Origin of the sequence: Neomesorhizobium albiziae (genome assembly GCF_900114255.1) — a bacterium.
GTDB classification, from domain to species: domain Bacteria; phylum Pseudomonadota; class Alphaproteobacteria; order Rhizobiales; family Rhizobiaceae; genus Neomesorhizobium; species Neomesorhizobium albiziae.
This window is the reverse complement of the sequence record NZ_FOSL01000006.1, coordinates 1-113,413: the sequence shown is the minus strand read 5'-3', so window position 1 is coordinate 113,413 and position 113,413 is coordinate 1. Positions and strand designations below refer to the sequence as shown.

Below are 113,413 nucleotides of genomic sequence, written 5' to 3'. Positions count from 1 at the left end.
GATCGGGACTTCTCGGAGGCGGACAATCTCGCCGCCAAGGAGCCGGAGAAGCTCCGCGAACTGCAGGAATTGTGGTGGGCGGAAGCCGCCCGCAACCATGTGCTTCCCGTGGATAGCCGCCCGCTTGCCGCCCGCATCAAGCCCGACGAGCTTCCGAACCCGACAAGGGGTTTGAAGTCATTCACCTACCGTGCCGGGGTCGGCAGCATCATGGAGGGAAGCGCTCCCCACCTCACCAACACATCGTTCAATCTGACCGCCGATCTCGACATTCCTGCCAACGGTGCGGAAGGGATGCTGTTCACGCTTGGAGGCTATACTGCCGGGATGGGCTGGTACGTGCAGAACGGCAAGCTGGTGTTCAGCTACAATTTCTTCACAGAGCGCACGCGCATCGAATCGACAGAGCCGCTCCCGCCCGGCCAACAAACCGTGCGCGCCGAATTCGTCTATGACGGCGGCGGCATGGGCAAGGGCGCGGCGGTCAGCCTTTTTGCTGGTGAAAAGAAGATCGGCGAGGGACGTATCGAGCGCACCGTGCCGGTCGCCTTCTCCTCGTTCGATGGTCTCGATGTCGGGCTGGATCGCGGCGCGCCCGTCGATTTCACTTACAAGCCGCCGTTCACCTTCACCGGCAAGCTTGACCGCGTCACGGTCGATTTGAAGTGATCGGTTGCCCGTAAAGCGCTTGAGCGGACGAAGCTGATCGTCCGCTCAAGCTCAGACACGATCCAGAAATTCGAGCACCCGTCGGGTGAGCAGTTCGGTGGCTTCCGCGTCGAATGACGGCAGCGAACTGTCGGCAAAGTAGTGCTGATTTCCGGCGTACAGGAACAGCTGCGCATCCCTGGCCTTCGCCACGATCTCGCGGGCGGCGTTGATGTCGCCTTCGCCGACGAAAACGGGATCGTTGTCCATGCCGTGGATTTGCACGGGAACACCTTCCGGCCACGGTCCGAAGGCCCATTGCCCGCTGATCGGGAGGCAGGAGTAGAAGAGCAGCGCCCCGCGTGCGCCGGGACGTGTCTGTGCGAGCTTCTGGGCGGGCAGCACACCGAACGAGAAGCCGGCGTAAACGAGGTCGGATGGCAGCGTGGCGGCGATGCTCACGCCACGCTCGCGCATGTCGTCGAACCCGATCCCGCCGATATAGGCGAGGCCCTCTTCGATGCTTGCGAATGTGCGCCCGTCAAACAGGTCTGGCGTGTGCACGATATGTCCTGCGGCATGCAACGTGTCGGCGAACTCGCGCACGCCTGGCGTCAGCCCCTGCGCATGATGAAACAGCAGAACCTCGGTCATCTCCGCCTCCATTGGCGAGAAACCCCAGCCGGCGAGATAGAGAGCGATTATTCCTTCGGCTTCTCCGCATGCCCGCCGAAAGCGTAGCGCATCGCCGACAGGAGCTTGTCGGCGAAAGCGGATTCGCCGCGCGACGAAAACCGGTCGAACAGCGCGGCCGAAAGCACCGGCGCCGGCACGCTGGTGTCGATCGCCGCCTTCAGCGTCCAGCGGCCCTCGCCGGAATCGGAGACACGGCCCCCGTAATTCTGCAGCGCCGGATCGGCCTTCAGCGCGCCGGCGGTGAGGTCGAGCAGCCAGGAGCCGATGACCGACCCGTGGCGCCAGACTTCCGTTACGGCCGGCAGGTCAATGTCGAAGCGGTAATATTGCGGCTCGCCGAGCGGCGTGGTTTCGGCGTCGGCCGGACGGTGGCTGTCGCCGGCATTGGCGGCTTTCAGGATGTTGATGCCTTCGGCATAGGCCGCCATGACGCCATATTCGATGCCGTTGTGGACCATTTTCACGAAATGGCCGGCGCCGCTCGGCCCGCAATGCAGGTAGCCAAGGCGGGCGGTGCCAAAATGATCGAGCGGGGCGCCGGGACCGGCGGTGTCGCGTGCCGGCGAAGTGTCGGGCTCGGCGCCGGGGGCCAGCGCGGCAAAGATGGGGTCGAGATGTTTCACCGCCTCGTCCGGCCCGCCGATCATCAGGCAATAGCCGCGCTCCAGACCCCAGACGCCGCCGCTGGTGCCGACATCGACATAGGCAAGGCCCTTCGGCTCCAGCCGGCTAGCCTGGTCGACGGCGTCGCGATAATTGGAGTTGCCGCCATCGACGATGATGTCGCCCTTCTCCAGCAGCGGCTCGAGCTTGGCAACCTGGGCGCCGGTGATTGCCGCCGGCAGCATCAGCCATGCAGTGCGCGGCTTTTCGAGCTTCTGCACAAAGTCTTCCAGCGAAGCAGCCGGCGTTGCACCCTCTGACGCCAGACCCGCGACGGCTTTCTGGTTGATGTCGTAGACGACGCAGCTATGCCCGGCGCGCAGCATGCGGCGCACCATGTTGGCGCCCATGCGCCCGAGCCCAATCATTCCGATCTGCATATCGCTGTCCCTTGCATGAATCCCGATGCGCGCAGTGTAGCCACGATAGGAGACAATTGGGACGGGGATCGCGATATTTCGAGTGCGGCGAGCAGATACCGGAAGCGGAAGCCGCCAGGAGCTACATGAACGGCGGAAGCCGCCGAGGGTCATGCATTCATCGCCGCCCAGCGCGAAGGTTATGCCGGGCGGCGAAAACTTGGACTCTCTTCGTCAGGCAGGCTTCACCGGCGCGTTCATCGCCCAGGCGACGCCGAACGGGTCCTTGAGTTGGCCCCAGCGGTCGCCCCAGAACATCACGTCGAGCGGCACCACGACCTCGCAACCGGCGTCGACTGCGCGCTTCCACCAGGCGTCGATATCGTCGCCGAGGATGAGCTGCATCGTATAGCCTTGCGCCTCCTGATGCGGATGGCCGTGCTCGGGATAGGCATCGGCGAGCATCAGCGAGCTGCCGTTGACATAGAGATGCACATGCATGGTGCGGCCTTGCTCATCCGCCGGATAGTTGAAGACCAACTCGGCACCGAACGCCTTGGCGTAGAAGTCAGCGGCCTTCAGCGCGCCGTCGACCTGCAGATAGGCAACGAGGCCGCCGAGCACTTTCGGAGCGGGATAAGTGGTGGCCTGTGTGCTGGTGTCGTTCATGTCAAAGTTCCTCTTTTGGTTTGTGCCACTGTGGCTGCCTGAAAGACGGGCGGGATTGCTGCTAGCCGACATTGTCCCGCAAAGTTTTTCGGTTTGAACCATTGGCCGCCGATATGGAACCGACCGGTTATGTAACCTAGTGGTTCTATACGAAGCGAAAAGGATGCTGTCAAGCGCCCCGGTCGGGTGCGACGATCACCGCGAAACGCGGTGACACGGGATGATGCGACGTGGTGCCCCGATGCCGGGCAGCTTACTGCCCCGGCCGGCCGGTCTTGCCTGGGCGGCGGGTCTGGCGGCGCTGGTCGGCCGGATCCTCGTAGGAACCTATGCCGGCGCGCTCGCGGCGAACGGGCTTGGCGTCGTCGGAAGGTAGTTTAGCCGGCTTCGTACCCTGAACCGGCTTTTCGGTGCGCCGCACCGTCATCTCGTCGAGCGAATTCTTGCGGAAAAGGGATTTGGTGTCGTCGGGCGTGCCGTAGTCGGAGCCGTGCGCCTCGGCCGCCGTCTGCTTCTTGAACAGCGAGCGGGAGATGGCGCCGGCCGGCGTCACCGCATCGGTGCCGGGCCCCATATCGTCGAGCGAAGGTTTCCTGAACAGCGGCTCGCGCTTGACCGGCACCACCCCGTCACCGCCCATCTCGTCGAGATGCGGCTTGCGGAAGAGGTTGGGCCTTTTGGCAGCGGCCGCCGCCTCGGCGGCGCGGGCGGCATCCAGCTTGCGGAAACGTTCCTGCTCCTCGGCTGTCCGGTGCTTCGCCACACCCTTGTTGTGCCTGCCCTTCTCCCGGCCGGAGACCGGGCTTTCGCTTTCGGCGTATCTGGCCAGCGGGTCGTCGGAGATCGACAGTTCGAGTTCGCGCAGCCGCTTGATCTCGTCGCGCAGACGGGCCGCCTTCTCGAAGTCGAGATCGGCGGCGGCGTCGCGCATCTGCTTGGTCAGCGCCTCGAGATGGGTCTTCAGATTGTTGCCCATCATGGCGCCGGCATCGTCGGTGAACTGCGAGATGTCGGCCCGCACGTGGTCCTGCTCGTAGACCGAGTCCAGGATGTCGGAGATGCGCGACTTCACCGATTCCGGAGTGATGCCGTTGGCCTCGTTCCATGCCATCTGCTTCTCGCGACGGCGGTTGGTCTCGGCCATCGCCCGCTCCATCGAACCGGTGATCTGGTCGGCATAGAGGATGACCTTGCCGTCGACATTGCGCGCCGCGCGGCCGATGGTCTGGATGAGCGAGGTTTCGGAGCGCAGGAAACCTTCCTTGTCGGCGTCGAGGATGGCGACGAAGCCGCATTCGGGGATGTCGAGGCCCTCGCGCAGAAGGTTGATGCCGACCAGAACGTCGAAGGCGCCGAGGCGCAGGTCGCGCAATATCTCGATGCGCTCAAGCGTGTCGATATCGGAGTGCATGTAGCGCACGCGGATGCCCTGCTCGTGCAGGTATTCGGTGAGGTCCTCGGCCATGCGCTTGGTCAGCACTGTGCACAGCGTGCGGTAGCCCTTGGCCGTGGTCTCGCGGATTTCGCCGACGACATCGTCGACCTGCGTCTTGGCGGGGCGCACCTCGACCGGCGGGTCGATCAGTCCGGTCGGGCGAATGACCTGCTCGGCGAAGACGCCGCCGGACTGCTCCATCTCCCAGCCGCCGGGCGTGGCCGACACTGCGACCGAAAGCGGGCGCATGGCGTCCCATTCCTCGAAACGCAGCGGCCGGTTGTCCATGCAGGACGGCAGCCGGAATCCGTATTCGGCGAGCGTCGCCTTGCGCCGGAAGTCGCCCCGGTACATGCCGCCGATCTGCGGCACGGTTACGTGGCTTTCGTCGACGAAGACCAGTGCGTTGTCGGGGATGTATTCGAAGAGCGTCGGCGGCGGATCGCCGGGGCGGCGGCCGGTCAGATAACGCGAATAGTTCTCGATGCCGGCGCAGGAGCCCGTGGCCTCCAGCATCTCCAGGTCGAAGCGGGTCCGCTGCTCCAGCCGTTGCGCCTCGAGCAGGCGGCCGGCCTTCTCCAGTTCGGCGAGACGGTGCTGCAGCTCTTCCCTGATCGACTTGATCGCCTGGTTGAGCGTCGGCCGCGGGGTGACGTAGTGCGAGTTGGCGTAGATCTTCACGGACTTCAGGTCGCCGGTCTTCTGGCCGGTGAGCGGATCGAACTCGGTGATGCTCTCGATCTCGTCGCCGAACAGCGAGATGCGCCAGGCGCGGTCCTCAAGGTGGGCCGGAAAGATCTCGATCGTGTCGCCGCGCACGCGGAACGAGCCGCGCACGAAATTGATGTCCTGGCGCTTGTATTGCTGGGCGACAAGGTCGGCGAGCAGCGCCCGCTGGTCGAGGCGGTCGCCGATCTCCATCTGGAAGGTCATCGCCGTATAGGTCTCGACCGAGCCGATACCGTAGATGCACGAAACCGAGGCGACGATGATGACGTCGTCGCGCTCCAGCAGCGACCGCGTCGCCGAATGGCGCATCCGGTCGATCTGCTCGTTGATGGAGCTTTCCTTCTCGATGAAGGTGTCGGTGCGCGGAACGTAGGCCTCTGGCTGGTAGTAATCGTAATAGGAGACGAAATATTCCACCGCATTGTCTGGGAAGAACTTCTTGAACTCGGCGTAGAGCTGCGCCGCAAGCGTCTTGTTGGGCGCCAGGATCAGCGCGGGGCGCTGCGTCTCCTCGATCACTTTGGCCATGGTGAAGGTTTTGCCGGAGCCGGTGACGCCGAGCAGAACCTGGGTGCGGTCGGCATTGTCGACGCCTTCGACCAGATCCTTGATGGCAGTGGGCTGGTCGCCTGCCGGCTCGAAATCCGACACCATTTTGATGGCGATGCCGCCTTCCGACTTTTCCGGACGCGCCGGCCGGTGCGGCACCCACAATTCACCGTTCTTATGCAGCGGGTTGCCGCTTTCGATCAGCGCCGACAGCGCCGCGACCGTGGCGGTGACGCCGCTGTTGGACAGGGTCTCGGCATCCTCCAGCGAGATATCGAGGCCTGCTACCGGGTTGAGGCCGACGGCGGCGCGCTCCCTGGCCGAAGCGGCGCCACCCATCGAGGTGCCGCGCGCCGTCTTGGTCGGGGCGGACGAGCGTTCGGGGACTTTCTTGGGTTTCGAAGGTTTCCGGCGTCCCTCTTCTTCCGCCTCGCGCTCGATCTGCTCGGCCCAGTCCGATACCGAACCGGTCAGCGGCGTACCGGACAACGCGGGCTGCGGCGCTTCCTCGAAGCCACCGCGATGCAGCGGCTCGGAGGCATCGAGATAATCGGTGACGCCATTGCCGCCGCGGCGCTGTGTGCCACGCGGCTCGCGGTCACCGGGTTTTGCGCCGGAGGACTTTTGCTCGGGAGATTTCGCCATACGGCCAATATGGGAAGAATCGCCGGAAATGGAAAGAGCAGGCCGGGCGAAAGCGGATCGCCAAGGCCACCTCCTGACAGAGGGGTGTCAGGAGCATGGCGTCGAAAATGCCATCTATCCCCGGCGTCGATCCACCCGCCTCCTACTTCGCAATGCCTCGCCTTCGTAACTTCGATCGGCAACGATATTTTTTCAGTTCCGGAGCTTGCAAGCAAAACCGATACTGATGATCTGTCATACAATCGCAGACGACCGCGTGGCTGTTCATACAGGCCTTCGGCCCGCAACAACGCCGCGCGCGATTATCCCATATTTGGAAATCTCATTTCGGGCTTCGTCCACTAATGGCTAATGGGCGGGCGACTAGTTTTTTTTGCATGGCGGCATGCCATGCCACGCCCGGTCGTTCAGTCACAGCGAATATCGGAAACAGGCTCGGGCTCAATCCAGCTTCTCTGAAGAAGGGCAGGTGAAATGACCCTACCATCTGACAGCCCGAAGTCCCCGACCTATGCGAGGCGGGACGTGCTCCGGATCACCGCAGCTTCACTCATTGCGTCGACCATTTCCGGTCTCGTCCCGACCCAGTCCCAGGGCGCTAGCGCTGGTAAGAGCGGATCCGATCCTCTTCAGTCAGCAGGCGTCCTCGCCTTTGGTCCGGACAATGTTCTGTTCGTCGGTGACATCAAAGGCGCCGCCGTCCATGCCTTTGCGCTGCGCGCGAGCGACCTGACGCCGCAATTGGATGTGGAACTCGGCAACTTCCACAATTTCGAAGGACGCGACTTCGTACGCGGCGTGGATCAGAAACTGGCCGCAATCTTTGGAACGACGTATGACAAAATCGTCATCAACGACTTGGTTGTACATCAGCCGTCGCAGCAGTTGTTCATCTCGGTTGAACGCGGCCGGAGCACGGATGCGCTTCCGGCGATCGTCAAGGTAAATCACGGCGAGTTGGAAGTGCTGGACCTTGCCGCGATCCCACATTCTCAGGTCGCAATCCCCAACTTGCCCGATCCTGAGGCAATGCTCGAATTCGAGCCGCAGCGGACGTTCGCGATCACAGACGTCAAATACTACGGCGGCGAGATATTCGTGACCGGGGTATCAAACCAGCGTTTTGCCTCCACGCTGCATCGGATCCCCTATCCTTTCAGCGATAGGATGACGACATCCACCGTCGAGATATGGCACCCGGTGCACGGGGAATTCGAGACGCGCGCTCCAATCATCCGGCAGCTCATCAGGGAGGTGCAGGGCAAGCCGTATTTGTTCGGCGTCTATGGCTGTACGCCTCTTGTGCGCTTCCCTCTGGCCGCCCTGAAGGACGGCGCGCATGTTCGCGGGGATGTGATCGGAGAGCTGGGATACGGAAGCAATCCGCTCGACATGCTTACCTTCACCGATCCCTTCGACCAAAAAGAATACCTGTTGGTTACGATCGATGTAAGAAGTGCGTCGCGCATCGCCGTCGCGGATCTCGGAACCGCACCGCCCGAGCCCACCGGAGGCCCGATTGATTTCGGACCGGGCGGCCTGGGCAAGACACAAGGACTTCTTCCGGTGAGACCGGAACACACCGCGATTCTCAATCCGAAATGGGCGGTTGTCATCCATCGGCATCCAAAGACGGCGTATCGCCTGGACGTCAGCAGTCTGGCAATGCCGTATTTCTTCGAACGCAAAGACGGCATGTCGGAAATGAACTGGCCAGACGGGCCAGACCCGTTCAAATACCGCGATCATCGTGGCGAGATATCGCGAGGTGGGTGATGGCGACCGGATTTGTGTCCGCTGTCGCAAAGGCATCGGAAACTGATCAACCGTCGCTGATGCTTGATTTCGATGCAATTCGACAGGCAGGCAGCGTTCGCGCCAGCAATTTCGATCCGGACTTTGCAACCTCACTTCGCCAATGGGTGCAAGCGGGCGGCAAACTGGCTTCAATCCTGCGTGTCAAGGTCGCACAAACAGAAGCCACGGCCGGTGACAATCTCCCGGACGTATTTGGTCGATATGAGATTTTGGGGGATGGCCTCCGGTTCATTCCCTACTTTCCGTTCGAACGCAGGGTGACCTACAAAGCAAGCTTCGATCCTCGGCCGTTCGGTCGTCGTGAACTCTCGGAAATTCTGACCCTCGAATTTTCGCTCCCTGGCGAACCGGACACGTTGCCCCCGGAGGTGACGCACGTCTTCCCCTCAAGCGACCATTTGCCGGAGAATCTGCTCCGATTTTATGTGCGCTTCTCCAATCCGATGCAGCGCGGTCGGACCGAAGCCGAGATTTTGCTCCTCGGCCCCGATGGGAGGCCGGCCGCCGACGTGCTTTATCGTGCGCCCGTCGAACTCTGGGACGCGAGCATGCGGCAACTGACGATACTGCTCGATCCCGGCAGGCTTAAACGCGGCGTCGGCCCCAACCGCGAACTGGGCCCGCCTCTGGAGGTCGGCCAGGAGTATATGCTGGTTGTGGGTTCGGGGATGGTGGATTTATCCGGCAACCACCTGCCCAAGGCTTTTCACAAACGCTTCCGTGTCACCGAAGCCGTGCGCGAACATGTCGCCGTTGAGCAGTGGCGGATCGCGCCTCCCGCAGCCGGAAGCCGCAACCCTTTGGTGCTGATGTTTCCAGAACCATTGGATGCCGCGCTGCTTTTGCAAGCGATCACCGTTATATCGGCAGACGGGCAGCCGGTCGCTGGACGGATCGTTGTCGATCAGTGCGAAGAGCGATGGAGCTTCGCACCGGCTTTGCCATGGAATGCAGGCTCGTATCACGTTCGCGTCGCCTCAGGTCTCGAAGATCCTTGCGGCAACAGCGTGATGGCGGCGTTTGACAGGCCGCTTCGGCCAGGCAGCGATTTGACCTATGAGGCGGAGCGCAGATCAATCCAGTTTCATGTGGCGTGAGGGCTTTGACACATCCGCGTCAGGTTAGTTGAACCACAAGGCGAAGGACAGGAAGCCGGCGCCGCCGAACTGCTGGCGGATGCGGGAAAAATCCTCGGCGGTGATCAGCGTGCCGTTTTCGAGATAGGGCACCATGCCCGGCCCAGTGATCGCCAGCACTAGGTCGAAGGTCTGTGGCGCGTCGAAGAAGGCCTTCATGTTGATTCCCTTGGTCGGGATGCGGAAATGCGGCAACAGCACCCTCCCCTCCAGCAGGTCCTCCGCCATCTGCAGCGCGTCGAGCCAGGCAGCGACCTGTTCCTCGCCGACTTCCAGCCCGGTCAAGGGATTGACGCCCTTCTGCTGCGGGCCGGGCAGCCATTCGCGGTCGTTGTCTGTCTCGGCGCGGATGGCCTTCCAGTCCTCGCGGGAGAGGCGGATCATTTCAAGCAGTTTCAGCCGCGCCGCCTGCCGGCGCTCCGGTTCGACGACCGGCCAATTGACCAGGTGGATAAAGGAGACGAAGTCGGCCAGCCGCCACTCCGACATGAATATGCTCGACTGCGCGTCTTCCGGCGTCGGCACCAGCGCCTGCTGGAGCGGCAGGCCGGAGCGTGGGAAGAACATGTGGAAGCTGCCGTCGAAGGCATTCTGGAAATCGTGCGCCAGCCAGAAATCTGCCTGGGCGACGAGGAAATTTGCATAACCCTGCAGCCAGTAGCCATCGGCGCGGTCGAAGCGGAACACGAGATCGGGGGCAGGCGTCGACGGATCGGCGCCGCGGCCGCTCATCGCCGCCATGATGGCCGCGAAACTTTCGGTCGGTGCGATGGCGGCATCGCCGTCAAGGTCGATGCCGAGTTTGGTGAGGTCCGCAACGACGCCGATGTCGGCGCCGGCCGGCACCGTGTCGAGCTGGGCGGCGGCAGCCTCCATGCCGTCACGAAACTCGACGAGAATAGCGCGGAAGCCCTCGTAGGTCAGCGGTTCGGGTTCGGCGCGGGGCGGCACCGGCAGCCGCAGCAGCGGCAGCATGAAGGATTGCGGGCTCTCGAAACCATGGCGGTTGAGCGCCGTCGCCAGGTTCTCGAGCGAGCGGAAAAACCCCGCGGCGCCAAGTGCGTAAGGCACCAGCGGATCCTGCGGGTCGGCATTCTCCAGTTCCTCGATCGCAGAATCGCGGTCTGCCACCGACTTCGCGCTGAACAGCGCTTGCGTGGCGGTCGCGGTGTCGGCTCGCGCCGGCGTGCCTGCCAGAATGAAGGCAATTAGCGGCAGCAGCCAGAAATAAAACCGTTTCACGCGCATCTCCGCTCGAAATTGCCGCGAAAACAAGCGTTTCGCGATGCCGCACTCCCGCGATGGTTTTGAAGCGTTTTTGTGGCAACCGCAATGCAAAGCCGTGCAGGCGGCCGCCGTCCTCCCGCGTGCTCCCCTGCCCGCAGTCCGCCGGAAGCCTGAGAAATCAATCTTGCAGCAACGTAAAAAAACAACGAGCGCGAAACGCATTCAAATTGAACCGGCATTCAGTTTATCTGTTGTTAGCCGCATTTGGGCGACGCCAGGTGTTTCCACCTGGCTGCAAAATGCTCTAGTTTGCCGTCTGCAAAAACGGATTGCCTCGGTGTCCAATTTTCCCTTGCCTTATCGGCTGTCGTGGCTGCCCCGCTTCCTGCGGCCATCGCTGGGCGGCGACATCACGGGCTTCGCAGCACCTGCCGGCCGGCTGATGGCGCAGCCGCCGCAAAAAACCGTGCGGCTGGTTTTCCTCGGCGACATTTCGGCAGTGGCCAACCGGCGGGCGCCCGAGATCGACGAGAATCTCGCCGCAGTCATTGCTTCCGCCGACCTGGTGGTCGGCAATTGCGAAAGCCCGGTGGTGGGCAGGCGGCGGACGCCGCTGCGGACACGGCTCGGCACCCATCACGCCATGGATGCTGGCTTCCTGCTCGGCCTGCTCGCCGCGATGGACGTGGATGCCGACCGGCTGGTGCTGTCGCTCGCCAACAACCATGTACTGGACCAGGGCACCGACGGTTTCGCCGAGACACGCGCCACGCTGCGCTCGCTCGGCATCCGCACCATCGGCACCACCGACCATACGCCAGTGACGACGCTTGCCGTCGAGGGGGTGACCATCGGCCTGGTTGCCTTCACCGACTGGCGCAACGCCGATGTACGGAAATTTGCCCGCCGCGTGGTGATGACGAAAAAACTGGCCAGGGACGACTGGCGCTCCGTCTGCTCGGTGCAGGCGGACCTTTTGTGCGCGGTGCCGCATTGGGACTGGGAGTTCTGCCATTTTCCCCGCACAGGCACCCGCGCACTGGCGCACCGGCTGGCGGCGCAAGGCATCGGGTTGATCGCCGGACACCATGCGCATGTCGTGCAGCCGCTGGAGCGCATCGGCGACACCGTCGTCGCCTACGGGCTGGGGGATTTCCTCGGCACCGCCTTCGCCCGCCAGCCGTGGCCCGGCCGCATCGGCGCCATGCTGGTGGCCGACATCAGCGCCGACAGGCCGAGCATGGGCCGCGTCGCCGCCTACGAAATGGTGCCGTTCATGCGGCTGCGCGAGCGCCATCGCGAAAGGCTGGTCGGCATCGGCCACCTGAACGGAACGCTCAAAGACAAGGTGGCCGACCGGCTTTCCCGGGTGTTGGGCTTCCGCAGGCCGACCGTCGCCGGAACCTGATCGCCGGCCAGCGGCTCAGCCGTAGCGAAGTTTCAGCCCGACGATGGCGAGGATAAGCGCCAGCGTGACGGCGTTCGCGACAATGACCGGCCACGAGCCGATGAGCACGCCATAGACCATCCACAGGACGAGACCGGTGGACAGCACCAGGTTGGCGACGAGCGAGACGCCCTGCGTCTGCCGTTCGCGGATCATCTTGGCGATCTGCGGCAGCCAGCACAGCGTGGTGACGGCGGCAGCAAGCGCGCCAACCATTTCTATGGAGAAGGGCAAGACGGGTTTCCGGGAGGTTGTCGAACGACGCAATCTGCGTTGAATCGGAGGAAAAATAAAGATGAGCAGAGTGTCGCAGCGCTTTGTTAGTCGGCGACAAGCCTCTGAATTTACGGATGATCTTGCAGCGGTAACTTTTCCGTGTCATAAATTTCGCGTTCGGGCATTTGCTGACCCGGAGACTGGAACGTTTGAGCGACCCTTTCCCCGACACTGTGAATATCTGACGGCCCTGCTTTGGCGCGGGGTTCCAAATCATGCGCGAATGCATGGCCGCCAAGAAAACTGCCGGACTTTCCTTCGCGCTTCGGGCGGAGAGGGCCGGAAAATCGAAAACGGGTGAAGGAGTTCTCCCAATGGCCCAGACCGGTACCGTAAAGTTCTTCAACGCAACCAAAGGCTTCGGCTTCATCACGCCCGATGGCGGCGCCAAGGATGTGTTCGTCCACATCTCCGCGATCGAGGCCTCCGGCCTGCGCACCCTCGTCGACGGCCAGAAGGTCACCTTCGACGTCGAGCCCGACCGCATGGGCAAAGGCCCGAAGGCGGTCAACCTGCGCGCCGGCTGAGGCAGAGCCCTTCGCTCCTTCCGGAGCGGTTGCATCGAATGGAAAGGCACGGCTGGCATCTCCATCCGTGCCTTTTCTTTTGTACCTTTGCCGTATTGAACTCGTCCTCTCGTGCTGCCAAGGTTTCGCGGCAGAGTTGAAACATCGGACATGTACGATGAAGATGCTGCGTGCGTTCAACGTTCTGTGCATTGCCGCTGGCCTGGCCACAACCGCACCGGCAATCGCGGCGCCGCTCAACCCCTCACCAGCCTACGACGCAAACCTCGTCGTCCAGGTGCGGGGATGCCACCGCGACGTGGAACGGCACTACGTGCCTGAATTCGGGCGCCCTGCCTGGCACTACCACCGGCCGAACTGCCGCCCTGTGCAGGTTCCGCCTCCAGGGGCCGGCGTCGGGGTGCGCGATTGCCACCGCGATGTGCGCCGCCATTTCGTGCCGGGATACGGCCGGGTCACGCACCGGCATGTCGGCCCCAATTGCCGCGTCAGAGTATACAGCCAGTTCAACCCTGGCCGGCCGCGCCCTGCCAACTGCATTCAGATCGGACCGGTGCGTTACTGCGAATATTGAGACTGGAACGGCGGCGCATCGGCGGCTGCTCCTGCTGGCCGGCGCTGCATCTTCACCAATCGACATGAAGCAATAGTCTCGGCAAAACTTTTTCTTGTGCCAGACGCTAAAATAAAGGAGAAAATTGGCGTTCGGGCATTTGCCGGCCCGGAGACTGGAATGGCATGCGCCCATGACGGCCAAAGGCCGCCTGGGTAACTCGCGAAGAGAGGGCTGCGATGTTAGCTCCGGCGCGGGGAAACTGTTTCTTCTCCTCCAGTGAACGACCGACATCGTGTTGGGTCCGACCCCGCACGTGAATACCAATGGGAGAAATAAGGAGTTTCCCAATGCCGCAGACCGGCACTGTCAAATTCTTCAATCACGCCAAAGGCTTCGGCTTCATTACGCCGGATGACGGGCAGAAGGATGTCTTCGTCCACATCTCGGCTGTGCAGGCCTCGGGCCTACCCGGTCTTGAGGATGGACAGAAAGTGACATTCGATACCGAGCCGGACAAGCGCGGCAAGGGTCCGAAAGCGGTCAATCTCTCGGTCGGCTGAGCCGACCGGCGACCTGAATTCCGGGGTCGGCCGACCCCGGAAAACCGCAAGCAGCCCCGGAACGTCCAGTTGCGGGGAGTTAGTTTTTGTATCAACCAGCACGACTTATCCGTGCGTTGCCGCAACGCGGTATCCACTCAGGCGCGCAAAAGACAACAGCGGCAGTACCGCTTGCCGCATGATTTTTGCCCGGTGAATCTCTTCCGGCCGGGAAATCATGCAGCAGGTCGGTTCGCGCCAAATCCTGAGCAAGTCTGCCCGGACGCCGATTTGCCACAAATTCCCGGCATAGGGTCGGAACCAACCGGCAAGGCGGCCGTTCAGCTTGCGTTCAGACACGCCCGCCTATTTTCGAACGAATGTTGGCCTGTTCACCGCTCGATCAGGCAACGCGAAGGAGATAGAGATGAACCGCTTTCTGAAGACCGCCGTGCTTGCCGCCGCGCTTGGCGCCACGACGCTTGCCGCAATGCCCACAGCGCAAGCTGGCGACAATTGGCGCCGCCACCGCAGCAACGGCGATGCCGTCGCGGCCGGCGTTATCGGCCTTGCAGCCGGCGCCCTGATCGGCGGGGCGCTTGCTCAGCCGCGCTATCGCGAACCGGTCTACTACGACGACTATTACGAACCCGCTCCGGTTCGCCGCTACAATTATGTGCGCACCTATGAAGAGCCGCGCTACGTGCGCCGTTACGCTGAGCCGTGGAGCCGCGAATGGTACCGCTATTGCAGCAGCCGCTACCGGAGCTTTGACCCGGACACCGGCACCTTCGTTGGTTATGACGGCCGCGAGCGTTTCTGCCGCTAGCCGAGCCGGCGATGCCAAAATGAAAAACCCCGCTTCGGCGGGGTTTTTTGTGGCTGCGGTCAGGTCAGGAACGGGTTGGTTCGCCGCTCCTCGCCGAAACGCCCGCCCGGACCGTGACCACAGATGAAGCCGATGTCGTCGCCGAGCGGCAACAGCTTCTCCTTGATCGAGCGGATCAGCGTCTCGTGGCTGCCGCCCGGCAGGTCCGTGCGGCCGACCGAGCCGCGAAACAGCACGTCGCCGACATGCGCGAACTTCGCTACCGGGTTGAAATAGACGACATGGCCGGGCGCATGGCCCGGACAATGCAGCACGCTGAACGCATGGCTGCCGAACGAGACCACGTCGCCCTCCTTGAGGAAACGGTCCGGCACGCAATTTCGGACCGGATCGGTAAGGCCGAAGCGCAAGGCCTGGTTTTCCAGGTTGGCGAGCAGCGGAAGGTCGTCCTCATGAGGGCCGACGATCTCGATGCCCAGGCGGTCTTTCAGATCCATCGCGCCGCCAGCATGGTCGATATGGCCGTGAGTAAGCCAGATGGCGCTGACCGCGATCTGGTTGTCGTCGAGCGCTTTCAGGATGTTTTCGACGTCGCCGCCCGGATCCACCACGACACCTGTCTTGTCGTCGGTATCGAACAGGATCGTGCAGTTCTGCTGGAACGGGGTGACCGGGACGATCCCGGCATTCAACTGGCCCATATGGTTCGCCTCATCTCTCGGTCTTCGGCACTCACATAAAGGCCGGGTGCCGCGGCGTCCACCGTTCGGCGCGCGCGGATGGAGCTGGCGGGACAAACTCGCTCTATTCGTCGGGCGGGGCCTGTCGTCTCAGTTCCCGGGGCCGTCCAGCACCGGCACGAACAGCGAATGCTTCAGCCGGTTGAGGGCGATGCTGCTGCGAAACTCCCGGATGACCTCGTTGTCGTCCATCATGCGGCGGGTGAAACGCTCGTAGGATTCGAGATCGGGCGCGGTCACGACGAGCACGAAATCCGTCTCGCCGGTGACGCCCCAAGCCGATTGCACCTCGTCGGCTGCAAGCAGCCAGCGCTTCAGCCCGTCGGTCAGCGCCGCCCGTTCGCGTTCCAGCATAAGCTCGACGATCACGGTGATCGGGTGGCCCGTTGATCGCGGATCGAGCACCATGCGTTCGCCGACAATGACGCCGGCCTCACGCAGGCGCACGATGCGTCGCTGCACGGCAGAAGCCGACAGGCCGACCTCTGCGGCAAGCCCTTCCATCTTGGCGCGTGCGTCGCGCTGCAAGGCGTCGAGCAGGCGGCGGTCAATCGAATCGAGAGAAGGGATTTGTTTCTGGTTCATCGCAATTCACTGAAAGGGCCCGATCGCGCAATGAAAAGGCGACAAACGCGGTTCGGACGCGGCTTGGCCGCGCGGCCACACGCTACAATGGCGCCATCGCAACGCCAATCATGCGGACCAACATTCATGACACCGATCACCGAAAGCCAGATCGCCAGGGCCCGCGCCCTGATAGACCCGATTTTTCTCGGCTCGCCGATTGTCCGGCAGACCGGGCTCGACGCGGCACTCGGCTGCAGCCTCGCGCTCAAGGCCGAAACGCTGAACCCCATCCGCTCCTTCAAGGGGCGCGGCACTGAAGCGTTGATGGCCTCACTGACGAACCGGCCGACGCATGTCGTCGCCACGTCGAGCGGCAATTTCGGCCAGGGCCTGGCGCGCGCGGCGACGACGCGCGGCGTCAGGGCGACGATCTTCTCGGGCGAGGATGACAATCCCGGCAAGCTCGAGGCGATGCGGCAGCTGGGCGCCGAATTGCGGCTGGTGCCGCGCGGCGGCAACGCGAAGGCGCTGGCACGCGACATGGCTGCCAAAGCCGGCGCGCTCTATATCGAAGACGGCGCCCATCCGGAGATCGCCGCCGGCGCCGGCACGATCGGCATGGAACTGGCGATGCAATGCGGCGCGCTCGACGCGGTGCTGGTGCAGATCGGCGACGGTGCGCTGATCAGCGGCGTCGGCTCATGGATCAAGGCGACCTCGCCGAAGACCCGCGTGATCGGCGTGACGGCGACCGGCGCGCCAAGCTTTCGTGCATCGCTCAAGGCAGGGAAGCCGCTCGGTATCTCGCCGGACACCATCGCCGACGGCATGGCGATCGATTTGCCGATCGCCTCGTCGGTGGATGCGGTGGCCGCGATCGTCGACGACGTCATCGAGGTGGACGACGAGGCGATACTGGACGCCATGGCGTTGCTGCTCGGCTCCGCCAGCCTGGTCGCCGAGCCGTCGGGCGCCGCCGGCGTTGCGGCGATCATGCAGAACAGGAAGATGTTTGGCGGCCTGAAGATCGCGGCGATCGTGACCGGCGGCAACGTCCGCCCCGAACTACTGGCGCAAGCAGCCGGGCGGGCAGACGACCGGGCCTCCCGAGCTACAGTGCGTCGCGCCGAATGGGATTCGGCGGCCGCGCTGTAGCTACTTGTTTGTACATGTCGTTTCTCCCGAAACCGAGGACACTTTCGGGCAACATGCATTGAGCTCGAACTGGCGTAGAACCGGTTCGGACGATCAGCGATCATGCTGTTGCAGAAACGAAAACGGGCGGTCCTGCAGGACCGCCCGTTTATTCCAGCCCGTCCCTGTTTGTCAGGCCGACTTGTTCATCGCGCCCATGACCGCGCCGACGATCGCAGTCAGGATCGCGCCGCCGCCGGCGCCGCCAACCGCATCGCCCAACAGTCCGCCCAACGCACCGGCCGTTGCCGGATCCGCACCGCCGCCCAGCAGGCTGCCGAGGATCGCTCCACCGCCAACGCCGCCGACCGCACCGGCAAGAATTTTGGGGAGTTGGCCCATCGCCGCCGTTTTAAATGCCGCACCCACCGCTTGACCACCGATGACACCCGTAATCACCTGCACAATGATCGGAAGAAGCGCTTCCATGATGACTTTTCCCTCTATAGCAGCCGACTTCCCGTTGAGTCGGCCCGCACCAATCAGACGCCGAATTAGACGAAAGTCAAATCAGCAAATACTCATGGAAAAAAAGGCCGGCGGCAACAACGCCGCCAGCCCGTTAAACAACAGGGTGAAGGGAGTCTGGTGGAAGCTTATTCGGCTGCCACAGCGTGCTTGGGCTGCACCTCGGCCGAATAGTCATTCATCAATGTCTTGGCGATCTCGCCGACCTGGAAACGGTAAGGTCCGATCTCCGAAACCGGCGTCACCTCCGCGGCAGTGCCGGTCAGGAAGCACTGCTCGAAACCTTCGAGTTCTTCCGGCATGATGGCGCGCTCGATGACCTCGAAACCGCGGCGTTTGGCCAGATCGATGACGGTACGGCGGGTGATGCCGTCGAGGAAGCAGTCCGGCTTCGGCGTATGGATCTTGCCGTCCTTGACGAAGAACACATTGGCGCCGGTGGCTTCGGCGACCTGGCCACGCCAGTCGAACATCAGCGCGTCGGCATAGCCCTTGTCCTCGGCCGCATGCTTGGACAGCGTGCAGATCATGTAGAGGCCGGCGGCCTTGGATTTCGACGGCGCGGTGCGCGGATCGGGGCGGCGGTATTCGGCGATGTCGAGGCGAATGCCCTTCAGCTTCTGCGCCGGGTCGAAATAGCTCGGCCACTGCCAGATGGCGATCGCGCAGTTGATTCGGTTGTGCTGGGCGGAAACACCCATCATTTCCGAGCCGCGCCAGGCGATCGGCCGGACATAGGCGTCGGCAAAGCCCTGCTTCTTCAACAGCGTGCGGCAGGCATCGTCGATCTCGGCTACGCTGTAGGGAATCTTGAAGCCGAGGATGCGGGCCGATTCATGCAACCGCTCGGTATGCTCGGTCAGCTTGAAGATCTCGCCGCCATAGGCGCGCTCGCCTTCGAACACAGCACTCGCATAATGCAGACCGTGGGTCAGCACGTGAATCTTGGCGTCCGCCCATTTGACGAATTCGCCATTCATCCAGATAAAGCCATCGAGCTGGTCGAAGGGAACGGATGCCATGATTACCTCCCGCGGGGCGTAGCCCGGACGTCGTTGTGTTTCATTCTACCGCCCACAGGCGGGCCACGCCGACGGGCAAAATTTTAGCATTTAACGAGGAGAAGGCAAATTAAACGAAGTTCCGGAAAAACCGGCCCGGCCTTGCCTTTTCGTTCGCAATCCACCGAAAAGCTTGACAAAAATTACCATCGCCCAAAAAATATGTCAACATGACTGACATAAATTTGAAAACCATCGGGAATCACACATGGCCGAACGCAGCGCTGCAAGCGCCAAACCGATCAGGACGGCGTTGAACGACGATGACGGCATCGACTTCGCGCTCATCGAGCTGTTCTTCTTCGCCTATCGCGATTTCACCTCCGATCCGGACGAGATGCTGGCCGATTACGGCTTCGGCCGCGCCCATCACCGCATCCTGCACTTCGTCAACCGTCGGCCGGGGTTGACGGTGGCGGAACTGCTGGATGTGCTGAAGATCACCAAGCAGAGCCTGGCAAGGGTGCTGAAGCAGTTGATCGACGCCGGCCACGTCATCCAGGTTCAGGGACCGCGCGACCGGCGTCAGCGCGAACTTTACCCCACCGCGAAAGGGCGTACACTGGCGCTCGACCTCGCGCGGCCACAGTCGCGCCGCATCCGCGAGGCATTGAGGGAAGCGGCGCCGAGCGACAGGGAGGCGATCGAACGCTTCCTGAAAGCGATGGTGAATCCCGAGCTTAGGCCGCAGATCGACAACTTGCCCTGACGTACCGGCAACGCGCATGGAGACCAATGATATGACCGAGCCTTTGGCCGTTCCGGACGACGACGCACCGCATTTGCTGGTGGTCGACGACGACACCCGCATCCGCAACCTCCTGAAGCAATTCCTGACCGAGCACGGCTTCCGCATCACGGTCGCCGGCACCGCCGATGAGGCGCGTCGCAAGCTCGCCGGGCTCGACTTCGACCTGATCGTGCTCGACGTGATGATGCCGGGCGAGAGCGGCATCGACCTCACCAAGTCGCTGCGCACGGAAAAGGACGTGCCGATCCTGATGCTAACCGCATTGTCGGAAACCGACAGCCGCATCACCGGTCTCGAAGCAGGCGCCGACGACTACCTGCCGAAGCCGTTCGACCCGCGCGAACTGATCCTGCGCATCAACAACATCCTGCGGCGCGGCGGCCCGCAGGCGACGCCGAAGCTCGAACAGATCGTGTTCGGTCCCTACACCTTCCAGATCGCCCGGCGCGAACTGAAAAAGGGTGGCGAACCGCTGAAGCTGACCGACCGCGAGCAGGAAATCCTGGTGATCTTCGCCGAGCGCGCCGGCGAAACGATCCCGCGCCACGAACTGGTCGCCGGCGAGTCGGACGTTGGCGAGCGCACCATCGACGTGCAGATCAACCGCCTGCGCCGCAAGATCGAGCGCGATCCGTCCAACCCGATCTGGCTGCAGACAGTGCGCGGCATCGGCTATCGACTGAGCGTCGAATAGGTCAGACCACAGTGGTCGAATAGGTCGGACCACAGGAATTGGGCCGACAACGGAAGCGGGCGCCAGGCGCCCGCTTTTTTTGTGTCTGCATGAAAAATTGTGCGAACGGAGCGACTTTCGACCAGAGGTAGAGATGCACAGAGATTGATCGCTGCGCGATCTCGTGCAAACCTTGGCGCAGCAGCTATGAGGTGGTTGACGCTATGGGCGCAGAAGCGGTCTCATTCAAACAGCTCCCCCTCCTGGTGCCTTTGATACTTGTTTCGGTCCTGCTTGCCGGCTGCCAACGCCAGGAAGCCGAGGCACCCAAGCCGCCGATCCTGGTTAGGGCTGTCGACGTGGCGTTCACAGACTATTCGCCGACATTGTCGCTGACGGGAGTGATCGCCGCCCGGACCTTGAACAGCCTTGCGTTCCGTGTTGGCGGCCGCGTCTCCGAACGGCTGGTCGATGTCGGACAACGTGTCGAAAAGGATACCGTCCTGGCTCGCCTCGATCCGGAGGCACAGCAGTCCGACCTGCGTTCGGCTCAAGCCGATGTTGCCGCCGCCGAGGCGCAGTTGCGTCAGACGACCGCCGCCTTCGACAGGCAAAAGACACTACTGGCGCAAGGCTTCACGACGCGGCGCGACTATGACCTGGCCGAACAGGCCATGCGCACGTCGCAGGCCTCGGTCGATTCGGCCAACAGCGAACTCTCCACCGCCCGGGAAAATCTGTCCTTTACCGAGTTGCGAGCCGGCAGAGCCGGCATCGTCACCGATCGCAGCGTCGAGACCGGCCAGGTGGTGCAGGCCGCGCAGACGGTCTTCACGATCGCCGAGGACGGCGATCGCGACGCCGTCTTCAATGTCGACGAAAAACTGGTGGACAGCGGATCGGCCGCACCGCCGGTGACCATCATGCTGATCGCCGATCCCACGGTGACGGCGACCGGCAAAGTGCGCGAAGTGTCGCCGGTTGTCGACCAGGCCTCCGGTTCGGTGCGCGTCAAGGTGGAGGTGCCGAACACGCCTCCCGCAATGCCGCTTGGCGCGCCGATTACCGGGACGGTAAGCGCCGCACCGCGCAAGGCGGTGGTCCTGCCTTGGGAGGCCTTGACGTCCGCCGACGGCAAGCCGTCCGTGTGGATCGTGGACAAGAACAGCAAGGCAGTTTCACCGAGGCTGATCGATATCCTCTCCTACGACACCGGCATCGTGGTTGTGAAAAGCGGCCTCGACGCCGGGCAGAGCGTTGTTACTGCCGGCGTGCAGTTTCTCAGCCCCGGTCAGACTGTGGAGATTGTGGCGGGAGAAGGCCAATGAGCGACGCGGTGAGAATATGTGCCGCACTGGCGCTGCTGACGCTGGCCGGCTGCAGCAACGAACCGGAACAGGCACCGGAAATCATCCGCCCGGTGCTTTCGGTCGTGGTGCAGCCCCATACGGTCCAGTTGCAGGGATTTGCCGGCTCCGTCGAGCCGCGTTTCAGCGCCGCCCTCTCCTTCCGGCTGCTCGGCCGCATCGTGGAGCGCGACGTCGAGGTTGGCGATATCGTCAAGCAGGGCGTCACCATCGCAGCACTCGATCCGGTCTCGCTGGAGCTGGCTGTACAGGCGGCGAACGCCGATCTGTCGAGCGCCGAAGCCCAATTCGCCAATGCCGCCGCCAGCGAGGAACGCCAGCGCACGCTGCTTGCCTCGAAAAATGTCTCCCAGGCCGACTATGACAGCGCCCGGCAAGGGCTCGAAGCAGCCAAGGCGAATGTCGAGCGCGCTCAGGCTTCGCTGAGCAAGGCGGAGGAACAACTGGGTTATGCACGGCTGTTTTCCGATTTCGACGGCGTGGTGACGGCGACAGGGGCCGAAGTCGGCCAAACGGTTTCGCCGGGGCAGATGGTCGTCACCGTCGCCCGTTCGGATGTCCGCGAGGCGGTGTTCGACGTTCCCGATCAGATGGCGCAACAGATGGCGACAGGCGAGACGTTCCAGGTCAGCCTGCAGTCGCAGCCGGCGATCCGCGCCGACGGCACGATACGCGAGATAGCGCCGCAGGCAGACAGCTCGACACGGACGCGCCGCGTGCGCCTGACGCTCATCGACCCGCCGGACGCCTTCCGCCTCGGCTCGACCATCGCCGCCACCCGGGTGACCGGCATAACGCCATCGATCGAGTTGCCGCTCTCCGCGCTTCTGGAAGAAGGTGGCAAGACCGCGGTTTGGATCGTCGATCCGAAATCGCTGACGGTGAGCCTGCAAGACATCAAGGTGGCTTCGAAGGGCAGCGGCAACTTCACAGTGACGAGCGGCCTCGACGCGGGCGCTCGGGTGGTGACTGCCGGCGTTCACAGCCTGAAGCCCGGCCAAACGGTGAAGATACCCGAGGGGACGGCGCTTTGAAGGAAAAGTTCAATCTTTCGGACTGGGCGCTCGGGCATGCCTCGCTGGTCTGGTATTTCATGCTGGTCTTCACGGTGGCGGGCATCGCCTCCTATCTAAATCTCGGCCGCGAGGAAGACCCCGCATTCACCATCAAGACCATGCTGGTGCAGGCCAACTGGCCGGGCGCCTCGGTGACCGAGACGATAAGCCAGGTTACAGACCGCATAGAGAAGAAACTCGAGGAACTCGACAGCCTCGATTACACGCGCAGTATCACGACGCCCGGCAAAACCGTGGTGTTCGTCAACCTGAAGCAGACGACCAAGGCGCGTGACGTGGTGCCGACCTGGTTGCAGGTCCGCAACATGCTGAACGACATCCGCTACACCTTCCCGGACGGCGTGCAAGGTCCGTTCTTCAACGACCGCTTCGGCGATGTCTTTGGCAATGTCTACGCCTTCACCTCCGACGGGCTCACGCCACGCCAGCTGCGCGATTATGTCGAGAACATACGCTCGAAAATCCTGACTGTTCCCAACGCCGGCAAGGTCGACCTGATCGGCGCGCAGGATGAGGCGATCTATCTGGAGTTCTCGACCCGCCAGGTCGCGGCGCTCGGCCTCAACCAGCAGGAGATCGTCGAGAGCCTGCAGGCACAGAACGCCATCACGCCATCGGGTGTGATTGAAGCCGGACCGGAGCGTATCAGCGTACGGGTCACCGGCCAGTTTACCTCCGAGGAGAGCCTGCGCGCCATCAACCTCCGGGTCAACGACCGCTTCTTCCGGTTGACCGACGTGGCAACCGTGGTGCGCGGTTACGTCGATCCGCCGACGTCCCTTTTCCGCATCAACGGCGAGGACGCCATCGGCCTTGCCATCGGCATGAAGCCCAATGCCAATCTGCTCGAATTCGGCGAAGCCCTGCGACAGGAGATGGAAGAAATTACCGCCGAATTGCCGGTCGGCGTCGGTATCCATCTGGTCGCCAACCAGCCGGTGATTGTCGAGGAAGCGGTCTCCGGCTTCACCAGAGCGTTGTTCGAGGCGGTGGCGATCGTGCTTGCCGTCTCGTTCATCAGCCTGGGTTTGAGGGCGGGCTTCGTCGTCGCACTATCCATCCCGCTGGTGCTTGCGATCACCTTTGTGTTCATGGAGTATTTCGGCATCTCGCTGCAGCGCATCTCGCTCGGAGCGCTGATTATCGCGCTCGGCCTGCTGGTCGACGACGCGATGATCGCCGTCGAGATGATGGTGGCGCGGCTTGAGGTCGGCGACAACCTGCGCAAGGCGGCGACATACGTCTACACCTCCACCGCCTTCCCGATGCTGACGGGAACGCTGGTGACGGTTGCCGGCTTCATTCCGATCGGGCTGAACACCAGTTCGGCAGGCGAATACACCTTCACGCTGTTCGTCGTCATCGCCGTGTCGCTGCTGGTCTCCTGGATCGTGGCGGTGCTGTTTGCACCGCTGCTCGGCGTCACCCTTCTGCCTGCGACCCTGAAAAAGCACAGTCACGAAAAAGGCCGGTTCTCCCGGCTGTTTTCACGCGTCCTGCTCGCTTCGGTGCGCCATCACTGGCTGACCATCGCGGCGACCTTGCTCCTGTTCCTGCTGGCGCTCGCCGGCCTAAGGCTGGTGCAGCAGCAGTTCTTCCCGGCCTCGGACCGGACAGAACTGATCATCGACTGGAACCTGCCGCAGAACAGTTCGATCGCCGATACCAAGGCGCAGATCGAGCGCTTCGAGGAAACCGCCCTCAAGGGTAATCCCGACATCGAACACTTCAGTTCCTATATCGGCCAGGGCGCCGTGCGCTTCGTGCTTGCCTACGACGTGCAGCCGGCCAACCCCTATTTCGGGCAGACCGTGATCGTCAGCAAGAGCGTCGAGGCCCGCGACCGTCTGAAACCCGTGCTTGAAAAGAGGCTGCGCGAGGAATTCGTCGGCACCGACGCATTCGTCAAGCTGCTGGATCTCGGCCCGCCGGTGGGACGACCCGTGCAGTACCGGGTCAGCGGTCCCGACATCCACAAGCTCAGGTTGTTTGCGCAGGAAGTCTCCAGCATCCTTGAAGCCAACCCGCATGTCGCTGCACCGACCTTCGACTGGAACGCCCCGTCGCGTGTGCTGCGCGTCGACGTGCTGCAAGACAAGGCACGCCAACTCGGCATCACGTCGCAGGATATCGCCAGCACGCTGAACAGCGTGGTCGGCGGCGCCTCGATCACTCAGGTGCGCGATGCAACGTACCTGATCAATGTGATCGTGCGCGCGCAGGACAGCGAACGTGGTTCGGTTGAGACGTTGCGGAACATGCAGATCGCGACCGGCAGCGGCGAGTCGATCCCGCTCGCCGCTATCGCCAACATCCGCTATGACCTCGAACAGGCGACTGTCTGGCGGCGCGGCCGCATCCCCACCATCACGGTGCTCGCCGGCATCGTCGACAAAACGCAGCCCGCGACGATCGTCAATCAGCTGAAACCCCAGATCGACGCCTTCATCGCCAAACTGCCGCCGGGTTACGATGTGGCCACCGCCGGCACCGTCGAGGAAAGCGGCAAGAGCCAGGCGCCGATCTTCGCAGTGATGCCGCTGATGCTGTTCATCATGGCGACCATCCTGATGATCCAGCTGCAGAGCTTCCAGCGCCTGTTCCTGGTCGTCGCCGTCGCCCCGCTCGGGTTGATCGGCGTCGTCGCAACGCTGGTGCCGAGCGGCGCACCGCTGGGCTTCGTGGCTCTGCTGGGCGTATTGGCGCTGGTCGGCATCCTGATCCGCAACTCGGTGATCCTGATCGTGCAGATCGAACAGCATGTGAAGGATGGCTTCGACCGCTGGTCGGCTGTCATCGACGCGACCGAGCACCGCATGCGGCCGATCGCGCTGACGGCGGCGGCGGCCAGCCTGGCGCTTATTCCGATCGCGCGGGAAGTGTTCTGGGGGCCGATGGCCTACGCCATGATGGGCGGCATCATCGCCGGCACCGCGCTTACGCTGCTGTTCCTGCCGGCGCTTTATGTCGCCTGGTTCCGTATCAAGGAGCCGCAGCCGGAACAGGCGGAGCCGCCCCCGCCCGCCACCGAGCAGGAGCCCGCCCCTGCGAACTGAACGCGCCTCGGGTCACCGCTGGACGCCGGCGCCGGACAAGCGTCATTGGCACAGATGCGGCTTGGTCTATATGTTGACGCAGACGGCATATATCGTCGCAACGATTGCCCCGCCGAAAATCGCAAGGGCAGATTGCCGTATCATTGTTGGGTTTCTTGGAGAATGTCCGGGTGTGGACTAGACTGTCGGACCTGATGCCGTCGTTTCGGATCGACGAGACGACCGGCGCGAACTGGAAAGGACGCATGGCATCCTCCGACGCCGCGCCTACCGAGCACGTCCATCATCGTACGGCGACGTCGCACTTCTTCGCCACCTGGCGTTTGGGCTGGGTGCGGTTTTGGCGTTTCGTTTCGCGCTACATGCCGAAACGGCTCTACGCGCGGTCGCTGATCATCGTGATCGCGCCGATGATCCTTTTGCAGTCGGTCATCGCCTTCATGTTCATGGAACGCCACTGGCAGACGGTGACGCTGCGCCTGTCGCAGGCGGTGACGCGCGACATCGCCGCGATCATCGACATGATCGAGACCTATCCGCACGATGCCGGCTATTCCGACGTCATCCGCATCGCCCAGGACAGGCTGTCGCTCAAGATCGACATCATGCCGCCCGACCCGCTGCCGCCGCCGGGCCCCAAACCGTTCTTCTCCATCCTCGACCAGATCCTGTCGTCGGAGATCACCCGCCAGATCAACAAGCCGTTCTGGCTGGACACGGTCGGCAATTCCAACATCGTCGAGATCAGGATCCAGCTCGACGACAAGGTGCTGCGCGTCTTTGCCCGCCGCAGCCAGGCCTACGCGTCCAACACCCATATCTTCCTTCTGTGGATGGTCGGCACCTCGCTGGTGCTGCTGATGATCGCGGTGCCGTTCCTGCGCAACCAGATCCGGCCGATCATGAAACTCGCCGAAGCGGCCGAAAGTTTCGGCAAGGGAAGGCCGATGCCGCGCGATTTCAAGCCGCGCGGCGCCGAGGAAGTGCGCCGCGCCGGCATAGCCTTCATCCAGATGCGCGAGCGCATCGAGCGGCAGATCGAACAGCGCACGGCGATGCTGACCGGCGTCAGCCACGATCTGAGAACCATTCTCACCCGCTTCAAGCTGCAGCTCGCCCTGGCCGGTCCCAGCGCCGACTCCAAGGCGCTGAACCAGGACGTCGACGACATGCAGTCGATGCTGGAGGGTTATCTGGCTTTCGCCCGCGGCGAGACGACAGAGGATCCCGGCAGCTTCGACCTGCGCGCCTTCTTCGAAAAGCTTGCCGAGGAGGCCAAGCTGAGGGACCGCGGGATCAAGACGGCGCTGACCGGCAGGCCAGAAGTGCATGTGCGGCCAAACGCCTTTTCGCGGCTGCTCTCCAACATCGTCGGCAACGCGTTCCGCTATGCCTCGCGCGTCGAGGTCAATGCCGTCCACATGCGCGGCTGGCTCACCATCACTGTCGACGACGACGGGCCGGGCATTCCGCTGGAAAAGCGCGAGGAAGTGTTCAAGCCGTTCGTGCGGCTGGACGAGGCGCGCAACCTCGACGCCAGCGGCACCGGTCTCGGCCTCGCCATCGCCCGCGACATCGCCCGCAGCCATGGCGGCGATATCTTGCTGGAAGACAGCCCGCTCGGCGGCCTGCGGGCTGTGGTCAAGGTTCCGGCATAAAGTTACTTTGCTGCACCGGTGGCGCCCGCTTTCTGGCCCGCTATCAATGCTCGGGGTGCAGCGCGTCGGCGAGATACATGCACGTCAGCATGGTGAAGATGTAGGCCTGGATCACCGACATCAACAATTCGAGCGCCGTCAGCGCGACGGTCATCAGCAGCGGCAGCACGGCGGCGGCAATGCCGAGCGCCCCGAACCCCGACAGGCTGACGACGAAGCCGGCAAACACTTTCAGCGTGATATGGCCGGCCAGCATGACCGCGAACAGGCGCACCGAATGGCTGATCGGCCGCGACAGGTAGGAAACGATCTCGATCGGCACGATGATCGGTGAAAGCACCAGCGGCACGCCCTTCGGCAGGAACAGGCGGAAGAAGCGGAGTCCGTGCTTCCACAAGCCGAACAGGGTGACGGTGAGGAACACCAGCATCGCGAGCGCGAAGGTCACCACGATCTGGCTGGTGACGGTGAATGCGTATGGGAACATCCCGAGCAGGTTTGCCATCAGGATGAACATGAACAGCGAGAACACCAGCGGGAAGAACCGCATGCCGGCCTCGCCCGTATTGTCGCGCAGCGTCCTGGCGATGAATTCGTAGATCAGCTCGGCGACCGACTGGGCGCGTGACGGCACGAGCCTCCGGCGCGCTGTTGCGGCAAGCAGGAACAGCCCGCCCAGCGATGCGGCGGCGATCATATAGGCAGCCGAATTGGTGAAGACGATCTGATGACCGGCGACTTCGCCGAGACTGAACAGCGGCTTGATTTCGAATTGTTCTATCGGTCCGGCCACGCGCGGCCTCCTCTACTGAGATGACGGTTGGGTTGGAGATTCTTGGCGTACGGCATGACTACGGCTCGCCGGGATGCACGCAGAAGCGCGATGGCGGGCGGCGTCTCGGCATCAAGGGCGCGACGATCGATGTCTGGCGAAAGGGGATGAACAGCCTGGGGCTGATTGGCCGGGATATGAAAAGGCGCCATCGCTCGGATCTTCCGAAACAATGGGGCCGTCCCCGACGAGAATTCTGGGCACGAGTCGTCCCGTGCGATGGCGTTGATAACGCCTGCATGCGGCCTTGGCCAGCCGGCTTACGGCGCTTTATTGCCGCATTCGCCGGTGGCGATTTCTACCTGGGAAACGACGCCGGCCGCCCTCGCCTACGATTGGCGAGGACGACCCGGCAGGCGTGGGGTCAGAGCGCGTCGAAGTCTTCGCGTGCCTTGCGAAGGATGTCGCGGGCCTTTTCGGCCATTTCCGCCGTCAGCGCGCCACTGCGCAGCTTGCCATGTACGGCGCGGCGCAGAGCCCGCATTTCCTCGCCGAGAGCGACACCGCTGATCTCTTCGGAGGCCTCGTCGAGCTGGGCGTTGATCTTGTCGAGCTCTACCCGGTTCTCGTCGAGCCAGGCGCGGCCTTCCTCGGTGATGGCGAAGAGCCGCTTGTTGCCGTTCATCGTCGAGGAGACGAGATCGGCCTCCTCCAGCATCTGCAGCATCGGGTAGATGGCGCCGGGGCTTGGGCTATAGGCGCCCTGGAAGCGGGCCTCCAGCGCCTTGATGATGTCGTAGCCGTGGCGCGGCTCCTCAGCGATGAGGCCGAGCACGACCAGGCGCAGCGCGCCGGGATCGAACATACGCGGGCCGCGTCCGCCGAACGGGCCGCCGCGATGGCGGCCGAAGGGACCGCCACGGCCGCGCCGGCCCGACGATGCCTCGCCGCCATCGCGTCCGGACATTTCCCAATGGCCGTGGCCGTGGTCGTGACGGTGCCCATGCCCATGGGCAAATCGGTGCTTGAACATGAATTTTCCTTCCAAGGATATGTTTCTCATGAGACCTATCTAGTTAACGATATATCTTTTGTCAATACGATCGTTGAAGCGCCGGCCCTCGGCCTGCACCGGAAACAAAAAAGGGGCAGCGTTGCCGCTGCCCCTTCATCGATTGAATGTTCGCGCCGGTCAGTTAGCCGGGTTGTTTTTCAGCCAGTCCTCCAGCTGCTTGATCTCGGCTTCCTGGGCCGAAACCACCGCCTCCGCCAGCTTGCGGATTTCCGGATCCTTGCCATACTCCAGCACCGCTTTCGCCATGTCGATCGCCGCCTGATGGTGTGGGATCATGCCGGCGGCGAAATCGACATCGGCATTGCCGGTGTATTGCTGCGCGGACATGGCGGCGTGCATCTTGTCCATCGCCGCCTTGTATTCGGCCGAGGCGGCGTTGTCCGAAGTCGCCGACATGGCGCCCGCACCGTGACCGCTGTGGTCGGTCTGCGCCGAGGCGGTTTCCAGGAACACGGTGGCGAGCATCGCCACGGCCATGAGGGCCAACAAGATCTTCTTCGTCAAATTCATTTTGCGATCTCCTGATTGCGGTTCGTAATTGGGGTTATTCAGAGCTTTAAAGCCCGGAGCCTCAGTGCATTGGCGATGACCGAGACCGAAGACAGGCTCATTGCCGCCGCCGCCAGCATTGGCGACAGCAACGTGCCGGTAAGCGGATAGAGCAGGCCGGCGGCAACCGGCACGCCGAGCACGTTGTAGACGAAGGCGAAGAACAGGTTCTGCCTGATGTTGCCTATCGCCGCCTGCGCCAGCGTGCGGGCACGCACGATGCCGTTGAGGTCGCCCTTGACGAGCGTGATGCCCGCACTTTCCACCGCGACATCGGCGCCGGTGCCCATGGCGATGCCGACATCAGCAGCGGCAAGCGCGGGCGCATCGTTGACGCCATCGCCCGCCATTGCGACTTTCGCGCCCTTGGCCCGCAACTCGTCGATGAGCGCCTTCTTGCTCTCCGGCAGCATATCGGCGCGCACCTCGTCGATGCCGAGTTTCCTGGCCACGGCCTGCGCCGTGCGCTGGTTATCGCCTGTCGCCATGATGATCTTCAGGCCCCGCTCGTGCAGCGCGCGGATCGCCTCGGCGGTGGTCTGCTTGACCGGATCGGCGACGGCGACGATACCGGCGAACCTGCCGCCGACAGCGACGAACATCGCGGTCTTGCCATCGCCGCGCAGCACATCGGCATCCCCAGCCAAGGCGCCGGTGTCGATCTTGAGATCGTCTATCATCGCGCGGTTGCCGAGCGCGACCGTTTCGCCGCCGACGGTGCCGGAAACGCCCTTGCCGGTGACGGACAGGAAATCGCTCGCTTCCGCGACCTTGACGCCGCGCTGTTCGGCTCCCGCCACGATCGCCTCGGCAAGCGGATGTTCAGAGCCCTTCTCGAGACTTGCCGCCAGACCAAGAAGCCTGTCTTCGCCAAAACCCTTGACAGCTACCACGTCGGTCAGCTTCGGCTTGCCCTCGGTCAGGGTGCCGGTCTTGTCGACGATCAGTGTGTCGACGCTGGCGAAACGCTCCAGCGCTTCGGCATCCTTGATCAGCACGCCGGCCTGGGCGCCGCGGCCGGTCGCCGTCATGATGGACATCGGCGTCGCGAGGCCGAGCGCACAGGGACAGGCGATGATCAGCACCGACACCGCCGAGACGATGGCGAAGATCATCGACGGCGTAGGTCCGAACATCGCCCAGCCGGCGAAGGAGAGAATGGCGACCAGCACCACCGCCGGCACGAAATAGTAGGAGACGCGATCGGCCAGCCCCTGGATCGGCGCGCGGCTGCGCTGGGCCTTGGCCACCATCTCGACAATGCGCGATAGCATCGTATCGGCGCCGACCTTTTCCGCCCGCATCACCAGCGAACCGTTCTTGTTGAGCGTGCCGCCGGTCAGATTGTCGCCGACATTCTTCTCGACCGGCAGCGGCTCGCCGCTGATCATGGATTCGTCGACGGACGAGCGCCCTTCGGTGACGGCGCCATCGACCGGAATGCTGTCGCCCGGCCGGATGCGCAACAGGTCGCCTTTAACCACGTCGTCGAGCGGCACGTCCTGCTCCGAGCCGTCCTTCCCAACGCGACGGGCGGTCTTGGGAGCGAGGTCGAGCAGCGCGCGGATCGCCGAACCGGTGCGCTCGCGCGCTTTCAGTTCCAGCACCTGGCCAAGGAAGACCAGTGCGACGATGACGCTTGCTGCCTCGAAATAGACCGGCACCGAGCCGCCGTGGCCGCGGAACTGATGCGGGAAGAAATCCGGGAACAGCGTGGCGGCGACGCTGTAGAGATAGGCCGCACCGACGCCGAGAGAGATCAGCGTCCACATGTTGGGACTGCGATTGACGATCGATTCGTAACCGCGATGGAAGAACGGAATGGCGGCCCACAGAACGACCGGCGTTGCCAGTGCAAGCTCCAGCCAGGTGGCGAGCGGCTCCCCGATCCAGTCGCGCACCGGCAGGCCGAGCATCGGCCCCATGGCGATGACCAGCAGTGGAACGGCAAGTGCCGCGCTCACCCAGAAACGGCGGGTGAAATCCACAAGCTCGGGGTTTGGGCCTTCATCCCAGGTCGGCACACCCATTGGTTCCAGCGCCATGCCGCAAAGCGGGCAGGAACCGGGCTTGTCGCGCACCACTTCGGGGTGCATCGGGCAGGTGTATTGCGTGCCTTTCGGCATGGGCGCGGGCGCTGGACGGTCGCCGAGATACTTCTGCGGTTCCGCCTCGAACTTGGTCTTGCAGCCGGCCGAGCAGAAATAGAAGCCCTGCCCTTCATGGCGGGCGAAATGCTTCGCCGTGGCGCGCTCGACAGTCATGCTGCAAACCGGATCGGTGGCGGTGAGGTAATTTTCCGGCGCTGCGACGAACTTGCCGTGGCCAGAAGTACTGCAGAAATGAAAGGTATGGCCGGCATGTTCGGCCGTCGGCTTGCCCGCGTTGGGATCAACCGTCATGCCACAGACGGGATCGCGCACGGCGGCTCCCCCGGGCGTGGCCGCCTGCGGCTTCGGCGCGCAACATGAGCCGTCGCCGGCGTGCGCGTGGCCGTGATTATGGTGCCCGTGATTGCTGTGGCTCATCGTTGATTCTCACGTCTTTCCTGCTTGCTTGAATGAGAGGTAGTGCTTCCAGTAACTGGAAGGTCAAGGGCGACTTCAAACTGGTCGCATCGGCCGAATGCGCTGGTCCATTGCGCCGGCAAATCATCGATGGCGGTAGAAGGGAACAATTTGCGGCATACCGGCCGCACGAAGGCCAGCCCCATGCGCATTTCCGATCGCCATCTCGCCGTAACCGTGTGGGGTCTCGGCGTCACCCAGATCGTCGGTTACGGCACACTCTACTACAGCTTCAGCATTCTCGCGCCGGAAATGGCGCGCGATTTTTCCTGGTCGCTGGAATGGGTGTACGGCGCGTTGTCGGCCGCACTTCTGGCGGGCGGGCTGGCAGCGCCGCTGACCGGCCGCGGCATCGACCGCTACGGCGCCGGGCGTGTGATGACGGCCGGGTCGGTCGCCGCGGCAATTTCGCTGGCAGCCTGCGCGCTGGCGCCGGAGCGCACCAGCTTCTTCATGGCCTTGCTGGCGCTGCAGGTGGCATCCGGGCTCGTCCAGTATAATGCCGCCTTTGCGCTGCTGGTGCAGGTCGCGCCGAACCGGGCGCAACGCTCGATCACCCATCTGACGTTGATTGCCGGATTTGCCTCAACACTATTTTGGCCTCTGACAACGTTGTTGCATGAGCACATGACATGGCGCGCCGTCTATTTCGCCTTCGCCGCCGCCAATCTCCTGATCTGCCTGCCCATCCACTGGCGCCTGTCGCTCTTGTCCCGGCGCAGCCTGACGGCCGCGGCAAAACCGGTCGCGACCGAGGCAGCGGTGGAAGAAGCCGACGTGCCGGTGCCGCCCGAAATGCCGCTACGGGTGGAAGGCAGCCTTCCGGTGGCGCTGCGCCCGAAAGGCTTCGTGTTGATGGCCGCCGGCTTCACCTTGATGAGCTTCGTGCTCTCGGCCCTGCTGGTGCACATGGTTCCGATGCTTGGCGCCATCGGGCTCGGCGCGCTGGCGGTACTGGTCGGTACTGTGTTCGGCCCGGCGCAGGTCCTGGCACGCTTCGTCAACATGATTTTCGGAGCGGGCATGCCGCCTGCCCGGCTGGCTATCGTCGCGGCATTTTCGCTGTCGCTGGCGATCATCGTGCTTTTGGCGAGCGCGCCTTGGCTTGGCGGCGCTATCGTTTTCGCGCTGCTTTTCGGCGCCGGCTCGGGCTTGAACAGCATCGTGCAGGGAACCTTGCCGCTGACGCTGTTCGGCAGCGACGGTTATGGCGTTCTGGTGGGCAGGATCACCGGTATACGCCTGGTGGTGGCGGCCGCCGCACCCTTCGTATTCGCCTTCATTTCCGAACAGTTCGGTGTTCACGCGGCCTTGGCTGCCACGGCCATGGTCGGGGCAGGCTCGGTGGTCGCCTTCATGCTGGTGGCAAGGCTTGCGGGCAGTTCACCTGCGAGGGACTAAAACAGCCGGCCGCCGTTCGGCACGGTGCGCTCGATTGCCGTCAGCACCACGTCGCCCTCATCGTCGGGCATGCCGAGCGTCAGCACTTCCGACATGAACTTGCCGATCTGGCGTGGCGGGAAATTGACCACGGCCATCACCTGCCGGCCGACCAGCGTTTCCGGCGTGTAGTATTTGGTGACCTGCGCGGAAGATTTCTTCACGCCGATCTCCGGGCCGAAGTCGATCTTCAGCTTGAAGGCCGGCTTGCGCGCTTCCGGAAACGGCTCAGCCTCGACGATGGTGCCGGCACGAATGTCGACACGGTCGAAATCGGCAAAGCTGATCTCGGGCTTCTTCGGCCCGCCGCCCGAACCCATGGAAGCCTCAGGCGTTGCCGAAGGTTTCGAAGAGCACGCTGGCCAGCGCATCCTTGGCGGAGGTTCCCGACCAGACGACGAACTGGAAAGCCTGGAAATAGCATTCGCAGGCTTCCAGTGCGCTGGAAAGCAGCACCTCGACCTGCTGGCTGGTCGGATCGGCGCCGCCGGCGAGCAGCAGCGACTGCCGGAACATGATGGCGCCTTCCTGCTCCCACAGGTCGAAATGACCGAACAGCATCTGCTCGTTGATGAGCGACAGGAGCCGCATCACTTCGAGCGTGCGGTTTTCCGGCACCTTGATGTCGAAGGCGCAGGCCAGATGCAGCGCCTCGAAATCCTCCATCCACGAGAAAGAGACCTGGTAGTCGGTCCAAGTGCCGGCGACCGAAATGGAAATCTCGTCGTCACCGGTTCGTTCGAAAGCCCAATCGTTGTTGTGAGCGACCTGCTCGATGACATCGACGGGATGACAATCGCGAGCAAGTTCAATTTCAAGGAGTTCCATGCAGAATGCTTCCTGTCGTTCTGGGAGCGCCACCGCACGCTCCCTGGAGGGCACACGACAACAACGAGAAAACTCAAGCGGCGGGCAGGAAGGCGACGACCATCCCCAGGCCGGACCTCCGCTGCCCGGCGCATGACCCGTCCCCGAATCATGCAACAAATTCAGTCTATTGATGCGGAGTCGCGGCGCCAGTCCCTTTTTTCGCAATGCGGCATAGGGGTGTGGACAGAGGCTGTCGCAAAGATTCATGCAAGCCGGATAAGCGATTCACGCGAAAGCGTTTTTCGACTCCGGGCCTGTGGACAAGGTTAATGAATTATTTTTTTGGAGAAGGCTTGGCGGAGCGCTTTGGAGCCGCTTCAGGGACCTCGCCGGAGGCTTTCGACAATTTCGCTTCGAGCTCCGCGATGCGGGCCTCGAGCTTCTTGTTCTCGGCGCGGGCTTTCAGCGCCATGTCGCGCACCGCGTCGAACTCCTCGCGCTGCACCACGTCCATGGAATTGAGCACCTTCTCGGCCTGCGACTTGAAGGCGGTCTCGACCTCGCGGCGCACGCCCTGAGCGGCGCCTGCAGCATCTGTCATCAGCTTGGCGAATTCGTCCAGAATGCGGTTCGGTCCGTTCGTCATGGCAAACCTCGTGCGTTTCCTCCGGAGTTAATGGCGCAAGCCTGCGAATGCAAGGCGCGGATGAAGCAAGTTCTCGGCCCGCCTCGCAGCATGCGATCAGCTTTCCACCCATTCCGACGGAAAATCCTGCCCGGCGTAGAACACACGAACAATGCGGACAGCGTTGTGGTCTACTCTGTAAGCTATGAGCACGCGCCGCTCGAAACTCAAGGTGCGAACGCCCGGTGCCAGATCGTCTCTCGGCACACCCCGCTCCGGCATCTCCGACAACTTATCACAATGGTCACGAATGCGACTGACATAGGAAAAAGCCCGCTCTGCACTGTCCAGTGCAATGAAGTCATAGATCCGGTCCAGGTCGCCAACCGCAAGCGGGCGGTAGGTAACCTTATAGGCCACGGCCGGAGACCTTCATCCGCTCCTTGTGCTTACGCTCGAAGTGCTCGGAAACCTCGTCAGAAGACAGGTCTGGACGGGGATCGTCCAGCGCCTCGCGGATTTTGTTGCGCATAATTTCGTTGATTGCGCTCTCTTCGCGATCGAGCGCACGCAATGCCGCCCGCATCACCTCGCTGGCCGAATCGTAGCTGCCAGACGCCAGCCGGGCATCCAGGCTGCCCTGTTGTTTGCCCAGAGTCACAGTGATGGGTTTGCTCGTGCGCATCGGTTTCTTCCTTTCTGACAGTATATCACTACCATGTGACAGTGTCATACAGTTCCTTTGCCTTGACCCTGTCAAAAGCCTGCCGCATGGTCCGCGCCCAACCGATCCACCGACTGGAATCCGCGCTTGACCGAATATCTGCTGCCGTTCGCCGCCCTGTCTTTCCCCAACATCGATCCGGTGCTTTTCCAGGTCGGGCCCTTTTTCGGCTTCGGCCCGCTGAAGGTCCATTGGTACGGCGTCGGCTATGTCGTCGGTATTCTGTTTGCGTGGTGGTACGCCAAGCGGCTGGTCACCAACACCCGGCTGTGGCCGGACGGCAATCTGCCGATGAAGCCGATCGATCTCGACGATTTCGTGCTGTGGGCAGCCATTGGCATCGTCGCCGGTGGACGGCTCGGCTACGTGCTTTTCTACAACCTGCCGAAGTACATGGCCAATCCGATCGAGGTTCTTTACCTGCAGGATGGCGGCATGTCCTTCCATGGCGGCTTTGCCGGCACCACGCTGGCGATGATCCTGTTTGCCCGCTCGCGCGGCATCAATGTGTGGACACTTTTCGACGTGGTGGCGGCCGGTGTTCCCGTGGCGCTGGGATTGGTGCGCTGCGCCAACTTCATAAACTCCGAGCTCTGGGGCCGCGTCAGCGATGTGCCATGGGCAGTGGTTTTCCCCAATGGTGGCCCCTTCCCGCGCCACCCGAGCCAGCTTTATGAGGCCGCGCTCGAAGGCCTCGTGCTGTTTGTCGTGCTGCGGCTTCTGACCCACGGTTTCCTGAAGCTGAAGAAGCCCGGCTTCATCGCCGGCGCCTTCGTGGCGGGTTATGGCCTGTCGCGCATTTTCGTCGAATTTTTCCGCCAGCCGGACGAGCAGATCGGCTACCTCCTCGGCAACTGGCTGACCATGGGCATAGTGCTTTCGGTGCCGATGGTGCTGGTCGGAGCCTGGGCAATGGCGACCGCCCACCGGAGCGCCACGCACGCAGCGGCATGACACCACTCGCGCAGCGCATCGTTGACCTGATCGAGGCGCTGGGGCCGATCCCGGTATCGGAATACATGGCGCTCTGCCTCTCCGATCCGCAGCATGGCTACTACACGACCCGCGAACCATTCGGCAGCGGCGGCGATTTTACCACCGCGCCGGAGATCAGCCAGATGTTCGGCGAACTGGTCGGCGCCTGGCTGGTCGCCACATGGCATGCGCTCGACCGGCCGCAAAGGCCGCTGATTGCCGAAATCGGCCCTGGCCGCGGCACGCTGATGAAGGACATCGCGCGCACTGTTTCCAAGCTCGACGCCGACCTGCACAACAATGCCAGCTTCGCGCTTATCGAAACCAGCGCCCGGCTGACCGAAATCCAGAAGCAGACTTTGCAGGAGGCCGGTACCAGTTTCGGCTGGCATGAAACGCTCGACGGCCTGCCGCGGCAACCACTGCTCATCGTCGGCAACGAATTGTTCGATGCCATTCCCGTCCGCCAATATGTGAAGACGTCGAACGGCTGGCGCGAACGCATGGTGGGGCTCGACGACGCCGGCAATCTTGCCTTCGTCGCCGGCGCCGGCTCGGCCGATCCTTCGCTGCTGCCAACGGATGCCGCGAAAGCCGCGGATGGCGCCATCGTGGAGCTTGCGCCGGCCCGCACGGCCTTGATGCAGGCCGTCGCCGAGCGCATCGCGCGAGACGGAGGCGCCGGCCTGTTCATCGACTATGGCTACGAAAAACCGGCGGTCGGCGACACGCTGCAGGCGCTCCTGAGACACGTCTATGACGACCCGCTGGCCCATCCTGGCGAAGCCGACCTCACCACGCATGTCGATTTTTCGGCGCTGGCGGCTGCGGCGCGGCAGGCGGGCCTCGCCGCGCATTTTTCCCCGCAGGGCGATTTCCTGCTTGGCCTTGGGTTGCTTGAACGTGCCGGTAGCCTTGGCGCAAAGGCCGACCAGACGACCCGGGATCGGCTTTCCGGCGAGGTCGAACGGCTCGCCAGTCCCGACCAGATGGGCACGCTCTTCAAGGTCCTGGCGGTGGCGCCGAAGGGCGTTCCGCTGCCGGGATACCCAACCAGGCAATGAACATGTATGCCGCTCCGATCAGCCGCTAATCCGGAACATTTGCCAGTGCCCGAAGGACGGAATCGCGCGAAAACGGTTTCTCGATAACCGGCCGACCGGCCCGTTCAAGAAAGCGCGCCGCGGCACCGCCGAGCGTGTCGCCGGTGACGAAGATGAATCGCTCCGCCAGGCCCGGGACTGCCTGACGGGCCCAGTCGAACAAAGCGGGGCCGTCGGTGTTCGGCATCCGCAGATCGCAAAAGATCGCGTCGAAGGTAGCGCTTCTCAGCGCTGCTTTGGCGCTGGCGCCGTCTTCGACGATCGTGACGGCAAAACCTTCAATCTCAAGCAGTTCCGCCATCGTTTCGCCGACCTCCCGCTCATCATCGACCACGAGGGCTGTACGGCCAATTCCGACTACCGGGAACGCCGCAGCACCTTCGGTCGGATCCGACACAGTGCGGGACTGCACCGGCAACAGCAACTGGAAGTGTGCGCCGTCCGGACGGTCGAGCAGGGACAACCGTCCATTGTGCGCCTGCACCACGCCGAGCGAGAAGGAGAGTCCGATCCCAGTGCCGTCACCCTGGGCCTTGGTGGTGAAGAACGGATCGAAAATGCGATTCCTGATTTCGGCCGGCACACCAGGGCCATTGTCGGCGATCACGACCTTGACGTCATTGCCTTCGCGCGACGTTTCGATCTCGATTATGCGTGGCGCGGATATCTCCTGTAGGGCGTGTTGCGCGTTGACGATCAGATTGTAGAACACCTGATGCATCTGGTCGGGATCGACCTCCAAGGATGGAAGACCCTCGGCGAACCGGCATCGCACATCGACGCCTGCCGTACGCAGACCATAAGCGGCGATGTCCAGAACTGCTTGGATCAGTTCGTTGATGTCGGTGCTGCGGCGCTCCGGCGGGCGCTGTCGCGCCATTGCCAGGAAGGTCTTCACGATACGTGCGCAGCGAGCCGCGGCAAGTCTGATCTTGCTGGCCCGCTGCGCATGGGCGGTTCCGGCTAGAAATTCTTCCAGCAACTGGGTTTGCGCGACGACCACCGCCAAGGGATTGTTGAGCTCGTGCGAAACGCCGGCGAGCAGCGATCCCAGTGCGTTGAGCCGCTCGCTTTGCTGCAGGCGTTCGGCGGCGCGCTTCTGCTCGGTGATGTCGATATCGAAGCCGCCGATGCGCGCCTGCTGCTGATCGGCCCACAGAACCGGAAAGCGGACAACAAGGCTCCAGGCGTAGTCGATCGCGCTGCTCAGAAATTCCTCCACGGCAATCGCCTGTCCTGATTCCAGCACGCGACGATCGTTTTCCGCGATCATCGCGGCCTCCTCCGGCCCGAAAATGTCTGCCGCACTTAGTCCGATCGCGTCTTCGGCCGGCCGGCCGAAGACCTTTCCCATTTCCGGATTGGCCACCAGATAACGCCCGTCGGTATCCTTCAGGTACATGCCTATGGGAGCATGTTTCATGAACGCCGCCAGGCGGGCTTCGCTGGCACGCAGAGCCGCGTCGGCGGCACGGCGGTGCGACAGGTCGCGCAGGCTCGCCGTGAAAAAGCGCCGTTGGCCGCTGTGGGCTTCGGTGATCGTGAGTTCGACCGGAAACTCATCGCCATTCGCGCGCATGGCAATCTGCTCTGTGCGCCGCCCGAGCAATCGCGAGGCGCCTCCCGCAAAAAAAGCCGCAAGCCCGTCTGCATGCGCGTTGCGCAGACGCGGTGGGAGGATAAGCTCCAGGATCTGTCTGCCGACGACTTCGGCGCGCGAATAACCGAAAGTCGCCTCGGCCGCCGGGTTGAAATCCACAACCGACCCGGTTTCATCTGTGACGATCACGCAGTCGAGCGATGAGCGAACCACCGAAGCGAGGATCGCCTCCTGCGATGCGTTTCCGGCGTCGTCTCCGTGCAATGGCCGCACTCCGTGACGACCGGTCGAAAACGCTGGCCGTCGGGCAGGCAAACATGACGGTTATCGCAAATTCCGGCAAGATGCCGAACCGCTTGGCGCGGGTTTGACCACGGTCCGGTCGTCGCCCCGCAATGGTCACGAGCGTTGCGAACTGGCTCGCGAACGAAGCACGATGAGCATGCCACTCCCCCGGCGGATTGACTTCGCCCCTCGGTCTGCCGCACTGTCCCGCCTCCCCAACGGGACCGGTCGCTTGGTCGAAAACGCCTTGACGAATCCTGTCCCGGCAACGACAAGGCGGCCATGCTCGACCAGACCAAACCGGACCCAATCCGGTCATCCATGCTTGAAAAAGCGGCCGAAGCAGGCATCCGCCATGGCTTTTTCACGCGCGCCGGCGGTGTCTCCGAGGGCCTGTACAAGGGCCTCAACACGGGTGTCGGCTCCAATGACGACGCCGAAAAAGTCGCCGAAAACCGCCGCCGTGTCGCCGCCTGGATGGGTGTGCCGCCGCAAAACCTGCTTTCCGTCTACCAGATCCATTCGCCTGACGTGATCGTGGTGCGCGAAGCATTCGGGCAGCCGCGTCCGAAGGCAGACGCCATGGTGACCGACCGGCCCGGACTGGCGATCTGCGCCTCGGCGGCCGACTGCGGTCCGGTGCTGTTTGCCGATCCGAAGGCCCGCGTTATCGGGGCAGCACACGCCGGCTGGAAAGGCGCATTCACCGGCGTTCTGGAAAACACAATCACCGCCATGGAAGGCCTCGGCGGCAGGCGCGAAAACATCGTGGCGGCGCTCGGTCCCTCGATCAGCCAGGCAAATTACGAAGTGGGCCCCGAATTCGTCGAACGGTTTACCGCATCGGATGCCGGCAACGCACGCTATTTCGCGCCGTCCGGCAAACCTGGCCATGCGCTCTTCGATCTCAATCTCTACACCGTCGACCGCCTCGCCAGGGCCGGCGTGCAGGCGAGCGGGCTTGGCCGCTGCACCTATGCCGAAGAAGATCTTTTCTATTCCTACCGACGCGCCACCCACCGCAACGAAGCCGATTACGGGCGGCTGATTTCCGCGATTGTCCTGGAGGATTCCTGAATGGCGCTGCATTTTGAACGCGCGGAGTATGACGCGCGCCGCGACCGGCTGATGATCGAGATGGCCGACAAGAAGCTCGACGCCGTCCTGCTGTTTGCACAGGAAAGCATGTACTGGCTGACCGGCTACGACACATTCGGCTTCTGCTTCTTCCAGTGCCTGGTGGTGAAGGCCGACGGCTCGATGGTGCTTTTGACCCGCTCGGCGGACCTGCGGCAGGCGCGGCACACCTCGACGCTCGACAACATCGTGGTGTGGACCGACCGCGACGGCGCCAACCCGGCGCTCGAGCTGCGCAACCTGCTCAACGACCTCGACCTGCTCGGCGCGCGCATCGGCATCGAATACGACACCCACGGGCTTACCGCCTACAACGGCCGCCGCCTCGATGAGCAAATGCAGACATTCGGCCAGATTGCCGATGCCTCCGGCATCGTCTCGCGGCTGCGCCTGTTCAAGAGCCCGGCCGAGATCAAGAAAGCCGAAAAGGCCGCCGCCCTTGCCGACGATGCGCTCGACGCAGCGCTGAAGATCATCAAGCAGGGCGCCGACGAAGGCGCAATCCTGGCCGCCATGCAGGGCGCCATCTTTGCCGGCGGCGGCGACTACCCCGCCAACGAGTTCATCATCGGCTCAGGCGCCGACGCGCTGCTCTGCCGCTACAAGGCCGGCCGCCGCAAGCTGACGAAGAACGACCAGCTGACGCTGGAATGGGCGGGTGTCTTCCATCACTACCACGCGCCGATGATGCGCACCGTGTTGACCGGAAAGGTGTCGAAGCGGCACCAGGAACTTTACGATGCGTCCTTGGCAGCCCTGCTCGCCGTCGAGAAGGCAATGACGCCCGGCAATACGTTCGGCGACGTCTTCGACGCACATGCCCGCATCATGGAAGCACACGGCCTGACCAAGCACCGCCTCAACGCCTGCGGCTATTCGGTGGGAGCTCGCTTTACCCCGTCATGGATGGACATGCCGATGTTCTATCAGGGCAACCCCGAGCCGATCGCGCCCGACATGACGCTGTTTGCGCACATGATCATCATGGATTCCGAGACCGAGACGGCGATGTGCCTCGGCCGCACCTATCTGACGACGGATTCGCAGCCGCGGCCGCTGTCGCGTCATGATCTCGACTTGATCGTGAAGTGAGTCGACTATTGAGAGGATGCGGCCGCCTACGAGCAGGGAGTTCCACCGAATGAAGCGATCGGTCGCTATCGGCATGTTGCTGACTGCCGCATCGGCGCTTGCCGCCTGCACCAGCACCGAGCAGGCGCTTGACCCTTCGGCGATCAAGCCGCCCAGCCAGACCGCCACTGCGCCGGGCACTTCGGCAACCGCGTCCATCGCCGATCCCTCCGCCGCGCCTGGTGCTCCAGCGGCCGCTGCCGCCACGCCCGGGACGACGACAGGTCAGGTGGCTGCCATCGATTCGAACGCCCGCATCCAGATTGCGCCGATTGTCGGCGCCACGGTCGAGGCGGCCGGCCCGCTCTCGGAACGCATCGCGGCCAGGGCCAAGGAGCGCGGCATCAAGCTTGCCGGCGGCGACGGAACCGCAACGCTGGTGCTGAAAGGCTATTTCTCGGCGATCACCGAAGCCAGGGAAACGACGGTGATCTATGTCTGGGACGTGCTCGACACGGCCGGCAACCGGCTGCATCGCATCCAGGGCCAGCAGAAAGCTCCGGCAAGGCGCGGCGAGGGCTGGGCCTCCGTGTCGGCGCCGACCATGCAAGGCATCGCCGACCAGACGGTCGACCAGTTGGCCGCCTGGCTGGGGACCCGGGCAGGCTGAGCCTCCGCCGCAGCTCTGCGGAATCTGGCAATGGCGGCGCAGTCCCGTTCCGCTGCGCAGCAGCGAAGAGTCACCTCAACGCAACATCAACCGTTTTTGACGCGGCAATCGGGGATTTCCGGCATCTCTGCTTGCAATAGCGGCGAACGGCGCTAAAAGCCCCGTCATATCCGGCTCTGGGCATTCGCCAGGAACACTGAATGAAACTTTTTGCGGGCAATTCCAATCGGGTGCTGGCCGAAGGCGTCGCACGTTATCTCAATATCCCGCTTGGAAAGGCCAGTGTCAGGCGCTTTGCCGACCAGGAGATTTTCGTCGAGATCCAGGAGAACGTGCGCGGCGAGGATGTCTTCATCCTGCAGTCGACGTCGTTTCCGACCAATGATCACCTGATGGAACTCTTGATCATGATCGATGCGTTCATGCGCTCTTCAGCGCGGCGCATCACGGCCGTGATCCCCTATTTCGGCTACGCCCGGCAGGACCGCCGCGCCTCCGGCCGCACGCCGATCTCGGCCAAGCTGGTCGCCAACATGATCACCCGCGCGGGCGTCGACCGCGTGCTGACGCTCGACCTACACGCCGGCCAGATCCAGGGTTTCTTCGACATTCCCACCGACAATCTGTTCGCCGTGCCGGTGATGGTGCGCGACGTGAAGGCCAAGTACAAGCAACTCGCCAACGTGATGGTCGTCTCGCCGGACGTCGGCGGCGTGGTGCGCGCCCGCGCGCTTGCCAAGCGCCTCGACGCACAGCTTGCCATCGTCGACAAGCGACGTGAGCGTCCGGGCGAATCCGAAGTCATGAATGTCATCGGCGACGTGCGGGGCAAGGATTGCCTTTTGATCGACGACATAGTCGATTCCGGCGGCACGCTGTGCAACGCAGCCGACGCGCTGCTCGCCAACGGCGCCACCAGCGTCACCGCCTACATCACCCATGGCGTGCTGTCGGGCGGCGCGGCCGCCCGCATCATCGGCTCGAAACTGCAGGAACTGGTGATCACCGATTCGATCCAGCCCTCGCAGGGTGTCATGGACGCCCACAACATCCGCGTCGTTTCCATCGCCGACCTCATCGGCGAAGCGATCTCGCGCACCGCCACGGAAGAATCGGTGTCGAGCCTGTTCGACTGATCCCGCATTGCCCGCGTGGCGTTAACAATACAATTCGTCAATTTAAGGTTGTGAAAAATTGAGAACAGCGCAATACCTGCGCGAGGGGGGTGTCTGCTCGGGAATCAGGATTCGGCGTTGCACGGCACAGACACAAAGCCATTCGGGTTGTTTCGAAAACTTGCCTCTCAAGCCTTCCTCTGGCTGAGTTCGACCGGAACGCCTGAACAACTGGATATCCGTCTCCGGCTGGCCCAGACAGTCAACCAACGCAAAATTGCGCTTGTCGTCGGCTCGATCAGCATTGCGGTGTCGGCGCTGACCGCGGCCGTGGTGACGGGGCAATTGTGGCCGTATTTCTGGTTGATGGCCGATCTTGCGCTGGTTCTCATTCGCTTTGCGCTCATCGCGAGGAGCGAAGGCGGCAAAACCTACAACCCGGACAGGCTGATGGCACAGTTGATGCTGGCCGGCGGCATTTGGAGCGCCTTGCTGGGAATGGCATGTCTGCTCTGCGTGACAAGCGGAAACGGCCTGCTGGTGGCGCAGGCAGGAATGAACGTGGCGGGTGTCGTCGGCGCGGTCTCGTCGCGCAATGCAGCGACGCCCCGCTTTGGCGGCCTCGTTATGGCGCTCGTCGGTGTCCCCTATGCCGTGGCGGCCCTCATGTCTGCCCACACTGGAACGTTCGTGCTGGGTCTCCAGGTGCTGATCTGCCTTCCTGGCATGTACGCAATCATGCTGCAGAACCACAATGTCACCCTCCGGATGGTCAAGGCCGAGCATTTGAATCTCCAGCTCGCCATGACGGACGTTCTGACGGGTTTGCCCAACCGGATGTTCCTTGAAGATAAACTGGACAAGATGTGTGCGGTCTTCGACAACAAGGGAGCCGTTCGCAGTTTCGGACTGCTGTATCTCGATCTCGACGGCTTCAAGCCGATCAATGACGCATTTGGTCATGCCGCCGGGGATACGTTGCTGAAGGCGGTGGCGCGGCGATTGGTCCACGTAACGCGCGAAAACGACAGTGCCTGCCGGCTCGGCGGCGATGAATTCGTCATCCTTCTTCCGGGAGCCACGTCGGTCGAAACCGCCTTGCTGGCGAAGCGGGTCATTAATGCCATTTCGCGCCCGTTCGAGATCGGTGTCGGCAGGCTCGTGCATATCGGAACGAGCGTTGGCAGCGTCACCGCTCCAGCCGACGGCTGCGAGCCAACTGTCTTGATGGCCAATGCGGATCGCGCCCTCTATGCAGCCAAGGCGACCGGCAAGGGCAAATACCGGTCACACGCCACCGCCAGCAGCTAATGCATATATCGCCCGAAAGTGTCCTCGGTTTCGGGAGAAACGACATGCACAACTGAGAAGCTACAGCGTGGCCGCCGAATTCCATTCGGCGCGACGCGCTGTAGCTCATCTGATCAGTTGCACGGCCATCCCCGCCAGCGCCGCTGCGGCCAAAACGACAATCATGTTGGCGTTGTAGCGGATGAGCGCAAAGCTCGCGGCGATGGCAATCAGGGCGGAGGCGGCATCGAAGCTCGGCCAATCCGGAACCGGCAGCGACAACGGCCCCAGAACCCGTTCGCCGACAGAGGCGAACAGCACATGCAGCGCGAACCAGACGGCGAGATTGGCGATGATGCCAACCACCGCCGCGGTAACCGCCGAGAGCGCGCTGGCCAGCCAGCGTACATTGCGCACCGTTTCCACATAGGGCGCGCCGACGAAGATCCACAGGAAGCATGGCACGAAGGTGAACCACAGCGTGACCGCCGCACCCGCGAGCCCGCCGGCGATCGGCGCGAGGCCGGAGAGACGCGCACCGCCGAGGAAGCCGACGAAGACCAGCACCAGGATCAGCGGCCCGGGCGTTGTCTCGGCAAGACCGAGCCCTGTCAGCATCTCGTCGGGCTTCAGCCAGCCATGCACCTCGACGGCCTGCTGCGCGACATAGGCGAGCACCGCATAAGCGCCGCCGAAGGTCACCGCCGCCATCTTCGAGAAGAAGGTTGCTTCGGCGGCAAAGACATTGCCGCCGCCGAGCGTGGCGTGCAGCACAAACAGCGGGCCGAACCAGATCACCAGCCAGACGGCGAGCGTTGAGGCAAAGCGTCGTGCGCTGGGCTTCGTCCATTCCGGCATGTCGCGGGCCGGTTCAGCCACCGCTGCTCCGTCGCCGGACTTTGCGCCATACCCCAGGAAATGGAGAAGCGCGCCGCATGCCGCAGCCGCCGCGATGATCAGCGGAAACGGCAATTTCAGGAACGCGATGGCGATGAAGGCGGCGATCGCCAGCGCCACCATGAAAGCGTTTTTCAGCGCGCGTTTCGAAACCTTGATCAGCGCCTCGAGCACCACGGCGAGCACCGCGGCCTTCAGCCCGAACAGCAGGCCTTGCACCAGCGGCACATCGCCGACCAGCAAATAGACCGCCGACAGAAGCGTGATGACGGCAGCCCCCGGCAGCACGAAAAGCAGGCCGGCAGCGAGCCCGCCTTTAACGCCGTGCAGCAGCCAGCCGGCATAGGTGGCAAGCTGCATTGCCTCCGGACCGGGCAACAGCATGCAATAGTTCAGTGCATGCAGGAAACGCGGCTCGTCGAGCCAGCGTTTCTCGTCGACCAGCACACGGTGCATCAGCGCGATCTGCCCGGCCGGGCCGCCGAAGGACAAGAGGCCGATTTTCCCGAAAACGCGAACGGTTTCAGCGAAACTGGGCGCCGTCGCAAATGTCGCGGAGACGCTCGCCACAGCCTCGTCGGTATCAGTCATGGTCATGGCGCCTTCACCGGCCAGTTATGGGTTTCGGCAGTCGCATAGCGGCACCAGCCGTAGAGCGCATCGTAGACGTTCAAGCCTTTTTCCAGCTGTTGCAGATCGTCTTCCTCGATCGCCGACAGGCCGAGCGAGATGGCGAGAAGCCCCGCCGCCTGCGGTTCGAGATCCAGACGCGCAGTGTCCGCGCCGCGCACGATTTTTGCCAGATGCAGGAGTGCGGGATCGGTAAGGCCGAACTCCGAGATCAGCGTGTCGAACGTGCATTCCTCGCCGCGATGCGAATAAAACACATCCTTGATGTCAAAAGGTATCCAGCCGGTTTCGTCGGCGACGTCCTTGACCCATTCGGCATTGACGAAATGGAACACGGCCAGGGGGTCGATGAAGCGGCGGATCAGCCACGGGCAGGCGATGCGGTCGATCTTCGGCCGCTCCCGCGTCACCCAGACGCTCGGCACCGCCAGACCTGCGTCGAGACCGGCTGCATCGCGGGCGATCGTCGGCCCACCTGCTGCGACCCATGCTTCGATGCCGCCTTCAAGCATCGCCACGTCGGCGCCGGCCGCGGTCAGTGTTGCCGTGGCGATCTCGCTGACATTGTGGCCATGCGTGCAGTAGACGACGATCGGCCGGCGATCCGGCAATTGTGGCAGCCATTCATGCGCCGACATGTGGTCGCGCCAGATGGCGCCGGCAATGCGGACCGGCGACGCGGAAAGAGCGCTCGCCCTTCGCACGTCGATGAGGAGCGGGCAGCGGTCGGTACCGACGAGCGGGATCAGTTGTTGAGGTAAGTTTCTCCTGGGCATGGTTTTCCTCCGCGTAAATCAGCGAAGGCGGAACTTGGGCAAGAAGCCTCACGGGGAGTCCACCATGCCCCCGGCAGAGCGATCCTAAGCTTTTCGCCAGCAGCGATCAACGCTCAACGATGCGCTGGCACCGATCTTTTTTGCGTGGATCAGACACGCGTCGACGCTACGAGACAGCCGGACGGAACCCGCGGCCTGCTGGCTTGAGGCAAATCGGCACGGCAGCTATTCGCGTTCGCTGCTTGCCGCATTGGCTTTTGCGCTTTAGGGATGAGTTCAAATTTGGAGCTGGCGCGGCAAATGCCGCATTGCCGGCTCATTCTCCCATTGAAAGCCGATCCATGAACGACTTCGAAAAAATGGCGCCGGCGCTCGCCGCCGCATTGGCCGCCCGTGGCTACGAGACACTGACGCCCGTGCAGCAAGCCATGCTGACGGCGGAAGCCGACGGCGCCGATCTCCTGGTCTCGGCCCAGACCGGCTCCGGCAAGACTGTCGCCTTCGGCATCGCGATCGCGCCGACGCTGCTGCGCGGCGAGGCAAACCTGGGCGAGGCCGGCCTGCCGCTCGCGCTGGTGATCGCGCCGACCCGCGAACTTGCCCTGCAGGTGCGCCGCGAACTGGAATGGCTCTATGCCGGCGCCGGGGCGCGCATCGGCTCCTGTGTCGGCGGCATGGACATGCGCAAGGAGCGCCGGGCGCTGGAACAGGGCGCCCATATCGTGGTGGGCACACCCGGCCGGCTGCGCGACCACATCACCCGCGGCTCGCTCGACATTTCGCAGCTGCGCGCCGTCGTGCTGGACGAAGCCGACGAGATGCTCGATCTCGGCTTCCGCGAGGATCTCGAGTTCATCCTGGCGGCAGCACCCGCCGAGCGGCGTACGCTGATGTTTTCGGCGACGGTGCCCAAACCCATCGCGCTGCTTGCCAAGCGTTTCCAGAAGGACGCGCGGCGCATCACCGCCACCAGCGAAGGCCAGCAGCATGGCGACATCGAATACCAGCTGGTGCTGGTGGCGCCGCCGGACCGCGAGAACGCCATCATCAACACGCTGCTTTATGTCGATGCACAGAACACCATCGTGTTCTGCCACACCCGCGAGGCGGTGAAACATCTGGCGAGCCGGCTGGCCAACCGCGGCTTTTCCGTCGTGGCGCTCTCGGGCGAACTCAGCCAGGCCGAACGCACCAACGCGCTGCAATCGATGCGCGACGGGCGCGCCCGCGTCTGCGTGGCGACGGACGTTGCGGCACGCGGCATCGACCTGCCCAATCTCGACCTGGTCATCCATGCCGACATGCCGACCAACCCGGACACGCTTCTGCACCGCAGCGGGCGCACCGGCCGCGCCGGCCGCAAGGGCACCTGCGCGCTGATCGTTCCGCATCATCGCCGTGGCGCGGCCGCCCGCGTGCTGAAGCTCGCCAAGCTAGAGGCGACCACCATTGCGGCTCCCACCAGCGCCGACATCGAGGCGCGCAATCGCCAGCGCATTCTCGAAGATCCGGCGCTGTCCGAAGCGCCTAACGAGGAAGAGCTGGCCTTCGTGCGCGAGCTCATGGAAGCACATAGCGCCGAACACATCGCCGCCGCCTATCTGCGCCAGCAGCTCGCCTTGCGCCCGGCGCCGGAAGAACTGGCCGACACGCCGATTGCTGCCTTCACGCAACGCGACCGCAACGCCGGCAATTTCGAGCGCGACGACAGGCCGTCTGAGCGTTTCGACAACGGCGTCTGGTTCCGCGTTTCGGTCGGCCGCAAGCACCGCGCAGAGCCGCGCTGGCTGTTGCCGATGATCTGCAAGGCCGGCCACATCACCAAGCGCGAGGTTGGCGCCATCAAGATCCACGAAGCGGAATCGCTGGTCGAGATCGTCACCGAGAAGGCCGAAGCCTTTGCGGCGGCAATCAAAAAGGGCGGCGTTATCGAAAAAGGCGTCTCGATCACGCGGGTCGAAGGCGCACCGCCGGCCGACGAACCCACACGCACCGGCTGGAACGCCAACAAGAAAGGCAAGTTCAAGCCAAAGGCGGCACGCCCGGCCAGCGCGCCTGGCGAAGGGCCGAAAAGGATCAAGACCAAGCCGCGCTGGAAAAACGGCAAGCGGCCCTGAGAAGGGCTGTTGTCGAGGTTCGAAAGCTGGCAGGCGCTGAAGAAAGGCCTGAAGACAATGAGCGACCAGACCGGCAGCACGATTACCAAACCCTTTTTGGCTCTTGCCGAGCCGCAGCTCTTCGTCTCCGACATCGAAAAATCCTGCGACTTCTATGTACAAAAGCTCGGCTTCGAGGTCGGTTTCACCTACGGCGAGCCGCCATTCTACGGACAGGTCAGCCGCGACGGCGCACGGCTGAACCTTCGCCATGTCGACCGCCCCATATTCGATGCGGAATTGCGGGCGAGAGAAGACCTTCTTTCCGCGACCGTCATCGTCGAAGCGGTCAAATCGCTATTTCTCGAATATCAGGAACGCGGCGTCGCCTTTCATCAAGCCCTGCGCACCGAGCCATGGGGCGCCCGCACCTTTATCGTGGCCGATCCGGACGGCAACCTGATCTGCTTCGCGGCCGAGAATGCATAGGCGGGTTTTCAAGCCGCGGGCTGGCAAAGCCGGCCAATCTTGCGCTTGCCGCCGCCTTCCGCTATAGAGCCGCCACCCGCGTAGACACCCTTGGAGGCAACGCGGATGAGGGCCGCGAATTTCGCGGCTTTCGACATTTTCGGGAACCCGCTTCGGCGGCGGACGGAAATGCTCCAATAACGCGAAAGGAAATGCCATGAGCCACGATACTTACGAGCTCAAGGCCGAAGCACGCGAACTGGTCGGTAAGGGGTCCGCCCGTGAAGTTCGCCGCAACGGCAAAGTGCCTGCAGTCATTTACGGCGACAAACAGCCTCCCCTGGCTATCGCCCTGTCCTACAAGGACGTCTACTACAAGATCCACGGCGGCGGTTTTCTGACCACCATCGCGACGATCGACGTTGGCGGCAAGAAGATCCAGGTCCTGCCGAAGGACTATCAGCTTGACCCGGTCAAGGACTTCCCGATGCATGTTGACTTCCTGCGCATCGGCAAGGACACCGAAGTGAACGTCAACGTGCCGGTGCACTTCATCAACGAAGAAAAGTCGCCTGGCATCAAGCGCGGCGGCGTGCTGAACATCGTGCGCCACGACGTCGAGTTCCACTGCCCGGCCAATGCGATCCCGGAATTCATCACCGTCGATCTCGCCGGCACGGATATCGGCGATTCCATCCACATTTCGGCTGTCAAGCTGCCGGCTGGCGTGCGTCCGATCATCCACGACCGCGACTTCACCATCGCGACGATCGCCGGTTCCTCGGCGATGAAGCCTGAGCCGGTCGAGACCGCGGAAGTGGTCGAGGAAGTCGAGGAAGAGGAAAAGACCGGGGAGTAATCTCCGGAAGCCTGGAGGAACGTTCAGATGCTGCTCTTTGCAGGTCTCGGCAATCCGGGCGCCAAATATGCGAACCACCGGCACAATGCCGGCTTCATGGCGGCGGACGCGATTGCCCGCCGCCATTCCTTTTCGCCCTGGTCGAAGAAATTCCAGGGCCTTATCGCCGAAGGCGTCATCGCTGGCGAAAAGATCATCCTGATCAAGCCGCAGACCTTCATGAACCTCTCCGGCCAGTCGGTCGGCGAGGCGATGCGTTTCTACAAGCTCGCCCCCTCCGCGCTGACCGTCTTCTACGACGAGATCGAGCTGGCCGAGGGCAAGGTGAGGGTTAAGACCGGTGGTGGTTCCGCCGGTCACAACGGCATCCGTTCGCTCGACCAGCATATCGGCAAGGATTATCGCCGTGTGCGCATCGGCGTTGGCCACCCCGGCGTCAAGGAGCTGGTGCACGGCCATGTGCTGGGCGACTTCGCCAAGGCCGACCAGGAGTGGTTGGAGCCGCTGCTTGACGCGATTGCAGACAATGCCGGCCTGCTGGCGAAGGGCGACGATTCGAGTTTCATGAACAAGGCCAGCCTTGCCGTTTCCGGCGGCGGCAAGGCGAAGCCGGAGCCGGACCGCCCTGCCCCGAAGCAGCAAAGCCATATCCGCCAGGCGCGACCGCAGGCGGCTCCGGTGAAAATTCCCGAAACCGGCCCGATGGCCGCCATGCTGAAGCGGTTGTTCGGCAAGGATTGATGCACATCGTCTGCAAGGCAATCTTGATGTCCGGCAGACGGCGCATTAAATTGACACGAACTTCGTGTTTTCGTGAGGTCGTGGAAATGAAGAATGTGACCATATCGATGGACGACGAACTTCATCGCACGACGCGCATCGAAGCGGCCAAGGCGGGGAAGAGCGTATCCAGGTACATAGCCGACCGCCTGCGGCAGCCTTCCCGCGAAGAGCCCGACAACACCGAGGAAGAGGCGCGAAAACGCCGACTCGAGGCTCTTGAACGGTTCTTCGCAGGACCCAAACTGAATATTTCCGAGAATGGACGGATGCCGACGGCCGAAGAACGAAATGCCCGCCGCTAAGTTCTTCGTCGACAGCAATGTCCTGCTCTACACGCGCGACCGGAACCTGACCGATAAGGTGGAGACGGCACTACGCTGGCTGCGTGAAATCGTCAGAAGGGATATCGCCTGCACCAATCTGCAGGTGCTCAACGAAGTGACGAATGTGATGCTTCGCAAGAGGCAGGACCTGTCAGCAGCGTCGATTTTCGCCGAAGTCGATGAACTGAGCTTTCTCGGAACGAGTTCGATTGACCTGCAGATCGTCGCCACTGCACGAACCATCCGACTGAAAACCTCCTTCTCCTGGTGGGACTGCCTGCTGCTCGCTTCGGCCGTCGATCTCGGCTGCACCCACTTCCTTTCCGAGGATTTGCAGAACGGCCAGACAATCCAAGGCTTGACGATCGTCGACCCTTTCGCCCATAGCCCTGAGCAAATTCTCCTTTCCCGATAGGACTTGAAGACCATGGGTTTCAAATGCGGCATCGTTGGGCTGCCCAACGTTGGCAAATCGACGCTTTTCAACGCGCTGACGCGCACCGCTGCCGCGCAGGCGGCCAACTATCCGTTCTGCACCATCGAGCCGAACACCGGCGAGGTGGCGGTGCCGGATCCGCGCCTGCAAAAGATCGCCGCGATCGCCAAGTCGAAAGAGATCATCCCGACGCGCATTTCCTTCGTCGACATCGCCGGCCTGGTGCGCGGCGCCTCGAAGGGCGAAGGACTGGGCAACCAGTTCCTCGCCAACATCCGCGAGGTCGACGCCATCGTGCATGTGCTGCGTTGCTTCGAGGATGACGACATCACCCATGTCGAAGGCCGCATCGACCCCGTCGCCGACGCCGAGACGGTCGAGACCGAACTGATGCTGGCCGACCTCGAAAGCCTGGAACGCCGCATCGTGCAGATCCGCAAGCGCGCCGGCGGCAAGGACAAGGAAGCCACCACCGTCCTGCCGATGATGGAGAAGGCGCTGGCCCTGCTGCAGGACGGCAAGCCGGCGCGCGTGCTCCTGAAAGGCATCGCCCACGAGGAACTTGCCATCCTGAAGGGGCTCAACCTCCTGACCTCGCATCCGGTGCTCTATGTCTGCAACGTCGCGGAGGCCGATGCCGCCACCGGCAACGAACACACCGAGGCAGTGGAGAAGATGGCCGAGGCGCAAGGCGCCGGCACTGTGGTCATCTCGGCCGCGATCGAGGCCGAAGTGGCGCAGCTCCCCGATGCCGAGGAACTGGAATTCCTGGCGTCCATGGGATTGGAGGAACCCGGCCTCGACAAGCTGATCCGCGCCGGCTACGACCTGTTGCACCTGATCACCTATTTCACCGCCGGCCCCAAGGAAACGCGCGCCTGGACCATCGAGCGCGGCACCAAGGCCCCCGCGGCGGCGGGTGTCATCCACACCGACTTCGAGCGCGGCTTCATCCGGGCCCAGACCATTGCCTACAACGACTTCATCACGCTGGGCGGCGAAGTGGCGGCCAAGGAGGCCGGCAAGGCGCGCGACGAAGGTAAGGAATATGTGGTGCAGGATGGCGACGTGATGCTGTTCAAGTTCAACACCTAGTTGGCGAGGGCCATTTTCCGATGCAATTGGCTCCGGCTTGTCGCCGCGGCCAACCTTCCAGCCTCGCATTTCAAATGCAAGTGAGCGCCATGTGCTTGCAAAGCAAAGTGCTGTTCTCTTTGGCGATTTCGGAACCTGCATTCAGCCCATTGTGAACCACAAGAACAAATCGTCATAGGTAAATCATACAACATCATTGAATATTGTCGCGGAAGACTGCATCATGGCGCGTAAAACAAAAAAGACGACAGCCTAGATTCAAGAGAACTTTTCCTTGAGCCGCTGTTCTTGCAAACATTGCATTAGCTTCTGAACGAGGGGCATTCCCAAAGTATCGGTCCAATCGGGCTCCGATACGATCGTAGGAGTTTGCCATGTCACTGAAGCCTAAAGAATCTCCCGCAGCGGCGTTTGCCGCGAAAGTCGCGTCACTTGAGAAAACCGCGGACGCCGTCAAGACGACCCCCGGTCACGGCGTTGCCGGTCGCCATCCCACCCGTGCACTGCTCGACGCGCTATCCGGCAACAAGGATCCCGGCATGTTCGGGCGGATGTTTCCGAAACTTCCCCCGCTCAATGTCAGCGACGCGAAACTGCAGGCCTTGGCCAACGCCATGGTCGACAACAATCCCAACATCGCCGCAGGCAACAATCCCAACATTCCCGCCGGCTTCACCTATCTCGGCCAATTCATCGACCACGACATCACGCTCGACCTGACCTCTTTGGGTGACAAGGAGAAGGATCCGCTGGGCATCGAGAACTTCCGCACGCCAAGCGTCGACCTCGACTGCCTCTACGGCCTTGGTCTGGACGGCAGTCCTCACCTGTATGCGCGCAATCCGGACGCGGGAAACAAGCACGGGCCGAAATTCCTGATCGGCAAGAATGTCAACACCGGCGAGGGCGAATTCCGCAATGACCTGCCGCGCAGCCCCGAGGGTTTCGCGCTGATCGGCGACCACCGCAACGACGAGAACCTTCTCGTCTCCCAGACGCACCTGGCCATGCTGAAATTCCACAACAAGGTCTGCGACATGCTGGCGGCGGGCCCCAATCCGCCGCCCGACCTCTTCGCCGAAGCCCGGCGCATCGTCACATGGCATCATCAGTGGATCGTGCTGCATGACTGGGTCGAGCGGCTGGCTGGAAAGGGCATCGTCAAGAAAATCCTGCACGACGGGCGCAAATTCTACCGCTTCAAGAAAGTGCCCTATATGCCGGTGGAATTCTCCGCCGCTGCCTACCGGATCGGCCATTCGATGGTGCGCCAGCGCTACACGCACAACAAGGTGTTCAACACGCCGCAGGACTTTTCCCTGTTCTTCCTGTTCTCAGGCCTATCGGGACAGATCTTTGGCGATCTCGCGGCGGGTGGCGGTGGCGGCTTCCCGACGCTGCCCTCCAACTGGATCATCGACTGGCGGCGCTTCTACGAATTGGGCAACAGCGGCGGGGCGCCGGTCGTCACGACGCCTTCGCGCAAAATCGACCCGTATCTCGCGTCATCGCTGAGCGACCTGCCGGGCCAAACCGGCGTGATGAAGATCCTCGCGTTCCGCAACCTGAAGCGTGGCGTCAATCTCGGCCTGCCGTCCGGCCAGGACGTGGCCACACACATGAAAATCAAGAATCCGCTGACGCCGGCGGAGATCGCCTCCGACTCGGATGGCTCGACGGACGGTGCGGTAGCCAAGCAGCAAGGCCTCGATAAGGCCACCCCGCTCTGGTACTACATTCTCAAGGAAGCGAAAGTCCGCCAGAATGGCGAGCTGCTAGGTCCGGTCGGAGCAACCATCATCGCGGAAGTGTTCGTCGGCCTCATTCATGGCGACCAGAATTCCTTCCTGTGGAAGGTGAAAAACTGGAAACCGACGCTGCCCTCTGCAAAGGCCGGCGACTTCACCTTTGTCGACTTGCTGCGCTTTGTGGACGACATCAACCCGCTCGGCGACTGAACGCGAAGCCTGCGGTCCTTTCGCGCAAGGCGCGGGGTGAGGCGCACCTGCCGGTGCGCCAATCCTGCGCCTTGACCGCATCTGCCGCCGGGTCTATGGGGCGTCGGCGCGCGATTCTCATCCTCCCTTCGAAGACCGTCCATCCCGCGCAATCCGCTTCAACCGCGCCCTGCACGGGCGCAACAGTGACTCCAGACAAGGAGACCGGCGATGATCAAAGCCTTCGTCGTGGACAATGGCCGGCTGCGTTTGGTGGACGACCTTCTGCAAAATCGCGAACAGGTCGTCTGGGCCGACCTTTTGGTTCCAACCAGGGAAGAAGAAGCCGCCATCGAGAGCTGGATCGGCGTCGGCATTCCGACACGCGAGGAGATGGAGGAGATCGAGATCTCAAGCCGCCTCTATGTCGAGGACGGCGCCTATTTCATGACCGCCACGCTGCCGGCACATACCGAAGGCGACGACCCGGTGATGTCGCCGGTCACCTTCGTGCTGGCGGGAAACCGGCTGGTGACCGTGCGTTATCATGAACCACGCGCTTTCCAGACCTTCCCAATGCGCGCCGAAAAGGTTTCGACCGGTTGCACCAACGGCGAGAGCATCCTGATCAATTTGCTGGAAGCGATCGTCGACCGCCTCGCCGACATCATCGAGCGCGCCGGGCGGGACATCGACGAGGTTTCGCGCGGCATTTTCCAGTCGTCCGAGACCAAGTCAACGAAGCGCGACCGCGATTTCAAGCAAATCCTGCAGCAGATCGGCCGCAAGGAAGATCTGGCCTCGAACCTGCGCGAAAGCCTGGTCTCGCTGCAGCGGCTTTCGGGTTTCCTTGGCCATGTCATGGCGACAGAGAAGAACGGCAAGGACCTGCGCGCCCGCGTCAAGACGCTGAGCCGTGACGTGCTGTCCCTGACCGACCATGTGACCTTCCTGTCGCAGAAGGTGACCTTCCTGCTCGACGCGACACTTGGTATGATCAACATCGAGCAGAACGGTATCATCAAGATTTTCTCAGTGGCCGCTGTGGTGTTCCTGCCGCCGACACTGGTCGCCTCCATCTACGGCATGAACTTCGATATCATGCCGGAACTCAAATGGATGCTCGGCTATCCCTTCGCGCTAGCGGTGATGCTTGTCTCGGCCATCCTCCCGTTTCTCTATTTCAAACGGCGCGGCTGGCTGTAGGGCCTTCTTCCGTGGAAGGCCGGCTGGCCCGATGACACTGGCCATTTGCCGGCTTGCGGATGCGGGTTTAAGCCGCCATGGTGTCGTTCAAGCATGAACAGGATTCAGCGATGACCGGCAAGAAATGGGCATTCGAGGATTTCATTGAGGGTGGCTCGATCGCGCTGGGATCGAAACTGGTCACCGCCGAGGAGATCGTCGAATTCGCCGGTGAGTTTGATGCGCAACCGATGCATCTGGACGAGGAAGCCGGCAGGGCAAGCATCCTTGGCGGCCTCTCGGCCTCCGGCTGGCACACCTGCTCGATGTTCATGCGGTTGATGTGCGACGGCTTCCTGCTGGATTCCACCTCGCAGGGGTCGCCGGGCCTGGACTATGTGCGCTGGAAGAAGCCGGTGCTGGCAGGCGACACGCTGACAGGCAAAAGCACCGTTCTGGCAAAGCGCATGTCGAAGTCGAAGCCTGGCCTGGGCTTCATCACGGTAAAAAGCGAGCTTTCCAACCAGCGCGGCGAAACGGTGCTCGAACTGGAAAACACCGGCATGTTTCTGTCCCGTGACGCCGTAGGTGGGGCATGACCCTCGACGAGTTCTTCGGTATTGGCGTCACCGTCATGCTTGGATCGCACAAGTTCGAGCCTGAGGCGATCAAGGCTTTCGCCAGGAAGTACGACCCGCAGCCCTTTCATGTGGACGAGGAAGCGGCAAAGAAAAGCGTCTTCGGAAGGCTCTGCGCGTCAGGCTGGCACACCGCCTCGACATGGATGAAGTACAATCTCGCAACCCGCATGGAGACCGAAGGCAGGCGCTGGACCGGCCCCGGTCCGCTGCCGGTCTTTGGACCCTCACCCGGCTTCAAGAATCTGAGATGGCTGAAGCCGGTCTATGCCGGCGAGACGATCACCTTCACGCGCACTGGCGTCGCCCATCGCCCGATCGCCTCACGGCCGGGCTGGCGGCTGCTCAGCATTCGCGCCGAAGCTCTCGATTCTTCCGGTGACAAGGTGCTGGAATTCGAAAGCGCGGTGCTGGTGCAGGTGGAATGGTGAATGGTGAATAGGCAACCGTATTGGGGCAAGCCATCTTTGCCTGCTATTCACTACTCACTATTCACCATTCACCTCAATGCCCCTCGAAGGCGATCAGCGTACGGACATCGACGCCCAGCGCTTCCAGCTTCGAACGGCCGCCGAGATCGGGCAGGTCTATGACGAAGCAGGCGGCGACGATATCCGCTCCCATCTGGCGCAACAGCTTCGTGGCGCCCTCGGCGGTGCCGCCGGTCGCGATCAGGTCATCAACGAGGATCACCTTCTCGCCCGGCGTGACCGCATCCTTGTGCATCTCCATCTCGTCCAGTCCGTATTCCAGGCTGTAGGCGACGCGCACCGTTTCATGCGGCAGCTTGCCTTTCTTGCGAATGGGGATGAAGCCGGCCGAAAGCTGGTGCGCAATGGCGCCGCCCAGGATGAAGCCGCGCGCCTCGATGCCGGCGATCTTATCGATCTTCTGGCCGGCATAAGGATGCACCAGCTCGTCGATGGCGCGGCGGAAGGCGCGCGCATTGCCAAGCAGCGTGGTGATGTCGCGAAAAAGGATGCCCGGCTTCGGATAGTCTGGAATCGTCCGGATGGCGGAAAGCAACGTCTCTTCGAGCGAGGATTTCATGAATCGGTTCCCGTTACCGTCTAGTTCTGGCCTGCCGCGCGGCAAATGAAAAGGGCGCCTTTCGGCGCCCGCTTCAATTCCGTCGCATGCCCGCTCAGTGCGGGATGTCGGCCCAGACCTTGCGCTTGGTGAGATAGACGAGCCCGGCAAACAGAACCAGGAACACCATCACGCCGAAGCCGGTCTGCTTGCGCGTCTCCAGATGCGGCTCGGCGGCCCACATGAGGAAGGCCGTGACGTCGCGGGCATACTGGTCGACCGTCTGCGGCGAACCGTCATCGTAGGTGACCTGGTCGTCGGACAGCGGCTTTGCCATCGCCAGCGACTTTCCAGCGATGAAGTACGGGTTGTAATGCGTGCCTTCGGCGATCTCCATGCCGGCCGGCGGCTGCTCGTCATAGCCGGTTAGCAGCGAATGGATATAGTCCGGGCCGTTTTCGGCATACTGCGTAAAGATGTCGAAGACGAAGGTCGGGAAGCCACGCTCGACGCCGCGCGCCTTGGCGATCAGCGAGAAATCCGGCGGCACGGCGCCGCCGTTGGCGGCAGCGGCTGCTTCCTTATTGGGGAACGGCGAAGGGAAGTAGTCCGACGGGATGCCGGGACGCTCGAACATCTCGCCATCGGCGTTGGGGCCGTCCTGGACGGTGTATTCGGCAGCAAACGCCTTGACCTGCGCATCGGAATAGCCGAGCTCGCCCAGTGTGCGGAACGGCACCAGGTTCATCGAGTGGCAGGCCGCGCAGACTTCCTTGTAGACCTTCAGGCCGCGCTGCAACTGTCCCTTGTCATATTTGCCGAACGGCCCGGCAAATGACCAGTCTTCCTGCTTCGGCTTGTGGATCGGGAAGTGCGTCGGCTCGGCCTCGTGGGCCGCTTCTTCCTGCGCGAAGGCGATGCCGGCGCCAGCCAAGGCGAACAGGCCGGCTGCTACAAGGCAGGCGAGAATCTTTTTCATGCGAAAATTCCTTTCAAGATTCTCTTCTGTCTCAGCCTTTGGTTTCCGGTACTGCCGTGGCGCCAGCCAGGTGGCCGGAGCCGCCACGGTTCTTTTCGAGCACTGCCTCGGTGATCGAGTTCGGCGTTTTGCGCGGCGTCTCGATCAGGCCAAGAACGGGCATGACCACCAGGAAGAAGGCGAAGTAGTAGAGGGTCGAAATCTGCATGGCCGGAATGTACCAGCCTTCCGCCGGTTTCGAGCCGAGCCAGCCGAGGAAAATCGCGTTGATCGCGAACAGCCAGTAGAAGACGCGGTAGGATGGACGGTAACGCGCCGACTTCACCTTCGACGTGTCCAGCCATGGCACCACGAACAGCACCGCGATGGCGCCAAACATGGCCAGCACGCCGCCGAGCTTGGAATCGATCGGCCCGATGTTGAAGGTGATGGCGCGCAGGATCGCGTAGAACGGCAGGAAGTACCATTCCGGAACGATGTGGGCCGGTGTCTTCAGCGAATCGAACTGCGTGTAGTTGTCGGGGTGGCCGAGATAGTTCGGAATGTAGAAGACGAAATAGGCGAAGAAGGCGAGGAACAGGATCATCGCGAACGCGTCCTTGAGGGTCGCGTAGGGCGTGAACGCCACCGTGTCGGTCTTCGACTTCACCTCGATGCCGGTCGGGTTGGTTTGGCCAACGACATGCAAGGCCCAGACGTGCAGCACGACGACGCCGGCGATCATGAATGGCAGCAGATAGTGCAGCGCAAAGAAGCGGTTCAGCGTCGGATTGTCGACCGAGAAGCCGCCGAGCAGCAGCTCCTGGATCCAGGTGCCGACCAGCGGTATGGCGGTGAAGAAGCCGGTGATGACGGTGGCGCCCCAGCCGCTCATCTGGCCCCACGGCAGCACGTAGCCCATGAAACCGGTCGCCATCATCAGCAGGTAGATGATGCAGCCGAGGATCCAGAGCAGTTCGCGTGGCGCCTTGTAGGAGCCATAGTAGAGACCGCGGAAGATATGGATATAGACGGCGATGAAGAACATCGAGGCGCCGTTCGAATGCAGGTAGCGCAGAAGCCAGCCCGAATTCACGTCGCGCATGATCTTCTCGACCGAGCCGAAGGCGAGCGTCGTGTCGGCCGCATAGTGCATGGCCAGCACGACGCCAGTCAGGATCTGCGCGACCAGCATGATCGAAAGAATGCCGCCGAACGTATAGGCATAGTTCAGGTTGCGCGGCACCGGATAGGAAACGAAGGAATCGTGGATGAGGCGCGGCAAGGGCATGCGCGCGTCGAACCACTTTCCAAAGCCGGTCGTGGGTGTATAGGTCGAGTGTCCACCGCTCATCGAATTGTCCCCTCTGCCTGCCTCAACCGATCCGGATCTTGGTGTCGGAAATGAACTGGAATGCCGGAACCGGCAGGTTCTCGGGCGCCGGGCCCCTGCGGATGCGTCCGGCCGTATCGTAGTGCGAACCGTGGCATGGGCAGAACCAGCCGCCGAAATCGCCCTGCTGGCCGAGCGGCACGCAGCCGAGGTGGGTGCAGACGCCAACCATCACCAGCCAGTTTTCCTTGCCCTCGCCGGCCGAACGGTCGATGTCGGTCGCCTCGGCGTCGTTGGCGAGGTTGGCATTGCGCGCCACCGGGTCCTTCAGCTCGGCCAGCGGAACGTCCTGCGCGGCCTTGATCTCTTCGGGCGTGCGGTTGCGGATGAACACCGGCTTGCCGCGCCATTTGACGGTCAGCGACATGCCTGGAGTGACCGACGCGACGTCCACTTCGATCGACGACGCGGCGAGCGTCGAGGCGTCCGGACGCATCTGGTCGATGAAGGGCCACGCGACAGCGGCGGCGCCCACGGCGCCGGCCATGCCGGTGGCAATATAAAGGAAATCGCGGCGGTTCTGATCGATCGTATCGTTAGCGCTCACGGGACCCTGATCCTTTCGCCTCTCACCGCCGATGGAAGAGCCATCCGTTCAATGCTGCCAACCCGGTCGCGCACGGCAAAAGGGCCGGCGGACTCCCCCGGCATTTGGCGTTGGTTTATGCGTGAAGCCCGGCCTTGTCCAGACTGCAAAGCATATGACGGCAGATTGTCGCGGGGAGCTTCGGATCGTCCACAAATCAGGCTGTCGGGGGAAATTCGCTATGCGCCCTCGCTGCTGGATTTGGATCGACATTGCAGCCGTTGTCGGACAGATGGGAGCGGCAGGCGGCTTCCCTCTGCAAGCCGAATTCATCGAGCCTGATCATGGCTAGTTGCCGGCCTGGGCGGGAAGTTCGAGCGCTTCAGGATTATTTCGCCCCCAGCCGCACCAGCACTTCACGGGGAATGGCATAGTCGCGGATAATGTCGTCGTGTCGGCGGAAGCCGCAGAGCTCCCGCTGAATGAACCAGGCATAGACCGCGTCAGACGCTTGCCGGACCAATGCGGCCCGGTCGCCGGCGCCGTCCTGATGATCCCCAAGGCGTTTCAGGCAGGTTTCGGCGCGTTCGCCGGCGCGCCCCAGGGCCGCCGCCTTCTCAGCCAGGATTTCATGGCCGAGCGCATCGAAGCTGATTTCCGCGAAGGAGGCGGCTGAGGCGCCGCCAGGTGGCCGAAGCGACATTCCTTGTTCCCGAACTCTGCATTCTCACCGCATGTCAGCAGCCATGCCGTCACACCTCGACAGCAGAGCTTTCCCGCAAATATAGTCCGCGCAATGGCACATGTAATCAACCGCGACGTCTGGGCAACGGCGCCCGACGGCTGGAACGGCGAACTGCAGGGCGGCGCCTATGGCGCCGGGATCTGCGTGATCTTCAACCTGCTGGACGCGCCGGGCGGCGGCCCGCGCCTGCACAAGCACCCTTATCCCGAAACCTTCATCATCCGCGCCGGCACCGGGCTTTTCACGGTAGGCGACAAGGAAATCGCCGCCACGGCCGGCCAGATCCTGGTCGTTCCGCCCGACACGCCGCACAAATTCACCAATCTCGGTCCCGGCCCGCTGGAAACCATCGACATCCACGAGAGCGGCAATTTCGTCACCGAGTGGTTGGAGTAGCTATTCCGCCGCGAGTGAGTTCGCGAGGAAGCCGCCCGACTGGCGTTTCCAGAGCTGCGCGTAGAGCCCGTTGCGCGCGATCAGCGCTTCATGCGTGCCTTCTTCCACGATGCGGCCCTGGTCGATGACGATCAACCGGTCAAGCGCTGCAATGGTGGAGAGACGGTGCGCGATGGCGATGACCGTCTTTCCTTCCATCAATTGGTAGAGATTTTCCTGGATCGCTGCCTCGACCTCCGAATCGAGTGCCGAGGTGGCTTCGTCGAGGATCAGGATCGGCGCGTCCTTCAGCATCATGCGGGCGATCGCCACGCGCTGCCGCTGGCCGCCCGAAAGCTTCACGCCGCGCTCGCCGACCTGCGCTTCGTACCCCCTGCGGCCGCGGGGGTCTTCGACATCGACGATGAAGTCGTGCGCGGCGGCGCGTTTTGCCGCGTCGACGATCTCGGCCTCGGTCGCGCCCTCGCGGCCGTAGCCGATATTGTCGCGGATCGAGCGATGCATCAGCATCGCTTCCTGGCTGACGACACCGAACTGGGCGCGCAGCGAGGCCTGCGTCAGGTCGCGGATGTCGCGGCCGTCGATGAGGATTCGCCCTCCTTCGACGTCGAACAGCCTCAGCATCAGGTTGACGATGGTGGTCTTGCCGGCGCCCGACGGGCCGACCAGCGCGACGCGTTCGCCCGGACGGATATGCAGGTTCAGGTCGTCGATGACGCCGCCTTCCTTGCCATAATGGAACGAGACGCTCTCGAAGCGGATGTCGCCGCTGGCGCGCGGCAGCGCGATGGCGCCTTCGGCGTCGCGGATCGCCGGGGTCACCGAGATCGTCCGCGTCGCGTCCTGCACCGTGGCGTAGTTGCGCACCAGCCCGTTGATGTTGAACATCATCCAGCCCGACATCTGGTTGAGCCGGAACACCAGCCCGAGGGCTGCCGCGATGGCGCCGGTCGAGATGCTGCCGCTGGTCCAGTTGACCACGGCGATGACGGCGATCAGGCTCATCATTACGCCGTTGAGGATCGCCACCGACGAGCGCACCGTGGTCACCGCCCTTGTCAGCCGCACCACCGCGGTGAGGAAGCCCTCGAGCCCGTCGCGGATATAGGCATGCTCGCGCCGACCGCTGTCGAACAGCTTCACGGCGACGATGTTGGTGAATGCATCGACCAGGCGGCCGTTGAAGATCGAGCGCTGGTCGGCCGTCTCGCGGCCTGCACGCCGCATTTCCGGCAGCAGGAACCAGACGATGCCGGCATAGCCTGCGAACCACAGCGCCACCACCACGCCCATCAGCGGGTCGAGCGAGACAAGGATGGTGATCGCCAGGATCACGAAGGTCAGGAACGACCACATGGTCTGCAGCACGTTGACGATGAAGTCGCCGACGGCCTCGCCGCCCTGCATGATTTTGGTGGCGATGCGGCCTGCAAAATCGTTCTGGTAGAAACCGTATGGCTGCTGGATGACACGCCGGAACGCCTGCCAGCGCACCATCGAATAAAACCCCGGCACCACCACCTGCTGCTCGACGACGGCCGAGGCGATCATGATGACGGCACGGACCACCAGGATGAGGAACAAAAGCCCGATCAGCGCGGGCCAGTGGTCGGCGAACAAGGTCGCCGGCGAAGATTTGTCGAGCAGGTCGATCAGCCAGCCAACCGACCAGTACATCGCCGCATCGACGGCGCCGGCCAGCCCGCCGGTGATAAGCAAAAGGACGAAAGCCCCCTTCGCCTGATTGGCGAAATAGAGGATGAAGCGCCAGGCATCCTCGGGCAAAACCTCGCGGTCGGTATCGTGAAACGGATCGATCGAGCCCTCGACCGAGCGCCAGATGCGGTCGCGGAATCCTTCGTTGCTCACCGGACAGCTTCCTGAATCGATGCTTTAAGAACCTGAATCGGCGTTTCAAACCTCAGGCGCAACATCCTTGTTCCGACTCGCTTTTTCACACACCTGCCGGGCGGAACCCCCGCCCGGCGTATCGGTTCGAATATAGGGAAACCGCGCGCGAATTCCCGTTACGGTTTTGTAATATCGCGCGCCGGACCAATATCATTCCGCCGCCTGTTCGATGAGGTCTGCGGGATCGTCATGCAGCAGGAAGCCGCCCGACTGGCGTTGCCACAGTTGGGCATAGAGCCCGCCCTTGGCAACAAGTACGTCGTGCGACCCCTCTTCGATGATCCGGCCCTTGTCCATGACGACAAGCCGGTCCATCGCGGCGATGGTGGAAAGCCGGTGTGCGATCGCGATCACCGTCTTGCCCTCCATAAGCCGGTAGAGGTTTTCCTGGATCGCGGCTTCCACTTCCGAATCGAGCGCCGAGGTGGCCTCGTCGAGAATGAGGATCGGCGCGTCCTTCAGCATGACGCGTGCAACCGCGATACGCTGTCGCTGGCCGCCGGAAAGCTTGACGCCGCGTTCGCCGACATGCGCGTCGAAGCCTTTGCGGCCCTTCGGATCGGACAGCCCGGCGATGAAGTCGAGCGCTTCGGCGCGCCGCGCCGCTTCCCGCAGCATCTCGTCGCTGGCATCCGGACGGCCGTAGATGATGTTGTCGCGCACTGAGCGGTGCAACAGCGATGTATCCTGGGTGACCATGCCGATCTGCGCGCGCAGGCTGTCCTGCGTCAGCCTCGAGATGTCCTGTCCGTCGATCAGGATGCGGCCGCGTTCGAGATCGTAGAAACGCAGCAGAAGATTGACCAGCGTCGACTTGCCGGCGCCGGAACGCCCGACCAGCCCGACCTTCTCGCCCGGACGAACCACCAGCGAAAGGTCCTCGATGACGCCCTTCTGCTTGCCATAGTGGAAGCCGATGGCCTCGAACTCGATGTTACCGCTGTTGACGACGATGTCCTTGGCGCCGGGCTTGTCCTCGACGAGCCTCGGCAGCGAGATCGAGCCAATGCCATCCTGCACAGTGCCGATGTTCTCGAACAGCGACGACATTTCCCACATGATCCACTGCGACATGCCCCACATGCGCAGCACCAGGCCGAGCACCACGGCGACCGCACCGATGGTCACCGCATTGCCGTGCCACAGCCAGATCGACAACGCGCCGACCGACACCAGCAGCGACGAATTGAGCACGTAGAGGCAGCCATAGAGCTGGGTGACCAGCCGCATCGACCGGTAGACCGTGTCCATGAAGCCCGCCATGCCCTCCCTGGCGAACGATGCTTCGCGGCGCGTATGCGAAAACAGCTTCACGGTCTGGATGTTGGTATAGCTGTCGACGATGCGGCCGGTCATGGTCGAGCGCGCATCGGCCTGCTCTTCCGCCACCTTGCCGAGGCGCGGGATGAAATAACGCAGGAGCAGGATATAGATGGCAAGCCAGACGACGAGCGGCATCGCCAGCCGCCAGTCGGCCGAACCGACGATCAGCAGCGCGCCGAGGAAGTAGATGACGACGTAATTTAGCACGTCGATCAGCTTCATCACGCATTCGCGCACGGCGAGTGCGGTCTGCATCAGCTTGGTGGCGATGCGGCCCGCGAACTCGTCCTGGTAGAAGGTCATAGACTGCTTGAGCAGGTAGCGGTGCACCTGCCAGCGGATGCGCATGGGATAGTTGCCCATCAGCGTCTGCTGGTGGATCAGCGAACTGATGAAGACAGCCGTCGGCAGCGCCACCAGCACGACGAACGCCATGCCGGCGAGCTTCCAACCCTCTGTCTGCAGGAATGTGTCGCGATTCTGCGCGCTCAGCCAGTCGACGATGTTGCCGAGGAAGCCGAACATGCCGACTTCGGTCAGCGCGATCGCCGCATTGAACAGCGCTGCCACCACAATGTAGGGCCAGGAACCTTTTGTGTAGTGTAAACAGAAGGCTACCAGCGTCTTTGGCGGCTCGACCGGCTCCTCAGCCGGAAATGGGTCGAGACGTTTTTCGAACCAGCGGAACATTTTTCAGTCTTTCAAACTATGCGGGGCTCGCGCCGCTTCAGGCGGCGCGAGGATGATCGAGATCGGACTTCTCTTGCGTCGGCGAACGTTCCACGGCGCGGCGCGACTCCACCGTGCCAATGTATGTCACCGAAGCGCTTTTGCCGACAGGCGATGCGGGGGCTCCTGACAGAGAAGCGGCAGGAGCGATTTCCAGCGCCTCCACCGGTCCGGCGGCCGACCGCACAAAGTCGATCAGCCGCCGCAACAGCGACCGGTAGTTCGGATCGGGCACCAGCGCCGTCGGGTCGACATCTGGCAACATGCCGCGATGCGAGCGTGCGGCACGGTCGGCAGCCGAACCACCACGGCTTCTTTCGCCGATGAACAGAGCCCAGGCCGCCAGCTTCATCTCGTGGATGCTGGTCCTGCCGGGAATACGGAAATAGTCAAACATGTTCACCTCCTGGAATTTGGAAGGTACGGGCAAAGGCAGCCGAAGCCTGGCAACGCACAGGCGTGCGCGGCGGCGAGGTCGGCGGATCGGAAGCAGTGTTAGGCGGGGCTTTCAGCCCGCGCGGCAGTTTGGAAAACATCGGACGATTCCTTCGGAGACCGGGAAAAAATTCCGGCGGGAATCGAGACGATGAAGCTTTGAAATGTCAGGAAAAGCGTCGAACCGAAACCGCCGTCAGGGCGTAAGCCCGCCAGTTCGGCAGGCGAAAAGTGCGATAAACATATGTACCATGCCTGCCTCCGTCGGTTCGTGTTGACAATGGCGGCTCTATAGCCGCATTCGCCGGAAATGGCTACCGCTGCGGAACGATTTTTCTCGGTCGACGGCAAGACTGTTGCCGGATAGCCACAGTCAGACGAGGCGCCCAATTGACCGAAGGCATTCGCATCGCGCTCTACCAGCCCGACATCGCCGGCAACACCGGCACCATCCTGCGCATGGCCGCCTGTCTCGGAATCGGCGTCGACATTATCGAACCGGCCGGCTTCGATATCTCCGACCGCAATCTGCGCCGCGCCGGCATGGACTATCTCGAAATGGCGCGGCTCGCCCGGCATGTCGACTTCGCGCGCTTCGAGGAGTGGCGGAGCGCCGAAGGACGCCGGCTCGTGCTCTTGTCCACCAGGGCCGCCCTGCCTTACACGCAATTTGATTTCGGAGACGGCGATATCCTGCTCCTCGGTCGCGAGTCGGCCGGCGTGCCAGACAATGTGCACGAGATCGCCGACGCGCGGCTGATGATCCCGATGAAGGGCGGCGGCCGCAGCCTCAACGTCGCACTGGCCGCGGCCATGGTGGCCGGCGAAGCACTGCGCCAGCTTGGCTGACCTCGTTGTCGTTCCGGATGTCAGCTTAAGCGCCAGCAATGTCCGCTCGCCAAGGCGGATTGTGATGGCGACCCGGTGGAATTCGGTCATTGTCGTTCCTTCGGAGTGATGCGAAGGACACTCATCTACAAGTTAAAGTTAGCTTTAAGTCAACTCATAATCTTTGGGCTTCGTCGTGGGAGAACTGCCTGAGCTATGTGGCAGCAAAGAACCGCTGGGTCTCGGCGCCGGTCACCATATCGCCAGAAGATTGGCCTTCATCCACGCCGGATTGGATCAGGGACGAGTCCTTGAGCGTCCCGGGAATGCCCTCCGCGCTCACTGCGAGCCCAAGCCCGTGCCCGAGGCCGGCAAGCGCCCGGATCACCTTCGTTGCCTCCTCCCCTTCCATGTTGCCGACGAAGCGGCGGTCGATCTTCACCTTGTCGAACTTGAATTCGCGCATGTGATAGATGTTGGAGTAGCCGGTTCCGAAATTGTCGAGCGCAATCCTCACCCCGGCCGCGCGCAACGGTCCGAGCTTGGATCTGGCTTCCTCGAAATCATGGACGATCATGCTTTCGGTGATCTCGATCTCCAGCCGACCGGGCTCGAGCCCGGTTTCTTCCAGCACCTTCATGATTGACCGGCCGAGTTCGGGATCGTTCAGCTGTCCGGGAAAAATGTCGATGGACAGCGCCACGTCGGTCGGCCAGAGAGCCGCAGTGGCGCAAGCCTGCGCCAGGACGCGCCGCGCCATCGCGTGAATGAGGCCCGTCTCTTCGGCGACCGCCAGGAAACGGTCCAGCGGCACTTCCTTGCCGTCCGCTGAAATCCAGTTTGGGATTGCCTCGAATCCGATAACAGCCCCGCTCCGCAGGTCAAAGGACGGCCGAAAGCGCGGCTGTATCTGGTCCAGCTCCATCGCCGTCCGCAGATCGCGCTCCAGGCGCCCGCGCTCACGTACGAGAACGTCCATCTCCTCTTCGAAGAAACGGAAGGCAGAGCGCCGCTCGGCTTTCGCGCGGTAAAGCGCCACATCCGCCTTGCGGATCAGGTCTTCCGCCGTCTGGGCGTCGTTGGGTAGCAGCGCGATGCCGATGCCGGCCCCGATATCGTGCTGTCCTCCAGCGGTGACGACCGGCTCGGCAAGGCCCTGGATGATCCTGAGGGCAACGTTGGTCACAGCTTCAGGGCCGATCAGATGCTGCGCCAGTACGATGAACTCGTCGCCGCCGAGACGTCCCACGAGATCGCCCTCGCGCACGGCGCGCATCAGGCGCTGGGCGGCGACCACGAGTACCGCGTCACCAGCGGCGTGGCCATAGTTGTCGTTGACCTGCTTGAAGCCGTTGAGGTCGAGCAAAAGCACGGCATGAACCGCACCCGACTTCGGCGGTGAAGCAGCCGCCATGCGCAGTGCTTCTTCGAACTGGCGCCGGTTGGGAAGCCCAGTCAGCGGATCCTGGTAGGCCAGTATACGCGCCTCGCGCTCGGCTTTCGCGCGCCGGACGACTTCACGTTTCAGGTCGTTGTAGCGGCGGGCGGCAAAGATAAGCAGGCCGAGGGCCAAAATGCCGCCGACCAGCATCGCCTCGTCGAGCAGGAATATCGCCTGCTCGGGTGTCATCTCGTCCTGGTGCAGGAAGATCTCAACTTCGAAGACGAGATAGGCGACGACCAGCACGACGGCCAGGAGCAGCCCGAGATCCTGGATGGTGACGCGACGTCTCACGATGAACCTCAAAACTCCCGATGCAAAAGGCCGGATACCGCGAGCTATCGCCCGATTCGTCCCATTCGTTACAGCCCGCTCCGCGTCGCGTATCGAGATCTCAAGCGGCTTGCCGTCGATAGTCGCCACGCCTCCCGCGAGCTGGTTCGCGATGGGGAAGCCGAACTCGGCTTCGTTCAACGGCAGCACCCGCGCCGGCGGCCGCTCCCGATGCTCCGCAAAGGATAACGGGGCGGTGCTAAAAAATCATTGAACCGGCAAGTCAAGACCCTGTTCAGCCCTGCCTGGCCCGCACTGCATCGCATTCCTGAAAACGGGCAGCACCCTTGTTGCCTTCCAGTTGTGCCGCCGTCATGCAGACGGGAAGCCCGGCCAGAACCGCGCTTTCGACCAGCAGCTGCGCCGGACGCGGCGGCAGGTAGAAACTGTACATGCCTTCCACCGTCCAGTCCGGGTCCATGCGCCCGACGCTTTCGGCGGCCCGCGCCGCCTCCTCGCGCCGTCCCAGCCGCGCCGCCGTCATCGCCAGCATCGCCGCCTCGTTGGGCGCCGTCGCGCCCATGCTTCTGGCGTAGGTGTAGGCCTTCTCAAAGGCGCGAACATGAAAATAGGCGCGGGTCAGCGCGCTGTTCCACCAGAAGGGATAGTGCGGGTTGAGCCGGATGGCGCGATCGGCCATCTCCGCTCCGCGTTCGGGCGTCGCGCTGTAGGACCAGGCCCATGCCAGCAGGACCAGCACGTCGGCATTGTTGGGCCCGAGTTCCAGAGCACGCTGGTAGTAGCGATCGCCCGCTTCGCCATCGCCCTTGAGTGTCAGGTAGGAACCCATGAAGAAGCACGTCAGCGCATCGTTGGGGTCGAGCGCCAGCGCCCGCACCATGCAGGCTCCCTGCTGCTCCAGCGCGGCGGCGCGGTCTGCCCCGCCGATCTGGATATCGATCGAGTAGGTGATGCCCATGTCGCGGATGAGCGGCGCGAAATCGGGGGCGAGCGCCAGTCCCTTGGCAAAAAGCGTGCGGGCCTCCCTCAGTCCCGCCGGCGACATCCTGTTCCTGGCCTCGACGCCCAGCAGCCAGTAATCGTAGGCGTCAAGACCGATGCCGCTCTTGCGGCGGGTCAGCACCCGTTCGGCCTCGCTGAGTTGTCCCTCCCAGCCGGTGAGAGTGGCGGCGATCTTGCCCGAAATCTCGTCCTTGACGTCGAAGAGTTGGGCGGTCTGCCGATCGTAGCGCTCGGTCCAGACGTGCTCGCCGGTTCCCGCATTGATCAGTTGCGCCGTCACGCGCAGGCGGTGACCGTCGACCTGCAGGCTGCCCGCAAGCACGTATTTGACGTTGAGCGCGTGTCCGATCGCCCGCACGTCCTCGGCCTTGTCGCGGTAGAGCTCCGACGAACTGCGCGCGATCACCGGAATGTCGCGGAACCGCGCGAGGTCGGTGATGATGTCCTCGGTCATGCCGTCGGCAAACCGCGCCCATTGCCCGTCGACATTCAAGGCGCGGAACGGCAGCACCGCGATGGCTGGCCGCACCGCGGCTTTTTGCGCGCCCCTGTCGAGCACATAACCGCGGCGCGGCACGGTCTGTATGACGGCATGGCTGTCGTCGCCCAGTGCCTTGCGGATTTCGGTAATGCACTGGACAAGGCTGTCGTCCGTCACGGCGATGTTGGCCCATACCGCCTGCATGAGCTCTTCCTTGGTGACCAGCGTGCCCGGCCGCTCGGCAAGAACCCTCAGGATATCGGCAGCCTGCGGACGCAGCGTGATCGTCGCGCCCGCCCCATCCGACACCGATCCGCGTCTCAGGTCGATCTCGCGGCCATTCAGGCGAAAGGGCGCCAACGCCGGACTATTCATCGGAAAATCCTCGCAAGCAGTCGTCGCCGTCGCCGCGGAGGTATTTCCCCGCCAGTCTACCGCAAAGCACCCCGGCGTTCCAGCATTCCCAAGGTTGCAACGCCTTTCGCGCTGTCTCCGGCCATCGTGAAATTTCGCCTAAAGATCGGCCCGCTTTCGTTACGAAAACGGCGTTTTGTTGCAGGCTTCGCGTCATGGCCGGACGAGGATCAGAGCCATGACCCAACATCGAACAATGGTCGAACTTGTCATTTCCGCCTGTCCGCCGATTTCCCTGGCTAGCCGCCAAAAGGTTGCTCGCTGGGCCGGCGACCACCCTGGCTGGCAAATCATCCATCGGGGCTATTGGGTGCCGGCACCGGCCAGTTCACATTTTTGTTTGGATGGCCGTTGAAACCGGCAATCGGCGCAATGCGTGAGACATCTCACAGAACCGCACGGCTTTTGCGGCTAGTTGGAGGACAGTACGTTGGAAACGCCGCCCCAAAGATGGGTGAATCCCATGTCACGTATGTTCACGAAACTCGCCACGTCGCATGCATCGGCCCTGCCCTGGGGCATGCCCGGTCATCGCGTCCGTAATGCACCGCGCACGATCAACCTGCGCGCTCGGCCTCGGCCTGACCGTACGGTCTACGCCGCCCCGTTCGACATGCGTTTGCCGGGCAAGCGGCTGAACGAACTCGAACCGGAGGACTGGTACCCGAAACAGCCAGTAATGAAGCGGCAACGCTTCGCGTTCCTCTGGATCGGGCTCGGCGCCCTGCGCGAACGGCTGCATCGGTACGCCGAAAGACGGGCGCTGTCGAAAGCGACCTTCATGCTTGGCTCGGCCCCGGACAGCATGCTCGAGGACATCGGAGTCAGCCGCTGCGAAATCACCTACAGCGTGCAGCACGGTCGCCATCACGACCCTGTCCGCTGAGGCAAGCAGATTGATGCGACCGACAGAATTCAGGCTCCGGCCGCGATTGTGATCGCCTTCCCGGAGCACTTCACGAAATCGTGGGGTGTTCCGGGTGGCGGCAATATCCAGGATTTCATAGCTGTCGGTTCGAATCTCGAAGAGGAGAACCCGTGCCGCGCCACCCGACCAAACGCGAAATCCCGCAAAAAGCCTTCCTGCCGCCGCGCGTGGCTGGCCGGGTTCCGATCGACAGTGGCATACCGGTCGCCATGCCCGCCACGGAAGTTTCGTGGGAAAATAGCTGGATACGCTACGCCCCTTCCACAGCCGCCCGCTTCGACGCGTCCTTTCGGCGGCAGCCGCCGGCAGCCCCGCCCCAGGTTGCCGGCGGTTATTTCGTGGCAGGCTTCTTTTCACGAATCATCGGCTTTGCTGCCACCGAACTCAGCCGGCGCGCCGAACGGCGTGCGCTGTGGCGGGCCAGCGACAGCTTGAACCGCGCTCCCGACCACCTGCTGCGTGACATCGGCATCAGCAGAAGTGAAATCGCCTACCGTCTTCATTTCGCGGAAAAACGCCGGGTCAATCCGCGGTCGGGAGCCGCCGGATGGTGAATTCGATGACATCGCCAGGGCGTTCGAACCAGCTCTCGATCTCGGTCCAGTAGGCCTGCTTCGGCCAGCGGTCGAACCATTCACGGGCTTTTTGTCGCGCATCGTTGCGTGGCAAAACGAAGGTCTCGCGCAAAAAACCGTCGCGCGGCAGCCGCGCTCGCTCCGCGCGGGCCTCATCGAGCCGCTTCTTCAGACCAGTCAGCGGCGGTCTTGCCGGGGTGCGCAACAAAGAACTCCTTGACCCTTGCATTTTAAAGATTAGGGATCGCGCCCGGAAAAGACGAGTCATTTGTGCGCGGCCTGCCGGCCGCCGCCAATTACAAGAACCGGAGACGGCGCATGGATCGCCCCGAAATCCCGGCGGGTTTGCCTGCGGACATCGAAGAGAAGAAAACCAGGGCGAAAGCCTGGTTCGAAGGACTGCGCGACAAGATCTGCACCACGTTCGAGCAGATCGAGGACGCTGTGGCCGGCCCGCAGTCCTCCTGGGCGCCCGGACGCTTCGAGCAAACCCCCTGGCAGCGCGACGACGGCGAGGGCGGCGGCGGCATCATGTCGATGATGCATGGTCGCGTCTTCGAAAAGGTCGGCGTTCACACCTCCACCGTCTATGGCGAATTCTCGCCGGAGTTCCGCAAGCAGATGCCGGGCGCGGAAGAAGATCCGCGTTTCTGGGCGTCGGGCATTTCGCTGATCGCGCACCCCTGGAACCCGCATGTACCGGCTGTGCACATGAACACCCGCATGGTGGTGACGTCGCGCCAGTGGTTCGGCGGCGGCGCCGACCTGACGCCGATGCTCGAGCGGCGGCGTAAGCAGGACGATCCCGACGCGCAGGCTTTCCACAAGGCGATGCAGTTTGCGTGCGACAAGAATGCCAAGGTGGCCGATTATGCCCGGCTGAAAGCCTGGTGCGACGAGTATTTCTTCCTGCCGCACCGCAACGAGGCGCGCGGCATCGGCGGCATCTTCTACGACTGGCTGCATTCGTCGCAGGAAGACGGGGGCTGGGCTGCTGACTTCCGCTTCACCCAGGATGTCGGCCGCTCGTTCCTGGTCGTCTACCGGCACCTGGTCGAAGACAACTTCAACCTCAACTGGACGGACGCCGAACGCGAGGAACAGCTGATCCGCCGCGGCCGCTATGTCGAGTTCAACCTGCTTTACGACCGCGGCACGATCTTCGGTCTGAAGACCGGCGGCAACGTCAACTCGATCCTCTCCAGCCTGCCGCCTGAAGTGAAATGGGTTTAAACACTACTCGCGGCTATATGACCTGAGCGCTGCGGGCGGCAGGTCGGCGAGTTCCAGCGGGCTCATCGCATCGAGCGTCGGATGCGAGAGCGGGTCGCGCATCCAGCGTTCGCAAGCGGCTTCGGTGACTGCTGCCGCGGGGAAGCCACGGGCGATGGTGCCGGCTATTTCCGTGGCGATGATTGAGATTCTCTCGAACATTGCTCGGCCTCTCGATTCTCTTCTACCATAAATTTCTTGTTTCCTCAGGTGGATTTCAATGGAGATTGCCATCCCCGCGATATAGAAAAACTATATGAAGAACCTGAACCGGGTGCATCTCAACGGCTTGCGTGCGCTGGAAGCGGCGGGCCGTCTCGGCTCATTGCAGCGCGCCGCCGATGAACTTGGCGTGTCGCCTGGCGCCGTCAGCCAGCAGATCATCAAGACCGAGCGGCAGCTCGGAACCACTGTCCTCGAGCGCACGCCGCGCGGCTTCGAGCCGACGCAGTCCGGACGGCTCCTGCTTGCACGGCTTTTTGCGGGGTTCCGCGAACTCGACACGGCGGTGGAAGCAGCGGCAGGACAGACTGAGACCACCTTGACCATTTCGGTCGCCCCCTTGTTCGCCTCGAAATGGCTGGTGCCTCGGCTGAGCCGCTTCCGGAAACTGCATCCCGACATCCGCGTGCGTCTGGAGGCGACCACGGAACTTGCCGACCCCGACCGCTCCGATATCGACCTCGCCCTTCGCATCGGAACCGGAAACTGGCCCAGGGTCAGGGTCGAGTTCCTGCTGCCGCAGGAGGTGTTTCCCGTCTGCGCGCCCGAACTTGCGGCACAGCTCTCGACGCCAGCCGATCTGGCGAGGCTGCCGATCGTGCGCGACACCAATTCCAATCTCTCCTGGGACCAGTGGCTCAGGCCTTTCGGGCTTTCGGAAACCATGCTGGCGGCCGGCGACACCTTCACCGATGCCGGCCTCTGCCTCGAAGCGGCGATTGCCGGACAGGGCGTGATGCTGGCCTGGCAGACGCTTGCTCTGGATGCGATCCGCTCCGGACTGCTGGTCGCGCCCTTCCGCGAGCGCATACGCTCCGAATTCGGCTATTTCCTCATCACTTCGGCAACACGGCGCGAAGCCAAGAAAGTGTCGCAATTCCGCGAATGGCTGAAATCGGAAATCGCGGCGAGCGAGGAAGGCATGGAAACCGCCATCAAATGATGCTAAATTCGTGCCAGTATATGGAGACCGAAATGCGTACGACCATTGCCCTCGATGACGATCTGTTGGTCAAGGCCCACGCCCTCACGGGGATGGATGAAAAATCGGCTTTGGTTCGCGAGGCGCTCAAGGCCTTGATCGAGCGTGAAAGCGCCCGACGTCTGGCACGTCTTGGCGGCAGCGAACCCGAATTGATCGCACCACCCCGTCGCCGGACAGCCTTATGATTCTTGCCGATACCTCTGTCTGGATCGACCATCTACGGAGCAGTGACGAGCGCCTCGTCGCCCTGCTCGAAAGGACCGAGGTTGTCATGCACTCGTTTGTCAGTGGCGAATTGGCGCTTGGAAATCTCGCTCAGCGAGCCATCATCCTGGGCACTCTGCAGGATTTGCCACAAGCAAGTGTCGCCAGCGACGAGGAAGTGCTGCATTTTATCGAAAAGCGATCCCTTTTTGGAAGGGGTATCGGTTATGTCGACGCTCATTTGCTGGCAGCGGTCCAGTTGACACCGGGTACAAGCCTGTGGACCCACGACAAGCGGCTTCACGCGACAGCCGAAAGTCTTTCCTTGGCGGCCAAAGTCGTCTGAGGAATCTGGTTCCGCTCTGATCTTCGAGGCTGATACAGGAGCCCTCCTCCGACATTTGTGCAACCGTTTCCGCCTCAGCGTGTTATGGTGAGCCAGTGACCAGAACGAAGAAGGGAGAAGCCCGATGAAGGAATTTCACTGTGGGACCCTCGTCCCCGGCTGCGACTGGCACACCCGCCATGAGGAAGAAGCCGAGATCATGCGCCGCGTCGCCGAACATCTGCGCGAGACGCATGGCGAGACGATCATCCGCGAGACGATGATCGAGGCGATCCGCTCTCGTATCGAAAAGGTTCGTGACGCCGCCTAGAGCATTTTGCAGCCCGGTGGATCACCTGGCGTCGCACAAATGCGGCTAAACAAACAGATAGAGCGGAATGCTCGATTCCACCTGATTGCGTTTTGCGGTCAGGCCTTCAGGATTTCCGCAGCGCGTTCAAGCAATGCGCTGCGGCCAAGCGTGAAGCCGGTTTCGATCCACAACGCTTCAAGCTCTTTCAGCATCTCGCCGATCCGCTTGCCGGGTTTCATGCCGAGTTCAGCGAGATCGTTCCCCCTTAAGGGAAACTCCGGCTTCTGCCATCTTTCCGCATAGGCGAGCAGCCGCGAATAGCCGCCGGCCTCGACCAGCGCCTGGGTGTCCTCGACGGCCCTGGCCCGCGCTGACGCAAGCGACAGCTTCAGCCGGTCGACAAATCCCTGCCGATCTCCGCGATAGAGCTTCTTCGCCAGTTCCGCCTCGCTGGCATTGGCGCCGACCGGCTCAGTCGAGGCCCATTGGCGCAGGCGTTCGGCCTGGGCGTTGGAGAGCCGCAGCCTTTCTGCGAGTGCGGCCATGCGCGCCGCATCCGGCGGCACGATGGCTTCCAGCCTGACGAGCGGATCACTTTCCCAACCCAGATCCCGCTCCGCCTTCACCAGCCCGTGGATAGAGTCGATGCCCCACTTCTCGCTTTCGGGAAGCGCCTTCGTCAGCACGCCTGCCTGTCGCATCCACAGCAGCGCACGCGACGGATCGGGCGCCGACAGGAGCTTCTTCAGCTCGGCCCAGACTCGTTCGGCCGAAAGCTGGTCGAGCCCGTCCTTCAGCCGGGCGCAAGCCTTCAGCCCTTCGGCGTCCGGACGTCCGGCGCCGTACCAGGCGAAGAACCGGAAGAAGCGCAGGATGCGCAGGTAGTCCTCGCGGATGCGCACTTCGGGATCGCCGATGAAGCGCAGGATGCGCTTTTCGAGATCGGCAATGCCGCCGACGAGATCGACCACCGTGCCGTCGGCCTTGGCGTACAGCCCGTTGATGGTGAAGTCGCGTCGCTCGGCGTCGCGTTTCCAGTCGCGCCCGAACAGCACCTTGGCGCGGCGCCCATCGGTCTCTATGTCGGCCCGCAGCGTCGTCACCTCATAGGGTCTGCCATGGGCAATGACGGTGATGGTGCCGTGCTCAGCCCCGGTCCCGACAGCCTTGAAGCCAGCCGCTTCGGCAAGCCGCACCGTCTCCTGCGGCAAATTGGTGGTGGCGATGTCGATATCGCTGACCGGCTGGCCGAGCAGCGTGTTGCGCACCGCGCCGCCGGCGATCCTTGATTCTTCGCCAGAAGTCGAGAGAACAGCGAGAAGCCGTTGAAGTACAATGTCTTTCAGCCATTGCGCCGAGGCAATAGAGACGCCTGTCGTCACGCGTAGAGCCTCTCGTAGAGGGTGCGGATAATGCCGGCCGTGACGCCCCAGATGTAGCGTTCGCCGAATGGCATCGTGTAGTAGAAGCGCTCCTTGTCCTGCCAGACGCGGCTTTCACGGCGGTGGTTTGCCGGGTCCATCAGGAAGGACAGCGGAACCTCGAAAGCGTCGTCGACCTCGTCGCGGTTGATGGTCAGCAAATAGTCCGGACGCACGATGCCGAACACCGGGACGATGCGGTAGCCGCTGCCGGTGACATAATCCGGCATGCGCCCGACGACATCGATATCGGCTGCACCCAACCCTATCTCCTCGAGCGTCTCGCGCACTGCGGCGTCCTCCGGCGAAGCGTCGGTCGGGTCGATGGCGCCGCCCGGAAAGGCGATCTGGCCGGAATGGCTGCGCATCTTTTCGGTGCGCTTGGTGAGCAGGACGTTGGCATCGCCGCCATGGTCCACCACCGGAATGAGCACCGCCGCATCCCTGAGGTTCGGCCGCACGATCATGTCGCGCAGATCCGGGTTAAGCCGATGATCGCCATAGTCTGTGCCCGGCTCGAAGACGCTTTGCCGGGCGGCGCGCAATTTGAAATCCTCGGCCGAAAACGGTTTTGCTGTCACGGCATCCATGTCAGGCGCTCAACCGCTTCAGTTGCTCGGCCGGCATGATCGGATAGACCTCGCCGTTCGAGCGCACGGCAAACATCAGCCGGCCGTCGACCTCGATCTCCTCGCCATGCTCGATCAGTTCGTACATGACCGGGCGCGCCACCAGTGCCTCCAACCGGCCGCGCACCATCACGTAGGGCTTCAGGCCGCCAGTCTCGTCTTCATCCACGAAGCGCATCGGATGCTCCGGCCCCACCTCGACCACATCGCCGACATTGGTGCGGAACGTGATCACCTGAGAGGCAGCCTTGCCCGAAACGTTCATCTCGACGGCGACGAACGGCGCATCGACGACGCGGATGCCCACCTTTTCCACCGGCGTCACCAGATAGGTCCTGCCGTCGGCATCCTTGCGCAGCACCGTCGAGAAAAGCTGAACCAGCGGCATGCGGCCGATCGGCGTACCCAGATAGAACCAGGTGCCATCGCGCTTGATCTCCATGTCGAGATCGCCGCAAAAGTCGGGATTCCAGCGCTCTACCGGCGGCAGCCCCTTGCCGGCGCGGGCCGCCCGCGCGATCAGCGCTTCCAGCCCGGCGGTGTCGCCCACGCCAGTCAAGCTGTCTTTGGTATTGTCCGTATCGTCAGCCATGGTCACGAAATAGTCACTGTTGTTCCGCTTGTCAGCCTAGTTGAGTGATTTAAGTTCGGCTTATGAGCCGCATCGCGCGAGTCGCGGCGCATGAAGCTTGCAAGCCAGCCTGCCCCAAGATCGAAGGATAATGCCCGCATGAGCATAGCGATCAAGGAAAAGCCCCTCAGCGAAAAGGAAATGATCGCCGAAGCCGAACGGGCGCTGGCCGACATTTCGCGAGTCCGCGACGGCGTCGGAAAGGTGATTTTCGGCCAGGAAAGCGTCGTCGAGCGCACGCTTGTGGCGCTGCTGGCCGGCGGCCATGCGCTTCTGGTCGGCGTTCCCGGCCTCGCCAAGACCAAGCTGGTGGAAACGCTGGGCATCGTGCTCGGCCTCGATACCAGCCGCATCCAGTTCACGCCCGACCTGATGCCCTCCGACATCCTGGGCTCCGAGGTGATGGAGCAGGACGAGCTCGGCAAGCGCTCCTTCCGCTTCATCCAGGGTCCGATCTTTGCGCAACTGCTGATGGCCGACGAGATCAACCGCGCCAGCCCGCGCACCCAGTCGGCGCTTTTGCAGTCGATGCAGGAGTATCACGTCACCATCGCCGGCGCGCGCCACGACCTGCCCGCGCCTTTCCATGTGCTGGCCACCCAGAACCCGCTGGAGCAGGAAGGTACCTATCCGCTGCCGGAGGCACAGCTCGACCGCTTCCTGATGCAGATCGATATCCTCTATCCGGAACTCGAGGCCGAACGCCGCATCCTGATCGAAACCACCGGCATCGAGGACGCCAAGGCCCACAACGTGCTCAACCCGGAACGGCTGAAGGAAATCCAACACCTGATCCGCCGCATGCCGGTGCCCGAAAGCGTCGTCGAGGCGATCCTCGATCTTGTGCGTTCGGCGCGTCCAGGCGTCGGCAATGCCGATACCGACAGGCATGTCGCCTGGGGCCCGGGGCCGCGCGCCAGCCAGGCGCTGACGTTGTGTACCCGCGCCCGCGCCCTCTACGACGGCAGGCTGGCGCCTTCGGTCGATGATGTCCACGCGCTCGCCGAACCCGTGCTGCAGCACCGCATGGCGCTCACCTTCGCCGCCCGTGCCGAAGGCATGAGCGTGCGCGACGTGATTGCCAAGCTGGTGAAGGCGCAGGGCTGACCATGGCGAGGTCAGTCCGGACAAGGCTCTGATGGCGAAAATCGGCGAGGCGTCAGTACCGGTTGCGACACGCGATGCGCTCGCCCGGGCAAGGCTGCGCGCTTCGCTGGTGCCCGACCTTCTGGTCGAGGCGCGTCGCGTCGTCTCCACCGTTATCTCCGGCTGGCATGGCCGCCGCAAGCGCGGCATCGGCGAGAATTTCTGGCAGTTCCGCCCCTATGTCGATGGCGAGACGATGTCGCGCATCGACTGGCGCCGCTCCGCCCGCGACGATCATATCTACGTGCGTGACCGCGAATGGGAAGCCGCCCACACCGTCTGGCTGTGGGCCGACCCATCGCCGTCGATGCTCTACAAATCGCAGGGCGCCATCGTTTCCAAGGAGTCGCGCGCCCTGGTGCTCATCCTGGCGCTCGCCGAACTCTTGTCTCGCAGCGGCGAACGCATCGCCTGGCCCGGCATCACCGACCCCCTCACCGCGCGCAACGGCGCCGAGCGGCTGGCCTCGCATCTGTCCCATGCCGTGGAACTGCCGGCCAAACCCGACCTGTCCAGCATCCGCCGCTTCTCCGACATCGTCATCGCCAGCGACTTCCTCGATCCCGTCGAGGAGACGATGGAATGGCTGGATGTGCTGTCGCGCCACGGCGTGCGCGCGCATCTGATCGAGGTGGTCGACCCGGCGGAGGAGAGTTTTCCCTATTCCGGTCGTACCGAATTCAGCGACCCCGAAACCGGCGACAAGCTGACCGCGGGCCGCGCCGAATTGCTAGGCCAGGACTACCGCAACCTTTACGTCGCCCGGCGCGAGGAACTCGCCGCCTGGGCCAAGCGGCTCGGCTGGAGTTACTCCATCAATCACACCGACCGCCTGGCTTCCGACGCGCTGGTGCGGGTCCACATGGCCATGACCGCCGAGGCACATTATGCCGCCGGAGGCATAAGATGAGCTGGCTGCCGCTCTCCTTCGGCTTTCCAGCCATCCTCTGGGGCCTGCTGGCGCTGCCGGTGATCTGGTGGCTGCTGCGGCTGACGCCGCCGCGGCCTCAGATGGAAGTGTTTCCGCCGCTGAAGATTCTTGCCCGCGTGCTGAAGCGCGAAGAGACCCCGCACCAGAGCCCGTGGTGGCTGACGCTCCTGCGCCTGCTGATGGCGGCGCTGATCGTGCTGGCGTTGGCCGAACCGGTGTTCAATCCGCGCGAGGAGCTGCCCGCCAACGGCAGCGCGCTGGCGCTGGTGGTCGACAATGGCTGGGCGAGCGCGCCTGACTGGGAGCGCCGTGTCGCCACCGCCGAGCGGCTGATCGGCGATGCCGAACGGAACGACGTTCCCATCATCCTCGCCTTTACCGCGGAACGGCCCAATGCGGAGATCGGCCCTTTCAACGCGCAGGAGGCCCGCGATCACCTGAACGCGGTAAAGCCCCGTCCCATACCAACCGACAGGCCGGGCGTCTTCGCGCGCGTGGCTGGAGCGCTGGCGGACCTGCCGGGCGCCACCATGGCGTTTTTGACCGACGGGCTCTCCGCCGCCGGCGACGAGCAGGCCTTTGCAGGATTGCTGGCCGAGCAGCCCGCTAACGTCGTCTGGATCACCCCCGACCGGCTGGACCTCGTCGGCCTCACCGCCGCCAACAACGCAGTCGATGGCTTCACCATCACGGCGACGCGCGCACCGGCCGGTGCCGCGCCACGCTTCATGACGGCCGGAGCCCTGGACGACAAAGGACGGCGCATCGGCGACGCCACTATCACATTCCGGCCGGGTGAAACCGTCGCCACCGGCGAAATCGTCGTTCCGTTCGAGCTGCGCAACGATTTCGCGTCGATCTCGCTCGACGGAGAAGCGTCCGCCGCGGCCGTCCGCGTGCTGGACGACACCGAAAAGCGCCGGCGCGTCGGCTTGCTGTCCCAGACACCTGTCGATCAGGCGCGTCTTCTCCTGTCGCCGCTTTATTACATCCGCCGCGCTCTGGAACCATTCGCCGATGTCGTCGAGCCCCCTAGTCCGGACTTGACCGAAGCGATTCCGCAGCTGCTGGAACAGAAGCCCGCGATCATTATCATGGGCGACGTCGGAACCATTCCCCAAACCGTGCGGCCGCAGCTCGTCGACTGGATGGAGAACGGCGGGACGCTGGTGCGTTTTGCGAGCTCGCGGCTGCTGACGTCCGGCAATGACGAGGAGCTTCTTCCCGTTCCGCTGCGGCTCGGCGAGCGCTCGCTTGGCGGCGCCCTGTCCTGGACGACACCGCAGGCGGTCAGGGAGTTTCCCTCGAGCGGCCCCTTCGCCACCCTTCCGCCGCCCGACGACGTTACCGTGAACAGGCAGATACTGGCCGAGCCGACGCCCGATCTCGCTAACCGCACCTGGGCGACGTTGGCCGACGGCACCCCGCTGGTCACCGGCGACAAGCGCGGCAAAGGCATGGTCGTGCTGTTTCACGTCGCCCCTCAGGCAACCTGGTCGAACCTGCCGATTTCGGGCACATTCGTGGAAATGCTGCGCCGCATCGTTCAACTGTCCAGGAACCAGGGAGCTTCGACGGCTTCGGCTGCCTCCACCACCTCGTCATTGGCTCCTTACAGGGTGATCTCCGCGGATGGCGCCTTGATGCCGCCTGGCGCCGAGACGAAATCCCTTACCGTCGGCGGCAACGCGCCCCCGGCGGTGACATTGGAAAACCCGCCCGGCCTCTATGGCACGGAGGAAGGCCTGTACGCCCACAACCTGCTTGCCGCCGACGCCACTTTCGTGCCCCTGGAACGGCCCTCGATGTCGGTTCCTGTGCATCGCGAACAATACGCCTTCGATGAATCCCGCGACCTCAAGGGCCCGCTGACCGCGGCGGCTATCCTTCTCCTCTTGATCGACGGCATCATCGTCCTGTGGCTGAAGGGCGTCTTCCCGCGCCGGCCGCGCACCCGCCCTGGGGCTGCAACCGCGGCAATGATTGCACTGGTGGCGATGGGCGCGTTGGTGGCAACGCCACCCCCGGTGCTTGCACAGGACATCAAGGCCGGGGACGCGGAAGCGGTCGAAGCCATTTCCGTCACCAGGCTCGCCTATGTGGTGACCGGAGACCCGGCGGTCGATTCCATAAGTCGGGCGGGGTTGGCCGGGCTGACGCAGTTTCTCATCGAGAAAACCGCGCTCGAACCCGGTGCGCCAGCCGGCGTAAACCTGGAACAGGACGAGCTTGCTTTCTATCCCATCATCTACTGGCCCATCGATCCAAACGCGGCGATGCCGACCGACCAGGCAATCGCGCGCATTGACCAGTACATGAAGGAAGGCGGCACGATCCTCTTCGACACGCGGGATCAGTACGCCACCACGCTTGATGCGTCGACGAGCCCCGCGACAATGCGGCTTCGCCAGATTCTGGGCAATCTCAACGTGCCGCCGCTTGAACCGGTGCCGGAAGACCACGTCCTCACCAAGGCCTTCTTCATTCTTCCGGAATTTCCCGGCCGCTTCAACGGCAGTCCGCTCTGGGTCGAAGCCTCGCTCGACGCCTCCAACATCGACAACCGCCCGGTGCGCACCGGCGACGGCGTCTCGCCGATCCTGATCACCGCCAACGATTTCGCCGGAGCCTGGGCGGTGGATGAAAGCGGCAGCCCGCTGCTGCCGACCATTCCGGCCGACCCCATGCAGCGCGTCTATGCCTACCGGGCAGGCGTCAACATCGTCATGTACATGCTGACCGGAAACTATAAGTCGGATCAGGTGCATGTGCCGGACCTGCTGCAGCGGCTGGGTCAGTAGGAGGCGATGGCGTGAACTGGTCCATCACTCTTGAGCCGCTTCTGTCGTTGCAACTGCTTGCCATCATTTTGGCGCCGATGCTGCTGCTTGCAGCGGTCATCCTGTGGTTTCACCAGCGCGGCGTGGCCTTTCGTATCGCCGCAATTGCCGCGCTGGCGATGGCGCTTATCAATCCCGTCTTCCTCGACGAGGAACGCGAGCCGCTGAAGAGCGTGGTCGCCATCGTCGCCGACCGCAGCGAAAGCCAGCAGATCGGAGATCGCAAGAAGCAGACCGACGAAGCCATCGCCGGGCTGCAGGAGCGCCTTGCCCGCTTCAAGCAGTTCGAAGTCCGCGTCGTCGATGCTGCACCTTCGGCGGCTATCGAGGAACGGGCGGAAACCAGACTTTTCGCCACGCTCGACAGCGCCCTTCGCGACGTGCCGCCGTCGCGCGTCGCCGGCTCCATCATGGTGACCGACGGCCAGGTGCACGACGTGCCGTCCAGCGGATCCGGCCTGTCCGCTCCGCTGCACGCACTGATCACCGGCGAGGAAGGCGAACGCGACAGGCGCATTCGCCTGGAAAAGGCGCCGCGCTTCGGCATCGTCGGCAAGCCGGTCGAGTTGACCTACCGCGTCATCGACACCACCGGCCAGACCGGCTCCGTCGATGTGCGCGTTTCGATCAACGGCGAACAGAAATCGGTCGAACGTGCGATAATCGGCCAGGAGACCCCGCTCGACATCGTGGTTTCGGAGGCCGGCCGCAACATCGTCGAACTGGCCATCGACCCGATCCCGAACGAGATAACCGAGCGCAACAACCGCACGATTGCGACGATCGACGGCATCCGCGAGAACCTGCGCGTGCTGCTCGTCTCGGGCGAGCCGCATGCCGGCGAACGCACCTGGCGCAACCTGCTCAAGTCGGACGCCGCGGTGGACCTGGTGCATTTCACAATCCTGCGGCCGCCGGAAAAACAGGACGGCACGCCGATCAACGAGCTCTCGCTGATCGCCTTCCCCACAAGGGAGCTCTTTGTGGAGAAGATAAACGATTTCGACCTGATCATCTTCGACCGCTACCAGCACCGCGACGTGCTGCCGATCCTCTATTACGACTACATCGCCGAATATGTCGAAAAGGGCGGCGCACTTCTGATCGCCGCCGGCCCTGAATATGCCGGCGAGCAGTCGATAGCACGCACGCCGTTGATCGCCGCCCTGCCCGGCCTGCCAACAGGCGAGATCGTCGAGCAGGGTTTTTATCCCCGCCTCACCGAAACCGGCAAACGCCATCCGGTGACGCGGGGGCTGGAAGGCTCCAACACCGAGCCGCCGCAATGGAGCCGCTGGTTCCGGCTGATCGGCATCGACCAGCCGCAGGGCGAGGTCGTCATGAGCGGCCCCGACAACAAGCCGCTGCTCGTGCTGAACCGCAAGGGCGAAGGCCGCGTCGGCATGTTCCTGTCCGATCAGGGTTGGCTGTGGGCGCGCGGTTTCGAGGGTGGCGGCCCGCATGTCGCGCTCTACCGGCGCATCGCCCACTGGCTGATGAAGGAGCCGGAGCTGGAGGAAGAACGGCTCACCGCCGGCGGCCGCGGCATGACACTCGACATCCGCCGCCAGACCATGCGCGACGACCCCGGCCCGGCGCAGGTGATCACCCCATCCGGCAAGACCATGAATGTGACGCTGACCTCGCAATCGCCCGGCGTGTTCACCGGCAGCGTCGAGACCGACGAGATCGGCCTTTATCAGATCGGCAATGGCGACCTGAAGGCGCTGGCCCATGTTGGGCCGATCAACGCGCCGGAATTCGCCGACACCGTCTCGACCACCGACGTGCTGCGCCCGGCCGCCGAAGCGAGCGGCGGCAGCGTGCGCAGGCTCGCAGGCCTCACCGGCATCAACCTGCCCGGAATCGTGCCGGTGCGTTCGGCGGGCGACGCCGCCGGCCGCGACTGGATCGGGCTGCGCACCACCAATGACAGCATCCTTAAATCGGTGCGCCGGGTGCCGCTGTTCGCTGGCTTCTTCGGCTTGGCGCTTCTGCTCTTCGCCCTCGGCTCGATGTGGTATCGCGAGGGTCGGTAAGTTTTTCGCTTCTCCCGGTTGGCTGCGAGAAGATGCCGGCTCGAAAACAGTTCCGCTGGTGCTGGGGCTCTTCGTCATTTTCGGGGCTGACGATTGCCATTGCGGTGTGGCGGGGCCGAAATTGAAAGGTCAGGCATGATACGGAGACAATCATGTCCCCGTGCTTGCTCTAAAGCTGGGCTTCGATCGCCGCCTTGTCTATGACCGACCATACTTTCTCGATCAGGCCCTCCCTGAACTCGTAGAACACATTTTCGGCGAACGAAACTCTCTTCCCATTTACAGGAAGGCCAAACAGGTTTCCTTTCGGCGTGCAGTCGAAGTGCAGACGGCTCGCCACACGCGGTGGTTCTGAAATGAGCAGATGGATGTCGAAATGGAGGTCTGGAATCGCACGAAAATCTCCTTCCAGCATCTCCAGATAGCCTGACAGTCCGATCCGCTCGCCATTGTAGTGAACGTCACTATGAACGAAATGCTCCAGCCTCGGCCAGTCCTGTTCGTTCAGGCAAGCAATGTAGCCTTTGTAGACGTCGGCGAGGTCGGATTTCGTCATAGTGGCAGCCCGCAATCCTTTAGCTCCCTGCCGCGATGCAGGGATGGGTAACGGCCATTCTATGGATCGCGACCGTTCAGGCCACCTTCACCTGAACTGCAGACCGCAGCAACACGTCCTCATGGTCGACCATGCCGGTCAGCCTGGCTACAGCGCCGGGTTGGAATTCGACGGCGAGCAGCCGGTCGAGGTCGACGGGGCGCGGCATTGAGATCTGGCCGCGCGGGATGCGCTTGAAGCCCAGCGGCCCGTAATAGGGCTCGTCGCCGACCAGGATGACCGCCGCGGCCCCGGTCTTCTGCGCCGCCTCCAATGCTATCCGTACCAGTTTTCTGCCGATGCCGACATTCTTGTAATCGGGCCGCACCGCCAACGGCCCGAGCATCAGCGCCCTGCCCTTGCCGGCGGCCACGCGCGTCATCCGCACCGAGGCGATCACCGCTCCGCCATAGGTCGCCACGAAGGACAGGGCGCGCTCGTGCGGTCCGCCTTCGCGGATCTTGTAGGCAGCGCGCGTGAAGCGTCCAGGCCCGAAAGCCTCTTCGTTGATGTGGTCGATTTCGGCATCGTGCGCCGGAGTTTCCGGCAGGTAAGCGACGTCGGCAGCGTTCATGGTCTTTGCATCCGGTGCGAAGAGGAAGGGTCTTTTTTTCGCCGCGCACAGCACGGCTATCGCCAGTCAGCGCTTTAAGCGCGGGCGCCCATTCGTCGTCGATCGAACCGGGGTGCAAGGAACGTCATCATCGGGAAATCCCGCTAGCATCAAATCTCGCGTGCGGCAATCGGCTTTCGTCAGAAACCGTCAAGATGGATGAACTGTTCACCGTTGGCGGGGTTTCGTTGCCCCACGCGCAACCCTACATCACCGGTTACCAACAGAAGGAACCGCTCCATGGGATTGCTCGTTGATGGCGTCTGGCGCGACGACTGGTACGACACCGAAACCAGCGGCGGAAAGTTCATCCGCTCCGAAACCGGCTTCCGCGACTGGATCACCCGTGACGGTACGCCGGCTCCCGGTCGCGAGCGCGGCTTCAAGGCCGAGCCCGGCCGTTACCATCTTTATGTCTCGCTCGCCTGCCCCTGGGCACACCGCACACTGATCTACCGCAAGCTGAAGAAACTCGAGGACTTGATCCCGGTTTCCGTCGTACACTATTTCCTCGGCAAGGATGGCTGGACCTTCCTCGCCGAAGATGGCGGCACCGGCGACCCTCTTTATGGCCTCCCGTTCCTGCGCGACATCTACACCAGGGCCGACCCGCATTATTCCGGTCGGGTGACGGTTCCGGTTCTGTGGGACAAGCGGGAGGAAACGATCGTCTCCAACGAATCCGCCGAAATCATCCGCATGTTCAACTCCGCATTCGACGAATGGGCCGATGCGTCGATCGATTTTTATCCCGAGCCGCTGCGCGCCGAGATCGACCGACTGAACGCCAAAATCTACCCGTCGCTCAACAACGGCGTCTACCGGGCGGGCTTCGCCACGACGCAGGAGGCCTATGAAGAAGGCTTCCGCGACGTCTTCGCCATGCTCGACGAACTGGAGGAGATCCTGTCGCGTACCCGCTATCTCACCGGCGACCGCATCACCGAAGCGGACTGGCGGCTGTTCACCACGCTGCTGCGCTTCGACCCGGTCTATGTCGGGCACTTCAAGTGCAATCTGCGCCGCATCGCCGACTACCCGAACTTGTCCAACTATGTGCGCGATCTCTTCCAGGTGCCGGGCGTGGCCGCAACTGTCGATATGGCGCACGTCAAGAAGCACTATTACGGCAGCCACGAAACCATCAACCCGACCCGCATCGTGCCGATCGGTCCGGAGATCGACTATGCGGCGCCGCACAACCGCGACCGTTTCAGGAAGGCGGCTTGAGGTCTTTCCGCTACCAGTAAGGCGAGGCCGGCGCCCCGTCGAACACTTCCGCCAGCCGGCGCCGCGTTGCAGGGGTCGTATCCTCCGGCAGCCGGCCGAGCGGGAAGAACCCCGCCTCGGCGATCTCGTGATCAGGCATTTTCGGCGCACTCTGCCGAAAAGCCGAAATCACATAGAGGGCGACGTGATCGCGGCGACTTGCCTGCCGGTTGAAATGCAGCGAACGCAGTGGCGGCGGCGTCAGGCATTCGATGTTGCCCTCTTCCGCCAGTTCGCGCTCCAGCGATTCGGCCATCGTCTCGCCAAGCTCGACGCCGCCGCCCGGCAATTGCCAGCCGGGCACATAGGTGTGACGGATGAGAAAGACAGCGTTTGCCGCCTCGTCATGCACCAGCCCGCGAACGCCCAGCGTCATCGGGCGCCGCAACAGAAAAAGGAAGTGGAACAGCCGGGAGCGCAGCCCCGGCCATCCGGCCTGGCGAAAAGCTTGGTCGCTGATCGTCTCGCTCATGCGGCCATTGGCCGTTGGCAAGCGGATGCACCGTGGCTTAGAAGGAATTCATGTTCAGGCTTGCGCATCTTTCCGACGTCCATCTGGGGCCGCTTCCCGATGTAGCCTATCGCGATCTCGTCTCCAAGCGGATCACAGGCTATGTCAACTGGCATCGCAACCGCCGGCAGTTCCTGCACGACAGCGTCATCGACGCCATCGTCGGCGACATCAAGGCGTCGGGCGCGAACCATATCGCGGTGACCGGCGACCTCGTCAACCTGGCGCTCGACATCGAAATCGACATGGCCAAGCAGTGGCTGGAATTGCTTGGCAATCCACATGATGTGTCGGTGGTGCCCGGCAATCACGACGCCTATGTTCCCGGCGCCTTCGACAAGGTCTGCCGCGCGTGGGGCAACTGGATGACAGGCGACGGCGCCAACCCGCCGCGCGACCGCGACGCATTTCCATACCTGCGCCTCAGGGGCAACGTCGCGCTGATCGGCGTCACCTCGGCGCGCGCCACCGCCCCCTTCATGGCGACCGGCTATTTCCGCGAGGGCCAGAGCCGGCGGATGGCCAGGCTGCTCGACGCGACCGGCGCGAAAGGCCTGTTCCGCGTCGTCATGATTCATCACCCGCCAATCCGCAATGCGGTCGGGCCGCACAAGCGCCTTTTCGGAATTGGCCGCTTCCAGAAGACGGTGCTGCGCCACGGCGCCGAACTGGTGGTGCATGGCCATTCCCACCTGCCCAGCCTCTACACGATCGCCGGCAAAGACGGCACTGTGCCGGTGGTGGGCGTCGCTGCAGCCGGTCAGGCGCCGGGCGGCTCGAAACCGGCAGCGCAATGGAACCAGCTCGACATTTCCGGCGACAGGGATAACTGGACGCTTCGCCTGACACGGCGCGGGCTGACCGGCGCGTCGATGCCGCCGGTCGAACTTTCATCCCAGGATCTGCTCGGCGAAACTCCGCCTGCCGTCTCCGCGCCGCTCGCCGTCAAAGGTTGATTCCGAGCGTCCCTACCCTGCTCCACAGCCAGATTGCAGCCATCATCAGAACAAGCCCGGCAAGGCCGCCGACGAAGACGAGGCCGAGCCCTGCCCAGAAAGCCTGCCAGCGGCCAGAACGCGTGCCTTCCTCGATACGGATTTCCGGAAGGCCGGTTTTCGGTTCGGTGACAAGCGTGGGTACGACGCTGGCGGGCGTGGGCGCGGACGCCGCGGCGGAGATAAGAACCGGCGTAGCCGTGCCTTCCATCATGCGCTGTCGCTCCACGATGCGTTCGGCGACGTAGCGCGTCACCTGGTCGGCGACAGGCTTCATGTCGGTCGATTCGGCCAGCACGATGCGGCCGAGCCGCGAGTCCCGCAGGAAACGGTAGGTACGGCGGTCGCGCCCCATCGACACGTGGCTTACCGCGTCGATCCACAGCCGCGGCTGCAAACCGGACGAGATAGCGAAATCGAACCATTCATTGTCGGCTGGCACGTCGGCGAAAACCGGCGCGAGTTCGGCGGCGAGCAGTTCGAGCCGCATGCGCTGCGCCTCGCGCATGTCCACCACCACGTCCTCGCGGTCGGCTGTGGCGTTGCGGACATCGCGGATCGCGTCGGCAAGCCTGCGTCCCTTGTCTGCCGGCGTCACGATTTCACCTGGCTCGCTCATCAGGCTTCGGCTCCATCAGCAGGCCGGGCGGCTCAAACCCATATGGCCATCGTTAAGGAAGAATTAACACGACGGATCAGCCAATGCATCCGAAACCGGCGTTTTCACGGCGGCGCAACCGGCGTCCAGCGTGTGGGCGGCGCAACTCAGCGCATGGTGCGGCGGATGATTTCAGTTACCAGTTCGGGCTTCTCCTCGGGCAGCATGTGGCCGGCTGCGGGGATCAGGTGCAGGGCGAAAAGAGGCGGCAGGCCGTTTGCCTGGTGCACCGGCAACACGCCATCGAGAATGCCCCAGACGACAGCGACCGGCATCGGCAACTCCGCAAGTTTTTCGCGCGCAATGACGCCCTGGCGGCCATCGCGGGCGATCGAGGCGGCGATCTCCACCAGCTTGTCGGTCTGGCCGGGATGGCGCCGCATCTCCGCCAGCGCCTCCACCGCCTCGTCCGGCACCGGGTTGGGCCACCCGGTCATCGTTTCCAGGCACGCGCGGATTTGCTCCTCGCTCGTCGCCGCCGCATAGCGGCGCAAGAGCCGACCGTTGATCTCCTCGCCGAAGCCGCCCGGAGCCAGAAGGGTGAGAGACGCGACGCGGGAAGGTGCTGCCAACGCCATCATCGCCGCGATCGCGCCGCCCATCGAATGCCCGGCAATGTGGAAACGGTCGACGCCACGCTCTTCGAGATCGGCCAATATCGCCCGCACCGCCACCTTGGCCGGCCCGGCTTCCGGCCAGTCCAGGGAGCCGCCATGGCCGGGAAGATCATAGGCCAGCACGCGGGCATCTCTAGCAAGCGCTTGCTGCACCGGCCGCCACAGGCCGTGGCAGCCGCCGAATCCATGTAGCAGCACGACCGTTTGCGGACCTTGGCCGCTTTGCAAAGCATACAAGGATTGATTCAAGAAGAGCGTCCCGCCGAAGATTCGAGCCTGTCCCACAGCCTTCCATGAAAGCGATGACGGGTAAACCGTCCTTGTCGGCGAGTTCGTACGGATCGGGAACGGCGCGGCGGTCGTCCGCCTGCTTCCCACGGACGGAACACACGTCTAGATTTAGTGAAACGCGGTCAACGGGCGAGTGACGTCCCCCATGGAGCAAAACATGTATGAAAACATTGAAACAATCTGGTCGGACGTTATCGGTGAGGCAGAGAGGGAATTGGGGGTCGATTGCGGGCGCTTCAAGAGGGCAAAATTTCACGTGAGCGACGTCGTTCGTTCAACGCAGAACATTCCCGTACAGAATCCGGACTTCATGACCCTTCCGGGCCTCGAAGACAAACCATGGTGGAATATCGAAGATTTTGACCCCGCCATGCAGGGCTTCCTGAAGCGGATGGAAGTGCTGTTTGGGGAGTATCAGGCAGAATTCGAAAACAACATGGGCTCGGTGACATTTGGCGAGGGAGCGGCCACCTTCTATTACGGTGCGAATGAAGGGTGGAAAATTTTCTTGTTCTACGGCAACGAGGCCGAGGAGGTGCCCGGTGCTTCCAAGGTGTTTCCGAAAATCGCCGCCCTTTTGCGTGAAATGCGTGACGCGAACTATATCGCCAAATCCCACTTTTCGGTCCTGAAGGCGGGAGGATCAATTCCCGTTCATTGCGGAGGCGTAAACCACAAGCTTCGGTTGCATTATGGCCTGCGGATTCCTGATGGCGACATCGCCATCAAAGTTGGCGGCGATACGCGTCGCTGGGAAAATGGCAAGGTTCTGCTTTTTGACGACACCTTTCCCCATGAGGTTTGGAACAACACCCCTCACGATCGCTACATCCTCCATTGCCGCATACAGCATCCCGGTTTGTCCGCTGATGAAAGACGCGTGAGCTACGCATTGGAATCCAAGCTCTCCAGAGCACTGGAGCGAAACAAATCATGATGTTATCCAAAAAATCTGCAACTTTTTGGCGTCATGTTTTAACTACCGCCGCCCAGACCGGCGGCACGCAACTCGGAAACAAATTTGTCGGTGAAATCGGCCGGATATTTGCCGTTGACGAAGGTCGAGCGCGGATCTTCGGCAAATTTCGGAAAAGCCGCGGCGATTTGCGCGGCAAGCGCTTCGGTCGCAACCTTGTCGCCAGCCTCTGAGGCCACAACCAGCCGCGCCGCCAGATAATGCGGCCGCTTGGTGGTGGCAAGCGCATCGGCGGCCTGCGCCGCGCCGGCCTTGTTATTGAGCATATACTGGCCCAGGAACAGGCCGTAGTCCCACCAGCTGGGATGCGCGCTCGACAGTTCGACTGCGCGCTTCATCACCGGAACGCCCTCGGCGTAGTCGCTCGAGAAGATCAACGCATAGGCATAGGCCGCTGCCATGCTGAGGTCGAACGTGTTGAGTTCGTAAGCTTTTTTCATCCAGCGGATGGATTCTTCAGGCGTGCCGGCCCGCGAGTTCAGGAACCCGTAGGAACGATGGGCATAGGGGCTGGTCGGTCCCATCAGCACGCCCTTGCGGGCGAGTTCCAGCCCCTGCTCCGCGGTCGCGCCTTTCGGATAGGCGAAGCCATCGGTCACCGTCTTGAGGTGCAGCGATGCGATCTCGGAATAGACGAGCGGCGATTTGGCGCCAGCCTTGACCAGTCCCTCGAAGCATTTGTAGGCCGCCAGATGGTTGGCTTCCGTCTGGCTCAGGTAGTAGTCGTCGTTGAGCAGCAGGCAGTTGGTCAGGCCCGACTGCAGGCCGCTCTGCTCTATATGCGCATAAAGAATGCCCGACACCGGTATCGATGAACTCAGCATCGTCGCAATCTGATCGTCGAGCGAACCGGCGATCTCTCCGGCCGACAGCGTCCGCGACAACAGGACCTTCCCGGTGGCGCGGTACTGCAATTCGATGTCGACACTGCCGGGCTCTACCCCGGCCGACACCTCGAAAGTGTAATCGAGCAGGCTTGGAGGCTCCTCGCCAGCCTGCGCCATGAACGACACCGTGTCGAAGCTGGACAGGCCGCGGCGCAGGACCGAGGCGACCCGTCCGGTATTCTGGTTCCCGGTTTTCATCTTGATGTGGACGGTCGGCAGCGCTTCCGCCGCTATGCGGGCGCTGGTGCCCGGCGGCTGGCCGGTTGCGGCAGTGATCACGTCGCCGACGGCGGCTGTTTCGGGCGCTGTCATCCGGTAGACCACAAAACCCAGCATTCCGATGATCAGCGCCATCGCGGCCCAGAACAGCCGCAGCTGGCGAGCCAGTTGCATCGTCGGCGGCCGATTCCGGCCCAGACCGCCCGGCAAGGCCAGCGGATGGCCGCCGATCGCGCCGACCACGCCGCCAGCCTCGGCAGCAGGCTGCTTCGCGGCGGCGGGCTTCGGCGTCGCGGGTTCATAGGCTGGCACATAGCTGCCGCGCGGAATGATGATGCGGATCGGGTCGTTGGCGCCTTCGGTGGCGAAATACTGGGCAAGCAGCTCGCGCAGCCGCCCGGCCTGGACGCGCACCACCGCGTCGGTAGAGGAATCGAAATCGGCGTCCTTGCCGAACACGTCCATGGCGATCGAGAAGCCTTTCAGCCTCTCGGCTTCACCGGCTTGTTCCCGTTCGACGAGATAGCGAATGAGCTTGCGCGCTCGCTCGGACCGTCCAAAGGTCTCGCTGGCGAGCAATCGCTCAAGAGTTTCGCGCACTGCGGGGGCGGCAGGCGTATTCTGTTGCAAGCGTCGGACCTTTCGATACGAGCCGGAACCGATAATATAAGGTCTGTTCCAGCACACAAGCAGGCGTGGCGCGAGGATCAATAAAAACCGCCCGCGCTTTGGCGCGGGCGGTTGATTGTTCAACTAAGCCGGCTTAGCAGTCTTTGGAGTGCTATTGCAAGATGCGATTGGCGGCCGATACAACCGCCTCGAGCGAAGCGGCGACAATATTGGTGTTGATGCCGGCGCCAAAGATCCTGCCGCCGGGGTGCTCGACTTCCATGTAGCTGATCGCCGCCGCGTTGGAACCACGCTGGATCGAATGCTCGGAATAGTCGAACACCGAGAGCGGCACCCCGATATGCCGTGACAGCGCATCGACAAAACCGTCGATCGGCCCGGTTCCGGAGCCGCTGATCGTTACCTCGACGCCGCCATCGAGGATTTTCGCCTCGACGATGCGCAGCCCCTTGCGTCCGGTATCGGGATAGGTCTGGTGGTCGACGAATTTCAGCCTGCCTTGCGGCTGCTCGACATAGACGTCGAGAAAGCGGTCGTGGATGCGCTTTGCCGGCACCTCCTTGCCTTCCGCATCGGTGATCGACTGGATGTCGCGGCTGAACTCGATCTGAAGGTTGCGCGGCAGATTCAGGCCGTAATCGGCCTGCAGGACATAGGCGATGCCGCCCTTGCCCGATTGCGAGTTGATGCGGATGATCGCCTCGTAGGAGCGACCCACATCGGCGGGATCGATCGGCAGGTACGGCACTTCCCACAGTTGCTTGTTGGCGACCTTGATCGCCTTCATGCCCTTGTTGATGGCGTCCTGGTGAGAGCCGGAAAACGCCGTGTAGACCAGTTCGCCGACATAAGGGTGGCGCTCCGCGATCTTCAGCTGGTTCGAATATTCGTAGACGTCGCGCATGCGCTGGATGTCCGAGCAGTCCAGCTCCGGATCGACGCCTTGCGTATACATGTTGAGCGCCAGGGTTACGATATCGACATTGCCGGTGCGTTCGCCGTTGCCGAACAGCGTCCCCTCGACGCGGTCCGCACCCGCCATCAGGCCGAGTTCGGTCGCCGCGATACCGGTGCCACGGTCGTTGTGCGGATGCAGCGAGACGATCAGGCGGTCGCGGTTGTCGAGCTGCCGGCACATCCACTCGATGCGATCGGCATAGATGTTGGGCGTCGACATCTCCACCGTCGAGGGCAGATTGATGATCAGCCTGTTCTGCGGCGTCGGCTTGATGATCTCCGCAACCGCGTTGCAGATTTCCAGTGCCACTTCGAGTTCGGTTCCGGTGAAACTCTCCGGCGAATACTGGAAGCGGTAGCCGCCGCCGGCCTTGGCGGCCATGTCGGCGATCATCTTCGCGGCGTCCGTGGCGATCTGCTTGATGCCGGCGACGTCCTTCTCGAACACGACGCGGCGCTGCAACTCGCTGGTTGAATTGTAGAAATGCACGATCGGCGTCTGCGCACCTTCAAGCGCCTCGAAGGTGCGGGTGATCAGTTCGGGCCGGCATTGCACCAGCACCTGCAGGTCGACGTTGCCGGGGATGTTGCCTTCCTCGATGCACCAGCGGGCAAAATCGAAATCGGTCTGCGAGGCCGAGGGGAAACCGACCTCGATCTCCCTGAAGCCCATGTCGAGCAGCAGGTGGAACATGCGCGCCTTGCGATCGTGTCCCATCGGGTCGATCAGCGCCTGGTTGCCGTCGCGCAGGTCGACGGAGCACCAGATCGGCGCCTTCTCGATGCGTTTCGATGGCCAGGTGCGGTCGGAAAGCCCGACCATGGGGTAGGGTTCATATTTGCGCGAGGCATTGGGCATGCCCTTGGCGGCCGCGGCTTCTTCGCTGGTTGCGCGTTGCGGTGCGTTCATCGTCTCGTCTCCAGGCGGCTTGCAGGGCGATCCGGCCGGGCGCAAGCAGCGCCACTATAGAAGGTTATGCGGTGATTGTGACTGGCAAGGAGCATCGGCCCGTACGGCTTTTTTCGACCGCCGGGTGCTCCTCTAGCGAGCCCGGCGATCGCCGATAAGGCCGAGAAGAAGCAGGGTCGAGGAAAGCGCGCGCAGCGTCGCGCCCGCGAAAGCGGACGGACGGGAGACGACGGTGGTCTGGCGCGAATGCATGGCGCTCTCATACAGGAGCCGGTTTGGCGGCGCAAGGCCCGGGCAGCGCACCGCTGCCCGTGTTTATGCCTTTCCTGCTGCTGCAGCGGTCGCTTCTTTGGCCGCCTTCTGCACCGCGTGGTGCGCCGCCGCCGCACCTGCGCCAGCGCCTTCCTGCACATGGACCGTGGGCGTGGAAATCTTGATTCCGTTTTCCGCGAACGCCTGCTTGATGGCGACATATGCCTTGCGCTTGACGGTGAACTGATGGCCGGGCTTTGTCATCAGCTTCAGCCTGAGCTCGATGCCGTAGTCGCCGAAATTCTCGACGCCCTGCATCTTGAGCGGTTCGATGATGTCGGCGGCGAATTCGGGATCCTCGGCAAATTGCTGGCCGATCTTCTTGATGATCTTGCGGGCCTTCTCGATATCGGTGTCGTAATCGACGTTGATCGAGAACTTCTCCATCACCCAGTCGCGGCTCATGTTTTGCACCGCGCCAAGCTCGCCGAACGGAACGGTATAGACGGGACCCCGATGGTGCCTGAGCTTGACCGAGCGCAGGCTGAAGCTCTCGACCGTTCCCTTGTAGGTGCCGCTCTGGATATACTCGCCGACCCGGAAGGCGTCGTCGAGCAGGTAGAAGACACCGGAGATGACGTCCTTGACCACCGTCTGCGCGCCGAAGCCGACGGCAACGCCGACGACGCCGGCGCCGGCAATCAGCGGCCCGATCTGGATGCCCATCGACGACAGCACCATCAGTCCGGTGATCACGATAAGGGTGGCCAGCAGGATGTTCTGGAAAATCGGCAGCAGCGTCCTCAACCGCGCATTCTGCGGATTGGCGGGGCCCTCCGATGGCATGTCGCCGAGCCGCCGGGCGATAATCGCCTTGATGATGCTCCAGCCGAAATCAGCCGCCAGCACGATGATGGCCGCCTTGAGTCCGCCGCGCAGCAGGCGGTTGGTCATGTTGTCGCCGGCCATGCTCTCCATGTCCAGGCCCCAGGCGCGCGCCAGAAGCAGCGCGGCGGCAATGATCAGCACGACGCGGATGCCACGGTCGGCGACGGCAAGCATCACCGGCGCGATCGGCTTGGCGCCGGTTTCAGGTTCAGGTGGCCGCAGCACGTAATGCACGCCCCTGTGCACAAGCACGAGTGCGGCCGGCAATGCCGCAGCGGCGACCACAAACCAGAAGAAGCGCCGCGCGCCGGCGATGTTGATGGCCCAGATCGCGATGAAATAAAGCGTAAGCAGCCAGGACCAGCCGATGGCGCGGATACGCTCGGCCTTGGAATCGACCTGCGACGGCAGCTTCGGCCGCAGCCACACCGCCAGCAGCAGGAGCACGAGCTGGATCGAGCTGGTCGGGACCGACAGCACGGTCTGGCTGACGCGGTCGAAACCCAGCGAGCGCAGCAGCGCGAAAGTAACGGCGACGAAGGTCACCCAGAAGACGTTGATGGCGATCCATCGGTGCCAGTGGCCGGCACGCTCGTCGGTCATCGGGAAAGCCCGCAGCTTGGTGGCATGCGGCACGCCGAGGCTGGGCGGCAGCAGGAAGGCGCGACTCACTGTCAGGGTCGCCCAGGTTACGATCACCACGAGCAGATATCCAAGCACCACTTCGCGCAGCCGCGGCGGCCAGTTGAACGCCAGGAACACGCCGACGCTGCCGGCCACGAATGCACTGACCATGATGGCCGAATAAAGCAGGCGGCTGCCCAGCGCCTTGACCCGGCCGTGCGGCGTGTCCGGCGGCAGCGAAATCATCCACTGCCGGTAGCCCGCCAGCAGGCGGCGCGCCACCCAGTCGACGCCGAAGCCGACCGCGGCGAAGCCTATGACGAGGATCAGTATGCCGGGCGTCCCCTTGTCCCGGATTTCGGCCCTGATTTTGGCCACTGCCTGTTCGAACTGCGCCGGCACAAGCGGCGCCGCCTTCACCATCTCGTCGATGCGGCTGCGCGTGCTGTCGAGCGCCGATGTGAGGTCGGAAGGCGCCACCATCATTGTTCCGTCACCGGTGGTGGTGGTGGTGGCGGCGGGAGGCGCTGCCGCCTTGTTTTCCCCTTGCGCAGCGAGCCAGGCCTTCACCTCTGGATCGGACAGAAGCTCGAGCAGCTGGTCGACCTTTTCAGGCGGAGGCGGCGCTGGCGACTGTGCGAAAACACTGCCAGGGCCGTAAAACAGGCCGGCGATCAGGACCAGAACCACAAACGCACTGCGGACCGAAACGCTCATGACGTCCCCACCTCAAGCGCCGCTTGGCTGCCGTTCCACACGACGTCAGTCCACTGGCTCCTTGAGGTCTAGCACAATCGGGGCTCCTGTTCGCAAGACGAATTATGTTCCGGAGCCGTATGTTCCCCTGTTCCGATGCCTCGGAGGCAGGAAACCAAGCGGCGGTTTCGACGCGAACGGGCTTGCAGCCGACGGAAATGCAGCTTCTGGAAGGGGAGTTCGCTTACACCTTGACCAGCCGGGCGATCAGCCGGGCGATCGGCGGCCCCAGCACCAGGACGAACAGGAAGCGCGCCGTCTGCAGCGCCATGATGAACGAAATGTCGACCGTATCCGAAGCGGCCGCGATGATGGCGACCGAATCCATGCCGCCGGGGCTGGTCGCCAGATAGGCGGTCAGCGGATCGACGCCCAACTCGTGCGCAAGCACCCAGGCGAGCCCGCCGCAAAACGCCATTAGCGCGATGATGGAAAGCACGATCTGCGGCAGCGCCCGGGCTGCGTGTCGCAGGATGGTGCGGTTGAAATTCAGGCCGATCGTCCAGCCGATCAGCGTATAGGAAATCGCCCGCAGCCATTCCGGCAGCTGGAAATCGCTCAGTCCGCCAAGATGCAGCGCCGCCCCGACAATCAGCGCGCCGAGAAAATAAGGCGACGGCAGCCGCACCAGCCATCCTGCAAAACCGCCGACGAGCGCCACGCCGAGGGTTGCCGCGAAAGGTCCGGCCTCGATCGGCGGGAACCAGACCGTCGGCGGCGCCTCGATGCCGGAAGTGTCGACCCAGAGACGCGCGACCAGTGCCGCCGCGACGGTGACGAAGATCACCCGCAGATATTGCATGAAGGCGACCAGCCTCGCATCGGCCCCGAACGCGTCGGCCATCAGCACCATGGCGGTAGCCGCGCCCGGCGTCGAGCCCCACACGGCCGTGGTTCCGGGCAGTATCTTCCAGCGGCTGATCAGGTAGCCGAGGAAACTCGATGCGGTAACCGTCGCCACCACGGCGGCGAGAAACAGCGGCCAGTCGGCGGCGAAGGACGAGAAAATCTTCGGCGACAGCGACGACGCGATCAGCACGCCCACGATCGCTTGCGCAGCGGCGAAGCCGGCTTTCGGCGGGCGAACGGTCGCGCCATGGGTGCCGGCGACGATCGCCGCCAGCATCGGCCCGATCAGCAGGGCGGCGGGAAGTGCTGCGATCTCGAGCACGAAGGCGAAAAGGGCGGAAATGACCAGCAAAACCAGCCACTGCAGACCCGGCGGCTTGCCGGTCAGCGGTTCGCGTCGCGACGACTCGGCTGGTTCCATGGCGCCTTGGTAGCCGCAGTCGCCGCCGATTTAAACCCACCGGCCTGCATTCGCCGACACTTGCATATGTTCTCTTTTTGTTCTAAATCCAAAGTATCGGCTTGGGAGGGTTGGATGGTTGGGCTGTTTTGGATTGCCGCAGCAATATGGTTGATCATGTCGGCGATTGTTCCGGCATGCGCAGACGATCTTCAGAAATTTGTCCGGATGCATCACTGCCCGATTGCCGAACGGCTGGAAATTATCCATCGGGTCAGCCGGGCGGGTGACATGAACCGTTTCATCGCGGTAAATCTGCCCGGCTTCAATCAGAGCTATGTCCAGTGCCTGTTCCTCGACGATGACGGCCAGTTGGTTTGCGAAGCCGCGTCGGGCTACTACGCACATGGAGAAGACGAGCCAAGAACCCGTTTCCTGCCGGCCGCATCCATCGCCGCCCTCTCCGATCTCGGCTTTGCAACCGACCATAGCGAAGGAAACTATTACCTTATGGTCACTGCGGTTGAACGGCAGGACTTCGCCGAAGTCGCCGAGTTGCTGCTTTCGGCGCTTTATTCCGGCTATGGAGTGCGGCCCTGGATAGCCGTCGAAATCGTCGCACCTCTGGCACCGGAGGTTTCCCAATGCACACCGGTCGGATGATGCCGCTGGATGCAAGCTTAATGCGCCCTAGGCGAAAGGCACCGCCGTGGTGCCGAGCGGCAGCTTCGCCTCGTCGTCCGGCTCGACATGGATGGTGACGCGCACGCTGGGGATTTCGGCCTTTAGCGCGTCCTCGATGCGGTCGCAGATCACATGGCTTTCCCGCACCGCCATGTCGCCGTCGACGATGAGGTGAAATTCGATGAAGGTGGCGCGGCCGGCGATGCGCGTCTTGAGGTCGTGCACCTCCAAGGCGCCCTTGCAATTGGTCGAGATGATGTCGCGGATGCGCATGTTCTCGTCCGTGTCGACCGCCATGTCCATCAGCCCGCCGATCGATGAACCGATCACCTTCCAGCCCTGCCACAGGATGTTGAGGGCGACGACGACGGCAAGCAGTGGATCGAGGATCGTCCAGCCGGTGACGACGGCGCCAATCAATCCGGCGATCACGCCCACAGAAGTGAACACGTCGGTCATGATGTGGTGGCCATCGGCGACCAGCGCCGGCGAACGCTCCGCCCGCCCGACGCGGATAAGGATCAGCGCCCAGATTGCGTTGATTGCCGAAGCGAAGCCGTTGACCGCCAGTCCCGTCCAGGGCTGTTCGAGCACGCCCGGCGCCTGCCAGGCCCGCCACACCGCGGCCAGGATCAGCAGCGCCGCCACGACGATCAGCACGCCTTCCAGCACTGCCGAAAAATATTCGGCCTTGTGATGGCCGAATGGGTGGCCCCGGTCGGCCGGCTTGTGGCTGATGCGGATCGCATAGAGTGCCGCGCCCGACGCGATCACATTGACGATCGATTCCAGCGCGTCGGAATAGAGCGCCACCGACCCGGTGATCCACCATGCGAACGCCTTCAGCGCCAGGACGGCCAGGGCGATGATGATCGACCAGGCGGCGAGTGTCGCGACTTTCTGCTTGGAGTCCGACATGGCTAGCTTTCTTCTCCCCGCAAACGGGGAGAAGGAAAAGGTAGATCGATCATCACGCCGCTTTTTCCCTGGCCTTGCGCGGCATGTGCGCGACGACGTTCTCGATCATCCGCATGCCCGCATTGTGGCCCAGCGTCATGATCGATTCGGGATGGAATTGCACGGCCGCAATCGGCTCCTTGTCGTGCTCGAAGGCCATGATCACGCCGTCTTCCGTCTGCGCGGTGACGATGAAACCCGCCGGCAGCCGCACCGGATCGGCGAAGATCGAGTGATAGCGGCCGACGGTGACTTCCTTCGGCAGGCCGGAAAAGATGATTCCGGGCTTCGATACCCGGATGCGCGACGGCTTGCCGTGCATCGGAATATGCAATTGCCTGAGTTCGCCGCCATAGGCTTCAGCCAGCGCCTGCAGGCCGAGGCAGACGCCGAAGATTGGCAGGCCGCGGTCGCGGGCCTTCCTGATGGTGGCGGCGCAATCGAAATCCTTCGGCGTGCCGGGTCCCGGCGACAGGACGACCAGATCGGGTTTCAGCCGGTCGAATAGCTCTTCGGCCACTGGCGTGCGCACCGTCGAGACCGTGGCGCCGGTCTGGCGGAAATAGTTGGCGAGCGTGTGGACGAAGGAATCCTCGTGGTCGACAAGCAAGATGTTGACCCCCTCCCCCACGAGCGCTGACTGATGTTCGGCGGCGGCGGCATTGCCGGCGCGCGCATCGCGAATGGCGGAGATCATGGCGGAGGCTTTCAACTCGGTCTCGGCTTCTTCTTCTTCCGGCACGGAATCATAAAGCAAGGTAGCGCCGGCGCGAACTTCGGCGATGCCCTCCTTTATGCGGATGGTGCGCAGCGTCAGCCCTGTGTTCAGGTCGCCGTTGAAATGCACCATGCCTATGGCGCCGCCGTACCAGGCGCGCGGGCTCTTCTCGTTCTGCTCGATGAAGCGCATCGCCCACAGCTTCGGCGCTCCGGTCACGGTGACCGCCCAGGCGTGGCTCAAAAACGCGTCGAACGCGTCCATGCCTTCGCGCAGCCGCCCCTCGATATGATCGACCGTGTGGATCAGCCGCGAGTACATCTCGATCTGCCGCCGCCCGATCACCCGCACCGAGCCCGGCTCGCACACCCGGCTCTTGTCGTTGCGGTCGACGTCGGAGCACATGGTCAGCTCGGATTCGTCCTTCTTGGAATTGAGCAGCTTCAAAATCTGCTCCGAATCCGAGATGGCGTCCTCGCCGCGCTTGATTGTCCCCGAAATCGGGCACGTCTCCACCCGGCGCCCGTTGACCCGCACGAACATTTCCGGCGAGGCGCCGATCAGGTATTCGCCTTCGCCGAGATTGATAAAGAAGGAATAGGGCGACGGGTTGATCGCTTTCAGCCGCCGGCAGATCTCCGAGGGCAGGCTTTCGCAGCGCTCGTAGAACATCTGCCCCGGCACCACCTCGAACAGGTCGCCGCGCCGGAAGCTCTCCTTCGCCTTCTCGACCAGGCTGGCATATTCGCCGGGCTCGTGGTCGCCGCGCGGCGGAATGCGGTCGGCCGGCTTGAAGGGCTCCTCAGCCCGCTCCCGCGGCAGGTTTTCGGTCGAAAAACCGTCGCCGGCGTAGTCATAGCGGTCGTGCCAGGCCTTCGCCGAATAGTGGTCGACGACGAGGATCTCGTCGGGCAGGAAAAGCACCAGGTCGCGCTGGCTCTCCTGGCGGGTCAGCACGTGCTCGACCGGGTCGAACTGAAAGGCGAGATCGTAGCCGAACGCCCCGTAGAGGCCGAGATTGGCGTCCTGGTCCGTCTTGAACAGGTTGGTGATGACGCGCAGCACCGTAAACACCGACGGCACGCGGCTGCGTTCTTCTTCGGTGAAGGCGCGGCCAGGTTCGGCAATCTTCAAGGCCAGGCGGCGCTTGGTCGTCTGGGTCAGCGTGACGTCCTTCTCGGCCAGTATGGCCAGCGCGATCGTCGGCAGCATGGCCTCGCCGCGTGTATTGAGCGCCTCGATCCGCATGGCGCGGCCGCGCGCCGAAATCACCACCGGCGGATCGATGATGGCGGTGTCCCAGCGCGTATAGCGGCCGGGATATTCGTAGTTTGAGGAAAACACCGCGCCGCGTCGGGTGTTCAGCCCGTCGATATAGGCCTCTATGGCGCCGTGATATGGCGTTTCGTGGCGCTGCCGGGTGATCGCGACGCCGCCTGCGGTGACAAACCGTTCGGCGCCGTTTTCAAGCAGTTCGACTGTCATTCCCGTCTCCATCCGTTCCCAGGCAGGGATCCGGAAAGCCAGCTGAAAAGAAAAAGGCCGCCCGGAAATCCGTTGCGGCCATTCTGAAATCCACGCGCACGCGCTTCGAAGGCCGCTGTCAGCTGGCCCACCACCACAGGTTCTTGTTCGAAGGCGTGTTCATGGCAAATTCCATAGCGGCGAATGAGGGAGGGAGCAAGCGGGATTTGCGGGAGCGGGTCCGAAGTTGCCCCTGTACACCGCGCAATGCCTTGCGCCGGAGCTAGGCGACGGGGTTCAGAACATTGCGCGCCAGCCGGACCAACCGCTCCACGACCTCCGAGCGGTCCGGCCGGTACATCATCTCCACATCGGCGATCGGCGTCGGACTTTTGAGAGGCCGGTAGAGGACCCCTGGCCGCGAAAGCCTCTTTACGCTTTCAGGTACGAGTGCGACGCCGAGACCAGCCGCTACCAAACTCGTCAGCGAATAGGATTCGACCACCTCGTGCGATATGCGCGGCATGAAGCCCGCTTCGATGCAGCAATCCTGGAGATATCGCGCAAAGCGCGAGTCACTGAGGCGAAGGAAGACGAGGTTTTGATCTTTCAGCGCCGACAGCGGTAGTTGCCGGTATCTTGCCAGCGGATGCGCTTCGGGCAACACGACGCCGACATTTTCATGCCACGCGAGCTCGGTGATGAGATTCGGCTCGTGACGTGGCCGTCTTATGAAGCTGATGTCGATGCGGTGGTTAAGCAGCGCCGTCTGCTGCTCCAGTGGCCCCATTTCGTGAATGCGGACCACGACACCGGGATGCCGTTCGCCGAAGGCAGCGATGAGTTCGGCCAGCGATCCGAGAAGCACCGATCCGGTGGTGCCGATGTTGATGAGGCCAACCTGCCCGGAACCGATCGCCCGTGTCTGCAGGGCCGCTTGCTCGGCTTGAATGAGAATGGCGCGGGCTTGCTCCAGCAATCCTGCGCCGGCAGCGGTAAGTTCCACGCGGCGGCTGGTCCGTTCGAAAAGTGCCGTCCCCAGTTCGTCCTCCAGATCCTTGATTTGCTGGCTCAAAGGCGGCTGCGAGATGCCCAGCCGGCCGGCGGCTGCCGTGAAACTGAGTTCCTCGGCAACCGCTACGAAGTACCGGAGATGCCGCAACTCCACTTCGCTACCTTCAATATCCAAAACATCTTGATCTAACCAAACAATATATTGGACCTATGGACCCAAGTCGATGCATGATGTGACACCCCGCGAGAAAGCGTTCTGTCGCGCGGGCGAAACGCGCGGTCGGCATGCAAGGGAGACCGCGTCGAAGACAGAAGCTCCGTCCAAACACAGGCGAGACAAGAAGCCGATCAACGGCCGCCAATCAGAGGAGAACACATGCCTAACTTTCTGAAATCACTCTTCGGCCAGGTGGTCGTAGCGCTCGTACTCGGCGTGCTGGTCGGCGTCATGTGGCCCGACTTTGCGGCCCAGTTGAAACCGCTCGGCGACGGTTTCATCAAGCTTATCAAGATGATCATCGCGCCGCTGGTGTTCGGTGTGGTGGTCCACGGTGTCGTGGGCGCCGGCGATTTGAGAAAAGTCGGCCGGGTCGGCGTGAAGGCTATCATCTACTTCGAGGTGGTAACGACCATCGCTCTGGTTCTGGGCCTCGTCGTCGCCTACGCCTTCGCGCCTGGTGCCGGCATGAACATCGATCCCGCGACCCTCGACGCAAGCGCGATGAGTACCTACACGGAGAGAGTCAGCCAAGTCACCGGCACCGTCGATTTCCTGCTGCGGATCATACCGACCACCGTCGTCGATGCCTTTGCGAAGGGCGATATCCTTCAGGTCCTGCTCATCGCGATCCTGTTCGGCGCCGGCCTGTCGCTGCTCGGCGAACGCGGCCAGCCGGTCGCCAACTTCATCGGGCTGACGACCGAAGTCCTTTTCAAGGTCATCGGTTTCATCGTCAGGCTCGCGCCGATTGGCGTGTTCGGAGCGATCGCCTTCACGGTCGGCAAATACGGCATCGCGTCGCTGCAGCAACTCGGCTATCTCGTCGCGCTGTTCTATATGAGCGTCATTATCTTCGTGTTCGGCGTACTCGGCCTGATACTCAAAATTGCAGGCTTCAGCCTTATCAAGCTGCTGGCATATCTGCGCGAAGAACTCACGATCGTGCTCGGCACCGCATCCTCCGACAGTGTGCTGCCCCAGGTCATGCGCAAGCTGGAACGGCTGGGCATCAAGGACTCGACGGTCGGCCTGGTCATTCCAACGGGCTACTCCTTCAATCTTGACGCCTTCTCGATCTATCTGACGCTGGCGGCGGTGTTCATTGCGCAAGCAACCAACACGCCGCTTTCGACCGGCGACCTTCTGGTCATCCTTGGCGTGTCGCTGTTGACGTCGAAAGGCGCCCATGGCGTGCCCGGATCGGCGATCGTCGTCCTTGCAGCCACGCTGTCGGCGTTGCCCGTCATTCCTGCCATCGGCCTTGTACTGGTGCTTTCGGTCGACTGGTTCATGGGAATGGCGCGAGCGCTCGGCAACCTGATCGGCAACTGCGTAGCCACCGTGGTGGTGGCAGCGTGGGAAGGCGACATCGATCGCGAACGCGCCAACCGCGTTCTCAACGGAGATCTGACCACGTCAACAGACGAGATCCTGGTCGACAGCGAGGCAGAAGCCGTCATCGGCCAGCCTGGAATCTCGACTGCCCATTGAAACCGGCCCACCGGGCATGGTTGGCAATATTGATCCGAGGGCGGCCTTGGCCGTTCTCGGATTTCCCGGATCCCGGCGATACCTGGCTCTCAGGCCAGCGGCTTCAGGTCTCCCAGCACCGTCGGGATCAGTTCGGAAACCGTCGGATGGACGTGCATCGCCCTCTGGATCACCGTGTAGGGCGCCTTCGCGTACATCACGTCGAGGATGCCATGCACGACCTCATCGCCGCCGGTGCCGAGGATAGCCGCACCCAGCAATTCCTTGGTGTCGGCATCGACCAGCACCTTCATGAAACCCCATGTCTCGCCCTTTTCCACGGCGCGGCCGACATTCTTCATCAGTCTTTTGCCGACAAGCACCCGCCGGCCCGAATTCCTCGCCTCGGCCTCGGTCATGCCGGCGCGGCCAAGCGGCGGATCGACGAACAGCCCGTAGGTGGAAATCCGGTCGCTCACGCGGCGTGGATCGTTGTCGAACAGGTTGGCCGCGACGATCTCGAAATCGTTGTAGGCGGTGTGGGTGAAGGCGCCCTTGCCGTTGCAGTCGCCAAGCGCCCAGATGCCGTCGATGTTGGTGCGCAACTGGTCGTCGACCGTGATATAGCCGCGCGCATCCACCGCCACGCCCGCCTTTTCCAGGCCGAGATCGTCGGTGTTGGGCTGCCGGCCCATGGCAAGCAGTACATGCGATCCCATCTCTTCCGGCGCGCCGGTCGTGCAGTCGACGCCAACGGCGATCTCCTTCCCATGCGGCGCGAAGCGGATGCATTCGGCGTTGAGCCTGATCCGGATGCCTTCGGCCTCCAGGAATTCCTTGATCGTGGCCGAAACGTCCTCGTCCTCGCGGCCGATCAGCCGCGGGCCCTTTTCCACCACGGTCACCTCGGCGCCGAAACGCCGATAGATCTGCGCGAACTCCAGCCCGATATAGCTGCCGCCCACCACCACCAGATGTTTGGGCAGCGTCTCCAGGTCGAGGATCGTGCTGTTGGTCAGGTATTCGATGTCCTTGATGCCTGGCAGGTCGGGCGTCGACGCACGCCCGCCGACATTGAGGAAGATGCGGTCGGCGGTGATTAACTCGCCGTTGATGCTGACCGAGCGCGCCGATTCCAGCCGCGCATGGCCCCTGAGCAGCGTGCAGCCCTTCATGGAGCCCAGCCATCTCTCGTTGCCGTTGCGCGAACTATTGACCACCGCGTCCTTGCGCGCCTTCGCCTTTTTCATGTCGATGCCGACCGTTCCGCCGCCGAGCGTCACGCCATAATCGTCGGCGTGGCGGGCGAGGTGCGCGGCATAGGCGCTGGCCACCAGCGTCTTGGTCGGCTTGCAGCCTGTGTTGACACAGGTGCCGCCGACATGGTGGCGCTCGATGATGGCGACGGTCATGCCGGCATCGGTCAGCCGGCCCGCCAGCGATGGTCCGGCCTGTCCGGTGCCAACAATGATGGCGTCGAACTTTGTCATCACACGACCGCCGAGACGATCCACAACGCTCCGAGGATCGCCACGGCGTCCTCGATCAGCGCTGCCGGCAGGTCCTTGCCGAACGTGCCGGCAAGCCGCGCCCGCGCCTCGGCGCCGCCATAGGTGCCGATCACCGCGCCGATGACGCCAGCGATAAGCCCGACCAGCATTGCGCCGCCGGCCGTGCCGATGACGGCCCCGGATAGCGCTCCGGTAACGATGCGGGCGCCGAATTGCTGCGGCACCTTGCGGCTCGGCGTCGATGGCAGCTGGTCGGTGACCAGTTCGGCCAGTGCGGCGATGGTGAAGATCGCCACGGCGATCCAGTGCCCCACGAAGCCTGCCCAGGTGCCGGCGACCGGCAGCCAGCCAAGATAGGCCGCCCATGCCACCGCCGCTGGCGCGGTCATGGCGCGCAGGCCGGCGATGATTCCAATCAGAAGCGCAAAGATGAATATCGACATTTTTCCCCTCAACCGGCTGCTTGCCAGATCAACGGCTCGCACGCGTCGGCAGATCGCTCTCGTCGGCAAGCACTGTCGCGCCGGATTTCTTGAAGATGTCTGTCCCGGTCGCGTGGATCAAGCTAGCCGAGGCAGAAAAAATAGGCCAGCGCTTGGCAAGACTTCCCAGCCAATAATATGCAGCCGCCGCTGTTGACGCAGCCAGCGCCTTGCCCGCATCGTATCGTCTCCCGCATTTGCCGGAGACAGCAATCATGCCCAGCCAGAATTCAGCGCTCTCGATTCCCGATCTCGCCGGCAAGGCGGTGCTGGTCACCGGCGGCTCCACAGGCATCGGGGCTGCCCTTGCCGAAGCCTACGCCGCACAGAAATGCCTGGTCGGCCTGCACTACAACCAGAGCCGCGAGGCCGCCGAAAAGCTCACCGCAAAAATCCGCGACGCCGGCGGCGAGGTCTTCCTTGTGCAGGGCGACTTTTCGGTCAGCGCCGATGTCGTGCGCGTCGTCGAGGAGACCGCTGAAAAATTCGAACGCCTCGACGGGCTGGTCAACAATGCCGGCGGCATGCTCGGCCGCATTCCCTACAGCGAACTCACCGACGCGCACTACGACAAGGTCATGGACCTCAACGCCCGCTCCGTGGTCACCGCTTGCCGCACCGCCCTGCCCTGGTTGAAGAAGAACGGCGGCTTCATCGTCAACACCACGTCTGTCGCCGCGCGCAACGGCGCCGGCGGCGGCGCCGGGCTCTACGGCTCGGCCAAATCCTTCGTTTCAAACGTCACGCGCGGCCTCGCCAAGGAACTTGTCAACGACAACATCCGCGTCAACGCGGTGGCCCCGGGCCTCGTTCTGACGCCCTTCCACGAACGCTGGACAACGCCTGAACAAATGAAGATGCAGGTCGCCGGCGTCCCGATGGGCCGCGCCGCAGAGCCTCAGGAATGCGTCGGCGCCTATCTGTTCCTATCTTCCGCGATACTGTCCGGCTACATCACTGGCCAGGTCATCGAGGTGAACGGCGGCCAGCTTATGCCGTGAGGCGTGGCCATCCCGCCATTGCTTGCTGCCCCTACCGAAACGCCTCTTCCCGGCGGTAATCTGCCGTCGAAAGAAATTCGAGCAGCGAGACGAGGCAGACACCATGAGCGACCAGATCGAACGCGCCCGCACATTCCACGCCTTGCACGTCAAGGGCGATCCGGTCGTCCTCTACAATGTCTGGGACCCGGGCAGCGCAAAGATCGTCGAGAAGGCCGGCGCCAGGGCGATCGCCACCGGCAGCTGGCCGGTCGCCGCGGCCTTCGGCTTCGCCGACGCCGAAAAGATCCCACTCGATCTCGCGCTCGACAATTTTCGCCGCATCGTGGCCGCGGTCGAGCTTCCCGCCACCATGGACCTGGAAGGCGGCTACGGCGTCGAACCGCAGGTCGTCGCCAAGACCATCACGCGGGCGCTTGAGGCCGGCGCCGTCGGTTTCAACTTCGAGGACCAGATCGTCGGCGGCAGCGGCCTGCACGATATCGCCCTGCAAGTGAAACGCATCGAGGCAACGGCCGCAGCGGTCAAGGCTTCCGGCGTCCCCGCCTTCATCAACGCCCGCACCGACATCTTCCTCAAGGCCAAGCCCGACGAACACAGCGAGGCGTTGCTCGACGCGGTCGAGCGCGCGCATGCCTACGAAAAGGCTGGCGCGCATGGTTTCTTCGCGCCGGGCCTGGGCAACGAGGCGTTGATCGAAAAACTCTGCAAGGCAACCGCGCTGCCGGTCAACATCATCGCGCTTGCCCATGTGCCGCCACGCCAGCGCCTGGCCGAACTCGGAGTCGCCCGCGTCAGCCATGGCCCGGTGCCCTACCGCCAGATGACCGAATGGCTGGAGGAGAAGGCGCGGCAGGCGATCTCCGGCTGACCGGACCTTCTGCGGTGTTTGCACGGCCGCACAATCTATGGTTCGCATTGCTCGCGACGATAGCGGAGACCATGCCTTGGACTTGAGCGAACGGCAGAAAATGGCGGCTGGCGACTGGTATTGCTGCGTCGATGATGAACTGGAGGCGCTGCGCGTCGTTGCCCGCCGCGCCCTGCACGAACACAACACCATGGACCCGGACCGGCGCGGCAGCATGGGTCCGGCCCTCGCCGCCCTGCTGGGTTCTGTTGGTCAACACGCGCGCATCGAGGCGCCGTTCCATTGCGCCTACGGCTTCAACATCAGCCTCGGCGAACGCACGTTCCTCAACGCCGGCTGCACCATCCTCGACACAGCACAGGTCCGCATCGGTTCGCGCACGCTGCTAGGCCCGAACGTGCAGATCTATTGCGCCGAGCATCACAAGGACGCCGCGCAACGCCTGAAGGGCCTGGAGATCGCCCGGCCGGTGACCATCGGCAACGATGTCTGGGTCGGCGGCGCGGCGATCATTCTGGCCGGCGTCACAATTGGCGACGGCGCAATCGTTGGCGCAGGCTCGGTGGTGACGCGGGATGTTCCGGCCCATGCGACGGTCGTCGGCAACCCGGCACGGCCGGCTCGCGGGAGCTGAGCCTCCACGGGGCAGCACGTCGGGCGGTGCGCAACGAGGCTTCCGACCGTCATTTCAGGCACCGCCACGTACTGAAAGCAAAGAAAGGGGACTGTGAGAAACTTCACATCCTCTGGAAAGAAATATAGCTATAATGTTTGTTTAAAATAGTTTCTCATAAGTTACTTTCATGTACTGACGTCCAATATTTCGTGATTTAAGTTTTCTTGGGAAAGCAGTCGCGATGCCGCATGGATGGAAGTTGATCGTACTGTTGTCTGCAATTGCGATTGCCTTGCTCGGGCGTGTCGCGCTTGCACAGGTGCCGCCGCACGCTCCGGGCACCATCTGTTTCACGCCAACCTTCTGGTGCTGGGCCAACCCGCCGGGGCCGCCCGGCGCGCCGTGCGGCTGCCTGTCGCCCAACGGGTACGTCCGGGGCGAGTTGGGCTGATCCTTGGGGGGAAGTTATGCCGGCTGACCCAAACATTGTCGAACTTGTCGACGACGCCAAACTCCTCGCTTCCTATTTTCGCAAGATCGGCGACCAGAGAAGCGGTGAGTTGCTCACGCGCGTGTCCGCGATAGAAAAAGCCGGGATCAACAGGGTTTCGATGGGCGACCCCAACGTCGTTCAGCTCAACGCCCTCTTCACGAGCTTCGTGTCGACATTGCCGGCCGGGGCTGTGTTGAACCTCCGTTCGTCCGGTGGAATCTTTGTCAAAATCGACCGCAAGAAATCCGTTTGGCTGGCCACGCTGGTTCTCGCCTCCATCTTCTTCATGTTCGTCGTCGGTCAGTTGACGCACATCTACAACCGAGGCGTCGACCTCGCAGCCGACCTCGCGGCGCTGGAAGCACAAAAACCCCTGCAGAAATTCGGCATTCTGGAGCGCAATCTGCTCTATGCCGAGGCAAGGCTGGAGGATGGCTCGAGCGCAAACATCACAACCGCCGCGACCGGCGACAAGCCGGGAAAGTCGATCAATTCCGCCGCCGTCATGAAAGGCATCATTTCACCGCCCAGCGATCCGGTGGACAATCAATACCGCCTGGCCCAGGAGGCTTCTCAACAGTATGTGGCGGAACTCACCGAACTGGATCAGAAGATAAACGCCCTGGAAGCGGAAACGCGCGACTTTCAGAAGCAGGCGACCTATCCGTTCATGGGAATGGAAACGATGTCGTCGTGGCTGAACCGCACGTCGACCCGCTGGGCCTGCCTTTTGCTCCAACGGCCGGTGCAACTCGTAGCCGCCGCCTCGGGCGCGCCGAAGGATGCAGGCAAGGTCACGACGCGCAGCCGTTCGAATTGCGATTCCCTGCCACAGGCAAGCAATGGCTACGGCTACTCTCCCCGTTTTGTCGGCATGCGCAATACGTTCTGCAACGACATTGGCAGGTTTGAGAACGGCTCTTCAGAAGCAATAGATAACCTGCCGCCAATCATAAAGGCCTCGCTGGAGGATCGTTTCGGCATCGACGTCATGAAAGTTATCGATCTCAACTGCAAGCTTGGCCTGAATTACTATTCGGATTCGGTCCCGTTCATTTCGGTGCTGAGCAAGCCCGTCTCCAGCATAATTTCGTTTTACTCATTCATGGTTCTGCCGTGCCTCTTCGGGGCGTTCGGCGCACTCATGTACTATATGAGGCGCGTGCTCGATCCGCGCGCCGTTGACCCGTCGCTTACCCGGACCCTGCATCGCGTGGCATTGGGCGCGCTTTCCGGAATGATTTTGGCATGGCTCTGGAACGGCATGTTCAACGCCAACGAAGACTTCAGGGCGGTAGGACTGGGCGTCTTCGCGCTTGCCTTCGTGTTTGGCTTTAGCATCGACGTTTTCTTCGTGTTTCTCGACAGGCTTGTCCGGTTGTCGACGGACGCCGTCAATCGGATCGGCGCCTGACATCTCGGGGCGATCCGACCTGGCAGACCGTGGCCCGCATGCGCCTGTAGTTCAGGCCTGAGGGCCAAGCCCGACCGCGCGTCTCCTTCCAATGGACAAGCCGGCCTTGATTGTCTTCGACAAGGGCCGCTCCTAAGCTCGGTTGTCGCTGCGGCGGGCCGTGCGGTCCAGTCGGCTGCCGCGTCGGGAGGCTATCATGGACAGCCGTGTTTTGCCGGACGGGAGAAACCAGGCGCCGGCCAGAGCCTGGAGAACGGCGCTCGCATGGACGATCGCAACCATATTCGTCCTTTTTGCCGTATCCTCACCGAAGGCTGAGACCCGCGAAAATCGCCCTTCGCTGGCGCTTGCCGGTTTCTTCCTGGTCGATTCATCGGGCGAACTGCGCGACCAGAAGGCCGAGCATGCTGCACGCCTGCAGCGCTTCGACGACATCCTGCACGAAGAGCTTTCGAAGAGCGGCCGGTTCACGCTGGCGGACATGGAATGCCCAGAGCCGCGCTGCACCAGGGAGACGCTGACCCTCGACCAGCTTGCCGGCTACGCCAGGGATGCGGGCGCGCGGTTCGTCGCCGTTGGCGCCGTCGAGAAGATGAGCACGCTGGTTCTATGGTCGCGTCTCGAGGTCTACGAAGTGTCGACGAGGAAGCTGGTCTTCAACAGCCTGCTCACCTTCCGCGGCGACAATGACGAGGCGTGGAGACGGGCGGCGCGTTATGCCGCCCGAGAATTGATCAGGAGCGTCTCGAAACCGTAAGCCTGTCGGGCGCCCGATTCCGGCCTGACCAGAAACGGCGCCGTGTGGCGCCGTTTCGGTAATTTTTCAGGCAGTTTCCAGAGGCTGTTTGATTAGAACAGCCCTTCGATCTGTCCTTTGCCGTTGAGGAAGATCTTTTCGGATGAGGGTGTTTTGGGCAGGCCTGGCATGGTCATCACCTCGCCGCA

111 protein-coding genes (1 of these 111 cut by a window edge) are annotated in these 113,413 nt (G+C 63.0%); 57 read left to right on the top strand and 54 right to left on the bottom strand.

The features are described from left to right. Positions 1-669 carry the 3' end of an arylsulfatase gene (locus F3H98_RS12410; RefSeq protein WP_244621684.1) on the top strand. The gene continues 1,743 nt to the left of window position 1, outside the view, so only the last 669 of its 2,412 coding nucleotides appear in the window; its start codon lies off the left edge, out of view; it ends in the stop codon at positions 667-669. A 51-nt stretch (positions 670-720) separates the two neighbouring features. On the opposite strand, the gene F3H98_RS12405 is transcribed toward F3H98_RS12410, so the two are convergent. The 4 genes from F3H98_RS12405 to uvrB all read right to left on the bottom strand — a co-directional run bounded on the left by F3H98_RS12405 (position 721) and on the right by uvrB (position 6,393). After that, entirely contained in the window at positions 721-1,314 is a 594-nt protein-coding gene (locus tag F3H98_RS12405; protein WP_149760471.1) for a dienelactone hydrolase family protein, read from the bottom strand. A 35-nt stretch (positions 1,315-1,349) separates the two neighbouring features. Further along, entirely contained in the window at positions 1,350-2,387 is a 1,038-nt protein-coding gene (gnd, locus tag F3H98_RS12400) for a phosphogluconate dehydrogenase (NAD(+)-dependent, decarboxylating) (RefSeq protein ID WP_149760470.1), read from the bottom strand. A 213-nt stretch (positions 2,388-2,600) separates the two neighbouring features. Beyond that, positions 2,601-3,035: a VOC family protein gene (locus F3H98_RS12395; protein WP_149760469.1), complete on the bottom strand. Its 435-nt coding sequence runs from the start codon at positions 3,033-3,035 to the stop codon at positions 2,601-2,603. Between the two features lie 253 nt (positions 3,036-3,288). Further along, complete coding sequence (uvrB, locus tag F3H98_RS12390; protein ID WP_149760468.1) at positions 3,289-6,393, bottom strand: excinuclease ABC subunit UvrB; 3,105 nt, start codon at positions 6,391-6,393, stop codon at positions 3,289-3,291. Positions 6,394-6,918: 525 nt separating this feature from the next. On the opposite strand from uvrB, the gene F3H98_RS12385 reads away from it, so the two are divergent. Together F3H98_RS12385 and F3H98_RS12380 are read left to right on the top strand one after the other, a co-directional pair. After that, a complete protein-coding gene (locus tag F3H98_RS12385) occupies positions 6,919-8,169 on the top strand; it encodes a hypothetical protein (protein WP_149760467.1) in 1,251 nt (416 codons plus the stop codon). Next, the gene (locus F3H98_RS12380) at positions 8,169-9,308 is read left to right on the top strand and encodes an Ig-like domain-containing domain (RefSeq protein ID WP_149760466.1); all 1,140 of its coding nucleotides are present in this window, start codon (positions 8,169-8,171) and stop codon (positions 9,306-9,308) included. The genes F3H98_RS12385 and F3H98_RS12380 overlap by 1 nt, the downstream gene beginning before the upstream one ends. Before the next feature lie 24 nt (positions 9,309-9,332). Here the strand turns inward: F3H98_RS12380 and F3H98_RS12375 are convergent, their stop codons facing one another. Further along, the gene (locus F3H98_RS12375) at positions 9,333-10,589 is read right to left on the bottom strand and encodes a hypothetical protein (protein WP_425294838.1); all 1,257 of its coding nucleotides are present in this window, start codon (positions 10,587-10,589) and stop codon (positions 9,333-9,335) included. A gap of 322 nt (positions 10,590-10,911) precedes the next feature. Here F3H98_RS12375 and F3H98_RS12370 point away from each other — a divergent pair, with 322 nt between their 5' ends. After that, complete coding sequence (locus F3H98_RS12370; protein WP_149760465.1) at positions 10,912-11,982, top strand: CapA family protein; 1,071 nt, start codon at positions 10,912-10,914, stop codon at positions 11,980-11,982. Between the two features lie 15 nt (positions 11,983-11,997). Here F3H98_RS12370 and F3H98_RS12365 read toward each other — a convergent pair whose 3' ends face one another. Further along, positions 11,998-12,255, bottom strand: coding sequence for a SemiSWEET family sugar transporter (locus F3H98_RS12365; RefSeq protein ID WP_244621682.1), 258 nt, complete (start codon positions 12,253-12,255; stop codon positions 11,998-12,000). 356 nt (positions 12,256-12,611) lie between these two features. Here F3H98_RS12365 and F3H98_RS12360 point away from each other — a divergent pair, with 356 nt between their 5' ends. The 4 genes from F3H98_RS12360 (at position 12,612) to F3H98_RS12345 (ending at position 14,748) form a co-directional block, all read left to right on the top strand. Then, positions 12,612-12,824: a cold-shock protein gene (locus F3H98_RS12360; protein ID WP_140821513.1), complete on the top strand. Its 213-nt coding sequence runs from the start codon at positions 12,612-12,614 to the stop codon at positions 12,822-12,824. 157 nt (positions 12,825-12,981) lie between these two features. Next, positions 12,982-13,398 (top strand): hypothetical protein, encoded by a 417-nt coding sequence (locus tag F3H98_RS12355; RefSeq protein ID WP_149760464.1) that lies wholly within the window; start codon positions 12,982-12,984, stop codon positions 13,396-13,398. Positions 13,399-13,727: 329 nt separating this feature from the next. Continuing rightward, positions 13,728-13,940, top strand: coding sequence for a cold-shock protein (locus F3H98_RS12350; RefSeq protein ID WP_112561038.1), 213 nt, complete (start codon positions 13,728-13,730; stop codon positions 13,938-13,940). A 406-nt stretch (positions 13,941-14,346) separates the two neighbouring features. Continuing rightward, positions 14,347-14,748 (top strand): BA14K family protein, encoded by a 402-nt coding sequence (locus F3H98_RS12345; RefSeq protein WP_149760463.1) that lies wholly within the window; start codon positions 14,347-14,349, stop codon positions 14,746-14,748. 59 nt (positions 14,749-14,807) lie between these two features. On the opposite strand, the gene F3H98_RS12340 is transcribed toward F3H98_RS12345, so the two are convergent. Together F3H98_RS12340 and F3H98_RS12335 are read right to left on the bottom strand one after the other, a co-directional pair. Further along, positions 14,808-15,449, bottom strand: coding sequence for an MBL fold metallo-hydrolase (locus F3H98_RS12340; RefSeq protein WP_149760462.1), 642 nt, complete (start codon positions 15,447-15,449; stop codon positions 14,808-14,810). 129 nt (positions 15,450-15,578) lie between these two features. After that, on the bottom strand, positions 15,579-16,073 hold the full coding sequence (locus F3H98_RS12335) for an Lrp/AsnC family transcriptional regulator (protein ID WP_149760461.1): 495 nt from the start codon (positions 16,071-16,073) through the stop codon (positions 15,579-15,581). 126 nt (positions 16,074-16,199) lie between these two features. On the opposite strand from F3H98_RS12335, the gene F3H98_RS12330 reads away from it, so the two are divergent. Next, positions 16,200-17,210 (top strand): threonine ammonia-lyase, encoded by a 1,011-nt coding sequence (locus tag F3H98_RS12330; RefSeq protein ID WP_188130408.1) that lies wholly within the window; start codon positions 16,200-16,202, stop codon positions 17,208-17,210. Positions 17,211-17,381: 171 nt separating this feature from the next. On the opposite strand, the gene F3H98_RS12325 is transcribed toward F3H98_RS12330, so the two are convergent. Together F3H98_RS12325 and F3H98_RS12320 are read right to left on the bottom strand one after the other, a co-directional pair. Beyond that, positions 17,382-17,678: a hypothetical protein gene (locus F3H98_RS12325; RefSeq protein ID WP_149760459.1), complete on the bottom strand. Its 297-nt coding sequence runs from the start codon at positions 17,676-17,678 to the stop codon at positions 17,382-17,384. A gap of 167 nt (positions 17,679-17,845) precedes the next feature. Further along, entirely contained in the window at positions 17,846-18,739 is an 894-nt protein-coding gene (locus F3H98_RS12320) for a branched-chain amino acid aminotransferase (RefSeq protein WP_149760458.1), read from the bottom strand. A gap of 247 nt (positions 18,740-18,986) precedes the next feature. Between F3H98_RS12320 and F3H98_RS12315 the strand changes: the two genes are divergently transcribed. From F3H98_RS12315 to F3H98_RS12290, 6 genes are all read left to right on the top strand, one after another. Next, positions 18,987-19,487: a MarR family winged helix-turn-helix transcriptional regulator gene (locus tag F3H98_RS12315; protein ID WP_149760457.1), complete on the top strand. Its 501-nt coding sequence runs from the start codon at positions 18,987-18,989 to the stop codon at positions 19,485-19,487. A gap of 31 nt (positions 19,488-19,518) precedes the next feature. Further along, a complete protein-coding gene (locus F3H98_RS12310) occupies positions 19,519-20,223 on the top strand; it encodes a response regulator (protein WP_425294837.1) in 705 nt (234 codons plus the stop codon). A 203-nt stretch (positions 20,224-20,426) separates the two neighbouring features. Further along, positions 20,427-21,530: an efflux RND transporter periplasmic adaptor subunit gene (locus tag F3H98_RS12305; RefSeq protein ID WP_149760455.1), complete on the top strand. Its 1,104-nt coding sequence runs from the start codon at positions 20,427-20,429 to the stop codon at positions 21,528-21,530. Further along, complete coding sequence (locus tag F3H98_RS12300; protein WP_149760454.1) at positions 21,527-22,603, top strand: efflux RND transporter periplasmic adaptor subunit; 1,077 nt, start codon at positions 21,527-21,529, stop codon at positions 22,601-22,603. The genes F3H98_RS12305 and F3H98_RS12300 overlap by 4 nt, the downstream gene beginning before the upstream one ends. Then, positions 22,600-25,701 (top strand): efflux RND transporter permease subunit, encoded by a 3,102-nt coding sequence (locus F3H98_RS12295; RefSeq protein ID WP_149760453.1) that lies wholly within the window; start codon positions 22,600-22,602, stop codon positions 25,699-25,701. The genes F3H98_RS12300 and F3H98_RS12295 overlap by 4 nt, the downstream gene beginning before the upstream one ends. A gap of 362 nt (positions 25,702-26,063) precedes the next feature. Then, complete coding sequence (locus F3H98_RS12290; RefSeq protein WP_244621703.1) at positions 26,064-27,359, top strand: ATP-binding protein; 1,296 nt, start codon at positions 26,064-26,066, stop codon at positions 27,357-27,359. A gap of 43 nt (positions 27,360-27,402) precedes the next feature. Here F3H98_RS12290 and F3H98_RS12285 read toward each other — a convergent pair whose 3' ends face one another. The 4 genes from F3H98_RS12285 to F3H98_RS12270 form a co-directional block, all read right to left on the bottom strand. Further along, positions 27,403-28,152, bottom strand: a complete 750-nt coding sequence (locus tag F3H98_RS12285) for a F0F1 ATP synthase subunit A (protein ID WP_149760451.1) — start codon at positions 28,150-28,152, stop codon at positions 27,403-27,405. A 403-nt stretch (positions 28,153-28,555) separates the two neighbouring features. Continuing rightward, a complete protein-coding gene (locus F3H98_RS12280) occupies positions 28,556-29,164 on the bottom strand; it encodes a PadR family transcriptional regulator (RefSeq protein ID WP_244621681.1) in 609 nt (202 codons plus the stop codon). Positions 29,165-29,323: 159 nt separating this feature from the next. Further along, positions 29,324-29,716, bottom strand: coding sequence for a CopM family metallochaperone (copM, locus tag F3H98_RS12275; RefSeq protein WP_149760450.1), 393 nt, complete (start codon positions 29,714-29,716; stop codon positions 29,324-29,326). A gap of 38 nt (positions 29,717-29,754) precedes the next feature. After that, complete coding sequence (locus F3H98_RS12270; protein ID WP_149760449.1) at positions 29,755-32,283, bottom strand: heavy metal translocating P-type ATPase; 2,529 nt, start codon at positions 32,281-32,283, stop codon at positions 29,755-29,757. A gap of 183 nt (positions 32,284-32,466) precedes the next feature. Here F3H98_RS12270 and arsK point away from each other — a divergent pair, with 183 nt between their 5' ends. Further along, positions 32,467-33,723, top strand: a complete 1,257-nt coding sequence (arsK, locus tag F3H98_RS12265) for an arsenite efflux MFS transporter ArsK (RefSeq protein ID WP_149760448.1) — start codon at positions 32,467-32,469, stop codon at positions 33,721-33,723. Here the strand turns inward: arsK and F3H98_RS12260 are convergent. The 5 genes from F3H98_RS12260 to F3H98_RS12240 form a co-directional block, all read right to left on the bottom strand. Beyond that, positions 33,720-34,082: a tRNA-binding protein gene (locus F3H98_RS12260; protein WP_149760447.1), complete on the bottom strand. Its 363-nt coding sequence runs from the start codon at positions 34,080-34,082 to the stop codon at positions 33,720-33,722. The genes arsK and F3H98_RS12260 overlap by 4 nt on opposite strands. A 7-nt stretch (positions 34,083-34,089) precedes the next feature. Continuing rightward, entirely contained in the window at positions 34,090-34,590 is a 501-nt protein-coding gene (locus tag F3H98_RS12255) for a type III secretion system chaperone family protein (protein ID WP_149760446.1), read from the bottom strand. Positions 34,591-34,906: 316 nt separating this feature from the next. Then, complete coding sequence (locus F3H98_RS12250) at positions 34,907-35,218, bottom strand: accessory factor UbiK family protein (RefSeq protein ID WP_149760445.1); 312 nt, start codon at positions 35,216-35,218, stop codon at positions 34,907-34,909. 96 nt (positions 35,219-35,314) lie between these two features. Continuing rightward, a complete protein-coding gene (locus F3H98_RS12245) occupies positions 35,315-35,617 on the bottom strand; it encodes a type II toxin-antitoxin system RelE/ParE family toxin (protein WP_149760444.1) in 303 nt (100 codons plus the stop codon). Further along, a complete protein-coding gene (locus F3H98_RS12240) occupies positions 35,607-35,882 on the bottom strand; it encodes a ribbon-helix-helix domain-containing protein (protein ID WP_149760443.1) in 276 nt (91 codons plus the stop codon). Before F3H98_RS12240 ends, F3H98_RS12245 begins: the two co-directional genes overlap by 11 nt. 126 nt (positions 35,883-36,008) lie before the next feature. On the opposite strand from F3H98_RS12240, the gene lgt reads away from it, so the two are divergent. Further along, complete coding sequence (gene lgt, locus F3H98_RS12235) at positions 36,009-36,875, top strand: prolipoprotein diacylglyceryl transferase (protein ID WP_188130407.1); 867 nt, start codon at positions 36,009-36,011, stop codon at positions 36,873-36,875. Continuing rightward, a complete protein-coding gene (locus F3H98_RS12230; RefSeq protein WP_149760442.1) occupies positions 36,872-37,960 on the top strand; it encodes a class I SAM-dependent methyltransferase in 1,089 nt (362 codons plus the stop codon). The genes lgt and F3H98_RS12230 overlap by 4 nt, the downstream gene beginning before the upstream one ends. A 25-nt stretch (positions 37,961-37,985) precedes the next feature. On the opposite strand, the gene F3H98_RS12225 is transcribed toward F3H98_RS12230, so the two are convergent. Further along, positions 37,986-39,863, bottom strand: a complete 1,878-nt coding sequence (locus tag F3H98_RS12225) for a hybrid sensor histidine kinase/response regulator (RefSeq protein ID WP_188130406.1) — start codon at positions 39,861-39,863, stop codon at positions 37,986-37,988. A 303-nt stretch (positions 39,864-40,166) separates the two neighbouring features. On the opposite strand from F3H98_RS12225, the gene pgeF reads away from it, so the two are divergent. The 5 genes from pgeF to F3H98_RS12200 all read left to right on the top strand — a co-directional run bounded on the left by pgeF (position 40,167) and on the right by F3H98_RS12200 (position 45,188). Further along, positions 40,167-40,961 carry a peptidoglycan editing factor PgeF gene (gene pgeF / locus F3H98_RS12220; RefSeq protein WP_149760440.1) on the top strand — a complete coding sequence of 265 codons (795 nt, stop codon included), beginning with the start codon at positions 40,167-40,169 and terminating at the stop codon, positions 40,959-40,961. Then, positions 40,962-42,113 carry a M24 family metallopeptidase gene (locus F3H98_RS12215; protein WP_149760439.1) on the top strand — a complete coding sequence of 384 codons (1,152 nt, stop codon included), beginning with the start codon at positions 40,962-40,964 and terminating at the stop codon, positions 42,111-42,113. It begins immediately after the preceding gene. 49 nt (positions 42,114-42,162) lie between these two features. Then, on the top strand, positions 42,163-42,762 hold the full coding sequence (locus F3H98_RS12210) for a hypothetical protein (RefSeq protein ID WP_149760438.1): 600 nt from the start codon (positions 42,163-42,165) through the stop codon (positions 42,760-42,762). 200 nt (positions 42,763-42,962) lie between these two features. Continuing rightward, positions 42,963-43,898: a ribose-phosphate pyrophosphokinase gene (locus F3H98_RS12205; RefSeq protein ID WP_149760437.1), complete on the top strand. Its 936-nt coding sequence runs from the start codon at positions 42,963-42,965 to the stop codon at positions 43,896-43,898. 117 nt (positions 43,899-44,015) lie between these two features. After that, positions 44,016-45,188: a GGDEF domain-containing protein gene (locus F3H98_RS12200; RefSeq protein ID WP_149760436.1), complete on the top strand. Its 1,173-nt coding sequence runs from the start codon at positions 44,016-44,018 to the stop codon at positions 45,186-45,188. 105 nt (positions 45,189-45,293) lie between these two features. Here the strand turns inward: F3H98_RS12200 and chrA are convergent, their stop codons facing one another. After that, positions 45,294-46,661, bottom strand: coding sequence for a chromate efflux transporter (gene chrA, locus F3H98_RS12195; protein ID WP_425294836.1), 1,368 nt, complete (start codon positions 46,659-46,661; stop codon positions 45,294-45,296). Further along, a complete protein-coding gene (locus tag F3H98_RS12190) occupies positions 46,658-47,470 on the bottom strand; it encodes a chromate resistance protein ChrB domain-containing protein (RefSeq protein WP_149760435.1) in 813 nt (270 codons plus the stop codon). Before F3H98_RS12190 ends, chrA begins: the two co-directional genes overlap by 4 nt. 341 nt (positions 47,471-47,811) lie before the next feature. Between F3H98_RS12190 and F3H98_RS12185 the strand changes: the two genes are divergently transcribed. After that, positions 47,812-49,587 carry a DEAD/DEAH box helicase gene (locus F3H98_RS12185; protein WP_149760434.1) on the top strand — a complete coding sequence of 592 codons (1,776 nt, stop codon included), beginning with the start codon at positions 47,812-47,814 and terminating at the stop codon, positions 49,585-49,587. 9 nt (positions 49,588-49,596) lie between these two features. Next, positions 49,597-50,055, top strand: a complete 459-nt coding sequence (locus F3H98_RS12180; protein WP_244621680.1) for a bleomycin resistance protein — start codon at positions 49,597-49,599, stop codon at positions 50,053-50,055. A gap of 8 nt (positions 50,056-50,063) precedes the next feature. Here the strand turns inward: F3H98_RS12180 and F3H98_RS32290 are convergent, their stop codons facing one another. Beyond that, positions 50,064-50,192 (bottom strand): hypothetical protein, encoded by a 129-nt coding sequence (locus F3H98_RS32290; protein WP_280177988.1) that lies wholly within the window; start codon positions 50,190-50,192, stop codon positions 50,064-50,066. A gap of 59 nt (positions 50,193-50,251) precedes the next feature. Between F3H98_RS32290 and F3H98_RS12175 the strand changes: the two genes are divergently transcribed. The 9 genes from F3H98_RS12175 (at position 50,252) to F3H98_RS12135 (ending at position 57,721) form a co-directional block, all read left to right on the top strand. Further along, positions 50,252-50,893, top strand: a complete 642-nt coding sequence (locus tag F3H98_RS12175) for a 50S ribosomal protein L25/general stress protein Ctc (RefSeq protein ID WP_149760433.1) — start codon at positions 50,252-50,254, stop codon at positions 50,891-50,893. A 27-nt stretch (positions 50,894-50,920) separates the two neighbouring features. After that, the gene (gene pth, locus F3H98_RS12170) at positions 50,921-51,634 is read left to right on the top strand and encodes an aminoacyl-tRNA hydrolase (protein ID WP_149760432.1); all 714 of its coding nucleotides are present in this window, start codon (positions 50,921-50,923) and stop codon (positions 51,632-51,634) included. 86 nt (positions 51,635-51,720) lie between these two features. Then, positions 51,721-51,978 (top strand): hypothetical protein, encoded by a 258-nt coding sequence (locus F3H98_RS12165; protein ID WP_149760431.1) that lies wholly within the window; start codon positions 51,721-51,723, stop codon positions 51,976-51,978. Next, positions 51,965-52,414, top strand: coding sequence for a PIN domain-containing protein (locus tag F3H98_RS12160; protein ID WP_188130405.1), 450 nt, complete (start codon positions 51,965-51,967; stop codon positions 52,412-52,414). The genes F3H98_RS12165 and F3H98_RS12160 overlap by 14 nt, the downstream gene beginning before the upstream one ends. Positions 52,415-52,426: 12 nt before the next feature. Continuing rightward, the gene (gene ychF, locus F3H98_RS12155) at positions 52,427-53,530 is read left to right on the top strand and encodes a redox-regulated ATPase YchF (protein ID WP_149760429.1); all 1,104 of its coding nucleotides are present in this window, start codon (positions 52,427-52,429) and stop codon (positions 53,528-53,530) included. Between the two features lie 374 nt (positions 53,531-53,904). Then, positions 53,905-55,488 (top strand): peroxidase family protein, encoded by a 1,584-nt coding sequence (locus F3H98_RS12150; protein WP_149760428.1) that lies wholly within the window; start codon positions 53,905-53,907, stop codon positions 55,486-55,488. 210 nt (positions 55,489-55,698) lie between these two features. Beyond that, positions 55,699-56,673 (top strand): magnesium/cobalt transporter CorA, encoded by a 975-nt coding sequence (gene corA / locus F3H98_RS12145; protein ID WP_149760427.1) that lies wholly within the window; start codon positions 55,699-55,701, stop codon positions 56,671-56,673. Between the two features lie 110 nt (positions 56,674-56,783). Further along, complete coding sequence (locus F3H98_RS12140; RefSeq protein WP_149760426.1) at positions 56,784-57,251, top strand: MaoC family dehydratase; 468 nt, start codon at positions 56,784-56,786, stop codon at positions 57,249-57,251. Next, on the top strand, positions 57,248-57,721 hold the full coding sequence (locus F3H98_RS12135; protein ID WP_149760425.1) for a MaoC family dehydratase: 474 nt from the start codon (positions 57,248-57,250) through the stop codon (positions 57,719-57,721). Before F3H98_RS12140 ends, F3H98_RS12135 begins: the two co-directional genes overlap by 4 nt. Positions 57,722-57,794: 73 nt before the next feature. Here the strand turns inward: F3H98_RS12135 and F3H98_RS12130 are convergent, their stop codons facing one another. The 5 genes from F3H98_RS12130 to F3H98_RS12110 all read right to left on the bottom strand — a co-directional run bounded on the left by F3H98_RS12130 (position 57,795) and on the right by F3H98_RS12110 (position 61,899). Beyond that, positions 57,795-58,340 (bottom strand): adenine phosphoribosyltransferase, encoded by a 546-nt coding sequence (locus F3H98_RS12130; protein WP_149760424.1) that lies wholly within the window; start codon positions 58,338-58,340, stop codon positions 57,795-57,797. A 94-nt stretch (positions 58,341-58,434) separates the two neighbouring features. Beyond that, positions 58,435-59,298 (bottom strand): cytochrome c1, encoded by an 864-nt coding sequence (locus F3H98_RS12125; protein ID WP_149760423.1) that lies wholly within the window; start codon positions 59,296-59,298, stop codon positions 58,435-58,437. 31 nt (positions 59,299-59,329) lie between these two features. After that, positions 59,330-60,631: a cytochrome b gene (locus F3H98_RS12120; RefSeq protein ID WP_149760422.1), complete on the bottom strand. Its 1,302-nt coding sequence runs from the start codon at positions 60,629-60,631 to the stop codon at positions 59,330-59,332. Positions 60,632-60,653: 22 nt separating this feature from the next. Continuing rightward, the gene (gene petA / locus F3H98_RS12115; RefSeq protein WP_149760421.1) at positions 60,654-61,217 is read right to left on the bottom strand and encodes a ubiquinol-cytochrome c reductase iron-sulfur subunit; all 564 of its coding nucleotides are present in this window, start codon (positions 61,215-61,217) and stop codon (positions 60,654-60,656) included. A gap of 367 nt (positions 61,218-61,584) precedes the next feature. Then, positions 61,585-61,899, bottom strand: coding sequence for a DUF6665 family protein (locus F3H98_RS12110; RefSeq protein WP_149760420.1), 315 nt, complete (start codon positions 61,897-61,899; stop codon positions 61,585-61,587). A gap of 93 nt (positions 61,900-61,992) precedes the next feature. On the opposite strand from F3H98_RS12110, the gene F3H98_RS12105 reads away from it, so the two are divergent. Next, positions 61,993-62,337: a cupin domain-containing protein gene (locus tag F3H98_RS12105; RefSeq protein WP_149760419.1), complete on the top strand. Its 345-nt coding sequence runs from the start codon at positions 61,993-61,995 to the stop codon at positions 62,335-62,337. Here the strand turns inward: F3H98_RS12105 and F3H98_RS12100 are convergent, their stop codons facing one another. From F3H98_RS12100 to F3H98_RS12090, 3 genes are all read right to left on the bottom strand, one after another. Then, on the bottom strand, positions 62,338-64,206 hold the full coding sequence (locus tag F3H98_RS12100) for an ABC transporter ATP-binding protein (RefSeq protein WP_149760418.1): 1,869 nt from the start codon (positions 64,204-64,206) through the stop codon (positions 62,338-62,340). It lies immediately after the preceding gene. A gap of 192 nt (positions 64,207-64,398) precedes the next feature. Then, positions 64,399-66,261: an ABC transporter ATP-binding protein gene (locus tag F3H98_RS12095; RefSeq protein ID WP_149760417.1), complete on the bottom strand. Its 1,863-nt coding sequence runs from the start codon at positions 66,259-66,261 to the stop codon at positions 64,399-64,401. A 37-nt stretch (positions 66,262-66,298) separates the two neighbouring features. After that, a complete protein-coding gene (locus F3H98_RS12090) occupies positions 66,299-66,697 on the bottom strand; it encodes a hypothetical protein (RefSeq protein ID WP_149760416.1) in 399 nt (132 codons plus the stop codon). Positions 66,698-67,125: 428 nt separating this feature from the next. Here F3H98_RS12090 and F3H98_RS12085 point away from each other — a divergent pair, with 428 nt between their 5' ends. Then, entirely contained in the window at positions 67,126-67,584 is a 459-nt protein-coding gene (locus tag F3H98_RS12085; RefSeq protein ID WP_149760415.1) for a tRNA (cytidine(34)-2'-O)-methyltransferase, read from the top strand. A 193-nt stretch (positions 67,585-67,777) separates the two neighbouring features. Here F3H98_RS12085 and F3H98_RS12080 read toward each other — a convergent pair whose 3' ends face one another. Both F3H98_RS12080 and F3H98_RS12075 read right to left on the bottom strand, forming a co-directional pair. Beyond that, positions 67,778-69,298: a putative bifunctional diguanylate cyclase/phosphodiesterase gene (locus F3H98_RS12080; RefSeq protein ID WP_149760414.1), complete on the bottom strand. Its 1,521-nt coding sequence runs from the start codon at positions 69,296-69,298 to the stop codon at positions 67,778-67,780. Positions 69,299-69,572: 274 nt separating this feature from the next. Continuing rightward, positions 69,573-71,156: a winged helix-turn-helix domain-containing protein gene (locus F3H98_RS12075; RefSeq protein ID WP_149760413.1), complete on the bottom strand. Its 1,584-nt coding sequence runs from the start codon at positions 71,154-71,156 to the stop codon at positions 69,573-69,575. Positions 71,157-71,658: 502 nt separating this feature from the next. On the opposite strand from F3H98_RS12075, the gene F3H98_RS12070 reads away from it, so the two are divergent. Both F3H98_RS12070 and F3H98_RS12065 read left to right on the top strand, forming a co-directional pair. Further along, positions 71,659-72,081, top strand: a complete 423-nt coding sequence (locus F3H98_RS12070; protein ID WP_149760412.1) for a hypothetical protein — start codon at positions 71,659-71,661, stop codon at positions 72,079-72,081. A gap of 152 nt (positions 72,082-72,233) precedes the next feature. Then, positions 72,234-72,677: a DUF1127 domain-containing protein gene (locus tag F3H98_RS12065; protein WP_149760411.1), complete on the top strand. Its 444-nt coding sequence runs from the start codon at positions 72,234-72,236 to the stop codon at positions 72,675-72,677. On the opposite strand, the gene F3H98_RS12060 is transcribed toward F3H98_RS12065, so the two are convergent. Then, a complete protein-coding gene (locus F3H98_RS12060; protein ID WP_149760410.1) occupies positions 72,646-72,903 on the bottom strand; it encodes a hypothetical protein in 258 nt (85 codons plus the stop codon). The genes F3H98_RS12065 and F3H98_RS12060 overlap by 32 nt on opposite strands. Before the next feature lie 113 nt (positions 72,904-73,016). On the opposite strand from F3H98_RS12060, the gene hemF reads away from it, so the two are divergent. Next, positions 73,017-73,931, top strand: coding sequence for an oxygen-dependent coproporphyrinogen oxidase (hemF, locus tag F3H98_RS12055; RefSeq protein ID WP_149760409.1), 915 nt, complete (start codon positions 73,017-73,019; stop codon positions 73,929-73,931). A gap of 3 nt (positions 73,932-73,934) precedes the next feature. Here the strand turns inward: hemF and F3H98_RS12050 are convergent, their stop codons facing one another. Next, positions 73,935-74,132, bottom strand: a complete 198-nt coding sequence (locus F3H98_RS12050; RefSeq protein ID WP_149760408.1) for a hypothetical protein — start codon at positions 74,130-74,132, stop codon at positions 73,935-73,937. A 94-nt stretch (positions 74,133-74,226) separates the two neighbouring features. Here F3H98_RS12050 and F3H98_RS12045 point away from each other — a divergent pair, with 94 nt between their 5' ends. The 4 genes from F3H98_RS12045 (at position 74,227) to F3H98_RS12030 (ending at position 76,037) form a co-directional block, all read left to right on the top strand. Beyond that, positions 74,227-75,135 (top strand): LysR substrate-binding domain-containing protein, encoded by a 909-nt coding sequence (locus F3H98_RS12045; protein ID WP_149760407.1) that lies wholly within the window; start codon positions 74,227-74,229, stop codon positions 75,133-75,135. A 32-nt stretch (positions 75,136-75,167) separates the two neighbouring features. Then, positions 75,168-75,362 (top strand): type II toxin-antitoxin system VapB family antitoxin, encoded by a 195-nt coding sequence (locus F3H98_RS12040; protein ID WP_149760406.1) that lies wholly within the window; start codon positions 75,168-75,170, stop codon positions 75,360-75,362. Then, positions 75,359-75,727 carry a type II toxin-antitoxin system VapC family toxin gene (locus F3H98_RS12035; protein ID WP_149760405.1) on the top strand — a complete coding sequence of 123 codons (369 nt, stop codon included), beginning with the start codon at positions 75,359-75,361 and terminating at the stop codon, positions 75,725-75,727. The genes F3H98_RS12040 and F3H98_RS12035 overlap by 4 nt, the downstream gene beginning before the upstream one ends. Before the next feature lie 124 nt (positions 75,728-75,851). Then, positions 75,852-76,037 carry a DUF1059 domain-containing protein gene (locus F3H98_RS12030; RefSeq protein ID WP_149760404.1) on the top strand — a complete coding sequence of 62 codons (186 nt, stop codon included), beginning with the start codon at positions 75,852-75,854 and terminating at the stop codon, positions 76,035-76,037. A 98-nt stretch (positions 76,038-76,135) separates the two neighbouring features. On the opposite strand, the gene F3H98_RS12025 is transcribed toward F3H98_RS12030, so the two are convergent. The 3 genes from F3H98_RS12025 to F3H98_RS12015 are packed head-to-tail and all read right to left on the bottom strand — an operon-like array spanning position 76,136 to position 78,661. Then, positions 76,136-77,401, bottom strand: a complete 1,266-nt coding sequence (locus F3H98_RS12025; RefSeq protein WP_149760403.1) for a CCA tRNA nucleotidyltransferase — start codon at positions 77,399-77,401, stop codon at positions 76,136-76,138. Next, the gene (locus F3H98_RS12020) at positions 77,398-78,030 is read right to left on the bottom strand and encodes a CoA pyrophosphatase (protein ID WP_149760402.1); all 633 of its coding nucleotides are present in this window, start codon (positions 78,028-78,030) and stop codon (positions 77,398-77,400) included. The genes F3H98_RS12025 and F3H98_RS12020 overlap by 4 nt, the downstream gene beginning before the upstream one ends. A gap of 1 nt (position 78,031) precedes the next feature. Then, positions 78,032-78,661 (bottom strand): DUF1285 domain-containing protein, encoded by a 630-nt coding sequence (locus tag F3H98_RS12015; protein WP_149760401.1) that lies wholly within the window; start codon positions 78,659-78,661, stop codon positions 78,032-78,034. 138 nt (positions 78,662-78,799) lie between these two features. Here F3H98_RS12015 and F3H98_RS12010 point away from each other — a divergent pair, with 138 nt between their 5' ends. The 4 genes from F3H98_RS12010 to F3H98_RS11995 are packed head-to-tail and all read left to right on the top strand — an operon-like array spanning position 78,800 to position 85,656. Beyond that, on the top strand, positions 78,800-79,807 hold the full coding sequence (locus F3H98_RS12010) for an AAA family ATPase (RefSeq protein WP_149760400.1): 1,008 nt from the start codon (positions 78,800-78,802) through the stop codon (positions 79,805-79,807). A gap of 31 nt (positions 79,808-79,838) precedes the next feature. Further along, positions 79,839-80,756 carry a DUF58 domain-containing protein gene (locus F3H98_RS12005; RefSeq protein ID WP_149760399.1) on the top strand — a complete coding sequence of 306 codons (918 nt, stop codon included), beginning with the start codon at positions 79,839-79,841 and terminating at the stop codon, positions 80,754-80,756. Continuing rightward, positions 80,753-83,578, top strand: coding sequence for a DUF4159 domain-containing protein (locus F3H98_RS12000; protein WP_149760398.1), 2,826 nt, complete (start codon positions 80,753-80,755; stop codon positions 83,576-83,578). The genes F3H98_RS12005 and F3H98_RS12000 overlap by 4 nt, the downstream gene beginning before the upstream one ends. An 11-nt stretch (positions 83,579-83,589) precedes the next feature. Continuing rightward, a complete protein-coding gene (locus F3H98_RS11995; protein ID WP_149760397.1) occupies positions 83,590-85,656 on the top strand; it encodes a hypothetical protein in 2,067 nt (688 codons plus the stop codon). Positions 85,657-85,825: 169 nt separating this feature from the next. Here the strand turns inward: F3H98_RS11995 and F3H98_RS11990 are convergent, their stop codons facing one another. Together F3H98_RS11990 and F3H98_RS11985 are read right to left on the bottom strand one after the other, a co-directional pair. Continuing rightward, the gene (locus F3H98_RS11990; RefSeq protein ID WP_149760396.1) at positions 85,826-86,212 is read right to left on the bottom strand and encodes an ester cyclase; all 387 of its coding nucleotides are present in this window, start codon (positions 86,210-86,212) and stop codon (positions 85,826-85,828) included. 76 nt (positions 86,213-86,288) lie between these two features. Continuing rightward, entirely contained in the window at positions 86,289-86,825 is a 537-nt protein-coding gene (locus F3H98_RS11985) for a GNAT family N-acetyltransferase (protein ID WP_149760395.1), read from the bottom strand. A 279-nt stretch (positions 86,826-87,104) separates the two neighbouring features. Here F3H98_RS11985 and F3H98_RS11980 point away from each other — a divergent pair, with 279 nt between their 5' ends. After that, positions 87,105-88,094 (top strand): glutathione S-transferase family protein, encoded by a 990-nt coding sequence (locus F3H98_RS11980; protein WP_149760394.1) that lies wholly within the window; start codon positions 87,105-87,107, stop codon positions 88,092-88,094. 10 nt (positions 88,095-88,104) lie between these two features. On the opposite strand, the gene F3H98_RS11975 is transcribed toward F3H98_RS11980, so the two are convergent. After that, positions 88,105-88,605 carry an NUDIX domain-containing protein gene (locus tag F3H98_RS11975; RefSeq protein ID WP_149760393.1) on the bottom strand — a complete coding sequence of 167 codons (501 nt, stop codon included), beginning with the start codon at positions 88,603-88,605 and terminating at the stop codon, positions 88,105-88,107. Between the two features lie 50 nt (positions 88,606-88,655). Between F3H98_RS11975 and F3H98_RS11970 the strand changes: the two genes are divergently transcribed. Continuing rightward, positions 88,656-89,600, top strand: coding sequence for a metallophosphoesterase family protein (locus F3H98_RS11970; RefSeq protein ID WP_149760392.1), 945 nt, complete (start codon positions 88,656-88,658; stop codon positions 89,598-89,600). Here F3H98_RS11970 and F3H98_RS11965 read toward each other — a convergent pair. Then, positions 89,590-90,258: a hypothetical protein gene (locus tag F3H98_RS11965; RefSeq protein ID WP_149760391.1), complete on the bottom strand. Its 669-nt coding sequence runs from the start codon at positions 90,256-90,258 to the stop codon at positions 89,590-89,592. The two genes, F3H98_RS11970 and F3H98_RS11965, sit on opposite strands and share 11 nt — an antisense overlap. Positions 90,259-90,404: 146 nt before the next feature. Then, a complete protein-coding gene (locus tag F3H98_RS11960; protein WP_149760390.1) occupies positions 90,405-91,163 on the bottom strand; it encodes an alpha/beta fold hydrolase in 759 nt (252 codons plus the stop codon). Between the two features lie 199 nt (positions 91,164-91,362). On the opposite strand from F3H98_RS11960, the gene F3H98_RS11955 reads away from it, so the two are divergent. Further along, positions 91,363-92,142, top strand: coding sequence for an aspartyl/asparaginyl beta-hydroxylase domain-containing protein (locus F3H98_RS11955; protein ID WP_188130404.1), 780 nt, complete (start codon positions 91,363-91,365; stop codon positions 92,140-92,142). A gap of 38 nt (positions 92,143-92,180) precedes the next feature. Here the strand turns inward: F3H98_RS11955 and F3H98_RS11950 are convergent, their stop codons facing one another. The 4 genes from F3H98_RS11950 to F3H98_RS11935 all read right to left on the bottom strand — a co-directional run bounded on the left by F3H98_RS11950 (position 92,181) and on the right by F3H98_RS11935 (position 99,574). Continuing rightward, positions 92,181-93,887, bottom strand: coding sequence for a tetratricopeptide repeat protein (locus tag F3H98_RS11950; RefSeq protein WP_244621679.1), 1,707 nt, complete (start codon positions 93,885-93,887; stop codon positions 92,181-92,183). Positions 93,888-94,068: 181 nt separating this feature from the next. Then, complete coding sequence (gene leuA / locus F3H98_RS11945) at positions 94,069-95,733, bottom strand: 2-isopropylmalate synthase (RefSeq protein ID WP_188130413.1); 1,665 nt, start codon at positions 95,731-95,733, stop codon at positions 94,069-94,071. A 366-nt stretch (positions 95,734-96,099) separates the two neighbouring features. Next, a complete protein-coding gene (locus F3H98_RS11940) occupies positions 96,100-98,265 on the bottom strand; it encodes a mechanosensitive ion channel family protein (RefSeq protein ID WP_149760386.1) in 2,166 nt (721 codons plus the stop codon). Positions 98,266-98,488: 223 nt separating this feature from the next. Beyond that, positions 98,489-99,574, bottom strand: coding sequence for an AbrB family transcriptional regulator (locus F3H98_RS11935; RefSeq protein ID WP_149760385.1), 1,086 nt, complete (start codon positions 99,572-99,574; stop codon positions 98,489-98,491). A 6-nt stretch (positions 99,575-99,580) separates the two neighbouring features. On the opposite strand from F3H98_RS11935, the gene F3H98_RS11930 reads away from it, so the two are divergent. Continuing rightward, positions 99,581-100,216, top strand: a complete 636-nt coding sequence (locus F3H98_RS11930) for a TY-Chap domain-containing protein (protein WP_149760384.1) — start codon at positions 99,581-99,583, stop codon at positions 100,214-100,216. Positions 100,217-100,243: 27 nt separating this feature from the next. On the opposite strand, the gene F3H98_RS11925 is transcribed toward F3H98_RS11930, so the two are convergent. From F3H98_RS11925 to F3H98_RS11915, 3 genes are all read right to left on the bottom strand, one after another. Then, on the bottom strand, positions 100,244-101,155 hold the full coding sequence (locus tag F3H98_RS11925) for a cation diffusion facilitator family transporter (RefSeq protein ID WP_149760383.1): 912 nt from the start codon (positions 101,153-101,155) through the stop codon (positions 100,244-100,246). 52 nt (positions 101,156-101,207) lie between these two features. Then, positions 101,208-103,397, bottom strand: coding sequence for an anthranilate synthase (locus F3H98_RS11920; RefSeq protein ID WP_149760382.1), 2,190 nt, complete (start codon positions 103,395-103,397; stop codon positions 101,208-101,210). A 262-nt stretch (positions 103,398-103,659) separates the two neighbouring features. Beyond that, entirely contained in the window at positions 103,660-104,544 is an 885-nt protein-coding gene (locus F3H98_RS11915) for a LysR substrate-binding domain-containing protein (RefSeq protein WP_149760381.1), read from the bottom strand. A gap of 222 nt (positions 104,545-104,766) precedes the next feature. Between F3H98_RS11915 and F3H98_RS11910 the strand changes: the two genes are divergently transcribed. Then, positions 104,767-106,101 carry a dicarboxylate/amino acid:cation symporter gene (locus tag F3H98_RS11910; RefSeq protein WP_149760380.1) on the top strand — a complete coding sequence of 445 codons (1,335 nt, stop codon included), beginning with the start codon at positions 104,767-104,769 and terminating at the stop codon, positions 106,099-106,101. A gap of 89 nt (positions 106,102-106,190) precedes the next feature. Here F3H98_RS11910 and F3H98_RS11905 read toward each other — a convergent pair whose 3' ends face one another. The 3 genes from F3H98_RS11905 to F3H98_RS11895 are packed head-to-tail and all read right to left on the bottom strand — an operon-like array spanning position 106,191 to position 108,290. Beyond that, on the bottom strand, positions 106,191-107,570 hold the full coding sequence (locus F3H98_RS11905) for an FAD-containing oxidoreductase (protein WP_149760379.1): 1,380 nt from the start codon (positions 107,568-107,570) through the stop codon (positions 106,191-106,193). Then, positions 107,570-108,034, bottom strand: a complete 465-nt coding sequence (locus tag F3H98_RS11900) for a DUF4126 domain-containing protein (protein ID WP_149760378.1) — start codon at positions 108,032-108,034, stop codon at positions 107,570-107,572. Before F3H98_RS11900 ends, F3H98_RS11905 begins: the two co-directional genes overlap by 1 nt. A 28-nt stretch (positions 108,035-108,062) precedes the next feature. After that, entirely contained in the window at positions 108,063-108,290 is a 228-nt protein-coding gene (locus tag F3H98_RS11895) for a hypothetical protein (RefSeq protein ID WP_149760377.1), read from the bottom strand. Between F3H98_RS11895 and F3H98_RS11890 the strand changes: the two genes are divergently transcribed. The 5 genes from F3H98_RS11890 (at position 108,289) to F3H98_RS11870 (ending at position 113,225) form a co-directional block, all read left to right on the top strand. Next, positions 108,289-109,074: an SDR family NAD(P)-dependent oxidoreductase gene (locus F3H98_RS11890; protein ID WP_149760376.1), complete on the top strand. Its 786-nt coding sequence runs from the start codon at positions 108,289-108,291 to the stop codon at positions 109,072-109,074. The two genes, F3H98_RS11895 and F3H98_RS11890, sit on opposite strands and share 2 nt — an antisense overlap. A 103-nt stretch (positions 109,075-109,177) precedes the next feature. After that, on the top strand, positions 109,178-109,945 hold the full coding sequence (locus F3H98_RS11885) for an isocitrate lyase/PEP mutase family protein (protein WP_149760375.1): 768 nt from the start codon (positions 109,178-109,180) through the stop codon (positions 109,943-109,945). Between the two features lie 37 nt (positions 109,946-109,982). Continuing rightward, a complete protein-coding gene (locus F3H98_RS11880) occupies positions 109,983-110,579 on the top strand; it encodes a sugar O-acetyltransferase (RefSeq protein ID WP_425294835.1) in 597 nt (198 codons plus the stop codon). A gap of 284 nt (positions 110,580-110,863) precedes the next feature. After that, the gene (locus F3H98_RS11875) at positions 110,864-112,468 is read left to right on the top strand and encodes a hypothetical protein (RefSeq protein ID WP_149760373.1); all 1,605 of its coding nucleotides are present in this window, start codon (positions 110,864-110,866) and stop codon (positions 112,466-112,468) included. Between the two features lie 196 nt (positions 112,469-112,664). After that, the gene (locus F3H98_RS11870) at positions 112,665-113,225 is read left to right on the top strand and encodes a DUF2380 domain-containing protein (protein ID WP_149760372.1); all 561 of its coding nucleotides are present in this window, start codon (positions 112,665-112,667) and stop codon (positions 113,223-113,225) included. 92 nt (positions 113,226-113,317) lie between these two features. Here the strand turns inward: F3H98_RS11870 and F3H98_RS11865 are convergent. Next, on the bottom strand, positions 113,318-113,413 hold a 96-nt coding region (locus F3H98_RS11865), incomplete at its 5' end, for a formate--tetrahydrofolate ligase (protein ID WP_149760371.1).

Bases quoted from the DNA above. Each gene is read 5' to 3' on its own strand.
- F3H98_RS12405 (WP_149760471.1), bottom strand. From the start codon at position 1,314: ATGGAGGCGGAGATGACCGAGGTTCTGCTGTTTCATCATGCGCAGGGG.
- gnd (WP_149760470.1), bottom strand. From the start codon at position 2,387: ATGCAGATCGGAATGATTGGGCTCGGGCGCATGGGCGCCAACATGGTG.
- F3H98_RS12395 (WP_149760469.1), bottom strand. From the start codon at position 3,035: ATGAACGACACCAGCACACAGGCCACCACTTATCCCGCTCCGAAAGTG.
- uvrB (WP_149760468.1), bottom strand. From the start codon at position 6,393: ATGGCGAAATCTCCCGAGCAAAAGTCCTCCGGCGCAAAACCCGGTGAC.
- F3H98_RS12380 (WP_149760466.1), top strand. From the start codon at position 8,169: ATGGCGACCGGATTTGTGTCCGCTGTCGCAAAGGCATCGGAAACTGAT.
- F3H98_RS12360 (WP_140821513.1), top strand. From the start codon at position 12,612: ATGGCCCAGACCGGTACCGTAAAGTTCTTCAACGCAACCAAAGGCTTC.
- F3H98_RS12355 (WP_149760464.1), top strand. From the start codon at position 12,982: ATGAAGATGCTGCGTGCGTTCAACGTTCTGTGCATTGCCGCTGGCCTG.
- F3H98_RS12350 (WP_112561038.1), top strand. From the start codon at position 13,728: ATGCCGCAGACCGGCACTGTCAAATTCTTCAATCACGCCAAAGGCTTC.
- F3H98_RS12345 (WP_149760463.1), top strand. From the start codon at position 14,347: ATGAACCGCTTTCTGAAGACCGCCGTGCTTGCCGCCGCGCTTGGCGCC.
- F3H98_RS12340 (WP_149760462.1), bottom strand. From the start codon at position 15,449: ATGGGCCAGTTGAATGCCGGGATCGTCCCGGTCACCCCGTTCCAGCAG.
- F3H98_RS12335 (WP_149760461.1), bottom strand. From the start codon at position 16,073: ATGAACCAGAAACAAATCCCTTCTCTCGATTCGATTGACCGCCGCCTG.
- F3H98_RS12330 (WP_188130408.1), top strand. From the start codon at position 16,200: ATGACACCGATCACCGAAAGCCAGATCGCCAGGGCCCGCGCCCTGATA.
- F3H98_RS12325 (WP_149760459.1), bottom strand. From the start codon at position 17,678: ATGGAAGCGCTTCTTCCGATCATTGTGCAGGTGATTACGGGTGTCATC.
- F3H98_RS12320 (WP_149760458.1), bottom strand. From the start codon at position 18,739: ATGGCATCCGTTCCCTTCGACCAGCTCGATGGCTTTATCTGGATGAAT.
- F3H98_RS12315 (WP_149760457.1), top strand. From the start codon at position 18,987: ATGGCCGAACGCAGCGCTGCAAGCGCCAAACCGATCAGGACGGCGTTG.
- F3H98_RS12310 (WP_425294837.1), top strand. From the start codon at position 19,519: ATGACCGAGCCTTTGGCCGTTCCGGACGACGACGCACCGCATTTGCTG.
- F3H98_RS12305 (WP_149760455.1), top strand. From the start codon at position 20,427: ATGGGCGCAGAAGCGGTCTCATTCAAACAGCTCCCCCTCCTGGTGCCT.
- F3H98_RS12300 (WP_149760454.1), top strand. From the start codon at position 21,527: ATGAGCGACGCGGTGAGAATATGTGCCGCACTGGCGCTGCTGACGCTG.
- F3H98_RS12290 (WP_244621703.1), top strand. From the start codon at position 26,064: ATGCCGAAACGGCTCTACGCGCGGTCGCTGATCATCGTGATCGCGCCG.
- F3H98_RS12280 (WP_244621681.1), bottom strand. From the start codon at position 29,164: ATGTTCAAGCACCGATTTGCCCATGGGCATGGGCACCGTCACGACCAC.
- copM (WP_149760450.1), bottom strand. From the start codon at position 29,716: ATGAATTTGACGAAGAAGATCTTGTTGGCCCTCATGGCCGTGGCGATG.
- F3H98_RS12270 (WP_149760449.1), bottom strand. From the start codon at position 32,283: ATGAGCCACAGCAATCACGGGCACCATAATCACGGCCACGCGCACGCC.
- arsK (WP_149760448.1), top strand. From the start codon at position 32,467: ATGCGCATTTCCGATCGCCATCTCGCCGTAACCGTGTGGGGTCTCGGC.
- F3H98_RS12260 (WP_149760447.1), bottom strand. From the start codon at position 34,082: ATGGGTTCGGGCGGCGGGCCGAAGAAGCCCGAGATCAGCTTTGCCGAT.
- F3H98_RS12255 (WP_149760446.1), bottom strand. From the start codon at position 34,590: ATGGAACTCCTTGAAATTGAACTTGCTCGCGATTGTCATCCCGTCGAT.
- F3H98_RS12250 (WP_149760445.1), bottom strand. From the start codon at position 35,218: ATGACGAACGGACCGAACCGCATTCTGGACGAATTCGCCAAGCTGATG.
- F3H98_RS12240 (WP_149760443.1), bottom strand. From the start codon at position 35,882: ATGCGCACGAGCAAACCCATCACTGTGACTCTGGGCAAACAACAGGGC.
- F3H98_RS12230 (WP_149760442.1), top strand. From the start codon at position 36,872: ATGACACCACTCGCGCAGCGCATCGTTGACCTGATCGAGGCGCTGGGG.
- pgeF (WP_149760440.1), top strand. From the start codon at position 40,167: ATGCTCGACCAGACCAAACCGGACCCAATCCGGTCATCCATGCTTGAA.
- F3H98_RS12215 (WP_149760439.1), top strand. From the start codon at position 40,962: ATGGCGCTGCATTTTGAACGCGCGGAGTATGACGCGCGCCGCGACCGG.
- F3H98_RS12210 (WP_149760438.1), top strand. From the start codon at position 42,163: ATGAAGCGATCGGTCGCTATCGGCATGTTGCTGACTGCCGCATCGGCG.
- F3H98_RS12205 (WP_149760437.1), top strand. From the start codon at position 42,963: ATGAAACTTTTTGCGGGCAATTCCAATCGGGTGCTGGCCGAAGGCGTC.
- chrA (WP_425294836.1), bottom strand. From the start codon at position 46,661: ATGACCATGACTGATACCGACGAGGCTGTGGCGAGCGTCTCCGCGACA.
- F3H98_RS12190 (WP_149760435.1), bottom strand. From the start codon at position 47,470: ATGCCCAGGAGAAACTTACCTCAACAACTGATCCCGCTCGTCGGTACC.
- F3H98_RS12185 (WP_149760434.1), top strand. From the start codon at position 47,812: ATGAACGACTTCGAAAAAATGGCGCCGGCGCTCGCCGCCGCATTGGCC.
- F3H98_RS32290 (WP_280177988.1), bottom strand. From the start codon at position 50,192: ATGTCGAAAGCCGCGAAATTCGCGGCCCTCATCCGCGTTGCCTCCAAG.
- F3H98_RS12175 (WP_149760433.1), top strand. From the start codon at position 50,252: ATGAGCCACGATACTTACGAGCTCAAGGCCGAAGCACGCGAACTGGTC.
- pth (WP_149760432.1), top strand. From the start codon at position 50,921: ATGCTGCTCTTTGCAGGTCTCGGCAATCCGGGCGCCAAATATGCGAAC.
- F3H98_RS12165 (WP_149760431.1), top strand. From the start codon at position 51,721: ATGAAGAATGTGACCATATCGATGGACGACGAACTTCATCGCACGACG.
- F3H98_RS12160 (WP_188130405.1), top strand. From the start codon at position 51,965: ATGCCCGCCGCTAAGTTCTTCGTCGACAGCAATGTCCTGCTCTACACG.
- ychF (WP_149760429.1), top strand. From the start codon at position 52,427: ATGGGTTTCAAATGCGGCATCGTTGGGCTGCCCAACGTTGGCAAATCG.
- F3H98_RS12150 (WP_149760428.1), top strand. From the start codon at position 53,905: ATGTCACTGAAGCCTAAAGAATCTCCCGCAGCGGCGTTTGCCGCGAAA.
- corA (WP_149760427.1), top strand. From the start codon at position 55,699: ATGATCAAAGCCTTCGTCGTGGACAATGGCCGGCTGCGTTTGGTGGAC.
- F3H98_RS12140 (WP_149760426.1), top strand. From the start codon at position 56,784: ATGACCGGCAAGAAATGGGCATTCGAGGATTTCATTGAGGGTGGCTCG.
- F3H98_RS12135 (WP_149760425.1), top strand. From the start codon at position 57,248: ATGACCCTCGACGAGTTCTTCGGTATTGGCGTCACCGTCATGCTTGGA.
- F3H98_RS12130 (WP_149760424.1), bottom strand. From the start codon at position 58,340: ATGAAATCCTCGCTCGAAGAGACGTTGCTTTCCGCCATCCGGACGATT.
- F3H98_RS12125 (WP_149760423.1), bottom strand. From the start codon at position 59,298: ATGAAAAAGATTCTCGCCTGCCTTGTAGCAGCCGGCCTGTTCGCCTTG.
- F3H98_RS12120 (WP_149760422.1), bottom strand. From the start codon at position 60,631: ATGAGCGGTGGACACTCGACCTATACACCCACGACCGGCTTTGGAAAG.
- F3H98_RS12110 (WP_149760420.1), bottom strand. From the start codon at position 61,899: ATGTCGCTTCGGCCACCTGGCGGCGCCTCAGCCGCCTCCTTCGCGGAA.
- F3H98_RS12105 (WP_149760419.1), top strand. From the start codon at position 61,993: ATGGCACATGTAATCAACCGCGACGTCTGGGCAACGGCGCCCGACGGC.
- F3H98_RS12095 (WP_149760417.1), bottom strand. From the start codon at position 66,261: ATGTTCCGCTGGTTCGAAAAACGTCTCGACCCATTTCCGGCTGAGGAG.
- F3H98_RS12090 (WP_149760416.1), bottom strand. From the start codon at position 66,697: ATGTTTGACTATTTCCGTATTCCCGGCAGGACCAGCATCCACGAGATG.
- F3H98_RS12075 (WP_149760413.1), bottom strand. From the start codon at position 71,156: ATGAATAGTCCGGCGTTGGCGCCCTTTCGCCTGAATGGCCGCGAGATC.
- F3H98_RS12070 (WP_149760412.1), top strand. From the start codon at position 71,659: ATGTCACGTATGTTCACGAAACTCGCCACGTCGCATGCATCGGCCCTG.
- hemF (WP_149760409.1), top strand. From the start codon at position 73,017: ATGGATCGCCCCGAAATCCCGGCGGGTTTGCCTGCGGACATCGAAGAG.
- F3H98_RS12050 (WP_149760408.1), bottom strand. From the start codon at position 74,132: ATGTTCGAGAGAATCTCAATCATCGCCACGGAAATAGCCGGCACCATC.
- F3H98_RS12045 (WP_149760407.1), top strand. From the start codon at position 74,227: ATGAAGAACCTGAACCGGGTGCATCTCAACGGCTTGCGTGCGCTGGAA.
- F3H98_RS12040 (WP_149760406.1), top strand. From the start codon at position 75,168: ATGCGTACGACCATTGCCCTCGATGACGATCTGTTGGTCAAGGCCCAC.
- F3H98_RS12035 (WP_149760405.1), top strand. From the start codon at position 75,359: ATGATTCTTGCCGATACCTCTGTCTGGATCGACCATCTACGGAGCAGT.
- F3H98_RS12030 (WP_149760404.1), top strand. From the start codon at position 75,852: ATGAAGGAATTTCACTGTGGGACCCTCGTCCCCGGCTGCGACTGGCAC.
- F3H98_RS12020 (WP_149760402.1), bottom strand. From the start codon at position 78,030: ATGGATGCCGTGACAGCAAAACCGTTTTCGGCCGAGGATTTCAAATTG.
- F3H98_RS12015 (WP_149760401.1), bottom strand. From the start codon at position 78,661: ATGGCTGACGATACGGACAATACCAAAGACAGCTTGACTGGCGTGGGC.
- F3H98_RS12010 (WP_149760400.1), top strand. From the start codon at position 78,800: ATGAGCATAGCGATCAAGGAAAAGCCCCTCAGCGAAAAGGAAATGATC.
- F3H98_RS12005 (WP_149760399.1), top strand. From the start codon at position 79,839: ATGGCGAAAATCGGCGAGGCGTCAGTACCGGTTGCGACACGCGATGCG.
- F3H98_RS12000 (WP_149760398.1), top strand. From the start codon at position 80,753: ATGAGCTGGCTGCCGCTCTCCTTCGGCTTTCCAGCCATCCTCTGGGGC.
- F3H98_RS11990 (WP_149760396.1), bottom strand. From the start codon at position 86,212: ATGACGAAATCCGACCTCGCCGACGTCTACAAAGGCTACATTGCTTGC.
- F3H98_RS11985 (WP_149760395.1), bottom strand. From the start codon at position 86,825: ATGAACGCTGCCGACGTCGCTTACCTGCCGGAAACTCCGGCGCACGAT.
- F3H98_RS11980 (WP_149760394.1), top strand. From the start codon at position 87,105: ATGGGATTGCTCGTTGATGGCGTCTGGCGCGACGACTGGTACGACACC.
- F3H98_RS11975 (WP_149760393.1), bottom strand. From the start codon at position 88,605: ATGAGCGAGACGATCAGCGACCAAGCTTTTCGCCAGGCCGGATGGCCG.
- F3H98_RS11970 (WP_149760392.1), top strand. From the start codon at position 88,656: ATGTTCAGGCTTGCGCATCTTTCCGACGTCCATCTGGGGCCGCTTCCC.
- F3H98_RS11965 (WP_149760391.1), bottom strand. From the start codon at position 90,258: ATGAGCGAGCCAGGTGAAATCGTGACGCCGGCAGACAAGGGACGCAGG.
- F3H98_RS11955 (WP_188130404.1), top strand. From the start codon at position 91,363: ATGTATGAAAACATTGAAACAATCTGGTCGGACGTTATCGGTGAGGCA.
- leuA (WP_188130413.1), bottom strand. From the start codon at position 95,733: ATGCCCAATGCCTCGCGCAAATATGAACCCTACCCCATGGTCGGGCTT.
- F3H98_RS11940 (WP_149760386.1), bottom strand. From the start codon at position 98,265: ATGAGCGTTTCGGTCCGCAGTGCGTTTGTGGTTCTGGTCCTGATCGCC.
- F3H98_RS11935 (WP_149760385.1), bottom strand. From the start codon at position 99,574: ATGGAACCAGCCGAGTCGTCGCGACGCGAACCGCTGACCGGCAAGCCG.
- F3H98_RS11925 (WP_149760383.1), bottom strand. From the start codon at position 101,155: ATGTCGGACTCCAAGCAGAAAGTCGCGACACTCGCCGCCTGGTCGATC.
- F3H98_RS11920 (WP_149760382.1), bottom strand. From the start codon at position 103,397: ATGACAGTCGAACTGCTTGAAAACGGCGCCGAACGGTTTGTCACCGCA.
- F3H98_RS11910 (WP_149760380.1), top strand. From the start codon at position 104,767: ATGCCTAACTTTCTGAAATCACTCTTCGGCCAGGTGGTCGTAGCGCTC.
- F3H98_RS11905 (WP_149760379.1), bottom strand. From the start codon at position 107,570: ATGACAAAGTTCGACGCCATCATTGTTGGCACCGGACAGGCCGGACCA.
- F3H98_RS11900 (WP_149760378.1), bottom strand. From the start codon at position 108,034: ATGTCGATATTCATCTTTGCGCTTCTGATTGGAATCATCGCCGGCCTG.
- F3H98_RS11890 (WP_149760376.1), top strand. From the start codon at position 108,289: ATGCCCAGCCAGAATTCAGCGCTCTCGATTCCCGATCTCGCCGGCAAG.
- F3H98_RS11895 (WP_149760377.1), bottom strand. From the start codon at position 108,290: ATGATTGCTGTCTCCGGCAAATGCGGGAGACGATACGATGCGGGCAAG.
- F3H98_RS11885 (WP_149760375.1), top strand. From the start codon at position 109,178: ATGAGCGACCAGATCGAACGCGCCCGCACATTCCACGCCTTGCACGTC.
- F3H98_RS11880 (WP_425294835.1), top strand. From the start codon at position 109,983: ATGGTTCGCATTGCTCGCGACGATAGCGGAGACCATGCCTTGGACTTG.
- F3H98_RS11870 (WP_149760372.1), top strand. From the start codon at position 112,665: ATGGACAGCCGTGTTTTGCCGGACGGGAGAAACCAGGCGCCGGCCAGA.